General features: G+C 65.3%; 71 protein-coding genes, 2 tRNA genes and 1 rRNA gene (1 of these 74 only partly in view). 36 read left to right on the top strand and 38 right to left on the bottom strand.

The window, feature by feature from the left end; all coding sequences use genetic code 11:
- Positions 1-64 (bottom strand): 16S ribosomal RNA (locus AC07S4_RS23345); the annotation flags it as partial.
- 258 nt (positions 65-322) lie between these two features.
- Positions 323-1,099, bottom strand: a complete 777-nt coding sequence (locus tag AC07S4_RS23340) for an enoyl-CoA hydratase (RefSeq protein WP_494988895.1) — start codon at positions 1,097-1,099, stop codon at positions 323-325.
- Between the two features lie 76 nt (positions 1,100-1,175).
- On the opposite strand from AC07S4_RS23340, the gene AC07S4_RS23335 reads away from it, so the two are divergent.
- Positions 1,176-2,465: an MFS transporter gene (locus tag AC07S4_RS23335; protein ID WP_494988894.1), complete on the top strand. Its 1,290-nt coding sequence runs from the start codon at positions 1,176-1,178 to the stop codon at positions 2,463-2,465.
- On the opposite strand, the gene AC07S4_RS23330 is transcribed toward AC07S4_RS23335, so the two are convergent.
- Positions 2,456-5,182 carry a DUF4214 domain-containing protein gene (locus AC07S4_RS23330; protein WP_494988893.1) on the bottom strand — a complete coding sequence of 909 codons (2,727 nt, stop codon included), beginning with the start codon at positions 5,180-5,182 and terminating at the stop codon, positions 2,456-2,458. The genes AC07S4_RS23335 and AC07S4_RS23330 overlap by 10 nt on opposite strands.
- Before the next feature lie 158 nt (positions 5,183-5,340).
- Here AC07S4_RS23330 and AC07S4_RS23325 point away from each other — a divergent pair, with 158 nt between their 5' ends.
- Positions 5,341-5,784, top strand: coding sequence for a universal stress protein (locus tag AC07S4_RS23325; RefSeq protein ID WP_494988892.1), 444 nt, complete (start codon positions 5,341-5,343; stop codon positions 5,782-5,784).
- 28 nt (positions 5,785-5,812) lie between these two features.
- Here AC07S4_RS23325 and mltA read toward each other — a convergent pair whose 3' ends face one another.
- Both mltA and apaG read right to left on the bottom strand, forming a co-directional pair.
- The gene (mltA, locus tag AC07S4_RS23320; protein ID WP_494988891.1) at positions 5,813-7,099 is read right to left on the bottom strand and encodes a murein transglycosylase A; all 1,287 of its coding nucleotides are present in this window, start codon (positions 7,097-7,099) and stop codon (positions 5,813-5,815) included.
- 162 nt (positions 7,100-7,261) lie between these two features.
- Positions 7,262-7,636 carry a Co2+/Mg2+ efflux facilitator ApaG/CorD gene (gene apaG / locus AC07S4_RS23315; RefSeq protein ID WP_161074115.1) on the bottom strand — a complete coding sequence of 125 codons (375 nt, stop codon included), beginning with the start codon at positions 7,634-7,636 and terminating at the stop codon, positions 7,262-7,264.
- A gap of 140 nt (positions 7,637-7,776) precedes the next feature.
- On the opposite strand from apaG, the gene rpe reads away from it, so the two are divergent.
- The 8 genes from rpe (at position 7,777) to AC07S4_RS23275 (ending at position 14,565) form a co-directional block, all read left to right on the top strand.
- A complete protein-coding gene (gene rpe / locus AC07S4_RS23310; protein ID WP_056403590.1) occupies positions 7,777-8,442 on the top strand; it encodes a ribulose-phosphate 3-epimerase in 666 nt (221 codons plus the stop codon).
- A complete protein-coding gene (locus tag AC07S4_RS23305; protein WP_494988890.1) occupies positions 8,442-9,152 on the top strand; it encodes a phosphoglycolate phosphatase in 711 nt (236 codons plus the stop codon). The genes rpe and AC07S4_RS23305 overlap by 1 nt, the downstream gene beginning before the upstream one ends.
- A 201-nt stretch (positions 9,153-9,353) precedes the next feature.
- Positions 9,354-10,850, top strand: a complete 1,497-nt coding sequence (gene trpE, locus AC07S4_RS23300; protein WP_494988889.1) for an anthranilate synthase component I — start codon at positions 9,354-9,356, stop codon at positions 10,848-10,850.
- A gap of 1 nt (position 10,851) precedes the next feature.
- Positions 10,852-11,415, top strand: coding sequence for an anthranilate synthase component II (locus AC07S4_RS23295; RefSeq protein ID WP_494988888.1), 564 nt, complete (start codon positions 10,852-10,854; stop codon positions 11,413-11,415).
- A gap of 71 nt (positions 11,416-11,486) precedes the next feature.
- Entirely contained in the window at positions 11,487-12,545 is a 1,059-nt protein-coding gene (gene trpD, locus AC07S4_RS23290) for an anthranilate phosphoribosyltransferase (protein ID WP_494988887.1), read from the top strand.
- 10 nt (positions 12,546-12,555) lie between these two features.
- The gene (locus tag AC07S4_RS23285) at positions 12,556-13,209 is read left to right on the top strand and encodes a LysE family translocator (protein WP_494988886.1); all 654 of its coding nucleotides are present in this window, start codon (positions 12,556-12,558) and stop codon (positions 13,207-13,209) included.
- Positions 13,210-13,219: 10 nt separating this feature from the next.
- The gene (trpC, locus tag AC07S4_RS23280) at positions 13,220-14,020 is read left to right on the top strand and encodes an indole-3-glycerol phosphate synthase TrpC (RefSeq protein ID WP_494988885.1); all 801 of its coding nucleotides are present in this window, start codon (positions 13,220-13,222) and stop codon (positions 14,018-14,020) included.
- Between the two features lie 20 nt (positions 14,021-14,040).
- Complete coding sequence (locus AC07S4_RS23275; RefSeq protein WP_494988884.1) at positions 14,041-14,565, top strand: hypothetical protein; 525 nt, start codon at positions 14,041-14,043, stop codon at positions 14,563-14,565.
- Between the two features lie 7 nt (positions 14,566-14,572).
- On the opposite strand, the gene AC07S4_RS23270 is transcribed toward AC07S4_RS23275, so the two are convergent.
- The 9 genes from AC07S4_RS23270 to dkgB are packed head-to-tail and all read right to left on the bottom strand — an operon-like array spanning position 14,573 to position 24,745.
- The gene (locus tag AC07S4_RS23270) at positions 14,573-15,760 is read right to left on the bottom strand and encodes a GGDEF domain-containing protein (RefSeq protein ID WP_494988883.1); all 1,188 of its coding nucleotides are present in this window, start codon (positions 15,758-15,760) and stop codon (positions 14,573-14,575) included.
- Positions 15,760-17,589: a M61 family metallopeptidase gene (locus AC07S4_RS23265; protein WP_494988882.1), complete on the bottom strand. Its 1,830-nt coding sequence runs from the start codon at positions 17,587-17,589 to the stop codon at positions 15,760-15,762. Before AC07S4_RS23265 ends, AC07S4_RS23270 begins: the two co-directional genes overlap by 1 nt.
- Positions 17,586-18,182, bottom strand: coding sequence for a nucleotidyltransferase family protein (locus tag AC07S4_RS23260; protein ID WP_494988881.1), 597 nt, complete (start codon positions 18,180-18,182; stop codon positions 17,586-17,588). Before AC07S4_RS23260 ends, AC07S4_RS23265 begins: the two co-directional genes overlap by 4 nt.
- 25 nt (positions 18,183-18,207) lie before the next feature.
- The gene (locus tag AC07S4_RS23255) at positions 18,208-20,472 is read right to left on the bottom strand and encodes a xanthine dehydrogenase family protein molybdopterin-binding subunit (RefSeq protein ID WP_494988880.1); all 2,265 of its coding nucleotides are present in this window, start codon (positions 20,470-20,472) and stop codon (positions 18,208-18,210) included.
- Positions 20,473-20,482: 10 nt separating this feature from the next.
- Complete coding sequence (locus AC07S4_RS23250) at positions 20,483-20,941, bottom strand: (2Fe-2S)-binding protein (RefSeq protein WP_161074127.1); 459 nt, start codon at positions 20,939-20,941, stop codon at positions 20,483-20,485.
- A 10-nt stretch (positions 20,942-20,951) separates the two neighbouring features.
- Positions 20,952-21,677, bottom strand: a complete 726-nt coding sequence (locus tag AC07S4_RS23245; protein WP_161074128.1) for a DsbC family protein — start codon at positions 21,675-21,677, stop codon at positions 20,952-20,954.
- 31 nt (positions 21,678-21,708) lie between these two features.
- Positions 21,709-22,935: an FAD-dependent monooxygenase gene (locus AC07S4_RS23240; RefSeq protein ID WP_494988879.1), complete on the bottom strand. Its 1,227-nt coding sequence runs from the start codon at positions 22,933-22,935 to the stop codon at positions 21,709-21,711.
- Between the two features lie 44 nt (positions 22,936-22,979).
- Positions 22,980-23,930 (bottom strand): TIGR03571 family LLM class oxidoreductase, encoded by a 951-nt coding sequence (locus tag AC07S4_RS23235; protein ID WP_494988878.1) that lies wholly within the window; start codon positions 23,928-23,930, stop codon positions 22,980-22,982.
- Positions 23,931-23,932: 2 nt separating this feature from the next.
- Positions 23,933-24,745 (bottom strand): 2,5-didehydrogluconate reductase DkgB, encoded by an 813-nt coding sequence (gene dkgB, locus AC07S4_RS23230; RefSeq protein ID WP_494988877.1) that lies wholly within the window; start codon positions 24,743-24,745, stop codon positions 23,933-23,935.
- Positions 24,746-24,907: 162 nt separating this feature from the next.
- Here dkgB and AC07S4_RS23225 point away from each other — a divergent pair.
- Both AC07S4_RS23225 and AC07S4_RS23220 read left to right on the top strand, forming a co-directional pair.
- Positions 24,908-24,983: transfer RNA gene (locus tag AC07S4_RS23225), tRNA-Phe, on the top strand.
- Between the two features lie 378 nt (positions 24,984-25,361).
- Complete coding sequence (locus AC07S4_RS23220) at positions 25,362-26,105, top strand: hypothetical protein (protein ID WP_494988876.1); 744 nt, start codon at positions 25,362-25,364, stop codon at positions 26,103-26,105.
- Positions 26,106-26,367: 262 nt separating this feature from the next.
- On the opposite strand, the gene AC07S4_RS23215 is transcribed toward AC07S4_RS23220, so the two are convergent.
- Both AC07S4_RS23215 and AC07S4_RS23210 read right to left on the bottom strand, forming a co-directional pair.
- On the bottom strand, positions 26,368-26,763 hold the full coding sequence (locus AC07S4_RS23215) for a type II toxin-antitoxin system VapC family toxin (protein ID WP_494988875.1): 396 nt from the start codon (positions 26,761-26,763) through the stop codon (positions 26,368-26,370).
- On the bottom strand, positions 26,760-27,011 hold the full coding sequence (locus AC07S4_RS23210; protein WP_494988874.1) for an AbrB/MazE/SpoVT family DNA-binding domain-containing protein: 252 nt from the start codon (positions 27,009-27,011) through the stop codon (positions 26,760-26,762). Before AC07S4_RS23210 ends, AC07S4_RS23215 begins: the two co-directional genes overlap by 4 nt.
- 143 nt (positions 27,012-27,154) lie before the next feature.
- Here AC07S4_RS23210 and AC07S4_RS23205 point away from each other — a divergent pair, with 143 nt between their 5' ends.
- Complete coding sequence (locus AC07S4_RS23205; RefSeq protein ID WP_494988873.1) at positions 27,155-27,625, top strand: MarR family winged helix-turn-helix transcriptional regulator; 471 nt, start codon at positions 27,155-27,157, stop codon at positions 27,623-27,625.
- Positions 27,626-27,658: 33 nt separating this feature from the next.
- A complete protein-coding gene (locus tag AC07S4_RS23200; protein ID WP_494988872.1) occupies positions 27,659-28,054 on the top strand; it encodes a DUF1398 domain-containing protein in 396 nt (131 codons plus the stop codon).
- A gap of 59 nt (positions 28,055-28,113) precedes the next feature.
- Here the strand turns inward: AC07S4_RS23200 and AC07S4_RS23195 are convergent, their stop codons facing one another.
- Positions 28,114-28,761, bottom strand: a complete 648-nt coding sequence (locus AC07S4_RS23195; RefSeq protein ID WP_494988871.1) for a PEP-CTERM sorting domain-containing protein — start codon at positions 28,759-28,761, stop codon at positions 28,114-28,116.
- Between the two features lie 190 nt (positions 28,762-28,951).
- Positions 28,952-29,953: an MYG1 family protein gene (locus tag AC07S4_RS23190; RefSeq protein WP_494988870.1), complete on the bottom strand. Its 1,002-nt coding sequence runs from the start codon at positions 29,951-29,953 to the stop codon at positions 28,952-28,954.
- 116 nt (positions 29,954-30,069) lie between these two features.
- Here AC07S4_RS23190 and AC07S4_RS23185 point away from each other — a divergent pair.
- Positions 30,070-30,145: transfer RNA gene (locus AC07S4_RS23185), tRNA-Phe, on the top strand.
- A gap of 102 nt (positions 30,146-30,247) precedes the next feature.
- Here AC07S4_RS23185 and AC07S4_RS23180 read toward each other — a convergent pair.
- Positions 30,248-30,958: a glutathione S-transferase family protein gene (locus AC07S4_RS23180; protein WP_494988869.1), complete on the bottom strand. Its 711-nt coding sequence runs from the start codon at positions 30,956-30,958 to the stop codon at positions 30,248-30,250.
- A 163-nt stretch (positions 30,959-31,121) separates the two neighbouring features.
- Here AC07S4_RS23180 and AC07S4_RS23175 point away from each other — a divergent pair, with 163 nt between their 5' ends.
- The 6 genes from AC07S4_RS23175 (at position 31,122) to AC07S4_RS23150 (ending at position 37,340) form a co-directional block, all read left to right on the top strand.
- A complete protein-coding gene (locus tag AC07S4_RS23175; RefSeq protein WP_494988868.1) occupies positions 31,122-32,045 on the top strand; it encodes a LysR family transcriptional regulator in 924 nt (307 codons plus the stop codon).
- A gap of 120 nt (positions 32,046-32,165) precedes the next feature.
- Positions 32,166-32,420 (top strand): FitA-like ribbon-helix-helix domain-containing protein, encoded by a 255-nt coding sequence (locus AC07S4_RS23170; RefSeq protein WP_494988867.1) that lies wholly within the window; start codon positions 32,166-32,168, stop codon positions 32,418-32,420.
- The gene (locus tag AC07S4_RS23165) at positions 32,417-32,830 is read left to right on the top strand and encodes a type II toxin-antitoxin system VapC family toxin (RefSeq protein WP_494988866.1); all 414 of its coding nucleotides are present in this window, start codon (positions 32,417-32,419) and stop codon (positions 32,828-32,830) included. Before AC07S4_RS23170 ends, AC07S4_RS23165 begins: the two co-directional genes overlap by 4 nt.
- 102 nt (positions 32,831-32,932) lie before the next feature.
- Positions 32,933-35,875, top strand: coding sequence for a sensor histidine kinase (locus AC07S4_RS23160; RefSeq protein WP_494988865.1), 2,943 nt, complete (start codon positions 32,933-32,935; stop codon positions 35,873-35,875).
- A gap of 139 nt (positions 35,876-36,014) precedes the next feature.
- Positions 36,015-36,848, top strand: a complete 834-nt coding sequence (locus AC07S4_RS23155) for a type 1 glutamine amidotransferase domain-containing protein (RefSeq protein ID WP_494988864.1) — start codon at positions 36,015-36,017, stop codon at positions 36,846-36,848.
- Positions 36,849-36,998: 150 nt separating this feature from the next.
- A complete protein-coding gene (locus tag AC07S4_RS23150) occupies positions 36,999-37,340 on the top strand; it encodes a DUF1840 domain-containing protein (protein ID WP_494988863.1) in 342 nt (113 codons plus the stop codon).
- Here the strand turns inward: AC07S4_RS23150 and AC07S4_RS23145 are convergent.
- The gene (locus AC07S4_RS23145; protein ID WP_494988862.1) at positions 37,324-38,787 is read right to left on the bottom strand and encodes a serine hydrolase; all 1,464 of its coding nucleotides are present in this window, start codon (positions 38,785-38,787) and stop codon (positions 37,324-37,326) included. The two genes, AC07S4_RS23150 and AC07S4_RS23145, sit on opposite strands and share 17 nt — an antisense overlap.
- A 193-nt stretch (positions 38,788-38,980) precedes the next feature.
- Between AC07S4_RS23145 and AC07S4_RS23140 the strand changes: the two genes are divergently transcribed.
- On the top strand, positions 38,981-40,837 hold the full coding sequence (locus tag AC07S4_RS23140) for a PAS domain-containing hybrid sensor histidine kinase/response regulator (RefSeq protein WP_494988861.1): 1,857 nt from the start codon (positions 38,981-38,983) through the stop codon (positions 40,835-40,837).
- Here AC07S4_RS23140 and AC07S4_RS23135 read toward each other — a convergent pair.
- On the bottom strand, positions 40,820-41,743 hold the full coding sequence (locus tag AC07S4_RS23135; RefSeq protein ID WP_494988860.1) for an AraC family transcriptional regulator: 924 nt from the start codon (positions 41,741-41,743) through the stop codon (positions 40,820-40,822). The two genes, AC07S4_RS23140 and AC07S4_RS23135, sit on opposite strands and share 18 nt — an antisense overlap.
- A gap of 111 nt (positions 41,744-41,854) precedes the next feature.
- On the opposite strand from AC07S4_RS23135, the gene AC07S4_RS23130 reads away from it, so the two are divergent.
- Positions 41,855-42,832, top strand: coding sequence for a quinone oxidoreductase family protein (locus AC07S4_RS23130; protein WP_494988859.1), 978 nt, complete (start codon positions 41,855-41,857; stop codon positions 42,830-42,832).
- Here the strand turns inward: AC07S4_RS23130 and AC07S4_RS23125 are convergent.
- Both AC07S4_RS23125 and AC07S4_RS23120 read right to left on the bottom strand, forming a co-directional pair.
- Complete coding sequence (locus AC07S4_RS23125; RefSeq protein WP_494988858.1) at positions 42,829-43,344, bottom strand: YgjV family protein; 516 nt, start codon at positions 43,342-43,344, stop codon at positions 42,829-42,831. The genes AC07S4_RS23130 and AC07S4_RS23125 overlap by 4 nt on opposite strands.
- Positions 43,341-45,155 carry a DUF885 domain-containing protein gene (locus AC07S4_RS23120; RefSeq protein ID WP_494988857.1) on the bottom strand — a complete coding sequence of 605 codons (1,815 nt, stop codon included), beginning with the start codon at positions 45,153-45,155 and terminating at the stop codon, positions 43,341-43,343. The genes AC07S4_RS23125 and AC07S4_RS23120 overlap by 4 nt, the downstream gene beginning before the upstream one ends.
- Before the next feature lie 109 nt (positions 45,156-45,264).
- Here AC07S4_RS23120 and AC07S4_RS23115 point away from each other — a divergent pair, with 109 nt between their 5' ends.
- Positions 45,265-47,064 carry a tetratricopeptide repeat protein gene (locus AC07S4_RS23115; RefSeq protein WP_494988856.1) on the top strand — a complete coding sequence of 600 codons (1,800 nt, stop codon included), beginning with the start codon at positions 45,265-45,267 and terminating at the stop codon, positions 47,062-47,064.
- Between the two features lie 75 nt (positions 47,065-47,139).
- Here AC07S4_RS23115 and AC07S4_RS23110 read toward each other — a convergent pair whose 3' ends face one another.
- Positions 47,140-48,600 carry an SEL1-like repeat protein gene (locus AC07S4_RS23110; protein ID WP_494988855.1) on the bottom strand — a complete coding sequence of 487 codons (1,461 nt, stop codon included), beginning with the start codon at positions 48,598-48,600 and terminating at the stop codon, positions 47,140-47,142.
- 130 nt (positions 48,601-48,730) lie between these two features.
- On the opposite strand from AC07S4_RS23110, the gene AC07S4_RS23105 reads away from it, so the two are divergent.
- The 6 genes from AC07S4_RS23105 (at position 48,731) to AC07S4_RS23080 (ending at position 57,040) form a co-directional block, all read left to right on the top strand.
- Positions 48,731-50,092: a sensor domain-containing protein gene (locus AC07S4_RS23105; protein WP_494988854.1), complete on the top strand. Its 1,362-nt coding sequence runs from the start codon at positions 48,731-48,733 to the stop codon at positions 50,090-50,092.
- A 77-nt stretch (positions 50,093-50,169) separates the two neighbouring features.
- A complete protein-coding gene (locus tag AC07S4_RS23100) occupies positions 50,170-51,774 on the top strand; it encodes a glycoside hydrolase family 43 protein (RefSeq protein WP_494988853.1) in 1,605 nt (534 codons plus the stop codon).
- A 12-nt stretch (positions 51,775-51,786) separates the two neighbouring features.
- Positions 51,787-53,631 (top strand): glycoside hydrolase family 28 protein, encoded by a 1,845-nt coding sequence (locus AC07S4_RS23095; RefSeq protein ID WP_494988852.1) that lies wholly within the window; start codon positions 51,787-51,789, stop codon positions 53,629-53,631.
- A 127-nt stretch (positions 53,632-53,758) separates the two neighbouring features.
- Positions 53,759-55,396: a M28 family metallopeptidase gene (locus AC07S4_RS23090; RefSeq protein WP_494988851.1), complete on the top strand. Its 1,638-nt coding sequence runs from the start codon at positions 53,759-53,761 to the stop codon at positions 55,394-55,396.
- 265 nt (positions 55,397-55,661) lie between these two features.
- Positions 55,662-56,240, top strand: a complete 579-nt coding sequence (locus AC07S4_RS23085) for a TetR/AcrR family transcriptional regulator (protein ID WP_494988850.1) — start codon at positions 55,662-55,664, stop codon at positions 56,238-56,240.
- 86 nt (positions 56,241-56,326) lie between these two features.
- The gene (locus AC07S4_RS23080) at positions 56,327-57,040 is read left to right on the top strand and encodes an SDR family oxidoreductase (RefSeq protein WP_494988849.1); all 714 of its coding nucleotides are present in this window, start codon (positions 56,327-56,329) and stop codon (positions 57,038-57,040) included.
- Positions 57,041-57,078: 38 nt separating this feature from the next.
- Here AC07S4_RS23080 and AC07S4_RS23075 read toward each other — a convergent pair whose 3' ends face one another.
- From AC07S4_RS23075 to AC07S4_RS23045, 7 genes are all read right to left on the bottom strand, one after another.
- Positions 57,079-57,564 carry an SRPBCC family protein gene (locus AC07S4_RS23075; protein WP_494988848.1) on the bottom strand — a complete coding sequence of 162 codons (486 nt, stop codon included), beginning with the start codon at positions 57,562-57,564 and terminating at the stop codon, positions 57,079-57,081.
- Positions 57,561-57,893, bottom strand: a complete 333-nt coding sequence (locus AC07S4_RS23070; RefSeq protein ID WP_494988847.1) for an ArsR/SmtB family transcription factor — start codon at positions 57,891-57,893, stop codon at positions 57,561-57,563. The genes AC07S4_RS23075 and AC07S4_RS23070 overlap by 4 nt, the downstream gene beginning before the upstream one ends.
- 135 nt (positions 57,894-58,028) lie before the next feature.
- Entirely contained in the window at positions 58,029-60,548 is a 2,520-nt protein-coding gene (locus AC07S4_RS23065) for a TonB-dependent receptor plug domain-containing protein (RefSeq protein ID WP_494988846.1), read from the bottom strand.
- A 298-nt stretch (positions 60,549-60,846) separates the two neighbouring features.
- The gene (locus AC07S4_RS23060; protein ID WP_494988845.1) at positions 60,847-61,077 is read right to left on the bottom strand and encodes a hypothetical protein; all 231 of its coding nucleotides are present in this window, start codon (positions 61,075-61,077) and stop codon (positions 60,847-60,849) included.
- Position 61,078: 1 nt separating this feature from the next.
- Complete coding sequence (locus AC07S4_RS23055) at positions 61,079-62,710, bottom strand: M28 family peptidase (protein ID WP_494988844.1); 1,632 nt, start codon at positions 62,708-62,710, stop codon at positions 61,079-61,081.
- Between the two features lie 25 nt (positions 62,711-62,735).
- Positions 62,736-63,437 carry a glutathione S-transferase N-terminal domain-containing protein gene (locus tag AC07S4_RS23050; RefSeq protein WP_494988843.1) on the bottom strand — a complete coding sequence of 234 codons (702 nt, stop codon included), beginning with the start codon at positions 63,435-63,437 and terminating at the stop codon, positions 62,736-62,738.
- Between the two features lie 88 nt (positions 63,438-63,525).
- Positions 63,526-65,169: an isovaleryl-CoA dehydrogenase gene (locus tag AC07S4_RS23045; protein ID WP_494988842.1), complete on the bottom strand. Its 1,644-nt coding sequence runs from the start codon at positions 65,167-65,169 to the stop codon at positions 63,526-63,528.
- A 156-nt stretch (positions 65,170-65,325) separates the two neighbouring features.
- On the opposite strand from AC07S4_RS23045, the gene AC07S4_RS23040 reads away from it, so the two are divergent.
- From AC07S4_RS23040 to AC07S4_RS23030, 3 genes are all read left to right on the top strand, one after another.
- On the top strand, positions 65,326-67,158 hold the full coding sequence (locus AC07S4_RS23040; RefSeq protein ID WP_494988841.1) for a hypothetical protein: 1,833 nt from the start codon (positions 65,326-65,328) through the stop codon (positions 67,156-67,158).
- 85 nt (positions 67,159-67,243) lie between these two features.
- Entirely contained in the window at positions 67,244-67,942 is a 699-nt protein-coding gene (locus AC07S4_RS23035) for a DUF4197 domain-containing protein (RefSeq protein WP_494988840.1), read from the top strand.
- 124 nt (positions 67,943-68,066) lie between these two features.
- Positions 68,067-68,714 (top strand): PEP-CTERM sorting domain-containing protein, encoded by a 648-nt coding sequence (locus tag AC07S4_RS23030; RefSeq protein WP_494988839.1) that lies wholly within the window; start codon positions 68,067-68,069, stop codon positions 68,712-68,714.
- Here the strand turns inward: AC07S4_RS23030 and AC07S4_RS23025 are convergent.
- The gene (locus tag AC07S4_RS23025; RefSeq protein ID WP_494988838.1) at positions 68,711-69,622 is read right to left on the bottom strand and encodes a LysR family transcriptional regulator; all 912 of its coding nucleotides are present in this window, start codon (positions 69,620-69,622) and stop codon (positions 68,711-68,713) included. The genes AC07S4_RS23030 and AC07S4_RS23025 overlap by 4 nt on opposite strands.
- 111 nt (positions 69,623-69,733) lie before the next feature.
- On the opposite strand from AC07S4_RS23025, the gene AC07S4_RS23020 reads away from it, so the two are divergent.
- Positions 69,734-70,522 carry an SDR family NAD(P)-dependent oxidoreductase gene (locus tag AC07S4_RS23020; protein WP_494988837.1) on the top strand — a complete coding sequence of 263 codons (789 nt, stop codon included), beginning with the start codon at positions 69,734-69,736 and terminating at the stop codon, positions 70,520-70,522.
- A 16-nt stretch (positions 70,523-70,538) separates the two neighbouring features.
- Here AC07S4_RS23020 and AC07S4_RS23015 read toward each other — a convergent pair whose 3' ends face one another.
- Entirely contained in the window at positions 70,539-72,113 is a 1,575-nt protein-coding gene (locus tag AC07S4_RS23015; protein ID WP_494988836.1) for a sensor histidine kinase, read from the bottom strand.
- A gap of 142 nt (positions 72,114-72,255) precedes the next feature.
- Here AC07S4_RS23015 and AC07S4_RS23010 point away from each other — a divergent pair, with 142 nt between their 5' ends.
- The gene (locus AC07S4_RS23010; protein ID WP_494988835.1) at positions 72,256-72,888 is read left to right on the top strand and encodes a GIN domain-containing protein; all 633 of its coding nucleotides are present in this window, start codon (positions 72,256-72,258) and stop codon (positions 72,886-72,888) included.
- Here the strand turns inward: AC07S4_RS23010 and AC07S4_RS23005 are convergent, their stop codons facing one another.
- From AC07S4_RS23005 to AC07S4_RS22995, 3 genes are all read right to left on the bottom strand, one after another.
- The gene (locus AC07S4_RS23005; protein WP_494988834.1) at positions 72,889-74,169 is read right to left on the bottom strand and encodes a hypothetical protein; all 1,281 of its coding nucleotides are present in this window, start codon (positions 74,167-74,169) and stop codon (positions 72,889-72,891) included.
- Between the two features lie 10 nt (positions 74,170-74,179).
- Complete coding sequence (locus AC07S4_RS23000) at positions 74,180-75,076, bottom strand: CsgG/HfaB family protein (protein ID WP_494988833.1); 897 nt, start codon at positions 75,074-75,076, stop codon at positions 74,180-74,182.
- Positions 75,077-75,222: 146 nt separating this feature from the next.
- Positions 75,223-76,665 carry a cytochrome P450 gene (locus AC07S4_RS22995; protein WP_494988832.1) on the bottom strand — a complete coding sequence of 481 codons (1,443 nt, stop codon included), beginning with the start codon at positions 76,663-76,665 and terminating at the stop codon, positions 75,223-75,225.
- Positions 76,666-76,768: 103 nt separating this feature from the next.
- Here AC07S4_RS22995 and AC07S4_RS22990 point away from each other — a divergent pair, with 103 nt between their 5' ends.
- Positions 76,769-77,812: a hypothetical protein gene (locus AC07S4_RS22990; RefSeq protein WP_494988831.1), complete on the top strand. Its 1,044-nt coding sequence runs from the start codon at positions 76,769-76,771 to the stop codon at positions 77,810-77,812.
- A 53-nt stretch (positions 77,813-77,865) separates the two neighbouring features.
- Here AC07S4_RS22990 and AC07S4_RS22985 read toward each other — a convergent pair whose 3' ends face one another.
- Positions 77,866-79,269, bottom strand: a complete 1,404-nt coding sequence (locus AC07S4_RS22985; RefSeq protein WP_494988830.1) for a sulfatase family protein — start codon at positions 79,267-79,269, stop codon at positions 77,866-77,868.
- Between the two features lie 13 nt (positions 79,270-79,282).
- A protein-coding gene (locus AC07S4_RS22980) for a TonB-dependent receptor (RefSeq protein ID WP_494988829.1) crosses the window boundary here: on the bottom strand, positions 79,283-81,093 show its 3' portion. 553 nt of this gene lie beyond the right edge of the window; the window shows 1,811 of its 2,364 coding nt (coding positions 554-2,364); the start codon falls outside the window, past its right edge — the gene reads right to left on this strand; the stop codon is at positions 79,283-79,285.

Genomic DNA, 81,093 nt, shown 5'->3' with positions numbered 1-81,093 from the left:
CGACTTGCATGTGTAAAGCATGCCGCCAGCGTTCAATCTGAGCCAGGATCAAACTCTTCAGTTCAATCTCTGTTTAAAGTCATTGCTGACTTGGTCGCTCTTCAAAATACTGACGATTCCTCTTTCGAGGTCACGTTTATTTCTTTTGTTGAGCGTTTAATAATTTGAGCTAAGAAGCTTGCACTTCCGGCATCATCATCAAACGCCCACACTTATCGACTGTTAATTTTTAAAGAGGTCTGCGTTTCTTGCCGAAGCGTTGTGTTCAGCAGCAGAGAGACGAGATTATGGGGCTTGGTCCAAAACTCGTCAACACCTAAATTCAGAGTCCGTCGAAATTCGGCGCCCGCTTTTCCAGGAAGGCGTGCATGCCTTCGCGCTGGGCAGGGGTGCCGAAGGCAGCCTGGAACAGGCGGCGCTCGTAGTTCACGCCTTCGGTCAGCGTGGTTTCAAAGGCGCGGTTGACGGCGTCCTTGATCTGCATGGCGACCGACGTGGACATGGAGGCGATGGACGTGGCGGCCGCCAGCGTTTCTTCGATCAGCTTATCGGCCGGGACCACGCGCGACACCAGGCCGATGCGTTCGGCTTCGGCCGCATCTATCATGCGCGCGGTCAGCAGCAGATCCATGGCCTTGGCTTTGCCGATGGCGCGCGGCAGGCGCTGCGTGCCGCCCGCGCCCGGCGTGACGCCGACCTTGATTTCAGGCTGGCCGAACTTGGCGCTGTCGGCCGCAATCAGGAAATCGCACATCATGGCCAGCTCGCAGCCGCCGCCCAGGGCGAAGCCGGCCACCGCGCCGATCACCGGCTTGCGCACCTTCAGGATGTGCTCCCAGTTGCGGGTGATGTAGTTGTCGCGGTAGGTGTCCTGGTAGGTGTAGTCGGCCATGGCGGCGATGTCGGCGCCGGCGGCAAACGCTTTTTCACTGCCGGTCAGCACGATGCAGCCGATGTCCGGGTCGGCGTCGAAGATGCGGAAAGCATCGCCCAGCTCGTTCATCATGCGGTCGTTCAGCGCATTCAGCGCTTTCGGACGGTTCAGGCGGATCAAGGCAACCTTGCCGTGCGTTTCCACAATCAGGTCTTCATATTGCATCGCGGTCTCCTATATACAAAGGGGGTATCGGGCGATTGTAGCGGTTCTTATAGCAGCGCTGGTATTATTTGCAGCGATGCCATTCCTACCTTTCGCCCTGCGCCGCTATCTCGGCGACAAACTGGCCAGCGATCCCCTGCTGCGCAATCCGGACTTCCGCCGTTACTGGCTCAGCAGCGTGCTGAACAGCTTCGGCGCCCAGATCAGCGCGCTGGCCGTCCCGCTGTGCTCCGCCCTGCTGCTGCACGCCACGCCCGGCCAGATGGGCATCATCGCCGCCTGCCAGGCGCTGCCCTACGCGCTGTTCGCGCTGCCCGCAGGCGTGTGGCTGGACCGGCGCCGCAAGCTGCCCATCCTGCTGGTGAGCCGCTTGCTGCAGGGCGCGCTGCTGGCCAGCATACCGCTGGGATGGTGGCTGGGCATGCTATCCATGCACTGGCTGTACGCGGTGACCTTCCTGTTCGCCACCTGCGGCGTGCTCAGCGGCGCGGCCGAGCAGATTTTCCTCAACCTGCTGGTGGGCCGCCAGCAGCTGATCGAGGCGCAATCAAAGTTCGCCACCACCGACTCCATCTCGCGCCTGGTCGCGCCCGGCCTGGCCGGACTGCTGGTGCAATGGCTGACCGCGCCGTTCGCCATCCTGTTCGACGCCGCCAGCTTTTTCATTTCAGCGTGGAATTTGCGCAAGACGCAGCTGGCCGAACCGGCGCCCGTGCCCTCGGACAAGCATCCGCTGCGCGACATCGCCTCCGGCTTCGCCTTTATCTGGCACGAACCGCTGCTGCGCACGCTGGCCTGGGGCGCGGCGCTATGGCACTTCTTCCTGTTCGGCTACAGCGCCCTGCTGATCCTGCTTGCCACGCGCGAACTGGGCATGACGGCGGGCATGCTGGGCGCGGCGCAGATGCTGGGCGGCCTGGGCGTATTCCTGAGCGCAGTGCTGGTCAAGCGGCTGAACCGCCGCTACGGGGCGGGCAAAACCTTCCTGGTGGGCACTTGCGGCACGGTGGCCGGCTTCGCGCTGATGCCCGCGATACCGGCCTCGTTGTTCGGCAACCCGGTCTACAGCGCGGCCGCCTTCGGCCTGGTGGTGTTCATGTATGACTGCGCGGTGATGCTGTTCTTCATTCCCTTCATGGCCCTGCGCATGAAGGCCACGCCGGACGCCTACACCGGCCGCGTGATTTCCACCATGCGCTTCCTGACCGGCGTGACCGGTCCGGTGGGCGCGCTGGCGGCCGGCTACCTGGGCGACCATTACGGCATCCGCACCGGCATGGCCTGCGTGGCCGCCGGCGGGATAGTGCTGGCAGCGGCGCTGGTGATGTCCCGTCCGCTGCGCAGCGTGGCGCCGGATCAGCCGTAAGGCGTGTACTCGAAGCCGTTGCCGATCACCTTGATGATTTCGGCAACGTATTCGCTGCTCTCGCTGAAGCCCGCCAGCAGATCGGCGCGCGTTGCGCCGTTGTTCAGCGCATAGTTCCAGCTCTTGATGCCGTCCGCATCGCCCGCGCGGTGCAGCACGTTGCGGTACAGATTGTCGATGAAGGCTTCGTTGCTGCTGTTGGCGCCGTACAGGTTCTGGAACTCCGGGCTGGACAGGAAGGCGTCCGCCACCGCCTTCAGGCCCATGCCCTGGTCCATTTGCGACATCCAGTAGCCCAGGCCGCCCTTGTCCGGCGTGCGGTTGAACGCCGCCTGGTACAGGCGGTAGGTCTGGCCGCCGTTGCCGTCCACGTCCAGCGCCAGGCTCTTGTCGGAGAACTGCAGGCGCTCCACGCCGGTCAGCGAGTCTCCCGTGCCGAGGCTGCCGGCGTTGCGGAACAGCACCTTGGTTTCGGTGGCGCCGCGGGTAACGGTGTAGTTCGCATAGCTGTTGCCGTACACTACAACGTCAACGCCGTCGCCGCCGGACAGGCGAATATTGGTGCCAATACCGGACAGCACGTCGTTGCCGCTGCCGCCCTGGGCCACCGTATCGAGCGTGGTGAAGCTGTAGACGCGGTCTGCGAGGAATTTGTTGCCGGCGTAATCCATCAGCGAACCCGCCTGCAGCTCCAGCGTGTATTTGGTGCCCGGCTGCAGATTGGCGCTCGGGTCGATGGTGACCACCTTGCCGGTGATTTGCATCCGGCTGCTCGACGAGCTGTAGTTTTCCACCACATTGCCCTGGGCGTCGATCAGGCGGATGAGGCTGTCGCCAGTGCGGATCAGGTCGTCGAAGGTGAGCGTGATATTGCCGGTCAGGCTGGCGCCCTTGCTGCCGTTGCCCGGCGCAAAGGACAGCACGGTCGGCATCGCCGTATCGCCACTCAGGTTGTAGCTGCTGATGGTGTAGCTGCCGCTCGGCGCGGAGCCATAATAAGGACTGGCGCCCAGCGTCAGGTAATAGTCGCCGGTCACTTCCGCAGCGAAGCTGTAGCCCTTGCCGCTCAGGCCGGACAACGTGGTCAGGTAAGAGGAATAGCCGGACGATGACACCATGGACATGACCACATCGCTGCCGGACACGTCCAGCGTCCCGGCGCCGGAGGCCTTGCCCTCCAGCACAAAAGCGTACTTGGTGCCTGCCACCAGCTTGACCTTGATCCAGTCGCTGTCGCCTGCGAAGTTCAGCGCGCCGGCCAGTTTTCCGCCGGTAGCCAGCAGGCCCGTGGTGGCGCTGCTGGCGGCGAAATCGTCGCCGGACGGTGCATTGACCTGCAGCGTGTAGCCGGAGGTGCCGCTGCTGTAGTTATTCGCCACCGTGAGATAGTAGTCGCCCGTGTAATTGGCGGTGTAGACGCGGTAGTCCGTGACGCCGGTCTTGGCGTAGCTGACCAAGCCGCTGCTTGACCCGTTGGCATCCGCGCCGCTCATATACAGGCTGGGGCTGCCCACCGGGTTCTGCCCCTTCAGCTCGAAGGTATAGGTGGTGCCGGCCTTGACGGCGAACTTGAACACGTCCTTGTCGGAAGCCAGTTCCAGGCTGCCGGTGAGAGTGCTGCCCAAGCTCAGCGGCGCGGCGCTGGCTTTGTCGCTGCCATAGTCGTCGCGGGTGCCGATCACGGCGCTGGCCACGTAATTGCCCAGATAGTAATTGGTGGAGTCGCCCACTTCGAAATAATAGGTGCCGGTCTTGCTGGGCACGAATTGCAGCACGGCCTGCGAGTTGGAACCCGTTTGCGACGCCATGACCTGGCTGCTGCTGTCGTACAGCTTGAGCTGGGTGTAGCTGGAGCTGTAGGCGCCGCTGGCGCCAGGCTTGGCGGTGAACCAGTAGGTGGTGTTGGCGTTGAGCGAGACCGCATACCAGTCCCTGTCGCCGGCGGCGTCTATCTTGCCCGGAGTGGAGCCGCCAATGGCCAGCCGGCCCGCGCCGGCCACGTTGGCGGCATAGTCGTCCGGCCCGGCCGCCATCAGCACGGTGTAGTCGGCTGCGGCGCCGGTGCTGGTGCTGTTGCCGCTCAGCGTCAGGTAATAGTTGCCGCTCGCAGCGGCTACAAAGGAATAGCCGTCCACGGAGGAACTGGTGGCGACGTATTGCCCGTTGGCGTCGGTCAGGGAAACACTCACACCATTGCCGTTGGTCATGGCAGGCTTGATGTTGTAGATGGTGCCGGCCGTCAGCGCAACCTTGTAGACGTCGAGGTCGGACGGGCCTTCAAAGGCGCCGCTGGTACTGATGCCCAGCGTCAGGGACGAAGCGGTCGCCGTCGTGTCTCCCACGGCGTCGGCCGCGCCGGCAGTGGCGCTGACGGTGTAGGCGGTGGCCAGGCTGCCGAAATTGTTTGTGGCGCTGAAGTAATAGTCGCCGGCCAGGCCGGACTTGAACACGGTGGACAGTTCGGTCCCGTAGGCGTTCGTCGCCGATGGGGGAACATAAGCGCCCTGCGCTTGCGACAGGCCCAGCGCGTAGTCGTAGTAGGAATAGCCGGTCAGCGTCGGCAGCGTCAGCTTGAAGGTGTAATAGGTGTTGGCGGCCAGGCTGATGCGGAACCAGTCGCTGTCGCCGCGCTGCTCGAACACGCCGCTAGCCTGGCTGCCCGGGGTCAGGACGCCTGAGGTATTTTTGTCGGATGTGTAGTCGTCGTTAATGGCCATGGGGAGCTTTGCAGTTGAATTGGCGCAGATTGTATCGGCTTTGCTATATGGCAAATATCACACATTGTCACGAGGAAACTAATAGCGACTGGCGTGCGCCGGACACAGGCCCTTCCCGCCTACACTGGGTCATTGCCGTCCAGGCTCAGGAGACTGCCATGTTTAATCACATCTTATTTCCCACCGACGGTTCCGCCCTGTCCGTGCAGGCCACGGCGCGGGTGCTGGAGCTGGCCCGCGTGCACGGCGGGCGCGTCACCGCCATCAGCGTGATGCAACCCTTTCCTTTTATGACGATGAGCGGCGACAGCGGCGTGGTGGTGCCGGACGCGGAGGTGTTCGAGGGCCAGATTGCGCGCGCCGCGCAGGATGCCGTGAACAAGGTGGTAGCGGCGGCCGGCGCGGCCGGCGTGCCCTGCGAGGGCGTCGTGGCGAACTCGCCCAGCCCTTACCAGGAGATTGTTGCGGCGGCGGGAAAGCTGGGCTGCGACGCGATTGTGATGGCGTCGCACGGCAGGACGGGCTTGAACAAGCTGTTCCTCGGCAGCGAGACGCAGAAGGTGCTGGCGCATACGGAACTGCCGGTGCTGGTGCTGCGCTAGCGGCTCGGCGGGTTACGGCGCGGGGCGCCTAAGCCGTCCTACGGACTACCGGTGCTGCGCGGGCGGCCGGCGGCACTTGCTTGGGCATCAGCACCCAGACGCTGCCGCGCTGCTTCATGCGGCCGGCGTTTTCGGCCGCTTCGGTGCCGAAGCCGAAGAAGTAGTCGACCCGGATCGCACCGCGGATGGCGCCGCCCGTGTCTTGCGCCATGACCAGGCGCTGCAGCGGAATGTCGCTGTTGGCCTGGGTGGTGGACAGGAATACCGGCGCGCCCAGCGGCAGCTGCGCGGCGTCGATGGCCACCGAACGCTGCGGCGTCAGCGGCACGCCCAGCGCCCCTTTCGGTCCCACTTTCGGGTCCGGCAGCTTTTCTTCCTTGAAGAAGACGTAGGACGGATTGGCGTTGAACAGCTCGGACTGGCGCGTGGGATGGCCGGCGATCCAGGCCTTGATGCCCTGCGCCGAGGCCTGGTCCAGCGTCAGCTCGCCCTTGTCCACCAGGTAGCGGCCGATGGACTTGTAGGGATAGCCGTTCTGGTCGGCATAGGCCACGCGCACGGTTTCCTGGGTGTCCGTCAGCTGCACGCGGCCCGAGCCCTGCACTTGCAGGAAGAAGGCCTCCACCGAATCGTCCACCCACAGCAGCTCCTTGCCGGTGAAACTGGCGCGCTCGATGTCGGCGCGGGTGGAGTACGGCACCACCTTCTTGCCCTGCAGGCGGCCACGCAAACGCATGCCTTTCAGCTCGGGATAGACCCCGGCCAGCTCCACGGTGAGCAAATCGTCCGGCACTTTATATAGCGGCGTCTGGTAAGGGCCGCCCTTTTTGCGCGCGCCGCGCAGCAGCGGCTCGTAATAGCCGGTGACCAGGCCGGTGTCCGCCCCGTCCGGCGCGATCACCTGCTGCGGCTCGAAGAAACTCTCGAAGAACAGGCGGATGCCCTTTTCGTCATTGCCGTTGACCTGGCGCGCCACGCCGCACGGCTCCTTCCACTCGGCGCGCTTGCCCAGCACCGAGCAGGACGACATGAAAGCCGGCCAGGCCGCGCGCAGGTCGTCCCGCTCCCAGCCCGGCAGCGCCGCGAAACTGGACGGCACGAAGCGGACGGCGGCGGGCGGCGCCGGGGTCTGCGCCTGCGGCGCTGCCGGCGCTGCCGGCGTGGCGGGCGTGGAGGGCTGGGCCGGCGCCTGCGGCGGCTCGGCCGGCCGTGGCAGAGGCTGCTGCGGCGCGGACGGCATCGGCGAAGTACAGGCGGAAAGCGCCAGCGCCACAGCGCTGATGGAAAGGATTAAACTACTGCGTGCAAATAACATGGGGGACTGGATATGTGGGTGTTGATGTTGGAAGCGTTTGTGGCGCTGTTTCTGCTGGTGTTCATCGTCTGGTGGACGCTGCCGGCCCAAAGAAAGCCGCCCGCCAAGCCGCTGCCCGGTCCCGACGCAGGCGGCAAGGAAGACAAGCAGCCCTAGCCCGGCCTAGTGCAGCGTGCGCGGCAGCGACAGCACGAACTCCGGGATCTTGGCTTCGAACTGGTGGCCGTCCTCTGCCACGCAGAAGTACTCGCCCACCATGGAGCCTTGCGGCGTAGCCAGCGCGGTGCCGCTGGTGTATTCGAACTGTTCGCCCGGCTGCAGCAGCGGCTGGTGGCCGACCACGCCCAGGCCGCGCACTTCTTCCGTGTGGTTGTTGGCGTCGGTGATGATCCAATGGCGCGAGATCAGCTGCGCGGCCACCGTTCCCGTGTTCTTGATCGTGATCGAGTAGGTGAACACGAAATTGGTGCGTTCGGGATCGGACTGTTCGGGCAGATACTGGGTTCTGACCGAGACAGTGAATTCATAAGAGGCCATCTGCAATCCTTAATAATTCGTCAGTAAATCTTCGTGCAAGCGTAACGAATTGTTATCGTCTGTCTGACATTGCACCGCAAATCCGGCGCGGGCGCAAGGGTCAGCGTAAAATAGCGCATCTTTTTATCGCAGGCCCATCCATGACTACCTTCCGTATTGCCCCGTCCATCCTGTCCGCCGACTTCGCCCGCCTGGGCGAGGAAGTGCGCAACGTCGTCAGCGCCGGCGCCGACATCATCCACTTCGACGTGATGGACAACCACTACGTGCCCAACCTGACCATCGGCCCGCTGGTGTGCCAGGCCATCCGTCCGCACGTGGACGTGCCGATCGACGTGCACCTGATGGTCAAGCCGGTGGACCGCATCATCCCCGACTTCGCCAAGGCCGGCGCCAACATCATCACCTTCCATCCGGAAGCGTCGGACCACATCGACCGCTCGCTGCAGCTGATCCGCGACCACGGCTGCAAGGCCGGCCTGGTGTTCAACCCGGCCACGCCGCTGAGCTACCTGGAGCACGTGATGGACAAGATCGACATGATCCTCATCATGTCGGTCAACCCCGGCTTCGGCGGCCAGTCCTTCATCCCGCAGGCCCTGAAGAAGATTGCCGAAGCGCGCCGCATGATAGACGAGTCCGGCCGCGACATCCTGCTGGAAGTGGACGGCGGCATCAAGATCGACAATATCGCAGCCGCCGCCAAGGCCGGCGCGGACACCTTTGTCGCCGGTTCGGCCATCTTCGGCCAGCCGGACTACAAAGCCGTGATCGACGCCATGCGCGCCCAGCTGGCGGGCGTGTAATGACGACGGCGGCCCCTGCCCCACTGCGCGGCGTGCGGGCCGCCATCATCGACCTGGACGGCACCATGCTGCACACGATGCCGGACTTCCATGTGGCGATCAACCGCATGCTGGGCGGCGCCGGGCTGGACTCGCTGCCGGTCGAGCAAATCGAACTGATGGTCGGCAAAGGTTCCGAGCACCTGATCCGTTCAGTGCTGGGGGTGTATTTCGACGCCGCGCAAACCGAGCAGCGCTTCCCCGCCGCGATGGACGCCTACCAGCGCCACTACCTCGACATCAACGGCGACCACAGCACGCCCTACCCGGACGTGGCCGCCGGCCTGGAAGCGCTCAAGGCCCTGGGCCTGCGCCTGGCCTGCGTGACCAACAAGCCGATCGCCTTCGCCCAGCCGCTGCTGGAGCAAAAAGGCCTGGCCGGCTATTTCGAGGTGGTCTACGGCGGCGATTCGCTGGCGCAGAAAAAACCCCATCCGCTGCCGCTGCTGCAGGTCTGCCGCGATTTCGCGCTGGACCCGGCCCAGGTGGTGGCCATAGGCGATTCCTCGAACGACGCGCAAGCCGCGCGGGCGGCTGGCTGCCCGGTGCTGACGGTGCCATACGGCTACAATCACGGCGAGTCTATACACGACACAGATTCCGATGGTATAGTTGACACGCTGCTACACGCGGCCGACTTGATACGCTTGCACAACCAGATAGCAAACTGATCCTAAACACAGCATGTTTCTCAACAAAAGACACAATGTCACGCACCAGGGCTCGATTGAGGCCTGGCTATGGCGACGCTGGCAATCCTGGGCTAACTAACCCCCGCTGATTGCTGTCGTCCGCATTTTCGTGCGCCGACAGGTTTTTTGAACTACTCCCGCCCGAACTCCACCTATTGCTTTGGGCGGCATGGAGAGAACATGACCGAACTCGAATTCAAATCGCTGGCCACGCAAGGCTACAACCGTATTCCCCTGATCGCGGAAGCCTTCGCCGATCTCGAAACCCCGCTCACGCTCTACCTGAAACTGGCCCAGACCCAGAACCACGGCAAGAACACCTTCCTGCTCGAATCGGTGGTGGGCGGCGAGCGCTTCGGACGCTATTCCTTCATCGGCCTGCCCGCGACCACGCTGCTGCGCACGCACGGCACGCTGACCGAGATCGTCAGGAACGGCACGGTGATCGAGACCCACGAGGGCAATCCGCTCGACTTCATCGAACAGTTCCAGTCGCGCTTCAAGGTGGCCCTGCGCCCCGGCATGCCGCGCTTCTGCGGCGGCCTGGCCGGCTACTTCGGCTACGACACCGTGCGCCATATCGAGAAGAAGCTGGCCGGCGGCGCGCCGAAGGACGACCTGAACCTGCCGGACATCCAGCTGATGGTGACCGAAGAGCTGGCCGTGATCGACAACATCTCCGGCAAGCTGTACCTGATCGTGTACGCCGACACCAGCCAGCCGGAAGCCTATTCCAAAGCGCGCCAGCGCCTGAAAGACCTGCGCGGCCTGCTGCGCCGGGGCGTGGACGCGCCGGTGACGTCCGCCTCGGTGCGCACCGAAACCATCCGCGACTTCAACAAGGAAGACTACCTGAAGGCGGTGGCCAAGGCCCACGAATACGTGATGGCGGGCGACCTGATGCAGGTGCAGATCGGCCAGCGCCTGCGCAAGCCCTACGTGGATTCGCCGCTGACCCTGTACCGCGCGCTGCGTTCGCTGAACCCGTCGCCGTATATGTACTTCTACAATTTCGGCGACATGCAGATCGTCGGCGCTTCGCCCGAGATCCTGGTGCGCAACGAGACGGCGGCCGACGGCCAGAAGAAAGTCACGCTGCGCCCCATCGCCGGCACCCGCCCGCGCGGCGGCACGCCGGAGCGCGACGCCGAACTGGCGGCCGAACTGCTGGCCGACCCGAAAGAGATCGCCGAGCACGTGATGCTGATCGACCTGGCGCGCAATGACCTGGGCCGCATCTCCGACATCGGCACCGTCAAGGTCACCGACCGCATGGTGATCGAGAAGTACTCGCATGTGCAGCACATCGTCTCCAACGTGGAGGGCACACTGAAGGACGGCATGTCCAACCTGGACGTGCTGCGCGCCACCTTCCCGGCCGGCACCCTGACCGGCGCGCCGAAAGTGCGCGCCATGGAAGTGATCGACGAACTGGAAATTTCCAAGCGCGGCATCTACGGCGGCGCCTGCGGCTACCTGTCCTTCGGCGGCGAAATGGACGTGGCGATCGCCATCCGCACCGGCGTGATCAAGGACGGCATGCTGTATGTGCAGGCCGCGGCCGGCATCGTGGCCGACTCGATACCGGAAATGGAATGGCAGGAAACTGAAAACAAGGCGCGCGCCGTACTGCGCGCCGCCGAACAAGTGCAAGATGGCCTGGATGGGGAGTTCTGAGATGCTGCTGATGATCGACAATTACGACTCCTTTACCTACAACATCGTGCAGTACTTCGGCGAGCTGGGCGAGGACGTGCGCACTTTCCGCAACGATGAAATCACCATCGCCGAGATCGAGGCGATGAATCCGGACCGCATCTGCATTTCGCCCGGCCCGAAAGCGCCGGCGCAGGCCGGCATTTCGGTCGAGGTGCTCAAGCACTTCGCCGGCAAAAAACCTATTCTGGGCGTCTGCCTTGGCCACCAGGCCATAGGCGAGGCCTTCGGCGGCAAGGTGATCCGCGCCAAGCAGGTCATGCATGGCAAAACTTCCGCAATCGCGCATACCGGCGTGGGCGTGTTCAAAGACCTGCCCAGTCCTTTCACCGTGATCCGCTACCACTCGCTGGCGATCGAACGCGCCTCGCTGCCTTCCTGCCTGGAAGTGACGGCGTGGACCGACGACGGCGAGATCATGGGCGTGCGCCACAAGGAGTACGACATCGAGGGCGTGCAGTTCCACCCCGAGTCCATCCTGTCGGAACACGGCCACGCGCTGCTGAAGAACTTCCTGGAACGCTGATTTCCGGCGGCGCCAGCGCGCCCACGCCCAAAATCCGTCCCGAGCTCAATACGAACCGAATAGGAATTGCCATGCCTACGCCTAAGAACACGCACCAGATCACCCATCAAGAAGCGCTGCTGCGCTGCATCGAGCACCGCGAGATCTTCCACGACGAAATGCTGCACCTGTTCCGCCAGATCATGTCCGGCGAAATGTCGCCCGTCATGGTCGCGGCCCTGACCATGGGCCTGCGCGTGAAGAAAGAAACCATAGGCGAAATCGCCGCCGCCGCGCAGGTGATGCGCGAGTTCTCCACCAAAGTGCCGATGGCCGACACCACCAATCTGCTCGACATCGTCGGCACCGGCGGCGACGGCGCGCACACCTTCAACATCTCCTCCACCGCCATGTTCGTGGCCGCCGCCGCCGGCGCGCGCGTGGCCAAGCACGGCGGCCGCAGCGTGTCGTCCTCGTCCGGCTCGGCCGACGTGATCGAATCGCTGGGCGCCAATATCAACCTGAAGCCGGAGCAGATTGCCCAGTCCATCGCGCAGACCGGCATCGGCTTCATGTTCGCGCCCAACCACCACGCCGCCATGAAGCACGTGGCGCCGGTGCGGCGCGAGCTGGGCGTGCGCTCCATCTTCAACATCCTGGGACCGCTGACCAATCCGGCCGGCGCGCCGAATATCCTGATGGGCGTGTTCCACCAGGATCTGGTGGGCATCCAGGTGCGCGTGCTGCAGCGCCTGGGCGCGCAGCATGCGGTGGTGGTGTACGGCAAAGACAATATGGACGAAGTGTCGCTGGGCGCGGCCACCATGGTGGGCGAGCTGGTGAACGGTGAAATCCGCGAATATGAAATCCACCCGGAAGATTTCGGCATGCAGATGATCGCCAGCCGCAACCTGAAGGTGGCCGACGCGACCGAATCGAAAGCCAAGATGCTGGAAGCGCTGCGCGGCGAGCCGGGACCGGCCTACGACATCGTGGCGCTGAACGCGGGCACGGCGCTTTACGCGGCCGGCGTGGCCTCCTCCATCGAGGACGGCCTGGCCAAGGCGCGCGCGGCCATCACCTCCGGCGCGGCGCTGGCCAAGGTGGAGCAGTTCATCTCGGTGACGCAACAGCTCGGCGCCGCCAACTAAGGAGAGTGGCATGTTCGGCATCCATGACCTGACCCTGTTCATCATCTCCGGCCTGCTGCTCAACATCATGCCGGGGCCGGATTCGCTGCTCATCATGGCGCGCAGCGCCACCCAGGGCTGGCGCGCCGGATGCGCGGCCGCGCTGGGCATAGGCGCCGGCACCATGGTGCATGTGACGGCGGCCGCCGTCGGCCTGTCGGCACTGCTGTCCACCTCCGCCATGGCGTTCAGCGTGGTGAAATGGGTGGGCGCCGCTTACATCGTGTACGTCGGCATCGGCATGCTGCGCGCCAAGCTCAAGTCCGGCGACGGCGAGCGGCCGGAAGCGCCGGCGGCCGCCGCGCCGCCCGCCGCCTCCTACCGCAAGATCTTCGCGCAGGGTTTCCTGACCAATGTGCTGAACCCGAAAGTGGCGCTGTTCTTCCTGGCCTTTGTGCCGCAATTCATCTTGGCCGACTCGTCCAACAAGGCGCTGGCCTTCCTGATCCTGGGCTGCATCTTCAACTTCAACGGCATGTTGTGGTGTAACGGGCTGGCAGTGTTCACCGCCTTCGCCAGCGCACGCCTGAAAGTCAAACCGCTGGTGGCGCTGTGGCTGAACCGCATTACGGGCGGCCTGTTCCTGGCACTCGGTGCGCGCCTGGCGCTGTCCGAACAACACTGAAAGCACGACCATGTCCGACATCCTGAACAAAATCCTGGCCACCAAGGCCGACGAAGTGGCAGCTGCCAAAAAGCACCGCAGCCTGGCAAGCGTGCGCGCCGAAGCGGAAGGCGACGCCGAACTGCGCGCCGGCCTGCGCGGCTTCGAGGCCAGCCTGCGCAAGCAGATCGCCGGCGGCAACGCGGCCGTGATCGCGGAAGTGAAGAAAGCGTCGCCGTCGAAAGGCGTGCTGCGCGCCGACTTCGACCCGGCCGCCATTGCGCAAAGCTATGCATCGCACGGCGCGGCCTGCCTGTCGGTGCTGACCGATGTGCACTACTTCCAGGGCGCCGACGCCTACCTGAAACAGGCGCGCGCGGCCTGCGCCATCCCGGTGCTGCGCAAGGACTTCATGGTCGACATGTACCAGATCTACGAAGCGCGCACGCTGGGCGCCGACTGCATCCTGCTGATCGTCTCCGCGCTGGACCACGGCCTGATGGCGGAAATGGAAGCCTGCGCGCACGGCCTGGGCATGGACGTGCTGATCGAGTCGCACGACGGCGACGAACTGGGCGCCGCGCTGAAGCTGAAAAGCAATCTGATCGGCATCAACAACCGCAATCTGCGCACCTTCGAAACCTCGCTGGACACCACGCTGAACCTGCTGGACCGCATTCCTGCCGAGCGCCTGGTTATCACCGAATCTGGCATTCTGAACGGAGACGACGTGCGCCGTATGCGCGACGCGAACGTCCACAGTTTCCTGGTGGGCGAAGCCTTCATGCGCGCACCGGACCCCGGCGCGGAACTGCGCCGCCTGTTCAGCTAAACCGGCCACGGAGGCCCGCCATGGGCAAACAGCAGCACACCGCCATGCAGCGCCTCGCGGCCGTGCTGCTGGCTCCCGTGTTTGCCGCCATGCTGGCCTCCTGCGGCAAAGAGCCGCCGCGGCGCGACGCGCAGTCCAGGCCGCCCGAGATTCCACGCACGCCGCTGCCCAGCGAACAAGTACCGGTGCCTCCGCTGCCGCTGGCCATGCACAGCGTGGACGACTACAAACGCGCATTGGCCGCGAAAATCCTGGCGGCCACGCCGGATGGGGCCTTCAGCGGCGCGCTGCCGCCGCTGCTCACGTCCATCGTGGTGGTGGAAGCCAGGATCGGGCGCGACGGCGATATCGTGAACCTGCGCGTGGCGCGCTCGCGCGACCAGAAGGCCAGCAACCTGGCGCTGGCCGCCATGCGCGCCGCCGCGCCCTTCCCCAAGCCGGGCAAGCTGATGGCGGCGCATCACAAGACGTTTGATATTTCGGAGACGTTTTTGTTCAACAAGGAGTACCGGTTCCAGATCCGGACCCTGGCGCCGGTGCAGTGATGGCGGGTTACGGCGCCGCCGCCAGCTCCACCCTGTCCCGGCCGTTTTCCTTGGCGCGGTACAGCGCCGCATCGGTGCGGTCCAGCAGGCCGTCCAGCGTTTCCTCGCGCGAGATATGCGTGCCTATGCCTATGCTGACCGTGCACGGCGGCAGCTGGTCGTCCCACCCCGTGCGGAGCGCCTCGCGGATACGCTCAGCCACCATCATCGCGCGAGGCACTTCCGCGTCCGGCAGCAGCACCACGAACTCCTCGCCGCCAAAGCGCGCCACGTAGTCGCTCTCGCGCAGCGCCTGGCTGATGATGTTCGCAATCTGCACCAGCACCCGGTCGCCCACCACGTGGCCGTAGCGGTCGTTGATGGCCTTGAAGTGGTCCAGGTCTATGCTCATCAGCGACAGCGGCCGGCCGTCGCGCCCGAGCTGCACGCGCTGCTTGTTATAGAAGATGTCGAAACCGCGCCGGTTCAGCACCCCGGTCAGCGGGTCGTGCGTGGAGCGCTCCTCCAGGATGCCCTGCAGGCGCCGCATGGCCATCATCAGGAAGGCGACCGCCAGCATCAGCGTCATGAAACTGGCCAGCGCCATGAACACATTGACCAGCGCGCCGTTGACCAGCACGTCCTCGCTCACCGCATCCACCGTCAGCGCGGTGAACATGCGCGCCAGCACGGTCAGCGCCTGCACCGTCACCAGCACGGCAAAGAAACAGTAGGAAAAATGGCGCACACCCTCGCGCCACGCCAGCCAGCTCTGGACGGCGTAAAAAATAAAAGCCGCCAGCGAAAACGCGGCAATGCGCGCGCCCAGGTGCGGCTGCACCAGCAGCCACCAGCCGGTCAGCAGCATGCCCACCAGCCAGATGCCGTGGAACAGGCCCCAGCTGGGCCGCCGCCCAAAGAACTCCTGCGTGCCCAGCATAGACAGGCCCACGCCCCAGAACAGGAAGGCGTTGGCGGCCAGCAGCGCCGCCTTGCCCGGCCAGATGCCCGGCAGCTGGCCGCTCAGCCCAAACGACACGCCGCCGGCGACCACGCACAGCAATCCCAGCGACCAGCGGTTCAAGCCGCGCACTTCTCCCCGGAAGCTGCGGTGCAGCGAATACATGACCATGCTCATGCCGCCGCTCATGGCGACCGACATCAGCAACAGGGTCCGCAGATCCAGCTGGAGCAGCAGCCCAGGCCCGGGCGTCATCAGCGGCTCGCGCTCGGCCGCGGCAGCACGGCGGCCTTCTTGCCGGCCTGCTTGCCGGCTTCTTCCAGCGCCAGCGTCACGTTGGGCACGCGGTCGCCCTGCAGCCGGACGCGGAAGCTGCGCAGCTCGTCGCGGCGGAAGGCGTGCACTTCCACGGTGTCGCCCACCGCGTAGCGCGACAGCAGCGCGTCCAGATTGCCCGGGACCACGCGCAAGCCGTCGACCGCCACCATCAGGTCGCCCGCCGACAGGCCCGCCGCGTGCGCCGCGCCGCCTTCGTGGACGGCGGAGAGCTTGGCGTCCGCGCCGTCGCGGCCCAGGTTGGCGTCCAGGCTGGGCTTGGCCGGCTTGCGCTCGTCGCTGTACTTCACGCCGAACGGCGCCAGTATTTTCGCCAGCGGCAGGTCTTCCGTGCCGCGCACGTATTTGTCGAAGAAGGATTTCAGCCTGGCGCCCGCCACCTCGTCGCACAGCGCCTCCACTTCGGCCGGGCTCACGCCGCGTCCCGCGCCCTTGTAGAAATCGCGGCCGTAGCGCTGCCACAGCGCCTGCATCACGTCGTCCAGCGACTTCTTGCCGCCGGTCTTGCTGCGGATGGCCAGGTCCAGCGCCATGCACACCAGCGAACCCTTGGTGTAGTAGCTGACGATGGCGTTGGCCGCGTTTTCGTCCTGGCGGTAGTATTTGCCCCAGGCGTCGAAGCTGGAGTCGGCCACACTCTGCTTCAGGCGGCCCGCGCCGCGCAGCACGCCGCCCACGGTTTTAGCCAGCAGCTTGTAGTAGGCCGGCTCGCCGATAATGCCGGCGCGTACCAGCATCAGGTCGTCGTAGTAGCTGGTGCCGCCTTCGAACAGCCAAAGCAGCGGCGTGTAGTTTTCCGTGTTCAGGTCATACGGCGCAAAAGCGGACGGCTTGATGCGCTTGACGTTCCAGGTGTGGAAGTACTCGTGGCTGCACAGGCCGAGGAATTTCAGATAGCCCTCGCTGATGTCCGCGCCCTTCGGCGTGGCGGCGGTGGGCAGGTCGGCGCGGGCGCAGATCAGCGCGGTGGAGGCGCGGTGCTCCAGGCCGCCGTAGCCGTCGCCCACCGCCATCGTCATGAAGACGTAGCGGTCCATGGGCGCGCGCCTGGTTTTCGGCTCGAAGAAGGCGATTTGCGTTTCGCAGATGGCTTTCAGGTCGGCACACAGGCGCGCCATGTCCAGATTGGGCACGCGGCCGGTAATGACCACGTCGTGCGGCACGCCGTGCGCCTTGAAGGTGGCCAGCGCGAAGTCGCCCAGCTCCACCGGATGGTCGATCAGCTCATCATAATTGGCGGCGGCGTAGGTGCCGAAGCCGTAGCGCTTGGCCTTCAGCTCAGGCAGCGAGGTGGCCACGCGCCAGGATTCGGCGGCCGGGTCGGCCGGGCGCTGGATGTCGACCACGTGCTGCGCGTCCTCCTGGCCCGCCACGCGCAGGAATACGCTGGTGCCGTTGAAGAAGGCGTGGCTCTGGTCCATATGGGCGGCGCGCACCGACAGGTCCCATGCGTAGACTTCGTAGACCACCGTGAGCGGGCCCGCCACCGGCGCGGCCAGCCAGCTGTGCTTGTCCACCTTGGCCAGCTTGACGTCTGCGCCATCGGACTCGGCGCGTATGCGCACGATGTTGCGCGAGAATTCGCGGATCATATAGCTGCCGGGGATCCAGGCCGGCAGCGCCAGCAGCTGGCCTTCGGGCGCCGGCTGGTCCACGGTCAGCGTCACTTCAAACATGTGGGCGGCCAGGTCTTTGCCGACGATGGCGTAGCTGACGCCTGGTTTCTTCGATGTGTTGTTCTTCTTCATACTTTATCCTTGGGATGCAGGTCGGCAGGCGTGTCGACGTCCTGCAGAATGCCGCTGTCGTCCACTTCCAGCTCCGTCACCGGAGCATGCTTCAAAATGCCGCGCGCGCCCTGGTCGCCCTCCAGCGCCAGCAGCTGCGGCAGGTAGTCGCGGCTGAACCCGACCGGGTTGCCGCGCCGGCCCCGGTACATGGGCGCGGCAATGCCTGCGCCCCGTTCCAGTGCGGTTTTCAGTGATTGTATTGTAGATGGCTGCACATGGGGCATATCCCCGAGGGCAATGATAAAACCCTGTGCGTCCTTGCCGGCATAGCTCAGCGCATGCGCCAGCGAAGCGGCCATGCCGGTATCGGCTTGTGGACAGATAGTGACCTCGCAGCCCAGCGCCAGCAGTTGCGCCGACAAGGCCTCGGCGTCCGCGCCCGGCCGCAGCACAGCCACTACACGCGGCAGCACCGCCAGCATATGGCGTGCGCTGGCCGCAACGACCGAGGCCTGCTGGCCCGGCGGGCATTGCAGCAGCTTGTTGCGCTGGCCGGAAGGGTCGAAACGGGTCCCCCTTCCGGCCGCCAGCAGGATGCCGGTAATGCTCACGCTGCGCGGCGCGGCGCCAGCCAGCTCAGGCCTTGGCCGTCTTGGCCAGGTCGAACGGCAGCTTGCGCAGACGCTTGCCGGTGAGCTTGAAGATGGCGTTGGCGTAGGCCGGCGCCAGCGGCGGGAAACCTGGCTCGCCCATGCCGGTCGGCGGCTCCGTCGATGGAACGATATGCACGTCCACCAGCGGCATGTCCGGCATGCGCGCGACCACGTAGTCGCCGAAGTTCTGCTGCTCCACCACGCCGTCCTTGAGCGTAATGGCGGCGCCCGGCAGGGTGGTGCCGACCGCCATCAGCACCGCGCCTTGCACCTGCGCCTCGATGGTCATGGGATTGACGGCCGTGTTGCAGTGCACGCCGGCGGTGACCGTGTGCAGATGCGGCACGCCGCCCTTCACCGACGCCGTCACCACGTAGGCGACCACGGTGCCGAACGACTCGTGCACCGCCACACCCCAGGCCTGGCCCTTGGGCAGCGCCTTCTTGCCGTAGCCGGACTTGGCCACCGCCAGGTCCAGCGCGGCGTGATGGCGCGCGTGCTTGGCGTCGATCACCTGCTTGCGGTAGGCCACCGGGTCCATTTTCGCGGCGTGCGCGGCTTCGTCGATCAGCGTTTCCATCACGAAGGCGGTGTGGGTCGAGCCCACCGAACGCCACCACAGCACCGGCACGTTGGCCTTGGCGTTGTGCACGGACAGGTTCATCGGCAGGTCATACGGCTCGCCCATGCCTTCGATCATGGTGGCGTCCACGCCGTCCTTCACCATCATCGGCTCGAACGGCGAACCGGTGATGATGGACTGGCCCACGATGCTGTGGTTCCAGGCCAGCAGCTTGCCCTTGGCGTCGAAGCCCAGCTCTGCGCGGTGCACATGCGACGGACGGTAGTAGCCGCCGCGGATGTCGTCCTCGCGGCTCCAGATGATTTTCAAGGGACCGGACTTGCCGGCCGCCTTGTAGGCCAGCGCCACATTGGCAGCTTCCACCAGGTAGTCCGACGTTGGCACCGCGCGGCGGCCGAAACCGCCGCCGGCCATCATGGTGTGCAGCTTGACCTGCTCAGGCTTCAGGCCCGCCGTGCGGGCAATGGCCATCTGGTCCAGGGTCTGGAATTGCGAACCGGCCCAGACTTCGCAGCCGTCCGCCTTCAGGTCGATCACGCAGTTCAGCGGCTCCATGGGCGCATGCGCCAGGTAAGGGAACTCGTAGACGGCGGTGATCTTCTTGGCGGCCTTGGCCAGCGGGGCCATGTCCGCCTTCTTCACCGGCAGGCCGGGCTTCTGCGCCAGCGCCTTGAACTCGGCCATCTGTTTCGCGGTGCTGACTTTTTCAACCGCGCTGGTATCCCATTCCAGCACCAGCGCCTCGCGGCCCTGCTTGGCCGGCCAGTAGCCGGTGGCGATCACGGCCACGCCGCGTCCGCCACGGTCGGTTGCCACTTCCAGCACGTCGATCACGCCGGGGATGGCCTTGGCTTTGCTGGCGTCCAGCTTGGCCACCTTGGCGCCGAACACCGGCGGGCGGGCCACCACGGCAACCTTGGTGCCTTCAGGCTTGAAGTCCATGCCGAACTGCTGCTTGCCGGTGGATTTGGCTTGCGCGTCCAGGCGCTTCACCGGCTGGCCGATGATGACGAAGTCTTTCGGGTCCTTCAGCTTGACGGTGGCGGGCATGGGCTGCTTCATGGCCGCGTCGGCGAAGGCGCCGTACTTGGCCTGCTGGCCATTGGGGCCGATCAGCATGCCTTTCGCCGTGCGCACCTGGTCCGGGCTCACCTTCCACTCGGCCGCCGCAGCGGCCACCAGCATGGCGCGCGCCTTGGCGCCGATTTCGCGGTACTGAGTGAAGGAGTGGGCGATGGTGCCGGAGCCGCCGGTCATCTGAATGCCGAACGCCGGGTCCTTGTACTGTTCGCCCGCGTCGGCCAGTTCGCCGCGCATCTGCGTCCAGTCCACGTCCAGCTCCTCGGCGATCAGCATGGGCAGCGACGTCTGCACGCCCTGGCCGAACTCCAGGCGGTTCACCTGCACCGTGACGGTGTTGTCCGGCGCAATGCGCAGGAAGGCGTTCGGCTCATACACCTTGGCCGGCGCCGCCGCTTCCGCCGCGCGCGCCATCTTGTTGCCGCCGCTGACGAAGAAGCCCAGCACCAGGCCGCTGCCCGCCACTGCGCTTGCCTTCATGAAGGAGCGGCGCGATACGCCGCCCTGGCCGCCGGCTGCCGGGCCGGCCACCGCCGCGCCCACGTCACCCAATGCGGTACCTTGATTCAACCATTCTTTGCGCATGGTGTTCTCCTCAGGCGATGGTTTTAGCTGCGTCTTTGATGGCGGCGCGAATGCGCTGATAGGTGCCGCAGCGGCAGATGTTGCCCGCCATGGCGCTATCAATGTCCGCATCGCTCGGCGCCTTGTTGGTGCGCAGCAGCGCCGTGGCGCTCATCACCTGGCCGCTTTGACAGTAGCCGCATTGCGGCACGTCGTGCTTGACCCATGCGTCCTGCACCGCCTTGCCGACCTTGTCGCCCTCCATCGCCTCGATGGTGGTGATCTTCTGCCCGGCCACCGCCGAAATCGGCGTGATGCAGGCGCGGGTCGGATTGCCGTCGATATGGATGGTGCAGGCGCCGCACAGCGCCATGCCGCAGCCGAATTTGGTGCCGGTCATATTCAGGTTGTCGCGCAGGGCCCACAGCACCGGGGTGGAGGGATCCGCATCGACCTGCACGTCCTTGCCATTCACATTCAATGTAATCATCTGCGGCTCCTTACTGTTTAATAGAGGACAACTTGGATTCCAGGGTCTTGATGTCGATGGCGCCCGGTACGCGGCTGCCGTCGGCAAAGAAGATGTTGGGGGTGCCGTTGATGCGCAGCTTCTGGCCCAGCGCCAGCACCTGCTCGTTCGGCGTAGTGCAGCCGGCCGGCGCGGCCGGCGCGGCCTTGCCGGAAACCATCCAGTCGTCCCAGGCCTTGTTGCGGTCGGCCGAGCACCAGATGTTCTTGGACTTGACGAAGGAATCCTCCGCCAGGATGTTGTACATGAAGGTGTAGATGGTGACGTTGTCCACGTCCTTCAGCGCCTGCTGGCGGAAGCGCTTGCAGTAGCCGCAGTTCGGGTCTTCAAACACGGCCATCACGCGCTTGCCGTTGCCCTTCACGGTTTTCAGCGCCATTTCCAGCGGCAGGTCGGAGAACTTGATCTTGTTGATGTCGTCGATGCGGGCCTGGGTCAGGTCCTCGGAGGTCTTCAGGTTGAAGACGTGGCCAACGATCAGATAGCTGCCGGTTTTGTCGGTGTAGCGGATTTCATCGCCGATGCGCACTTCGTACAGGCCTGCATACGGCGTCTCTTTGACGGAATCCACTTTGACGTTGGCGCCGAGGCGCGGCTCGATGGCTTTCTTGATGGTCGCTTCGGTGGAAGTCTCTGCGCCGACACAGGACGCCATCATGGCGGATGCGAACAATACTGCGGTCTTGCTGAATTTCATAGGGGCTCCGGAAGGTACTGCAACTACTCAATCACTGCTTGCCAAGCGCATGGGAAATCAGCCGGCGCTTCAAGCCCGGCAATTTGTCCAGCAAGTTTAATCCCAAATTGCGCACAACGCGCAAAGGCTCCAGATCGGCGCCGAACAAACGGTCCAGGCCATCGGTGGCCAGCTGCATCAGCATCACCTCCTCCTTGCGTGCGCGGGCATAGCGCGCCAGCACGCGCTCGTCGCCCATGCCGCGCTGCGGCTCGCGCGCATTCACCGCGCGCACCAGCTGCTCCACGTCCGCAAAGCCCAGGTTCATGCCGTGGCCGGCCAGCGGATGTACCACGTGCGCCGCGTCGCCCACCAGCGCCACGCGCTGCGCCACCATGGCGTGCGGGCGCATCAGCCGCAGCGGGAAGCCGCGCACCACTTCCGGCTGCACCGGGGTGAGCTTGCCCAGCTTCTCCTGCGCGTACACCGCTAGCCGGTCCGCCAACTGCTGCGCCGACTCCTCGCGCAGGCGGTCGGCCAGCGCCTCCGGCGCGGACCACACCAGCGACACCAGATTGCCCGGCAGCGGCAGCAGCGCCACGATACCGTCCGCGCCGGTGAACCACTGCTGCGCCGCGCCGTGGTGCGGCCGCTCGCAATGGAAGTTGGCCACGATGGCGCGCTGGCCGTAAGAACGGTAATCCATGCCGATGTCGCACTGGCCGCGCACCCAGGACTCGGCGCCGTCCGCGCCCACCACCAGCTCGGCACGGATGGCCGAGCCGTCCTCCAGCCGCACGCTGATGTCGTCCTCGCCGCGCAGCAGGCCGATGGCCCGGCCGTTGACGGTGGTGACGTTGCTGGCGAAGCGCAGCGCCGCGTCCAGCGCCTGGTTCAGGTTGCGGTCCTCGACGATCCAGGCCAGCGTGCCGGTGTGGGCGCCGTAGGAGTCGAACGCCAGGCCGCCGGGCTGGCCGCCGTCGCCGTTGACCAGCATGGCGTCCACCGGCGCTACGCGGTCCGCGTCCAGCGCGCCCCATACCTTCAGCGACGACAGCAGATTGTTCGCGGTATGGTTCAGCGCATAAACGCGCACGTCCCAGCTGGCCTGCACGACCGGCTGGGACGGGGATGGGGACAATGGAGGGCAAAGCAAGGTGACGCTCTGCCCGGCCTGGGCGAATCCGAGCGCCGCCGTCTTGGCGATGGCGCCGTTGCCAACGATGCAAATATCGCTTTCAACAACGCGCTGCAAGGAGGGGGAAGTTGGGCTATTCATCCGGCCATTATAGCGGCGGCGGCCTTCGCGCGGGCGCCGCCGCCCTACGCCGCCAGCGGCTGGGCGGGGCCGTGGAAGCGCGGCAGCACAAACTCGGCGATTTCCTGCATCGCCTCGGCCACGGGACGCTGGTTCTGGCGCAAATGCAGGCCGATATGCTGCACCCCGGCCGCCTGCAGCGCCTCCAGTTCCAGTAGCAGCCCCTTGCGGCCCACGCGGCCGCCGAAGCGGTGGTAGCGCATCGGCGCGTCCGGGTCCTCCGCCAGGTCCAGGTGGAAGAAGCTGATGTAAGGCTTGTCCGGCCCCGCCACCGCGCGCCAGGCTGCGGCGCGGCGCTGGTGGTCGTGCGGCATGCCGGGGTAAGCCAGGCAGCCGTCCATGTGCGCGCCCACCCACTCCGGCGTCTGCTGCGCCAGCCCGGCCACCAGCAGCGGCAGCTGCGCCTGCGCGGGACGCGGCAGCAGCGCCACGCCGGGCGGCAGCGCCGCAGCGCCCCAGTCGCGCACCATCGCCACCTGCTCGCGGAAGGCCGCGCCGCGCGTATCGAAATCGCGGCCGAAGACCGGATACTCCACCGGCCGGTCGCCGCTGGCCACGCCCAGCAGCAAACGTCCGCCGCTCAGCTGGTCCACGCTGGCGGCAGACTTCAGCGTCAGCACCGGCTCGCGCAGCGGCAGCACCACGGCCGCCGTGCCCAGCAGAATATGCTGCGTCACGCCGGCCAGGTAGCCGAGGTAGCTAAACGCCTCGAACACCTGCGCCGCGTCGCCAAACGACGGATCGTACAGCGGCACGTCGCGCACCCACAGGGCGCGGTAGCCCAGGCGGTCGGCCAGCCTGGCCAGTTCCGCGTGGCGCCGCATGTCCGGCTCGCCCGGCACGCGGGACGAAGCGCGGTTCGCCGCCTGCCCGGCCATGGTCCAGTCGTTATCCAGCGGCAGCTCCAGGCCCACGCTGAAACCGCCCTGCTTCAGCTTATCCAGTGCGGAGTCCATGATCAGTCCCACTGCGGCGCAATGCCGTCCGGGTTGGCGATGCGCTCGTTGCGGTCCAGCGAGGCGATGGCCGCCATATCCTCGGCGCTCAGCACCAGTCCGCGCGCGGCCAGGTTGCTCTTCAAGTTGGCGGGGCTGGTGGACGACGGGATCACCGCAAAGCCCTGCTGCAGCGACCAGGCCAGCGCCACCTGCGCCGGCGTGGCGTTGTGGCGGCGCGCAATGTCCGCGATGACCGGCTCCTGCATCACTTTGCCGTAGGCCAGCGGCATGTAGGCGGTCAGGTGGATGCCCTGGCTGCGCGCGTACTCCACCACCTTGCGGTTCTGCAGGAAGGGATGGATTTCAATCTGCTGCGTGGCGATCTGCGCCGCGCCGACCGCATCCACAGCCTGGCGCAAATGCGCGACGGTAAAGTTGGACACGCCAATCTGCCGGGCCAGGCCCTGCTCCTTGGCTTCGGCCAGCGCCGCCATGTATTCCGCCACAGGTACAGCACCGCCCGGGGACGGCCAGTGGATCAGCGCCAGGTCCAGCTGCTGCAGGCGCAGCTTGCGCAGGCTTTCCTTCAGGCTAGGGATGAGCTTGCCAGCCTCCAGGCTGTCGATCCAGACCTTGGTGGTGACGAAAATCTCGCCGCGCGGCACGCCGCTCTCGGCCATGGCCTGGCCCACTTCCGCCTCGTTGCCGTAGATTTGCGCCGTGTCGATATGGCGGTAGCCCGCCGCCAGGCCGTTGCGCACCGAGTCGATAACGATCTGGCCTTGCAGGCGGAAGGTGCCGAGGCCGATGGCGGGGATGGTGGTGTGAGACATGAGGGGTTTTCCTTTCAGGTTGATGGCTCACACTATGCCCTCGTCCTTTGTTGAGAAAAACCCCGCAAACCTCAAAAAATATTTGCCCTGGAGTCAAAGAACGCCATGCCGCTCAAAAAGCCTCTTGCATGTGGAAAATGATCTGCTATAGTTCTGCACCTTGGCCTGGTAGCTCAGTTGGTAGAGCAGAGGATTGAAAATCCTTGTGTCGGTGGTTCGATTCCGCCCCGGGCCACCAAGAACATCTTCACGCAGCGCCCACTCATCGAAGTGGGCGTTGTCGTTTCTGAGACCCACAGTCCTCGTGTCCGGCCCATTTCCGGTTCATAAACGGAGGAAGACCTGGTAACGAAGTGTCGTCCGAATCGTCCATGCTCAACTGGTCTTCAGCTATGTAGGGCGCTGGGTCAAAAAGTCTAACTAATGAATAAAGACGCCTCCGTCTCATATTCGCTATGGCTGTTGTGAGTCTAGAAGCGGTGCGCATACGTCATAAACGAGCTCGTGGCATTTTGTGAGCCCACTTAGCTTTCTTCTGGACATTGCGCGGATCGCTACGTACACTGGCAAAGTAACTTTTTAACAATGGACCAAGATGTCCTAGCGGAAGCGCCAGATGGAAATTCAAGTCGCGACAATTATTGGCGGAACCGAGACGCCTGCTGGTGACGGAGTGACTGGGGCATTGCGCTGTGTGATTACACTACCCGATGGCACCAAGCGCTCGGCAATTGTTAAGAGAGGTCCCCCGGGTCAAATTATGGCCGAGGCGTTCTCAGCAGTCTTGTTGAGCAAATGGGGACTTCCAGTCCCTTTGCCATTTCTAATCGATGAAGGAGCAACGCCTGCTTTCGCCAGCGCAGACGTCGGGTATCCCAATCTTAAACAGTCGCTCGCCCTAGATAGCCTTCCTGCTGGCGCTGCACGCGAAGCCGCCGTGCGGATCGCGGCGGCGCTCGCATGTGCGCTTCCATCCACGCCCCTCGCCGCCGCATGTGATGAAGCAATCGATAACCGGGATAGGAATTTAGGAAACATCCTCTGGGATGGAAGCGACGAGGCTTGGATAGATCACGCACTGGCGCTTGGACAAGGGCTGCACATGCAAGACGCAAATAAACTCTGCGATATGGCAGTCCTTATCGGAGACGAGGACCGAGTGCAACGCGGCGCAATAGCGCAAGGACTTCTCCTCGACAGGACCGCACCCAGTTCGACAGAAATTGTGCTCGCCTCGACCACGATATCTGCGACTAATATTGCCGCGACAATAAGTGCAAGACTCAATTCGCTCGGGAACCGTTTGGTTGCCCGATTCCCCCGCCCTGTCGATCTTTTAACCGGCCATGACTCAGCATAGCTCCCCGTCCGCTACTCAGATACAAATCTGGCCATGGCGCGCGCTTTATTGGGAGCCGGTCGCCGGTACAGGCGAAGGAATAACCTTACAAGACGCCAACCTTTCCGGGTTGGCGTTTTTGTTTGTCCAACAAAAAGTCATTTTGGCTGGTTCATTTCCGGTGTCTATCTAAACCGCCACAATCATTGTAGACACGCCAGAGCTATAATTTAGGAAGTTCAATTCCATCCCGGGCCTCACGCAATCCGGCTCTGCTGCACGATTACAACAGGCGTGCCGCTTGGCCTTGCGCCGCCAGAAGGGCGACCGCCTTTTTGTCGAAAGAAACAAAAGTCTCCCCACCCAACCAGTTTCCCTCATACGCGATCACGCCGTCAGCGAAATCACCGCCGGCTTCCAGCACCTTCAGCCCAGCCGCCACTGCGGGCCGATTCACTTCCACATTTGCAGTGGCAACCAGTGCTTGAATCGCCTGCGCTACATCCACAATCGGGAAGCCATAGACCTTCCGCAATACCCAAACCAACTCGCACAACGTGGGCAGCGTCACTGCAATCAACGCCGCATCCAGCAACACCGTGGCCGCCTGCTGCGCCTGCACCGGGTCGTCCTGGACTACGGCGCGAACCAGTACGTTCGTATCGACCGTTACCTTCATGTACCACCCGACCAGCCCTGTGCTGATGCCTCGTTCATTTCCTCCAAGGTCGCCACTTTCTTTGTCCGCCCAGCGAGCAAACCGACAAAGCCACCTATACTTGCTGCGGGCTGGGCAGCTCTCACCAGACCTTGGGCATTCGGCAACAAGTCGAATTCGATCTTGTCGCCAGGCTTGATGCCCAAATGCTTGAGCACCTCTTTCCTCAAGGTGACTTGCCCCCGTGCGGTTACTGTCAATATCGCCATGGTGTTCTCCTCGTGGTCTTGCACGGCAAATTGTAATGTAGTTCCACCTTACACCCGAACGCGCCGCCTTGAGGATAACCCACCTACGCATTGACAATGGTTTCCACGGAAACTAAACTACCGTTAGTTTCCGGAGAAACCTAATGAGCAAGCCTGAAAAACAAACCACGCCGTCGCCGCTTGAAGCCCACCTGGGCTTCTGGCTGCGCTTTGTCTCCAACCACGTGTCCAGCCGCTTCCAGCAGCTTCTGGAAGCGGAAGGCGTCACCGTCACAGAATGGGTGGCCCTGCGCACACTGTGGTCGCAAGAGGAAACCACTCACGCCGAGCTGATCGAGGCCTTGGGCATGACCAAGGGAGCTGCGTCCAAGGTCGTATCGCGGCTGGAAGAAAAAGGGCTGGCCGGACGGCAGTTGGCCGATGGCCGAGCCCGCGAGCAAACCCTTGGCCTCACGAACAGAGGCAAGGCCCTGGTGCCGCAACTGGCCGCGCTGGCCGATGCCAACGATGCCCACTTCTTTGGCCACCTGCCGCCAGCCGCACGCCTGGAGATGATGCAGGCCATGCAGGCCCTCGTGCAACATCACCAGCTCAAAGACATCCCCACTGCCTGATCCAGCATCCATCGCCCAAGCAGAAAGCAAACCATGAACCAAATCACCCGCGCCACCATCGAGTCCACCTTTGCAGCGTCCAACCTGGGCAGTATCCACTTTGGCCAAGTGATTGGCCAACTGGCGGGCGTCGGGGTAGAGTCCTACCACGTGGACTATCGTACCGGCCGCACCACCTATTACCTGCCCGACGGCAGCACTGCGGACTTCAGTTTCGAGCGTCCACAACAAGGTATTGCCGATGCCTTTGACGGCGACGCCGTGCGCGCCGCCATCTTGGATGCGCAGCAGGGCCGCGTGATGTACCCAGAGTTCAAGAAGCTATCTCAACGCGCAGGCTGCGTGGCCTACACAGTCTGGATTGCCGGCCGCCATGTGACTTACCTAGGCCGCCGGGGTGAATCCCTCGTCGAGCGATTTCCCGACTGAACATTGCCATTCCATGGCAAGCCAAAACGGGAACCCGCCATGAATGCCATGAGTCGGTTTCAGCCGCCGCTTTTGCTGCGCTTGCGGCGGACGGCGGCGAGTGCCGTCAGGGCGATGCCGAACAGTGCAATCGAACCCGGTTCAGGGACTGCTGCGCTGCGGACCAGGAAACTTCCCACACTAGTGCTAGCGGAACTCGTGGAATAGATGCCGCGGCTGAAATCATGCCCCATGTCGTTGGCGGAGCCATTGCAATTGCCATCGCTGCAAACGCCACCGACCACCATGACTTCGGCATTCAGAATTAAGCCATCGGTATAGGGGTTGCTAGTGCCATTGGTGCTTGGACGGGTATTGCCGAGCATATTGATAAAGTTATAGGCTGGGATGCCATTTCCGACGACTGCAGTGCTGCTGTTAAGCAGGGTAAAACCAAAATCGGTCTCGAGCTTGTTCAACTCGGCCAGGCTGGCATACCGGAAGCCCTCATACGCGCCGCCTGCTCCAAACTGGGACGATACATAGGCATAGGACTTGTTGGTGGTAATAGTCAGGTCCAGCCACTGAAGCTTGGTGGCGCTGTCATAGGTCAGGGCGCCCGCCCCGAACTTGGCATCTGCCTGCGATACGATGGTGGCGCCGGCTTCGGTAACGCAGCATGCCAACGCAATTGCAGGTACCAGTTTCAAGATTTTCAGGAGATGCATGTTTTCAGTTTTCGTTGTAATTAATCGGAGCAATAGTGCAACTAGATTAAAAAAAAGCAATTATCATGCCATTGGGAAATTTCACTTTCTTTTCAGCATCTTACAAGTTCTCGAGGCCCGCTGAACTTCACAACTGTAAATATTTCCGACAGTTAAAAAATAAGCCGCACCAGTCTTAGGCCCTGCTTGGCTAAGCATCGCAACCCGCGCCTCCGGCATCGACGCCCCGCTTAACGGGACGCGAGCTCCCATCCTCCACCGCCTTTAGCGCCAGCAAGGCCATGGCGCGCGCGCCCTCGTAGGACTTGACCGCAGCAATGAATCTGCCGTTGTGGCAGAACGTCGCGTCCGGCACGCCCGTCACCGCCGCCAGGTCCGCGCCGCGCAGGCCCGCCCAGGACTCCGGCAAGTCGGCCCGCGCGTCGAAACTGCCGGCGCTGACCGGGACGGTGTGCAGCACATGGCGCTGCTCGGCAATGCTGTGGCTGATGACGAACAGCACCTTGGGCATTTCCTTGCGCACCACCTGGCTCCACGGCAGCGCGCTGTTTTTCAGGAACAGCACTTTGCCGTCCTCCAGCACTTCTGCATCCCGCACCTGTTCCAGCGCGAGCAAGGCCGCAACCCGGTATTTCACCGCATTGATCATCACGTCGGTCAGCAGCGCCATCGCGCACTTGAACTGGCTGAGCCGGTACACGTCCGCCTCGCCGCCGTAGCCCAGCCGCTGCTCGTCGAGCCAGTTGGGATTGAAGCCCGAGATCACCGCCGACAGGCCGTAGCTTCCCGGCGCGCTTTTCGCGGCGCCCACGTCCGACAGATCCAGGTACTGCACGATATCTGCGTCGATGGCATAGGCGATTTCGCGCGCCTTGTCCTCCGGCAGCGCGTGCCCGGCATGTTCGGCGGCCAGCGCCATGACGCAGCGCGCGCCGTACTCGCGCCAGACCAGGCCGGCGCTGGCGTAAGGCACGCCGCTCTGCCTGGCCGCGCTAAAACCTTTCTGGTGGTGGTCGAAGCGGCCGGAGGCCGGGTCCCAGACGTCGCCGACGTCAATCGCGAAGTCAGCCGTGCTGATGATGGCCGGATCGCGCGTGCGGATAATTTCACTGTTCGGGAACAAAACATTCAGGACGGCGACCGCCCAGGCGTCGTCCGCGTGGAACTTGCCGCTGTGTGTGACTATGACCATGGGAATTCCAATCCAAGAATATCAACGACGAATCTTACCCCCTGGCGGCCATTTCGCCGCCCGCCACAATCTTGCCTTGGCAAACCCGGATTGCGCTGCTATAATTGCGCGCTCTTGGCCTGGTAGCTCAGTTGGTAGAGCAGAGGATTGAAAATCCTTGTGTCGGTGGTTCGATTCCGCCCCGGGCCACCAAGAATTTCCCAAGCAAAACGCCGATCCATGCAGATCGGCGTTTTTGTTTCCGGCACGAGAAGTCCTCGTGCCCAGCTATTCCCTACCCAACGCTCTCCCCAGTCAGGCCTTCGTCTTGGCCAAAGCATCCAGTTCCGGTATGCCGCTGTTTCCGTCAGCGTAGGCGGCCTGGAAGCTCGGACGCAGCTGCCAGCGGCGCCAGAACGCATCCAAATGCTCGAAACGTTCGTCCAGCGGCGTGGCATTGATCGGGAATTTGGAGAAAGCGATCGCGGTTGCCAGTGTGATGTCCGAGAAGGTCGGCTCGTCCCCGCCGAGGAGCCAGTCGCGGCCATCCGACAGGTGCTGGTTGACCAGTGCCGCATGTGCCAGTGCCTCCTTGCGGCTATGCTCTCCCCAGGCGGGATTGCTCGTCAGCTCCAGTTTCGGTCCCAGCCCCTGGTGCAGGACGTGGAACGCAGTGACGATGCGATAGAGAATATGCACCCAGACGCGGTTATCCCACATATTGTCCAGCCCCTGCTGCAACGGGTCCTCGCCCATGATGCGCCGACCCGGATAAGCCTGGTCGAGATAGCGGACGATGGCGGCGGTTTCAGAGATAAAACTTCCATCGGCCAGCTGCAGAGTAGGCGTTTCACCCCACGGATTCATTTTCAAATGCGGCCATTGGCGCTGTTCGCCGCCCGGGCTCATGTCGTAGATTTGCTCCTCGAACTGATCGGCAATGCCTTTCTCGTGCATGAACAGGCGCAGGCGCTGCGGGTTGGGGAAAGCTGAAGGCGAGGTAAAGAGGCGGAGTTTGGTGTTCATGGTCATTTCCTTTTAGTAAGAGCGGACGATGTGGCGAGCCTTGTGTACTCGCCGGCTTACTTGCAACTAGTCGCTACGCAAGCAATGACTGAAGTGTATTGATTTGTTCACTGCGGATAAATGGGGCTAGAATCACTTCATTTATTACATTTTGGAATAAACCATGGCCAGCGTGGATACCATGCAGCTCGGCAGCATCGAGCAATTTTGCAAAGCGGCGGAGTTGGGCAGTTTCACTGCGACGGCGGAGTTCTTCGGCCTTACCCCTGCTGCCGTCAGCAGATCGATCAGCAGGCTGGAGCGGCGTCTGGGTGTACGGCTGTTTGCCCGCACAACGCGAAGTATCAAGGTCACCAACGAAGGCCAGCTCTTTTGGAAGGAATGCCAGGTGGCGCTGGAGCAGATCGCTGAAGCTGAGCGTGCTATTACCGGCGCACAAACTGTGCCGAGCGGGCTGCTGCGCATCAGCGTCAGTGCTGCTTATGGGACGCATCGCTTGCTGCCTCTGATGCCACAATTTACTGAAGCTTTCCCTCAAATCGAGATTGAGCTCAGTATCTCGGACAAGATCATCGATTTTGTGGAAGAGGGCTTCGATGTGGCGATACGGCTCGGCATCCAGCGCGATTCACGGTTGGTGGCATACAAACTGGAAGACGCGTCTTTAGGTGTCTTCGCGACGCCGGAATATTTGAAGAAAAAGGGGACGCCTCATGCTATTGCCGATCTGGAGTCGCACGATTGTATTCAATACGTGTCCCCCAATACAGGCCGGCCGCTGATTTGGCTGTTCAAGGGTGCGAATGGGGAAGAAATAGACTATCCGGTACGGAGCCGCATGCGCATACTCAATGATGCACTTGGCTGTGTTGCGTGGGTTAATGCAGGCGGTGGTCTGTACCAGACCTACCGTTTCGCAGCCGCAGGCGCCGTGAAGCGCGGAGACCTTGTGGAAGTGCTTCAAGAACATGGCGGCCGTTCGCGGCCATTTTCCATTCTGTATCCTCAGAACCGCCATCTATCGGCCAAGGTACGCGCATTTGTAGATTTTTTGCGCTCAACCCTCGATTCAACGCCGGTTCAATAACGGTATTCCGCCGTAGCTCAATTTGCCTGGCGATCTTCGCTTCTCGAGACGACAGCTCCTTGCGGTCCCGCATGCAATTTCCTACCATGAATGCATTGAAGGCAGTTCAAAGGAAATGCTATGGCTATGCTTACAATACGCAACCTGCCAGATGATGTGCACCGGGCATTGCGGGTGAGGGCCGCACTGCACGGGCGCAGCACCGAAGCGGAGGTTCGTGACATATTGGCCAGCGCGGTTAAGCCCGAAGCCCGCGTCCGAATGGGAGACGCACTTGCCACGCTGGGACGGGAGATAGGCCTCACGGATGACGACCTTGAGACCATGATCCAAACCAGGAACAAAACACCGGCCGAGCCGCCGAGGTTTGAATGATCGTTCTCGACACGAACGTCATTTCGGAGGCGATGAAGGCAGCGCCCCACCCTGCGGTCCAGACCTGGCTGAACAATCAGGCCGCCGAGACGCTGTATCTGTCCAGCGTTACCCTTGCCGAGCTACTGTTCGGCATCCACTCACTGCCAGCCGGAAAGCGCCGTGCCTTGCTGACGCGAGCGCTTGACGCTCTTCTGGAACTATTCAAGGGCCGCATACTTCCTTTTGATACTGACGCGGCCCGGCATTACGCCGAACTGGCCGTTGCAGCCAAAACCGCAGGACACGGGTTTCCCGTGCCAGACAGCTACATCGCCGCCATTGCAGACTCTCGGAAATTCATCGTTGCATCGTGCGACACGGCTCCCTATGCGGCGGCGGGACTGACTGTTATTAATCCTTGGGCCTAGCTGCAGGCGGCGATCGTCAAAGCGGTAACGCACGCGCCTGCCCCCGACGCCCTATCCTGCTTCCGGGTAATATTGATGCTTTGCAGCATGCAAGGCAATCACATGTTTAACCATCGCTGGGCGGCGCTCATGCTTTACTGGCTGCTCGCGCTGGCCGCCCACGCTGCCGACCTGCAGCCGGATGGGCAGTCTTACCAGCGGCGCCGCTGGACCCAGGCGGACGGCGCCCCCCAGCAGGCCCTGACCGCAACCCAGACCGACGACGGCATGCTGTGGTTCGCGTCCGCAGTGGGACTCTACAACTTTGATGGCATGCGCTTCCGCAAAGTGAGCAAGGTGTACGGCCACGACCTGCGGTCGACCAACGTCATGGCCGCGCACAAGGTGGCGGGCGCATTGGCCGTCGGCTACTACTTCGGCGGCCTGAGCCTGTTCACGCCGGAGCGCGCCACGCACTACGCCGCCGGCCAGGGCTTTCCGCGCGGCTCGGTGATGGACATCACCACCGACAAGAACCATGTCATGTACGTCGCCACCAGCAGCGGCGTGGTCACGCTGCGGGACGGAAAATGGCTGCCGGTGGGACAGGACTCCCTGCCCAAAGGCTCGGTGCGCTGGGTCAAGCACGATCAGGCCGGGCGGCTTTGGGTGAATGTCGCATCCGAACATTTTGTGCGTCCACTTGGCAGCGAGCGCTTTGTCCATGCGCAGGTTCCGCCGAAGTCCCGGGTCACCTGGCGCACGGATGGCATGTACTTCAAGCCGCCCGGCCAGCAGTACCAGGTGCTGGACATACAAGCCGCGCCGCGCCCTGCCCCGCTTGATCAGCCTGCGCTGTACCAAAGCTCGCCGATACCCGGGCCGCACGGCACGCTGTGGGCCACGCGCGAGGACGGGCTGGTGCGGCTGGCGCCCGGCGCCGACGGCGTGCTGCGCGCGGCTGAACTATTCCCCACCGGTACGGAGCGCGATACCATCACCAACCGCACCCTGATAGACCGCGAAAACAACCTGTGGCTACTGACCCCGGGCGGGGTGGAGCGCTTCCGCCGCCATCGCTTCCACCGCATGCCGGCGCCGGCCGACGCCTTTTTCTGGCTGGCGCAGCGCGGCTTTGGCGACGAGCTCTGGCTGGGCGCCGCCAAGGCGCCGCTGGTACGCTTGAAGAGCGACGGCAGCAGGCAAGAGACCACGCTGGATGTCCCTCACACTTTGCTGCGCCTGGCGTCTGACCATGTCTGGGTTGGCACTGCGGATGCGCTGTGGGAATTCCATGGCGGCACGCAGCAGCGCTGGGGTTTGCCGGAAGGCATGGACCGCAGCAAGGAAATCCAGGCACTGGCGGCGGAACCAGGGGGACGCCTGCTGGTGTCCATTACCCGCAGCGGCCTGTGGACCTTCGAGCAAGGCCAGTGGCGCCAAGACCAGCGCCTGCGCGGGCAGGAGGATGCGACGCCGATCAGCATGCTCACCGGCGCCAACGGCAGGACCTGGCTGGGCCTGACCAACAACCGCCTGGCCGAACTCAGCGCAACCGACGCCAGGCTGCTGCCCGCCAGTGCCGGCCTGCAGATCGGCAATGTGCTCAGCCTGCTCGACGTGGACGGCAAACTGCTGGCGGGGGGCGAGCAGGGTGTGGCCTGGATCGACGGCGGCCGGGCGCACGCCATGCAACTGCAGCAGCCGGACCGCCTGCAGCGCGTCACCGGCATGGTGCTGGACCGTCAAGGCAGCCTCTGGCTGCACAGCAATGACGGGCTGCACCGCATCCCTGCGCAGGACCTGGCGCGCTACTGGCATGCGCCGGAGACGGTCTTGCAGGCCGAACTGTTCAACTTTGAGGACGGCGTCACCGGCATGGCGGCGCCGGCGCGGCCGCAGCCCTCGCTGGCACTGGCGCACGACGGCCGCCTGTACTACGCCACGATTACGGATGTGGGCTGGATCGACCCGGCAACCATCCCGCGCAATCCCCGCGCGCCCGCCGTGCTGCTGCAATCGCTGCGCACAGCCGAGCGGGAATATCTGCCGGCCGACAAGCTGGTGCTGCCTCAGCAGACCAGCGCGATCGAACTGGGCTTCACCGCCGCCGCCTTGTCGATACCGGAGCGGGTGCGCCTGAAGTTCCGCCTCGATGGCATCGACAATGACTGGCGCGAAGCCGGGCCGGAGCGCCGCGCGCAATACACCAACCTGCCGCCCGGCCCCTACCGCTTCCGCGTCATCGCCGCCAACGAGGACGGCGTGTGGAACCAGCAAGGCGCCCAGTTCAGCTTCCGGATCGAGCCCGCGTTCTGGCAGACCGCCTGGTTCCGCTGGGCTTGTGCGCTGGTCCTGCTGGCGGCGGCGGTGCTGCTGTACCGCTGGCGGGTAGCGGTGATACGGCGCCGGGCGGAACAATATATCGCGCTGCGGATGGATGCGACGCTGCAAGAGCGCGGCCGGATTGCGCGCTCGCTGCACGACAATCTGCTGCAGGCGGTGCAAGCACTGCTGCTGCGCTTCCACGTGGTCGAGCAAAAGCTGGCGCAGCAGCCGGAATTGCAGCGCCTGGCAGGCCAGGCGCTCGACTTCGCCGAATCGCTGGTGGCCAGCACCCGCGACGAAGTCATGGAGCTGCGCCGCGCGCCGGGCGTGGACGAACTGTTCGCCGCGCTGCGCGACGCGGCCGCCCAAGCGTCGCCCGGCGCGGAACAGCGCCTGAGCTTTACGGTGACCGGACAGCCGCGCCAGCTGCGCGCCGAGGCGGGGCCGGAATTGGCCTGCGTGCTGCGCGAGGCGGTGCTGAACAGCGTGCTGCACGCCCAGGCCCGGCATATCGACGTGCGCCTGGCCTTCCTCGACACCGCCTTGCAGGCCGAAGTCTGCGACGACGGCATAGGCTTCGATCCGGCCGTCGCGCGGCACGGCAAGCGCGGCCACTGGGGCATAACCGGCATGCGCGAGCGCATCGGGCGCCTGGGCGGCGAGGTCGAAATCGGCACGGGCCCGGCGGGCGGCACGGCGGTCCGCCTAGCCCTGCCCATGCTGCAAGCCTACGCCTGATCCGGGCTCTGGCGCCGCGTCGATTATTACGCCATGTAACAAGTGAAGTAAATCCCAGGACATTTACGGTCTGTGATGTTTGCAATACGCTGTGTACATCGGAGGGCAAGCCGCCCTCCTCCACACTCAGGAGTTGCAAATGAAAAAAACCATCATCGCCGGCCTGCTGGCCGCCGCCGCCAATTTCGCCACCGCCGGTACCGTACTGGTCGTGGTATCCGACCAGGACAAGCTCAACCTCCAGGACGGCAAGGTCATGCAGACCGGTTTCTTCCTCAACGAGCTGATGGAGCCGGTACAGACCTTCATCGCCGCCGGCCACACGGTGGTGTTCGCCACGCCGAGCGGCAAAGCGCCGTCGGCCGACCAGAAGTCGGACGATGTGAGCTTCTTCGGCGGCAATGAAAAGGCGCGCCAGGAAAGCAAGGCGCTGCTGGCCACGCTCAAATTGACGGCCAAGACCGGCTCGCCGGCCATCAGCCTGGCGCAAGTGAAAAAAATCGGCTACGACAAGTTCGACGCGGTGTTTGTGCCGGGCGGCCATATCCCGATGCAGGACCTGCTGAAGAACAAGGACCTGGGCGAGCTGCTGACCAACTTCCACAGCAATAGCAAAATCACCGGCCTGACCTGCCACGGCACCATCGCCCTGCTGTCCACCGTTCCGGATGCGCACGGCTACGTGGCCAAACTGGAAGCGGGCCAGCGTCCGCAGCCGTCGCAATGGATTTACAAGGACTACAAGATGACGGCCTTCACCAATGAAGAGGAAGAACAGGCCAAGGGCTTCCTGAACGGCGGCCATATGAAGCTGTTCCCGCAGGATGGCCTGGTTGCCGCCGGCGCCAACTTCGTCGAGGCCAAGGCGTGGAGCGAGAACGTGGTGGAGGACCGCGAACTGATCTCGGGCCAGAACCCGCAATCGGCCAAGGCGGTCGCGCTGGCCATGGTGAAAAAGCTGGCGCGCCCTTAAAAGCCGCTTAAGCGGGCCGAATTCATTTGGGAATTCGGCCAAACGGGGCTAATGTCACCTCAGCAGGCAGCGTACATTGAACCGGCTGCCTGGCTGAACGCAGTGCATTTGCAACGTCATCGTGTATGACCTGACCAGGAAATAGTGCGTATGTTAATTTCATTCAAATCCAAGTCCTCCCCCGAAGTGTTGATGTATCAGGAACATGCCGAGCGCATCCTGCGGCTGCTGCACAAGAGCCCCCAGCGCGGCGTGATCACGGCTGCGGAAGCCACACAGGCGCTGTCGCTGCTGGAGCAGGAAGTAGCGTTCACCAAGGAACACCCGAAGCAGGACGTGGAGCACGACATCCATACGCCCGAACAGGAAGAAGGCGAAAGCACGGAACACGCGGCCTTGCAGCGGGTAAGCTTTTCGGCGCGCGCCTTCCCGCTGCTGGAGATGCTGCGTTCGGCCAGCCAGCAGAACGAATACATCATGTGGGGCGTCTGAGCGCCCGCAGCCGCTCGCTTGCATGGGTGTTGCCGGGATTGAGCGCCAGCGAGCGGGTGTAGTTCTGCACGGCCAAGTCGAGCTCGCCGGCCGCCTCATAGGCCTCGGCCAGGCTGTCGTAGGCATTGAAACTGTCCGGATACAGCCGCGCCGCCAGGCCCAGTACCGCAATCGCTTGCGTTTTCAATCCATTGCCGAGCAAGTGATAGCCCCAAACATTTAAATCGTCTTCCGATGGCTGTGCGATGCCGGACTGCTTCTTGAGCTGGGCCAGTTTTTCGTCCAGCTTCTCGAAGCCGCTGGCCTGCGCTTGTTCGCGCAAACGATAGGCCGCATAGCCGCCGCTGACGCTCCTCAAGCCCGGCAGGAAATACCCCGCCACCACGTCTATCATCTGCTCTGGCGCAGCGCCGGCCAGATTGGTCAGTATCACGATCCCCAGGTCATGCTCCGGATAGATGTAGAACGCGGAGCGCATGCCGCCGATGCCGGCCACCGCGCGGTATTCCTCGTCGCGGACGGCCGGCCAGCCCATGGCCCATGGCGCGGCTTTGCCGTCGTTGAACTGGCCGCGCCGCCACATCTGCGCCACGCCGGCGGGCGAGACCAGGGCGCCTTTCTGCAGCGCGATAATCCACCGCGCCAGATTCTCCGCCGTGGTATTAATCCCCGCGCCGGTTCTCAGGAAGGGCGGAAAATCGTCCAGCACCGGTTTCAGCGTCTTGCCATCCGCGCCGAACCTGTAGGAAGGAGCCTTGTCGGCGATGATGTCATGCACGTCGCCGTATCCGGTTTGCCGCATGCCAACCGCGTCGAATTGCCTGTGCTGTATGAACTGCGTAAAAGGCTGGCCGCTCAGGCTGTCGATGATCTTGCCCAGCAGCAGATAATTGGTCTGGTTGTAGCTGAACCGTTCTCCCGGCGCGAACTGCATCGCCATGGTCTGCACCTGGCGCCATGCCGCGTCCGGGCCGCCGGCCGCCACCAGCCCCGAGGTGCGCTGGTCGACGATGTCGGGTATGCCCGACGTATGGTTCAGCAGCTGGGCAATCGTCACCCCTTGCCACGGCGCCGGCAAGTCGCCGAGGTAGCGCGACACCGGCGCGGCCAGGTCCACCTTCCCCTCCTCCACCAGCTGCATGATGGCCACGCCGGTAAAGGATTTGGTGGCGGAATTAATCGAGAAAACGCTGCGGTTGGTGACTGGCAAGGAATGCGGCAGCTCGGCCAGGCCGAAAGACTTGAGCATGATGATCTTCCCGCCTTTAACCACGGCAAGCTGCAAGCCGGGTATGCGCTGCTCGCGCATCTGGCCTTGCAGGTAGTTGCCGATCTGCGCCTCAATGCCGGGCGCCGCCGCAGCTCGCACCTTGCCGGCGCTGGCGGCGCCGAGCGGTGCGATGCAAAAGGCCAGGACTGCGAGGATGGCTTGTATCGTTCTTTTCATGGGGACCGGACTTTCGCGCAAGGGGTTTTTTGAAGAAGCCGGGGCGAGTGTAGATCAAGTAGAACAAAATATCTACTTAATTTCCCGGCTTGCCTGCGGGGCGAGCGAATAAAGTCGATATCAAAAAGTAAATCCGGCAGTGCGTCCGTATTTGATACACTAAGCTCCGCAAAGCGGCTGAGCGGGGGAGCAGATGGACAAGAACAAGCTGGACGACCACGCCACCGACCTCCGCAAGAGCGAGGAGAGCTTCCGCACGCTGGCCAACAATATCTCGCAGCTGGCCTGGATGGCAGACGCCCAGGGCACCATTTTCTGGTACAACCAGCGCTGGTACGACTACACCGGCACCTCGCTCGACGAAATGTATGGCTGGGGCTGGCAAAAAGTCCATCATCCGGACCACGTGCAGCGCGTGGTGGACAAGATCCGGCTCAGCTTCGACGCGGGCGTTATCTGGGAAGACACTTTTCCGCTGCGGGCCAGGGATGGCACCTACCGCTGGTTCCTCTCGCGTGCGGTGCCGGTGCGCGACGAGCACGGCCAGGTGTTCCGCTGGTGCGGCACCAACACCGACATCACCGAGCGGCTGGACGACCAGGCGCGCATCGAGGCGCTCAACGCCAGCCTGCAGGCGCAGGCAATCAAGCTGGAAGCGGCCAACCAGGCCAAGAGCGCGTTTCTGGCCAATATGAGCCATGAACTGCGCACGCCCCTGAACGCCATCCTGGGTTTTTCCGATCTGCTCAAGCGCGACGCCCACACCTCCCCGGCGCAGAGGGAAACGCTGGGCATCATCAGCAAGAGCGGCGACCATTTGCTCAGCCTGATCAACGACGTGCTCGACATTGCCAAGATCGAAGCGGGCCACCTTACCGTCCACAACGCGCCCTTCGACCTGGGCGCGATGATACTGGACGCCACCGGCATGATGCGGGTGCGCGCCGCCGGCAAGGGCTTGCAGCTTGCGCTGAGCCAGGCCTCCAGCTTCCCGCGCTACATCATGGGCGACGAGGCCAGGCTGCGCCAGGTGCTGATCAACCTGATTGCCAACGCCATCAACGCCACCGAGGAAGGCGGCGTCACGCTGCGCCTGGGCTTGCAGCACAAGGAGACGCAGCACCTGGTGCTGGAAGTGGAGGACACCGGCTGCGGCATTTCAACGGAAGACCAGGCCAAACTCATGCAGCCCTTTGTCCAGGTGGGATCGAGCGACAGGCAGCAGGGCACAGGTCTGGGCCTGACGATCAGCCGGCAACTGGTGGAACTGATGGGAGGCCAACTGACGCACGCCAGCGAGCTTGGCAAAGGCAGCGTGTTCCGGGTGGATTTACCGGTGCAGCTGGTGCAGGCGCAGGATATCAGCGAGGCCGCGCCCAGCCTGGGCGACGTGCTGGCCCTGGCGCCGGGGCAGCCGTCCCGGCGCATCCTGGTGGTGGAGGACCAGCTGGACAACCAGATCCTTCTTACGCGGCTGCTGCAAGGCGTCGGCTTCGATGTCCGGCTGGCGGAAAACGGCGTGCAAGGGGTGGCGGCGTTCCAGGACTGGCAGCCGGATTTCATCTGGATGGACCGCCACATGCCGGTGATGGACGGCGTGCAGGCCACGCAAAAAATCCGAGCGCTGGAAGGCGGCGGCGCGGTGAAAATCGCCGCTGTCACGGCCTCCACTTTCCGCGAGGAGGACGCCGAACTGGCGGCCGCCGGCTTCGACGGCATCGTGCACAAGCCCTACCGCGCCGAGCAGATCTTCAGCTGCATGGAGCGCCTGCTGGGCGTGCAGTTTATCCGGGCTGCGGAGCACGCGGAGCACGCGGGGCACGCGGGGCCGGCGGCCGCCCCGGCGAATGCCGGCCCCCCCAGCCTGTCCGCGCTGCCCGAGGCCTTGCGCGCCAAACTGAAAGAAGCCTTGATCATGATGGAGCCGCAAAGCATCCAGGCCGGCATAGACGCCATCGGCAAGGATTTCCCCGACATTGCGGCAGCCTTACGCGAACAAGCGCAGCGCCACGCCTATATCGCCCTGGTCGCATCACTGGACGGCTTGTAGCCCTGCCTTGCGGAACGCGCCCGGCGTCATGTCGGTTTCGCGGCGGAACACGCGGTTGAAAGCCGCCACCGATTCATAGCCGACCTGGCGCGCCACCTCGGACAGCGCGACATTCCCCTGCTGCAGCAAGCGCGTTGCGCAGTGCATGCGCCATTGCGTCAGATAGTCGAGCGGCGGCTGGCCGACCACCGTTTTGAAGCGGGCCGCAAAGCCGGAGCGCGACATGCCGGCCGTGCGCGCCAGCGATTCCACGGTCCAGTCCTGCGCCGGCGCGCCGTGCATGGCCTCCAGCGCCAGCGCCAGGTGGCGGTCGGCAATGGCGCCCAGCCAGCCGCGCGTGGGGCCGCCCGGCTGCATGGAAAACGCGCGGATCGCATGCACAAACAGCAGCTCGAACAGGCGGCTGACCACCGCTTCCGCCCCCATGCCGGGCGATTCCGTCTCCAGCGCCAGCATCTCCAGCACCGACTGGAAAGCCAGGCTGCGGTGCTGGTCCAGCTTCAGGCACAGCAGCGGCGGCAGCACCCGCATCAACGGCCCCGCCTCCAGCGCATCGAGCGCAAACCAGCCGCTAATGAAGGTGGTCACCGCGCCGCCGCCGCCCACCTGGATGTGGTTGCCCACCCTCAGCTTCTCCACCTCCACGCAGTCGATCAGGGCCGAGTCCTCGCGGTCGTACAGGCGGTAGGGGCTGTCGTCCAGCTTGATGAACACGTCGCCGCTGCGCAGCGCGATCGGCTGCGGGCTGCCGGGCGTGGACAGGATCGCCGAGCCGCGCACCAGCAGCACAAAGTTCACGCCGCCCTCGCCCGGTGAGTTCACGCCCCAGGGCGCGCTGGCGTCCATGCGGGTGAAATTGGCGTGACGGATGCGCAGGCCGGAGAGGATGTCGGTCAATGGGTCCATTTTCTTCACTTTTGGACGAGTGGGCAATAAGGATGGACTTCTGGCGATTGTTCGTCCTGAAATCCGTTCCTATTATAGACACTACTATCAATCTGTGAAAAAGGACGCGAAATGAAGGCAGTGGTGATGAACGAAATCGGCGGCATCGATGCGATGGCGCACGTGGAGCGGCCGGAGCCCGTGGCAGGCGCGGGGGAAGTGCTGGTGCAAGTGGCCGTGGCGGGCGTGAACTTCATGGATATCGGCGTGCGCCAGGGCATGGCCTGGAACGAGATGCCGAATCCGAAAATCCTCGGCGTGGAAGGCGCGGGCCGCGTGCTTGCGCTGGGCGACGGCGTGCAAGGCTTCACCGTGGGCCAGCGCGTGGCCTGGGTCTACGCGCCCGGCAGCTACGCGGAAAAGATTGCGATCCCCGCAGCGTCGCTGGTGCCCATTCCGGACGGCATAAGCGACCAGACCGCTGCGGCGCTGATGATGCAGGGCCTGACCGCCAGCCATTTCGCCACCGACTTCTATCCCGTGCAGCCGGGCGACATCGCTTTCGTGCACGCGGCGGCCGGGGGACTGGGGCTGCTGCTGACGCAGATCATCAAGCTGCGCGGGGGGCGCGTAATCGGTCGCGTGTCGTCGCAGGCCAAGGTGGCGGCGGCCAAGGCGGCCGGTGCGGACCACGTGATCGTCGATACCGAGGGCAATTTCGCCGCGGAGGCGCGCAGGCTGTCCGGGGGCGAAGGCGTGCATGTGGTGTTCGACGGCTCCGGCCCGTCCACCTTCCAGGGCTCGCTGGACGTGCTGCGCCGCTCGGGCACGTTCTGCTGGTATGGCCCGGTGCTGGGCGGCCCCGGCCCGCTCAACATCATGAGCCTGCCCAAGAGCATCAAGCTGGGCTACGCGGTGTACCGGGACCACATCCATACGCCGGAGCTGCTGCGCGCGCGCACGGCGCAGCTGTTCGGCTGGGCCGCCGAGGGCAAGCTGGCCGTCCATATCGGCGGCGTGTATCCGCTGGCCGACGCGGCCCGGGCCCATGCGGACATGGCGAGCCGCGCCACCACCGGCAAGCTGCTGCTCCTGCCTGGCGCTGCCTAGGCGGCCTGCGCCGCCCTCTCCCGGCGCGCCATGCGCCAGATGGTGCCCAGGTTGACGGCGGCCACCACCACTTCCAGCGCGGTGCCGCCTATCGATCCGGCGATCACATTGTTGGCGATCCACAGGCAGGTCCCGCACAGCATCACCAGCCGCATGGGGATGCCCTGCAGCTGGAACAGCGCATACGTTCCCAGGCAGGACGCAGCCAGCGGCAGCCAGTCGCTGGGCTGCTTGGCGAGCGCCAGGCCCAGGGCCAGGTTGGCGGCGATCACCGCCGCCATCACCCACATGGAGCGCGTGCGCAGCGCCAGCAGGGAGCGCAGCATGGACATGGTGGAGCTGGCCACCGCCGTCGGATTGCCTAGCAGCGCAAAGTGCACCACGTAGGCCAGGCACTCGCCGGCCATGAACAGCTTGAAGCGGCGGTCGCTGGTTTGCAGGAAGGAGCCGACGCCGAGCACAAACGCCGCGTAGCCGACGCACTGCGCCGGCGAGAACCAGTCCGCCATCATCGCGCCGCAGCCTTGGTGTCCGCAATCCACTGGTCCACGATCTTGGCCAGCACGTCCATCGGCACCGAGCCGGCACGCAGCACCACGTCGTGGAAGGCGGGCAGCGTGAAGCGTTCGCCGAGCGCGCTGCGGGCCTGCTCGCGCAGTTCCAGTATGCGCAGCATGCCGAGCAGGTAGGCGCAGGCCTGGCCGGGGTTGGCCACGTAGCGGTCCACTTCGGAGGCGGGCATGCCGTAGTCTATGGCTTGCTGGCGCGTCCAGCCCTTGGTGTGCAGGCCGGTGTCCACCACCAGGCGGCGCGCGCGGAACAGCTGCTCGGCCAGGCCGCCCAGCATGCCCACCGTGTCGCCTTCATACCAGCCCTGCTCCATCGCCAGCTGCTCCACGTACAAGGCCCAGCCTTCGCTGTTGGCGCTGCCGCCGCTGAAGATGCGGCGCGCGCGGTACTTGGGCAGGTCCGCCATTTCCTGCTGCAGCGCGATCTGGAAATGGTGGCCCGGCACGCCTTCGTGGTAGGCCAGCGTGCGCATGACCACCATCTCATATTCCGGGCCGGGCAGCGGCATCCAGAACACGCCCGGACGGCTGCCATCCGGCGCCGGCGGGGTGTAATGCGCGGAGCTGGTGGTTTCGGTCAGCGCCGGTTCGCGCCGCACTTCGATGGGCGCGCGCGGCTTCAGGTTGAACAGGGCTGCGCTGCGCTGTTCTGCATCGCGCAGCAGCTCGGCGTAGCGCGCCAGCATGGCCGGGCGCGGGTCGGGCGTGGCGGCAGGCTGCAGCGATTTGTCCAGCTTCACCATGCGCTGCTGGATGCTGCCTTCGGCGTAGCCAAGCTGGCGCAGGTATTTGTCCATCTCCCCTTCGATGCGGGCCACTTCGCGCAGGCCTATGCTGTGCACCTGCTCCGCGTTCAGGCTGGTGCCCGCGTTGCGCGCCAGCAGGTAGTCGTATGCGGCGGCGCCATTCGGCAGGCGCGAGATGCCGGCCTCATTGCCGGTGCGCGGATGCAGCTCCGCCAGCATGGCCTGCACGCGGGCGTAGGCCGGGCGTATGCCTTTGTCCACGAGGCGGGTGGCGCGCGCAATGGCGGCGCTGCGGGCTTGCGGCGTGAGGTCCGCAATTTTCGCGCTGCGTTCGGCCAGCGAGGACACCAGCACATTGTCCCCGGCTGCGGGCTTGAGGAAGGCCGCCACCTGCTGCTGCGCCTTTTCCAGGATGAAGCGCGGCGGCAGCAGCGAGCGCGCGGCGGCGGAGCGCGCCATGGCGATGGCTTCGTCCAGCCGCGCCGGGGCCAGCTCCAGGCGCGCCAGGTAGCTGTCCACGTCGGCCGCGCGGCGCATGGGGTGCAGCTGCGTCATCAGGCGCGGCAGCGCAACTTGCGGACCGCCCAGCTGGGAGAAGATGAACAGGTGGTCCTGGAATGGGCGGCCGGCCAGTTCGTTGGACAGCGTCCAGCGCATGGTCTCCGCCGAGGCGCGCTGGGTGGCGCTGAGCGGGCCGGCCAGGAACACGTCCAGCCTGGCCAGGCCTTCGCGCGCCAGCGCGGCCTGGCGGTCGCGGGCGGCCTGGGTGACCGGCGCAAGGAGCCGGTCCAGCTGGTCTTGTTCGGCGCCGGAGAAATACTGGCTGGCCGTCGTGTACTCGGGGTTCAGGCGCATGTAGTCGTCGGCAAAGCCCTCGGACCATTTGTCGAATGCGGCCACGGGAGCGGTGGCTGGAACAGTGGCGGGGGCCGCTACGGCGGCCTGCGCCGGCGCGCCGGCCGTCATGATAGCAAGAGGGAGCAGTACAGTACCGAAGCGTAGGGACATGGTGGCCTTTCTATGGAGTGCGCCATTATATTCCGCCTGGCCGCGCTTGCCTTTCGATGCTGGTCTCCTAAACTCCAGGAGTTCAAAACAAAAACAGAAGGAGAGCGCCATGCCTTGCCCACGCATTTACGCCGCCGCCGCCATGCTGTCGCTCTGTCCGGTGACGCTGACGCAGGCGGAAAGCTCCGCCTCCGGTTTTGACGCCGGCTTTGATCCGCTATTCAGCACGCAAGCCATGTGCACGGCGGCCCAGGCCGGACGCCCGCCCATGCTGCTGGCCATGCTGGCCGCGCAGACCGAAACCGCGCCCTTCCGCCCGGCGCAGCAGGAGCGCAAGCCCGCCGCCGCAAGCGATCCGCCCTTGTACAGCAATCTGGGCAGCCTGCATCTGCCCGTGAGCACCGCCAACACCCGGGCCCAGGCCTATTTCGACCAGGGCCTGCGCCTGCTGTTCGGCTTCAACCACGCGGAGGCGGCGCGCGCCTTCCGCGCCGCCCAGCGCCACGATCCCGGCTGCGCCATGTGCTACTGGGGCGAGGCCCTGGTGCTCGGCCCCAACATCAACGCGCCCATGTTCCCGGAAGCGGTGCAGCCCGCCGCTGCGGCGGCGGCCAAGGCCGCCAGCCTGGCCGGACGCGCCACGCCGGCCGAGCAGGCGCTGATACGCGCCGTGGCGCAGCGCTACCAGTCCCCTGCACCGGACAGCCGCGCGCCGCTGGACGCGGCCTACGCCAACGCCATGGCCGAGGCGGCGCGCGCCTTCCCCAACCACGACACCATCCAGGTGCTGTTCGCCGAATCCTTGATGGACTTGTCGCCGTGGGACTACTGGGAAGCGGCCGGCACGCGCGGCAAGGGCCGCACGCCGGAGATGGTGGACGCGCTCGAGCGCGTGCTGGAGCGCAGCCCCACCCATCCCGGCGCGGTGCACTACTACATCCACGCCATGGAAGCGTCCAGCCATCCGGACAAGGCGCTGCCCTATGCGCGCAGCCTGGCGCGGCAGATTCCGGGCGCCGGCCACCTGGTCCACATGCCCTCGCATATCTACTACCGCGTGGGCCTGTACCGCGAGGCGCTGCAGTCCAACCTGGATGCGATGGCCATCGACGAGCAGTACTTCGGCAAGGCCGAGAGCGACGCCGTCTACAAGGGCGCCTACTATCCGCACAATATCCATTTCGCCATGGTGTCCGCGCTGATGGGCGGCGACGGCCCGACCGCGCTGGCCTCCGCCGCCAAGCTGGACAAGTCGGTCCCGGTGGAAGCGCTGCCCAGCTTCGCGGGCATGCAGGCGGTGAAGGCCGCGCCCTACTTCTCGCATGTGCAGTTCAGCAGCCCCGAGCAGCTGATCGCCCTGCCCGCGCCCGACCCGCAGTTTGTGCTGGTGCGCGCCATGTGGCATTACGCGCGCGCGGTGGGCTATGCGCGCAAGGGCATGCAGCCCAACAGCCAGGCCGAGATCGATGCGCTGGCGGCCATAGAGCGCGGCGGCGACTTCAAGCCGCTCGCCGACTGGGGCGTGCCGGGGCAGGAGATTGTGCGCACCGCGCGTGCAGTGGCTACCGGCCGCCTGGCCGAAGCGCGCGGCGACCTGCCCGCCGCCATCAAGGCCTACGAGGAAGGGGTGGCCTTGCAGGATGCGCTGCCCTACACCGAGCCGCCCTACTGGTACTACCCGGTGCGCCAGTCGCTGGGCGCGGCCCTGCTGCGGGCCGGCCGGCTGGATGATGCGGAGGCGGCGTTCCGCGCCTCGTTCGCGCGCACGCCGAGCAACGGCTGGGCGCTGCGCGGCCTGGTGGAGGTGTACCGCCTGCGCGGCGACAAGCCCGCGCTGGCGGCCGCGCAAAAACGCTTCGACGCCACCTGGCTGGGGCGGCGCGGCGGGCCGGAGCTGTCGCGCCTGTAGCGGCTCTGCGGCTATGGCGGGTTACGCTGCGCTCGGCGCGCCCCGCTAACCCGCCCTACGGGAGGCGTAGCACGCTCAGCGTTTTACCGTCGGCTTGAGCACCGCGTCGGCACGCAGCTTTTCCTGCGCGGTCAGGCGCGGTCCCACCGACGCCAGCGCCGCGTCGGCGTCGGCGTAGCCGGCCGCCTTGGCGAGGCTGAACCACACATAGGCCACCGCCATGTCCTTGCTGCCGCCCTGGCCTTCCATCGTCATCACGGCCAGGTTGAACATGGCGTCCGCCTGCCCCTGCTTGGCCGCTTCATTGAACAGCTTGCGCGCGGTCGAATAGTCCTGCGGCACCAGCTTGCCTTCGTAGAAGTAGGTCGCAAGCGCGCCTTCCGCCGCCGGGTGGCCTTTGACGGCGGCCTGCTTGTACAGCGCTATGGCGCGCTGCTGGTCCGGCGCCACGCCATAGCCCAGGTCATACATGCGGGCGGCGGCGTAGATCGATTCCACGTGGCCGGCCTTGGCGGCGGCACTGAAATACGCGCCCGCCATCTTGTAGTCCTTGGGCAGGCCTTCGTCGCCGTTGTAATACAGGCGGCCCAGCTCATACAGCGCCGGCAAATAGCCTTCCTCGCCCGCCTGCTGCAGGCTGGCGCGCGCCTTGGCCACGTCCCGGCCGCCGCCGTAGCCGGTCAGGAAGGCCATGCCCAGCAGGTTCGCGGCGGGCGTGAAGCCCACGTCGGCCGCCTTGGCGTACCAGCGGCGCACCTCGGCGCCATTTTTCGGCACGCCTATGCCCAGCAGGTTGATCTTCGCCAGCAGCATGATGGCTTCCACCCGTTCGTTGATCTGCTCCGGCTGGGCGGGATCGAATTTCATACGGTCAAACACCGGGTGGTAGGGCTTGTCCACCACCTGCTCCAGCCAGTAGATCGCCAGCTTGGTGTCGCGCGGCGTGCCCATGCCGTACAGGTGCATTTTGCCCAGCATCAGCGCGGCTTCACCGTAGCCTATCTTGTCCCAGGCCAGCTTGAACTGCTGCTGCGCGGTGGCGTAGTCCTGCTGGTCGATCGCAACAAAGGCGTTGGCCAGCGATTTGTCCTTACGCATGATGCGGTTGCGGGCCACGGCAATCCGCGAATCCGAGGGGCCGCATTGCGAGGCATCGGTGGACGCGGGCATCGCGAAATCGGACGACTCCGCACGCCGGTCGTTTATGGTGGACACGTCGCCGTCCGGGCTGTTTTCGCTCAGCCGCTGTGCGCCGTCCGCCTGGCCTCCGTGGTTGAAGTCGCTCATATAGCGCAGCATGGCCTCGTCGTCGCCGGCGCTGTAGCCGCTCATGAAGGCGCAGGATGACGCATGGTTGGGCGACAGGGTTTTGCTCCTCGCGGCAATAATCTCGCGCGGGTCACTCGTTGCGCTGCGCTTGCCCGACACCGTGACCGATGAGGAAGACGCGGCAGCGTCCTGCTGCGCATGCGCCGTGACGGCGGGCAGCGCCAGCAGCAGCGCCAGGGTGAGGGTCGGTGTGCGGAAAGGCATCATAAGGGGCTTTCTCGGGGTTTTAGATTGGAATAACGGCCTACGATGCTAGCGCGTTATGCTAGCCTTGAGTAATCAATCCAATGAGCAATACATTGCGCAATCTATAACAAATGAGACTAGAATAGTGACTATGAATCCGCTAGTCAGTGCCCCGGTTGCCAGCTTCACCGATCTCCTGCTTGACGCCGTCTGCATGGTGGACGTCAACGGGCGTTTTGTGTTCGTGAGCGCGGCTTGCGAACGCATTTTCGGCTACCGCCAGGACGAGATGGTGGGCATGGCCATGATAGACCTGGTGGCCCCGGCCGACCGCGAGCGCACGCTGGCGGCGGCGCGCAGCATCATGGACGGCCAGCCCAACAGCCGCTTCGAAAACCGCTATGTGCGCAAGGACGGCGCCATCGTCCACATCATGTGGTCGGCGCGCTGGTCCGAAGCCGACCAGCTGCGCATCGCGGTGGCGCGCGACATCACCGCCAGCAAGCGCGCCGAGGCCATGCAGGCCGCGCTGTACGCCATCTCCGAAGCGGCGCACGCCACCGAAGACCTGCCGGCGCTGTACCAGCGCATGCATCAAATCGTCGGCGGCCTGCTGCCGGTGCAGTCCTTCGCCGTGGTCCTGCGCGACGCGCCGGACGACACGCTGTATTTCGCCTACCACGCCAATGCCAGCGGTCCCGAGTCGGACGCGCGGCTGGCCGTGCTGCTGTGCGAGGAAGCGCTGCGGCGCAATATGCCGCTGCGCGTGGCGCCGGACACCATGGCCACGCTGCCGCCTGCGCTGCTGGTGGCCGCGGCCCCGGAACAGGCTTGCTGGATGAGCGTGCCGCTGTGCACCCCGCAAGCCACCATAGGCGCCCTGGTGCTGCGCGACGGCGCCGTGGCCGGGGGCGGCCCTGCCTGCCAGGGCTATACGGACCAGGACCAGGAACTGCTGCTGTTCGTGTCCACCCAGATCGCCACCGCCATCCAGCGCAAGCAGCTCGAATCGCGCCTGCACTTCATGGCCCAGCACGACGATCTGACGCGCCTGCCGAACCGCAGCCTGTTCCATGACCGGCTGGCCACCGCCATCGCGCGCGCCCAGCGCCAGCAAGGCCGCGTGGCGCTGCTGTTCATCGACCTGAACAAATTCAAGCTGGTCAACGACCAGTACGGCCACTCCGCCGGCGACAGGCTGCTGCAGGCGGTGGCGCGCAGCATCAGCGCCTGCGTGCGCGAGGCCGACACTGTGGCGCGCATCGGCGGCGACGAATTCGTGGTGGTGCTGGAGCAAGTGGCGCGGCCCGAGTTCGCCGCGCTGGTCAAGGAGAAGATCCACCTGGCGCTGGCCGCCCCGGTGGACGTGGGCGACGGCCGCACGCTGCACACCTCGGCCAGCATAGGCATCGCCCATTATCCCGACCACGGCTTCGACATGGCGCAGCTGCTGCGCTATGCCGACCAGGCCATGTACGCCACCAAGCACCAGGCGCCCGACGCGGCGGCGTAGTCAACGTTACAAAAAAGTGTTTGCTTTTAATTGGTCAGGCCAATAAATTATCGGCCAGACCAGTTAAAAGCCTCACCATGAAACCACTCCCGACTTGCACACTACTCTGCGCGCTGCTCGCCGCGCTGAACCTGGCGCACGCCGCCGAACCCTGGGTTGCCGATCTGGGCAACGGCAACTACCGGAATCCGGTGCTCCATGCCGACTACTCGGACCCGGACGCGGTGCGCGTCGGCGACACCTACTACATGACCTCGTCCAGCTTCAACAGCGCGCCCGGCCTGCCGCTGCTGCAATCGAAAGACCTGGTGAACTGGGAACTGGTGGGACACGCACTGCCCAAACAAGTACCCGCCGCGCATTTCGCCGTGCCGCGCCACGGCGCCGGCGTATGGGCGCCCTGCCTGCGCTACTACGACGGCAAATTCTGGATTTTCTACCCGGACCCGGACTTCGGCATCTACGTCATCACCGCCACCAGCTTCAGCGGCCCGTGGAGCGAGCCCCACCTGCTGATGCCCGGACGCGGCCTGATCGACCCCACGCCGCTGTGGGACGAGGACGGCAAGGCCTGGCTGCTGCACGGCTGGGCCAAGAGCCGCGCCGGCTTCAACAACGTGCTCACGCTGCATCCCATGTCGCCGGACGGCAGGCGCGTGCTGGACCCGCAGGGCAAGGTCGTCATCGACGGCAACAAGCTGCCCGGCTACCGCACGCTGGAAGGCCCCAAGTTCTACAAGCAGGACGGCTGGTACTACGTGTTCGCGCCGGCCGGCGGCGTGGAGGAAGGCTGGCAGGCGGTGTTCCGTTCGCGCAGCGTAGAAGGGCCGTATGAGGACCGCGTGGTGATGGACCAGGGCAGCTCCGCCGTCAACGGCCCGCACCAGGGCGCGTGGGTGCGCGCGCAGGACGGCAAGGACTGGTTCCTGCACTTCCAGGACCGCAAAGCCTACGGCCGCGTGGTGCATCTGCAGCCCATGGCGTGGAGCGATGGCTGGCCGCTGATAGGCCAGCCCGGCGCCAAGCCCGGCGTGGGCAATCCGGTGGCCAGCTACCGCAAGCCGGTGGCGGGACATCCCGTCAAGGTACCCGCCACCAGCGATGAATTCAGCGGCACGGCGCTCGGCTTGCAGTGGCAATGGAACGCCAATCCGCAGGAGGGCTGGTACTCGCTGGCCGCGCGCCCCGGCTATCTGCGCCTGCCGGTGCTGGCCGCGCCGCAGGCGGACGGCTATGTGCGCGCCGCGCCCAACATCCTGGCGCAAAAGCTGCCCGCTGCGGCCTTCACCGTGGACACCCGCGTGGAGCTGAACGGCGCAGCCGAGGGCGGCCAGGCCGGCCTTATCCTGAACGGCATGAGCTATGCGTGGCTGGGCCTGCGCAAGCTGGGCGCGGACACGCAGCTGGTCTACACCACCTGCACGCCGTTCGCGCCGCGCTGCAAGGAACAGAGCACGGTGCTGCTGGCGCAGGCGCCGTCCGCGCTGTCGCTGCGCATGGTGATGGCGGAAGGCGCGCAGGCGCAATTCCTCTACAGCGTGGACGGCAAGGACTACCTCGCGGCCGGCGCGCCGTTCGCCGCCACCAAGGGCCATTGGGTGGGCGCGCAAGTGGGCCTGTTCAGCGCGGGCCCCGCTAGCGCAGGCTATCTCGACGTCGACTATTTCCGCCTCACCCGCTAAGGATCAAGCAATATGAAACAAGCAGAACACCACGCCATCGACCAGCGCCGCCGCGCTTTGCTGAAGGGCGCATCGGCCGCCGCGCTGGCCGCCGGCGCGCCAGCCATGGCGGCGCCCGCAAGCGCGGAAAAAACAGCCGCAGCCGATCCCTGGGCGCGCGCCGAGCGCATCGCCGCCAAATTCGCCAAGCCGCTGTCCTTCCCGGCGCGCGACTTCGTCATCACCGCGCACGGCGCACGGCCTTGCGCGATGGCCGAGGCAACGCCGCTGGCGGGCGCGCACGGCACGCCTGCCGCCACCCAGCTGGTGCCCGCGCCCGGCGCGCCGGACAGCCATCCCGCCATCCGCGCGGCGATCGCCGCCGCCAGCCAGGCCGGCGGCGGCCGCGTGCTGATCCCCGCCGGCGACTGGTACTGCAAAGGCCCCATCGTGCTGCGCTCCAACGTCAACGTGCACCTGGCGGCGGGCGCGCGCGTGCACTTCAGCGCCAACCCGGCCGACTACGCGCGCCACGGCGAATTCGACTGCGGCCCGAACGGCAAGCTGGTGCTGTCGCGCTGGCAGGGCAACGACTGCCTGAACTACTCGCCCATGGTGTACGCACGCAACCAGAACAATATCGCCATCACCGGCGAGGACTGGACCAGCATCCTGAACGGCCAGGGCAACGTGCCCTTCGAGGACGGCAGCGGCGGCGCGGACGGCTGGTGGAGCTGGGCCTGGCGCAACCGTCCGGCGGGCGCCACGGCGCGCCAGGGCGTGGTCAACGAAGCCAATCCGGCCTCGCTGTCCGCGCTCGCGCCGCAGCTCTCGCCGGCGGAACTCACGCTCATCAAAGGCAGTCACACCGACTGGCGCAGCGACGAGAAATACCTGCCCGCGCTGTCCGAGGCGCGCGTGCCCGCCGAGCAGCGCGTATTCGGCGTGGGCCACTACCTGCGGCCCTGCATGATCGAATTCGTCGGCTGCACGGACGTGCTGATGCAGGGCTACCAGGTGGTGAACACGCCGTTCTGGCAGCACCACCCGGTGAACTGCCGCAATGTGCACATCAAGAAGGTGCGCATGGAAAGCATGGGGCCGAACTCGGACGGCTTCGACCCTGAATCCTGCGACACGATACTGGTGGACGGCTGCCTGTTCAACACCGGCGACGACTGCATCGCCATCAAGGCGGGCAAGAACACCGACGTGCAGTACGGCCCCACGCGCGACATGGTGATCCAGAACAGCATCATGAACACCGGCCACGGCGCCATCACGCTGGGCAGCGAAATGGCGGCCGGCATTGAGCACGTGTACGCGCAGAACCTGGACGTGCGCAATATGCACTGGGCCACCGATCCGCTCGGCACCGCCATCCGCATGAAGACGAATATGAACCGGGGCGGCTTCCTGCGCCACTTCTACGTGCGCCAGGTGACGCTGGCCAACGGCGTGCGCACCAAGCCGGGCTTCTACACGCCGATACCGGGCGGCGTGATCGCGCCCAAGACGGTGGCCACCAGCGGCGGCGCCATCATCACCATAGACTGCGACTACACGCCCGCCTTCGACAGCGTGCGCACGCGGCCGCCGGAGGTGTCGGACGTCCATATTTCGGACGTGCGGGTGGCGAATGTGCAGACCGGGGACGGTTCGTATTCCTGCTACCAGGCCTTCGTGCTGCTTGGCCCCGTGGCGCACAGCTACAACGGCCCGGCGGGCGTGCCGCTGCTGCCGCTGTCGAATGTGACCATCAGCCGCTGCGACTTCGGCACGCCGCGCGCGGCCGAGCCCTGGTTCGTGCACAACGCGCGCAATGTCACGCTCAGCGAAGTGACCATTGCGGGCAAGCGCTACGATACGCGGCTGTGAGGCGTTGGCGGGTTAGCGCGTAGCGCGTAACCCGCCGGCTCCGCCGTTGACCTGCTCCATGTTTAGGCCGATACTTGCAGCGTTTTTGCCTATCCATTACCCAAGGAGGTTCACAGTGAAACACGCCATGCTAGCCACCCTGCTGCTATCCGCAGCTGCGGCGCAGGCCACCGATACGCCCAAGTTCGATCCACAGCACCTGTCGCAGGACGTTAAAGTATTGTCGTCCGACGAATTCGAAGGCCGTGGCCCGAATACCGCAGGCGAAGTCAAAACCGTGGACTACCTGATCGAGCAGTTCAAGGCCGCCGGCATGAAACCGGGCGGCGACCTCATCAAAGGCCAGCGCAGCTGGACCCAGGAAGTACCGCTGGGCCGCTTTGAAATCCAGGGCCCGGTGACGCTGTCGCTGAACGACGCCAAGGGCAGCCAGCCCTTCCTGCAAGGCGAGCAGATGGCCGTGCGCGCCGCCATGAACGGCGCCAAGCGCGTGGACTTCGACAAGGCGCCGCTGGTCTTCGTCGGCTACGGCGTCACCGCGCCGGAACGCAAATGGGACGACTTCAAGGGCCTGGACCTGAAGGGCAAGCTGGCGGTGGTGCTGATCAACGACCCGGACTTCGAAACCGGCGAAGGCGATTTCGGCGGCAAGGCCATGACCTACTACGGCCGCTGGACCTACAAGTTCGAGGAAATGGCGCGCCGCGGCGCGCTCGGCACCATCATCGTGCACGAAACCGCGCCGGCCTCCTACGGCTGGGCGACGGTGAAGAACTCCAACACCAACACCATGTACGACATCGTGCGCAAGCAGCCGGCCAAGGCGCACGCGCCGATGGAAGCCTGGATACAGCGCGACGTCATCGTGGACCTGTTCAAGCGCGCCGGCCTGGATTTCGAGGCGGCCAAGAAGCAGGCGCAAACGCGCGCCTTCAAACCGCTGCCGCTGGCCGGCCTGAGCCTGTCCGCGCACTACGCGGTGGACACCCAGGTGATCAAGTCGAAAAACGTGGCGGCCCTGCTGCCGGGCAGCGAGCGCCCGCAGCAGACCGTGATCTACAGCGGCCACTGGGACCACCTGGGCGTGGGCCTGCCGGACGCGAAGGGCGACAAGATCTACAACGGCGCGGTGGACAACGCCACCGGCATCGCCGCCCTGCTGGAACTGGCGCGCGTGTACGGCAAGCTGCCAGCGCCCAAGCGCAGCGTGGTGTTCCTGGCCGTGACGGCCGAGGAAAAAGGCCTGCTGGGTTCGGAATACTACGGCGCCTACCCGCTGTACCCGCTGGAGCTGACCGCAGGCGTGATCAATATGGACGCCCTGAGCCCGCAAGGCCCGGCGCGCAACTTCACCATCTCCGGCAGCGCCAAGCTGGAACTGATCGACCAGACCATCGAAAAAGCCAAGCGCTGGAACATGGCGTACACGCCCGATCCCAAGCCTGAAGCGGGCCACTTCTTCCGCTCCGACCACTTCTCCATGGCCAAGCGCGGCGTGCCGGCGTTCTCCATCGGCTCCGGCCAGGACTGGGTAGACGGCGGCCTGGCGGCAGGCAAGGCGGCAGAGGAAGCGTACAACACCAACAACTACCACCAGCCTTCGGACGAGTGGAGCGCGCAGTGGCCATTCACCGGCATGGCGCGCGACCTGGAACTGCTGTACACCGTGGGCCGCGACCTGGCGGACTCCAAGGACTGGCCGAACTGGGGCGCGGACTCCGAGTTCCGCCCTATCCGCGACCGCAGCGCAAGCAAGCGCAAATAAGCGCAAGCGCGATGGCAAAAGCCCGCGAGCGCATTGCACTCGCGGGCTTTTTTTCGGTTTGTTGGTGCCGGTATATTTCCCGACCGCCGGCGCCGGTAGTAGCGTCTCTGTGTACGCTATGCCTGATCGTCTCCTCCAAACTCCAATCAGAAGTTCAGTCTAGCAATTCCGGCCCACGCGGCTTTGATATGCGTCAAACAGGCCACCTTCCCCTGTTTCAAAAATAATGCTTGATTTTTTTAAGCCGACCGGTCATATTATAGCCATGCCCAAGCCCAACGTTAAAGAGCAAATCGTCGCCACCAGCCTGAACCTGCTGCACAGCAAGGGGTTCAACGCGACCAGCGTCCAGGATATTACGGACGCGGCCGGTGTACCGAAAGGCTCGTTCTACAACCACTTCACCAGCAAGGATGCGCTGGGAATGGAAGTGCTGCGCCGTTATTCGGAGCAGGCGGCCGAGCTGGGCGACGTGCTGCACAACACCGCCCTGCCACCGCTGGCAAGGCTGCAACAGTATTTCGAGGCCTTGATCGCATCCAACGCCAAGCATGAGTTCAACTGCGGCTGCCTGCTGGGCAATTTCAGCACCGAACTGTCGAACCAGATCCCGGCGGCGCGGCATGCCCTGCACAAGGAATTTGCGGACTGGACCGGCATGATGGCCAGCGTGATCGCCGAAGGCCAGCGCGCAGGCAACATCAGCACCGGACAGCCGGCGCTGGAAATGGCCAATTTTATTGTGGACGCCTGGCAAGGAGCAGTGCTGCGCTCCAAGGCGGAACAAAGCCAGGCCCCGCTGGACAGGTTTTTGCACACCGTACTGACCCGTATTTTGCGTTGACGGCGTACTCCCAACCGGGGCGCCGTTTTTTTTGAATCACTTTTAAGACGACCGGTCATATTGACCACTAAACCAAGGAAATCATCATGAACTTCAAAGACTCCGTAGTACTCGTGACCGGCGCCAACCGCGGCCTCGGCCTGGCCCTGGCCAAAGCGGCGCTGGCCGCCGGCGCGCGCAAAGTGTATGCCGCCGCCCGCAACCCCGCCTCCGTCACCCTGCCGGGCGTGACGCCGATCAAACTGGACGTGACCAGCGCGGCCGATATCGCAGCGGCGGTGCAGGCGATTCCCGACCTGACCATTCTCATCAACAACGCCGGCATCTTCACCGGCGCGGACATCACCACGCCTGGCGCGGCCGACGCGGTGCGCAAGGAACTGGAAACCAATTTCTTCGGCCCCATGGCGCTAAGCGTGGCCTTTGCGCCCGCGCTGAAAGCCAACGGCGGCGGCGCCATCGTCAATGTGCTGTCGGCGCTGAGCTGGCTCAGCTTCGCCAGCTCGGGCACCTACAGCGTGTCCAAGTCCGCCGCCTGGGCGCTGACCAACGGCCTGCGCGGCGAACTGCGCGAGCAGAACACCCAGGTGCTGGCGGCCCACATGGGCTATATGGACACCGACATGACGCATGGCCTGGACGCGCCCAAATCGGCCCCGGCGGACATTGCCCACGCCATCGTCACCGCGCTGGAAGCGGGCGAGGACGAGGTGCTGACCGACGACATTTCCAAGCAGGTCAAGCAGGGCCTGGGCGCGCCGCGCGGCGCCTACCTGGGCGAGCCGCGCGCGGCTGCCTGAGCGGGCTGCGCCGCCTGAGCTGCCTGAGCCAGCTGCGCTCAGGCGCGCAGGTAGGCTTCCAGCTGGTCCAGCGTGCCGCCGTAGCCCTGCTGCATCGAAGGGCGCAGTTCGTCGAAGAACTGGTATTCGGCGGCCGTTTCGCCGAAGGGGATGGCGCTCAGCGACACCGTGGTGACGCCGTCCCGCTCGCTGAACGTCACGGTGTTTTCAATCTCCAGCGGGCACGCTTCGCTGAACGGTGCGCGCGCGATGCCGCAGTGCTCGTTGGCGAAGGAGTTCAGCCACACGATGCGTTCCTGCGGCGCGATCTCGCGGTAGTTGAAGCGGCCCCACATGGCGGGCATGCCGTCGAACAGCATGGCGTAGTGGAAGAAGCCGCCCGGCCGGAATTCCAGCCGCTTCACTTCCAGCTTGCAGCCCTGCGGCCCCCACCACTGCTGCAGGCGCTCGGCCTCGGTCCACGCCTGCCATACCTTGGCCAGCGGCTGCGGATACTGGCGTGTGATGGTGAATGCTTGCGTCATTTTTTATTCCCTTCCGTTGAGTTGAGGTAATCGCCAAGCCGGTCCAGGCGGTCTTCCCACATGCCCCGGTAAGTGTCCAGCCAGTCCGACACGTCTTTCAGCCGCGCCGCTTCCAGCTTGCAGGGCCGCGTCTGCGCCAGGCGGCTGCGCGACACCAGGCCGGCCTGTTCGAGTACTTTGATGTGCTTGGAAATGGCCGGCTGCGTCAGCGCGAACGGCTCGGCCAGCTCGTTGACGGTGGCCTCGCCCGACGCCAGCCGGGCCAGGATGGCGCGCCGCGTGGGATCGGCCAGGGCGGCGAAGGCGCGGTTGAGTGTGTCGGTGTGCATGGGGCGCTTTCTTATATAACCTTATTGGAATATAAGCCGTGGACAGCGCCGTGTCAAATGCAAAAGGCGAAAAAAGGGCGGGTTAGCGGCGCATGCCGCATAACCCGCCCCAAGCCACCCTAAGCTGCTGAAGGCTTAGAAGCGGTAGTTCAGCGAAGCCGCGAAGCTGCGGCCGAGCTGGCTGAACTGCGAACCGTCGTAGGTCACCATGGAATAGCGGCCGTTGAAGGTGATCAGATTGCTCTGCACTTCAGCCGGCGTCATGCCGTAGGCGTCGCGCGCGGTGCTGTCCAGGATTTTCTGGCCGGCGGCGTTCATGGCGCGGATGCGCCATTTCGGCGTCACGTTGAACATATTGTTCACGTTGAACGACAAGGTGGTGGACTTGTTCAGGTTGTAGTTCAGCGCGAAGTCGGTCACGGTCTTGGTCTTGAAGGCCGTTTCCAGGTTGGCGTCCAGGCCGGCCTGGTGGAAGTAGGTCGGGCCGAATACCGTGTTGTTCAGCGACAGGTTCACGTCCTTGTAGTCCCAGTCAGCACCGATGATGGTCTTGAACTTCGGACGCGAGGTGAACATCAGCGCTTCCTGCGTGGCGTCCAGCACCGACTGACCGGCGGAGGCGACAGGCGCAGGATTGTTGACCGCGCCGTCACGCTCGTTTTTCAGCGAGTAGTTGCCCGACAGGTTGAGGGTCAGCTTGCCGTCCGCGAACGGGATGTTTTTGCGCGACAGCACATAGTCGATGCCCGAGGTGACGCTGTCGATCGCGTTGACGAAGAAGCTGACCGAGACGATGCCGTTGGCCGTCAGCACCTGGTCCAGCTTCTTGGTCGGGTCGCCGGTCGGCACGATTTCCTTGCCCAGCACGATGCGGTCCTTGACGCGGATATGGTAGAAGTCGACCGTCATGCTGGTGTCGTTGTCGGGCTTGAGGCCCAGGCCCACCGTGATGTTGTTCGATTTCTCGGCCTTCAGCTTGGCCACGCCCAGGTCCGCCGCTTCCTTGGACACGTTGTTGACCAGGCCGGACACCTGGATGCCCTTGCCCGCCACGAAGGAGTACTGCTTCTTCTGGGTGAAGGTCTGCGCCAGCGACGGCGCGCGGAAGCCGGTCGAGGCCGAGCCGCGCAGCGTGATCTGTTCGTTCAGCTTGACGCGCGTGGAGCCCTTCCAGACGAAGGCGCTGCCGAAGTCGGTGTATTTCTCGAAGCGGCCGGTGCCGTCCACCAGCCAGGCGTCGCTGATGTCCCAGGTGGCGCCGCCGTACACGCCGTAGTTCGAACGCGACGACGGGAAGGAGTTGCGCGGGTCGTTGCCGGCGTAGGAGTCGGCGCCGCCGTTGATATAGGACGCCTCCTCGCCTGCCAGCACCTGGTATTTCTCATGGCGCAGCTCGGTACCGGCGTAGGCGCTGACGGTCGGCGCGATCTGCTTGGAGATGTCGCCGTTGAACACATAGTGCTCGAACTTCACGCCGCCCGCCGCGAAGCTGGTGGGCGACTGCACCTTGCTGGCGCCGGAGGCGAAGTCCGCCGCCATGCCGCGGTTGATCGAATTGCTGACGCCGTATTCCTGCTCGTTGCCGCCGTAGGTCAGGCTCACGTCGGCGTTCCAGCCGCCGAGCGGGAACTTCACGCCGCCGGTGGCGTTGTAGTCGTCCAGCTTGCCGATAAAGCTCGGCACATAGCCCAGGTAAGGCGTGCCGGAGGCGTGCAGCAGGCCGTAGTCGGTCGGACGCCAGTACGGCGTGCGGTAGTTGGCGAAGCTGTCGATTTTCTTGTGCACGTAGGCGGCGTTGCCGTACACCGACACGCCGTCGGCCAGGTCGTAGCGGCTGTTGACCAGAGCCTTGGCGGCCTCGGTGGCGGGCGCGCCGTTGATGTTGCCGGCGTCCGGCTTGATGGCCAGGAAGGCCTGCACATCCTTGATGGTGGCGCCGAAGTCGCTCGCGTCGCCGCGCGCATCGACCATGCCGGGACGGTTGGACAGCTTGGTCTTGGAAACGTCCAGCGTGAAGTTGACGAAGCCCTGGTCGCCCAGCGCGATGCCCTTGTTCAGGCTCACGCCGCCCATTTCGCCGTCGCTCTCGTGGGTGATGCCGCCGCGCGCGGTGATGGAGCCGCCCTCGGACGCGTCTTTCAGGATGATGTTGACCACGCCGGCGATGGCGTCCGAGCCGTACTGGGCGGACGCGCCGTCGCGCAGCACTTCGATGCGCTTGATGGCGTCGGTCGGAATGGCGGAAATGTCGGCGCCGCTTTCGCCGCGGCCGGGCGAGGTCTGGGTGTAGATCAGGGAACTGGAATTCTTGCGCTTGCCGTTGATCAGGATCAGCACGCGGCTGGGGCCCATATTGCGGATCTCATACGGATCGAGCAGCGAGGTGGCGTCGTTGACCGGGGTCTGCACGGTGTTGAACGACGGCACGCGGAACTGCAGCGATTTGTCCAGCGTGGACTGGCCGGTCTTGGTCAGCTCGCGGGCGCTCAGGATGTCGATCGGCACCGGGGTGTCGACCAGGGTGCGCTGTGCGCCCCGGCTGCCGGTCGATACGATGACCACTTTCTGAATATCGTCCGCCGTCTGCTCCGCAGCGACGGGCGCGGCGGCTGGCTGGACTTCTTCCGCCAAAATATACGGGCTGGCGGACAACATCAACACTGCAAATGGGAAACTTTTCTTCATGGATCTTCTCTCTTGTAACGGTGTTTTTTTGAGTACATCGTCGCTTGTGGCGGGCTTACCAAGATTGAATGTATATGTAACATTTCTACGCGTCCACGCTTTCCATTCGTGTGAACTGGAATACAACATTCCATGAAACACTTGTGATACTTGGTTGAAATTGTGTGTAACATGGGACATGGCCCGTCCGCGCGGCGGACGATACCACTTTATTTTTTTCGCTTGACGGCGAGAGGGAGTTGGGCCGCCGGACGGCGGCCCGGAAGGATCAGCGGCGCGGCTTGCGGGCCGGCGCCGGGGCTGCGGAAGCCGATGTGTACAGGGTTTTTGCGTCTTTATGCGCCTGGTCCAGATTGCGCAGGGCCTTGTCATCGTCATGCTTGACGAAGAACTCGGCGTCCTGGGCGGCTACTACCAATTTAATGGCGGCAGCGTCCGAAAGGTTATATTTCTCGACGATCAAGGTGGTCACTTCGTCGAGGTACTCTTCGTATGTCATATCATTTCCTAAATGTGTCGCCGAAGAAGTCACCCTTGTTCCAGGTGGGCTTTTCGGCCGCGTTGGCGATCTCCAGCGCGATGTTGTAATTGAGCTGCGCAAAGCGCGCAGCGGCGTCGAAATTGAAGGGCAGGTTCAGGTCGTCCGAGGGCTGGTGGTAGTTAGTGCTGAGGAAGTGCTCCCACTGCTTGGCGCCGTCCTCGCCCTTCTGGAACGAAGCCATGCCGGTGGCCAGGAAGATGGACGGAATGCCCTGGCGCACGAACATATAGTGGTCGGAACGGGTGAACAGGCCCTGCTCCGGCCACGGGTCCGGTATCAGCTCCAGGTTCATCGGCTTCAGCGCGCGCTGCAGGTTGCCCTTCAGGCTGGAATGCTCGGCGCCGAAAGCCATCACATTCTTGAAGTCGAAGGTCAGCAGCGGCATGTCGAGGTTGACGTTGGCCACGATGGCGCGGGCCGGCACCGTGGGGTTGCTGGCGAAATAGTCCGCGCCCAGCAGGCCCTTCTCCTCGCCGGTGACGGCCACGAACAGGATGGAGCGTTTCGGCTTGACCTGGCCCTGGCTGAACAGGCGCGCCGTTTCGATCAGCGTGGCCACGCCGGAGGCGTTGTCCATGGCGCCGTTGAAGATATTGTCGCCGCTCTTTTCCTTCACCTGGCCCAGGTGGTCCAGGTGGGCGCTGAACACCACGTATTCATGCTTCAGCTTGGGGTCGCTGCCCTCTATCATGCCTACCACATTGCTGCTGGCCAGGTCGCTGCGCGTGCTTTGCGACGCCATGCGCGCCGACAGGTCCAGTTCGCCGCGCGGCAGCGGCTTCTCTGCCGCCACCAGCTCATAGATACTGTCCAGCTTCATCCTGGACTGCGCAAACAGCTTGTGCGCGGCCTGCATGCTCAGCGTGTAGCGGTTTTGCAGCGTGGGCTGCTGGTGCGCCGCCACGCCTTTGCCGTCCACCCAGGCCATGGTGGGAATGTAGCGGTATTCCTTGGCCCGCGCGAAGGGGAAGGCCTTTTCCGAGGCCGGCGTGGGGATGGTGATCATGCCCACGGCGCCGTGGCGCGCGGCCAGTTCGCGCTTCTGCTCGCTGCTGCTGAAGTGCGCGCCCTCTTCGGTAGGGAAGCTGCGCGGCTTGCCGGCCAGGACCACGACGATCTTGCCCTTCACGTCCAGGCCCGCGTAGTCATGGTGCTGGAGGCGGTCCGCCTCGATGCCGTAGCCGGCAAACACCAGCGGCGCGGCGGCGGCCGACTGGTCCTCCAGCAGGCTGCCGCCGGTCATGTAGTCGTCCAGGTAGGCCAGCTTTTCCGTGCCGCCCTTGCCGCTCAGCTCCAGCAGCGGCGACTCCTGCACCAGGCGCGTGGCGCGCAGCGGCACCCGCTGCAGGAAGCCGCCCTTGTCGCCCTTGGGCGCCAGGCCGTATTGCAGGAACTGCGTGGTGACATAGTGGGCCGCGATGTCGTAGCCCCGGCTGCCCGTTTCGCGGCCTTCCAGCAGGTCGTCGGCCAGGAAACTGAGGTGGGCCTTGATCATGTTTTTGTCGGCGCGCACGCTGTTCGCGTCCTGCGCGTGCGCGGCCGCCGCCAGGGCCAGCAGGCCGGCCGCCAGTATCGAGCTAGGTTTCTGCACTATGTCGTCCTTGTAGTTGTGGTGATCAGTTCTGCGGGCGCTTCGGAATGTCCAGGCCGCGCTGCACTGCGGGCCGCGCCAGGCAGCGTTCCAGCCAGGCCGGCACGCGCGACAGGCTGGCATAGTCCACCAGCTCGCCCGCGCCGTAGAAGCCGACCAGGTTGCGCACCCAGCCTAACATGGCGATGTCGGCAATGGTATAGCTGTCGCCCATGATCCAGTCGCGCCCTTCCAGCCGCGTTTCCAGCACCGCCAGCAGGCGCTTGGATTCGTTCACGTAGCGCTGCAGCGGGCGCTTGTCCTCGTACTCGCGGCCGGCGAATTTGTGGAAGAAGCCCACCTGGCCGAACATCGGGCCGATGGCCGCCATCTGGAAAAACACCCACTGGATGGTTTCGTAGCGCGCGGCCGGATCGGCCGGCAGGAACTGGCCGGTTTTCTCGGCCAGGTAGAGCAGGATGGCGCCCGATTCGAACAGCGCCAGCGGCTTGCCGCCCGGGCCGTCGGGATCGACGATGGCGGGGATTTTGCCGTTGGGATTGAGCGACTTGAACTCGGGCGTGTTGCTCTCGTCCTTGCTGATGTCGACCAGGTGCGGCTCGTAGGCCAGGCCGGTCTCTTCCAGCATGATGGATACTTTCACGCCGTTGGGCGTGGGCAGCGAATACAGCTGGATGCGTTCGGGATGCTGGGCAGGCCAGCGTTGGGCGATGCTAAGGTCGGACATGGGGGATCTCCATCTTCAGTGAGAGACCGGAGTGTAGCGCGATGCCACCGGTTTTGCTGGCGGCGCCTCGGACAGGGAACGAAAGCGCCTACCCTTGCCAGGCCTGCGCCAGCACGGCGCCGCAGTCGGCGCGGCCGTCCAGGGCGCCGAACACGCGGCCCCATTCGCTGTCGTAGCGGCTGGCCAGGAAGGCGTCCGCGCAGGCGGATGCGGCCTGCCCGCGCATCAGCACCGCCTGCGCGGCCAGCATCAGCTTCTGCGTGTAGCGGCGGGCGCCGGCTTCCAGCTGCTCCGGCGGCTGGCGCAGCGCGTCGCGCAGGGCCGCGATCTCGCTGCGCAGGCGCACGTCGTCCCCGGCCCGGCGCTGCAGGTCGTCCAGCAGCAGCTGCATGCTGTCCGGATGGCGCGCAATGGCGCGCAGCACGTCCAGGCACATCACATTGCCGGAACCTTCCCAGATCGAATTGACGGGCGCCTCGCGGAACAGGCGCGCCATGGGGCCGTCCTCCACATAGCCGTTGCCGCCAAAGACTTCCATCGCCTCGCCCGCCAGTTCCACCGCGCGCTTGCAGATCCAGAACTTGGCGGCGGGCGTGACGATGCGTCTCCACGCCTGCGCGGTCTCGCCCGCCTCGCCGAAAGCCTGCGCCAGCTGCATGGACACGCGCAGCGCCGCCTCGCTTTCCAGCGCCATGTCCGCCAGCACGGCGCGCATCAGCGGCTGCTCGATCAGGCTGCGGCCGAAGGCCTTGCGCTGGCGCGCGTGGTTCAGCGCCTGCACCAGTCCCTGGCGCATGAAGGCGGCGCTGGAGATGCTGTTGTGCAGCCGCGTGTTGGTGGCCATCTCGATAATGGTGGGGATGCCGCGCCCCTCCTCGCCCACCATCAAGCCCCAGGCACCGTGGAATTCCACTTCGCTGCTGGAGTTGGAGCGGTTGCCCAGCTTGTCCTTCAGGCGCTGGATGTGGATGGGATTCTTGCCGCCGTCCGGCCGCCAGCGCGGCACATAGAAGCAGGACAGGCCGGCGTCGGTGCGGGCCAGCACCAGGTGCGCGTCGCACATGGGCGCCGAGAAGAACCACTTGTGGCCGACGATGCTGTACTCGCCGCCGCGTCCCTGCGCGCCGCCGGTGTGGGTGGCGCGCGTGGTGTTGCTGCGCACGTCGGTGCCGCCCTGCTTTTCCGTCATCCCCATGCCGACCATGATGGACTTCTTGGCGGCGGCCGGCAGGTCGCGCGCATCGTGCTCGTTCGAGAACAGCAGCGGCTGCAGTTGCGCGTACAGCGCCGGCTCCTGCTGCAGCACCGGAATGCAGGCGAAAGTCATGCTGGCCGGGCAGAAGGAGCCGGCCTCGATCTGGTTGTGCAGGTACTGGCTGGCGGCGTAGGCGCTCCAGGCGCCGGCGCGCTGCTCGGTGTAGGGCAGCGACACCAGGCCGTGGCGGCGCGTGATGGCCAGGAACTCGTGCCAGCTGGGATGAAACTCCACCACGTCGATGCGCTCGCCGCTGCGGCTGTGGGTATGCAGCTCGGGCGGGTGGCGGTTGGCCAGCTCGCCCATGCGTATCACCGCCTCGCTGCCCAGCAGCGCGCCCTGCCCGGCCAGCGCCTGCGCATGCCAGCCGGCGCCGCCGCGCCGCACCGCGTCCTGCAGCAGCAGGTCGCTCAGGTAGAGGTTGTAGTCCTTCAGTTCGGCGGACTGGTTGCTGATCTCGTGGGTTTCCCATTGCATGGCGGCCTCCGTTAGCTTGTTCAAGGCAGTATAGTTTCATCCGCCCGTTGCCGGAACGCGACTGTGGTGGCTTGCAACCAAAAATCGCTTTGCCCTTGCAACTTGTCAATTTATAATCGAAAGCTTGTCCACGCTGTGATCGCGCAGGAGCATGCTATGGCTGCTTTTCGATTGTCCACCGCAAGCTGGAAATGGCTGATCTGCACCCTGAGCGCCGTCGCCGCGCTGCTGCTGGTGATGGACGCCAGCTGCGCCTTCCGCGCCCTGGCGCTCGCACAGGAACAAGGCACGCTGGGCGCCAGCCTGAACGACCACATCGGCCTGCACCCGGAAAGCCAGGGCTCGCACCGCCTGCAGATCCTCCAGCTCGATCCCGGTTCGCCGCTGCTGGCCTTCGGCGCCAAAGCGGGCGACAGCGTGCAGTTCGACCGCGTGCAAAACCGCTGGCGCCGTTTCACCGTCGGCGAGCCCGTTGGCCTGACCTTGTACCAGCCTGGACAGATTCGGCACCTGACGGTGGCGGCGGTGGCCAGCCCGGTGCCCTTTGCCGAAGCGTTCGACTACGCCGCGCGCCTGGCGCTGGCCGTGCCCGCCCTGCTGTTCACTGTGCTGATCGGCATCAAGCAGGGCGAAAACCGCTCGCAGCGCGCGCTGGCCATGGCCTTCTGCGTGCAGAACTTCACGCTGTACATGACCATCAACTATCTGCCGGCCGGGGCCGCCCTGGGCCTGGCCAAGCTGGTCCAGCTCACCTCGTTTCCCATGCTGTGGTACTGCGGCGTGCTGTTCGCCCTGCACTACCAGCAATATCCGGACACGCCGCTGCGGCGCTGGCTGTGGCGGCTGCTGCCGCTGCAACGCGCGCTGTGCCTGGCCACTGCCGCCTATGCGCTGTGGTTCGGCCTGGGCAACGAGGCGCCGCTGCTGCTGCCTTTCACCGGCATCGTGATGGCGCTCGGCGTGTCGCTCTGGATGGTGAGCATGGTGGACGGCTGGCGCCAGTCGCGCGGCGAAATGCGCCAGCGCCACTACTGGCTGCTGCTGTCCTTCCTGCTGGGGACCATCCCGCCCATCCTGGTGTGGGTGCCGGCGCTGGACGGCGGCTACCAGGGCATGCGCTGGACCGTGATGGCCATGTTCGCCGGCCAGCTGCTGATGTATATCGGCCTGGCTTATTCGGTGCTCAAGCACCGCGTGTTCCACTTTGAATTCGCCATCAGCCGCATGCTGATCTTCAGCGTGGTCAGCGTGCTGCTGCTGTGCGTGTTCGGCGTGGTGGAGCGGCTCTCGTCGTCGCTGCTGCACGGCGGCGGCCATGCGGACGCGCCCGCCATCACGCTGGTGCTGGACGGCCTGATCGCGCTGGCCGTCTACCTGGCCTTCCACCATATGCACGGCCGGGTGGAGCGCTGGGTCGAGCGCGTCTTCTTCCACCAGTGGCACGAGAATGAACACAGGCTGCAGCACTATGTGAAACAGGCGGCCCATATCACCACCGTGGAGGCCCTGCTCGACTCCTGCCGCCAGGCCATGGACCGCTTCACCAGCCAGGCCGGCTGCGCCATCTATCTGCGCCAGGCGGACGGCCGCTATGAACCGGCCACCGCCGGCACCCTGGCCGGCGCGCCGGACAGCATGAACGCCGACGATCCGCTGGCCGTGGCGCTGCGCGCCGAAATGGCGCCGCAGCCGGGCAGCGGCGGCCAGCTGGCGCTGCCCATGAGCCATCGCGGCACGCTGTACGGCTTTGCGCTGCTGGGCCCCAAGCCCAACGGCGAGAGCTACCGTCCGGACGAGTGCGCCGCCCTGGACTTCGCGGTGCGCCAAATCGGCCTGGACCTGCACGCTCTGCGGGTGGAGCTGCTCGAGCGCGAAGTGCAGAAGCTCACCGAGCATACCGAGCAGCAGGGCAAGGAACTGCGCCTGATGGCCGGCCGCCGCCAGGCGCCGCGCCACCTGAGCAGCGTGCAGGGCGGCGCGCAGGCCTGATGGAGGACGGCGCGCGGGGTGCATGCTGGCACGCGCGGCGCGCATGGCGTACCATGCGGTACTGCCTTTACCTTGCGAGTCCGCCATGTTGCCATCCTTCCGCATGCCATCCCGTTTGGCTTCCCGCGTGCTGCCGCTGCTGCTGGCCGCCTCCAGCGCCTGGGCCGTTACCCTGGCCGACCTGTCCAGCACGGACGTCAACGGCGCCCTGAAGGCGGCGCTGGAACGCGGCTCGAACGCGGCGGTGAGCAAGCTGGGCACGGAGAACGGCTTCCTCAACAACGAGAAGGTGAAGATCCCGCTGCCCAAGGTGCTGGAGCAGGCGCGGCCCATCCTGAAAATGACGGGCCACGCGCAGCAGCTCGACGACCTGGTGGTGTCCATGAACCATGCCGCCGAGGCCGCCGTGCCGCTGGCCAAGCCGCTGCTGGTGGACGCGGTGAAGAACATGACGCTGACCGACGCGAAAAACATCCTGAGCGGCGGCGACACCTCGGTCACCCAGTTCTTCCGCGAAAAGACCTCGGCCCAGCTGGGTGTGAAGTTCCTGCCCATCGTGAAGAAGGTGACGGACAAGTCCAATCTCTCGGCCAAGTACAACGGCGCCATGGCCAAGGTGTCGAAAATGGGCTTGGCGCAGGCCGGCACGGTGGAGGACTACGTGACCGAACGCGCGCTGGACGGCCTGTTCACCATGATAGGCGAGGAAGAAAAAGCCATCCGCAACGACCCCATCGGCACCGGCAGCAAGCTGATCGGCAAAGTATTCGGTGCGCTGAAGTAGTGTCGGAAAACTTTACAGTACGGGCCGCGCGGCGCGGCGGCTCACTGGATTTGCCTGCGGTTAACAAAACAGGCATGAAACCTGCTTAACATTTATTAACTACAAATGTTTCCCGGGATCCAGCATGAAACGCCTGTTCCTCGCGGCGCTGCTCGCCGCCTGCTCCGCCCTGTCGCACGCCGACGTCATCTTCGACAACGGCCTGGGCGCGGACGACGCCCGCAGCGGCTACTTCTCCACCGCGCTGCAGCAGAGCCGCGTACTGGACGATTTCAGCCTGGCCGGCACACGCACCATCACCAGCGTGTTCTTCCAGATGGGATTGACGGAAGACCCCTTCGCGGGCGCGTTCACCTTCACCATCTACCAGGACCCGGGCAACAGCGGCATAGGCGCCGCCATCTACGAGCTCACGCTCAACCCCGGCGACTACACGGCGGTGCCGAACGCCATCATCAGCTATCCCTACACCACCTTCTACGACGTGAACTTCAATGTCGGCGCGCTGACTCTGGACGCAGGAAGCTACCTGCTGAGCTTCTACGGCCTGGATCTCGAATTCCGCACCGCCAACACCGGCGACCCGGCCGGCAGTTTCCTGCAGCTCGATGAAAGCAGCGGCGACCTGTTCCTGCGCGAAGGCGGCACGCCCTTCCGTCTCGACGGCAGCACGCCGGCGGCCGGCGTCCCCGAGCCGTCCAGCCTGCTGCTCTCGGGCATCGCGCTGGCGGCGCTGGCCTTCCACCGCCGGCGCCACCGGCCCCGGCCTTAAACCACCGTCCGGGCCAGCACCGGGCTGACGCGCTCAAGCAAAAAGTCGATGAACACGCGCACGCGCGCCGGCATGTAGCGCTGGTGGTGGAAGATGGCCGTGATGTCCTCCGTGTCGCCCGGGTTGTAGCCGGCCAGCAGTTCCACCAGCCGGCCCGCCCGCAGGTCGGCGGCCACATGGAACATGGCCAGGCGGCTCACGCCCAGGCCGTCCAGCGTGAGCTGGCGCATGGTTTCGCCGTTGTTGGTGAGGATGCCGCCCTGCACCGGCATATGCACCGTCTGCCCGCCGATGCGGAACGGCCATTCGTCCAACGAGCGGCGGAAATTGAAATTGAAGCAGCGGTGCTGCGCCAGCGCGGCCGGCTCCTGCGGCACGCCCCATTGTTCCAGGTAGCGCGGCGCGGCCACCACCGCGCGCCGGCTGCGGCCCAGCGCGCGGGCGCGGAAGCTGGCGTCGGACAAGGGCCCCATGCGGATGGCCACGTCCACCGCTTCGCGCTGCAGATCCGCCAGCGCATCGCTCAGCGACAGGTCCAGCGTAATGCCGGGGTAGCGCTGCGTGAATTCCGGCAGCAGCGGCAGGATCAGATGCGTGCCGAACGGCAGCGACACATTGACCCGCAGCACGCCGCCAGGCGCCACCGCGTCGCCGGCCAGGCCCTGCTCGGCTTCGTCGATATCGGCCAGGATGCGCGCGCAGCTGTCGTAATAGCGGCGCCCTTCCGGCGTGACCGCCAGATGCCGCGTGGAGCGCTGGAACAGCAGCACGCCGAGCCGCTCCTCCAGCCGCGTGACGAGCTTGCTCACGGCCGACGCGCTCAGCTGCAGCAACTTGCCCGCCGCCGAGAAGCTGCCGGTTTCCACCACCTTGCAAAAGACCAGCATTTCGCCGCTGCGGCTGTCCATGCCTGCACCTCATCTGTGAATTTTATTCCAAAATCATATTCCATTACGTTGGATTATCAAAGCAATCGCCAGCGGCCATACTGCCTCCATCAACCCAAACGAGGAGTAGTCATGGATTTGAATTTGCAAGGTAAAACCGCGCTGGTCAGCGCATCGACCGCCGGCATCGGCTACGCCATCGCCAGCCAGTTGCTGGAGGACGGCGCCACCGTCATCGTCAACGGCCGCAGCGCGGCGACAGTCGACAGTGCAGTAGCTGCGCTGAACGCGCGCTTCGGCGCCGGCCGCGCGCTGCCGCTGGTGGCGGACATGAGCGTGGCCGGCAGCGAACAGGCCGCCGCCAGCGCCTACCCGCAGGTGGATATACTGGTCAACAATATGGGCAGCTACGCGCTGAGCGATTTCTTCAGCACCAGCGATGAAGCATGGCAGGCCATGTTCCAGACCAATGTGTGGAGCGGCGTGCGCCTGGCGCGCACCTATCTGAAGAGGATGCTGGAGCGCGGCCACGGGCGCGTGATTTTCATCTCCAGCGAAGTGGCGCTCACGCCCATGGCCGCCATGGCGCACTACAGCGCCAGCAAGGCCACCCAGCTGTCGATCTCGCGCAGCCTGGCCGAGCTGACCAAGGGCAGCGCCGTCACCGTCAACGCGGTGCTGCCGGGGCCGACCGAAACCGAGAGCCTGAAGGGCTTTATCGAATCGGTCAATCCCGGGCTGGCGTATGCGGACGCGGAACGCAAGTTCATCCAGGAGAACCGCCCCTCGTCGCTGATACAGCGCCTGGCCAAGCCGGCCGAGGTCGCGAACGTGGTGGCCTTCCTGGCCAGCGGCCGGGCCGCCGCCATCAACGGCGCCGCCATCCGCGCCGAAGGCGGCACGGTGCAGACCATCGCCTGACGGCGCGCGCTGCGCTCTATTTCGCCGGCGCGTTCGCGCTGCGGGCCTGCTGCAGCGCCTCCCACAGCTCGCGGTATTCCAGCCGTTCGGCCATTGCTTCTATGCCGCGCGCCAGCGCCGGATGCGGCGGCGCCACGCGCAGCAGCAGCTCGTTGAGTCCCTTGCGGTCCAGGTGCTGCACCGCGTTGCACAGCGCCTCGTAGGTGGCGTCGTCCAGCGCCTGCACGTCGGCCTGCGGCACGGCGGCCAAACCGGCGGCCATATCAGCAGCCACGCCGGCGGCCGGCGGGAACGGCGCCGCCGGCTGCGCGCCCAGCTGCTCCACATCGCTCAGGCCGCCCGCCGGGCGCGCCGGGTCGGCGTCCGTGCGCGACAGCGCCAGCACCTGGTCGATCAGCGTCAGCAGATGCTGGCCGGAGTGGTGGATGAAGCGCAGGTTTTCGCGTTCGTCCTCGCTGAGCGACTGCGAGCGCCCCATCAGCTCGGAAAAGCCGATCACCGCGTTCAGCGGCGTGCGCAATTCGTGGCTCATATTGGACAGGAACACACTCTTGGCGCGGCTGGCCGCCTCGGCCCGGTCCAGCGCGGCCGCCAGCGCCTGCGTGCGCTCCTCCACCAGCTGTTCCAGCCCGCTGCGGTACCGCGCCAGCTCGGCTTCGGCCTGCTTGCGCTCGGCGTCCGCCTGCGCCAGGCGCTGCTGCGTCTCGCCCACCCAGCCCAGCACGCTGTCGCGCGGCGCGGCCGGCGGCGGGGCGGAAAAATCGCCGCTGCCCAGGCGCGAAATATGGCGGTACAGCTGCGGCACCGTGCCGCCCAGCACCGCCAGCACCTCGCCGCGCGCCATCCACACCATCACCAGCAGCATGGCCACCAGGCACAGGAACACCACGCGCAGCTGGAAGGCGCGCTGCTCGCAGAGCTGCACCACGGTCAGCGTGCGCTGGTCGGCCAGCTGCGAGAACTGGCGGATGGGCGCGAGGATGCCGTCCTTGGCGCGGTGGTAGTCCTCGCCGTGCAGCATGGCGCTGGCTTGCGCGCGCGCCGCCGCCGGCGATGGCTTGCCGGCGTCCACCAGGCGCATGGCGGCCAATTCGGTGACGGTCAGCGCGTCCGAGCGCGCCTTGGCCTGCTCCAGCAGCGCGATTTCCTGCTGCGTGAAACCGGCGCGCCGTATCAGCGCCATCAGGGGCAAGGCGCCCGCCGCCGCGCCGCCGTGGAGGGCGTCGGCCGGCAGCACTTCCCAGTAGTTGTTCGGATGTTCGGCCGAGCGCGGCAGGCGTCCGTCGCGCACGGCGACGATCTGCTCGAACTGGGTCCGGTATTGCGCCTCGCCGGTGGCGACGTAGGTGCGCGCCATGCGCGTCAGTTCGTCCGATGACTGGCGCAGCTGGTTGGCCAGGAAGGCCGCCTGCTGCCGCAATTCATTGGCCACGTCGATCTTTTTCTCCGCCCGCACATAGAACGCGAAGCTGACCGCCAGCAGCAGCGACACCCCCAGCGTCAGCCATAGGTGCACGGTCAGGCGGGACAGGCGTCGGTTCGGAGCGGCCGTGCTGCGCATAGTCGTAGGGGTCGGTGGGGGCGCGCCCATGGTATGCCTATCCCCCCGCAGCGGCAAGCAATGTTGCAATTGGCGACGCCGATTTTGCAGTTCGTCGCAAAATCCACCACAGCGGCGCGGCCCTCACTACAATGGCGTTACCAATTACTCAACACAAAAACAGGGGAAAACCATGCACCGTTTTTTGATCCAGACCGCCATTGCAACGCTCGCCGCCGCCTCCTTCGCCGCCCATGCCGATGAGCAGGTGCGCACCGTGCAGCCGTTCACCGCCATCGACAGCAAGGGCGCTTACAGCATAGTTGTGGAGGCGGGCAAAACGCAGTCGCTGAAGGTGTCCGGCACGCCGAAGTTCCTCAGCGGCCTGGTGACGGAAGTGGTGAACGGCGAGCTGAAGATCTACCACCGCGAACGCAACAACAGCAGCAGCACCGGCGATCCGCGCGTGGTGATCACGGTGCCGGCGCTGGCCAAGTTCATCGGCGAAGGCGCGGGTGAAACGGTGCTGAAGAATATGGCGGGCGAACGCCTGGACGTGAGCTACCAGGGCGCGGGCCGCTTCGAGGCGCAAGGCAAGGTCAAGCTGCTGCGCCTGAAGGCGCAGGGCGTGGGCGAAGTCGATACCAAGGCGCTCGACGCCGAGCGCGCCGACGTCAATTTCAACGGCATCGGCAGCGTGAAGGTCACCGCGCACGATACGCTGAACGCGGTGGTCAACGGCATGGGCAGCCTGACGTATTACGGCAAGCCGCGCCATATGAACAAGACCGTCAACGGCATCGGCAACGTCAACGCCGGCGATTGATCAGCGCAGACTGTCGGCCAGGCGCGGCGACGACAGCAGTTGGCGGAACGCCGTCCAGCGCTGCGCACGCGCCGTTTCCGGGTCGGCCGAGGTGGCGTGGCGCTTGACGTACTCGCCCACCAGATCCGCTCCCACCGTGTAGTTGATCACATAGCCCCGGTTGGCGTCGTAGAACCGGATGCGCTGCTCGGCCTTCTCCGGCGGATACAGCAGCACATTGACCAGCCACTCCACCGTCTGCGCGCGCGTGGCCTTGCCGTCCAGGTAGGCGCGCGCGGCGTCGTTGTCGGCGTAGGCCAGCTTGCCGAACAGCTGCGTCAGCGCGGCATAGGTTTCAGCCAGCGCCGGGTCCAGCCCGGCCAGCGGATACAGCACGCCGCGCTCGAAGTCCAGCCGCTCCTGCGGCGTGAACGCCATCAGGATGCCGTAGTTGGCGCTGCCCTCGGCCACCAGCGACATCGGCGAATACAGCGGATACACGCTGAACTCCTGCCAGTTCTTGCCCTTGACCAGGGTCTGCTCCAGCAGCGCGTTGTAGACGTGATGGCCGGGATAGCCTTCATGGCAGCCCAGGTCCACCGCGCGGTCGATATAAATCGGGAATTCGGTATTGATCTGGATCAGGCTGTGCGCGCCGCCCTTGTACCAGTTGTAGCCGGACCAGGGCTGGTTCTGCACGAACTCCAGCACGAAACTCTCACCGGCCGGCATGGCGATGTATTTGGCGGTGCGCTCGCGGCAGGCGCGAATGGCCGCCTCCATCACGGGGCGCAGCTTGTCCTTGGGGATTTCCACCCTGGCGCGGAAGGCCTGCACGCGCGCGGCCAGCGGCCCTTCGCCGCCCAGCAGTTTGCCGATGCGGTCCTGCAGCTCCAGGTAGTAGGCGCGGTCGTGCTGCGGCGCCACCGCGTTGTACATGGTGGCGGTTTCCTCGTCGAAGCTGAACTTCTTCCCGCCCAGCATATCGACGCGCATCAGCATGGACTGCAGTTGCTTGTCGAGGAAGGCGATGCGCAGCGCCTCGTCGGCATCGGCGCCCGGCGCCGGCAGCGCCTTGCGCGCCGCCGCCGCCTCGCTGCGGATGGCGGCCAGGCTCAGTTTCTCCTTGGCCGCCTGCTCCTGCAGCTGCGCCGGTCCATAGTAAGCGTCCACATAGGAAGCGTCGTGCTGGCCCACGGCCAGCACCAGCTTCATATAGCGTTCCCCCACCTCCTGAACCGGAGCCGCCCAGGCACTGCCTGCGATCAGCATGGCCACTCCTCCCGCAAGCAATTTACGCATGCACTATCCTTTATTTTTTCTTGGTATCCTTCTTGGCAGGAGTCTTGGACGCCGGCGCCGCCGCCGGCTGCGAGGCCGGAGTGCTGCCGCCCTGCACGCCCAGCGCGCCGCCGGTGCCCAGGCCGCCCGCTACTTCCTGCGCCTTGTAATTGCGCACCGCTTTCACCAGCTGGTTGTACGAATCCATGAAGGCGGCGATCAGGATTTTACCCTCAGGCGTATTGGAATAGCCACCGGCTCCTGCAAAGCCGCCCGCGAACACGCCGCCGAAGACGTTGAAGTCGAAGTTCTTGGCGCTGCCCTCGGCCGCCGCCAGCTGCACGCCGGAGCGGTTGTCTATCATCAGCAGGGTGGTCGAGGCCTCGTTGGCCTTGATGCCGCCCGCCACCATGCCCGCCACGCTGCCGATCAGGCCAAAGCCGCCCAGCGCGCCGCCCATGCCGGAGGTGCCTTTCTGGCTGAAGTTGATGGTGGGGCTCATGGTGTAGTCGGCCGCCACCATCTGGCCCTTGCCGAAGTTGCTGCCGGCGCGCATTTCGCCGCTCTGCTGGATGTCGCGCTCCATATTCATGTTCTTCAGGGCCGCGCCGCGCTCCACCACCACGAAGCAGTTGGACTGCTGGATCATCATGCGCAGCACCGGCACGGTGGAGCCCAGCTTGTATTGCGACAGCGCGTGGTACCACGGCGCGGACTGGTCTTCAACCACGCCCAGCGTGCCCAGCGTCTTGTCGCACTTCTCCAGCTGCGAACTGGCGTTGGCGGCGTTGGCGCCGCCCGCCGCGCCGGTGGCGACCGTGCCGCCGCCGCCCAGCTTGGCCTCGGTGCCGGCGCAGCCGGCCAGCGTCAGCGCGGCGATTGCTGCTGCGAAATATTTCCCTTGAGTTTGGATGGTTTTGCTTTTCATGATAGGACTCCCCTGGTCGTTTGCGTGGGCAAAGATGCGCTTCATTTTAGTCGTCAGGGAGTATATTTCAAACAACAAGTTAGATTCTATGCAATTGTCACAGTCGTAATTTAATTTAACAATTGAATGGATGAGTTTAATAGTTATCAGCTGCGGGATTTCAGGCGCAGCGTCAGGCTTTCGGGCGACATGACGAAGCCCATCACCTCCCCGGCCTCCTGGCCGCTGGCCGTGTCAACCGCCAGCACCTCATAGCGCGCCAGCACCATCGCCATCGCGATCTTGATTTCCAGCAGGGCCAGGTAGCGCCCCGGGCAGGTGCGCGGCCCGGAGCCGAAGGGCGTGCCCACCTTCTTGTCGGCGGCGATGGCGCCGGCCGCGTCCGGCAGCCAGCGCTGCGGGTCGAATTCGGCGGCGCGCGGGAAATGGCTGTCCTCCAGCGTGTGGTGGCGCAGCACGCACCACACCAGCGCGCCCGCTTTCAATTCGATGCCCGCCACCGCCGTGTCGCGCAGCGCTTCCACCGGCAGGAAGGGCGCCACCGGCTTGAGGCGCATGGCTTCCTGGATGCAGGCGTCCAGGTAGTCCAGCGCGTCCATCTGGCCGATGCTGAACTCGGCCGCGTCCGGCGCGTGCAGCAGCACTTCGGCGCGCGCCTTCTCCATCGCCTGCGGGTGGCGCCGCAGCAGGTAGAGCAGCCAGGCGATGGTGTTGGCCGTGGTGTCCTCGCCGGCCAGCAGCATGGTCGACACATTGCCGGCCACCGCGCGGTCGTCCACGCCGCTGCCCGGCTGGTCGGCGGCGGCGATCATGGCTTCCAGCAGATTGGCCGGACGCGCCACGCGCGCCTGATCGGCGGCCAGGCGGGCGCGGGCCTGGGCCACCAGCTCGTCCACGGCGCTGGCCAGCGCGGCCACCGAACGGTCCAGGCGGCGGTCCTGCGGCAGCTTGAAGTAGCGCCAGTAGGGCCACAGCGCAATGCTGCGGCGCGCGATGGCGGGCAGGATGTCGTCCAGGTGGCGCTGTATGGTGTCCTCGCCGCCGTCTATGGTGTTGACGTCGGTGCCGAAGGCCAGGCCGGCGATGATGTCCACCGTGTAGCGCTTCAGGTCCGCCGCCAGGTCGATATCGCGCCCGGCCTGCGCCGCGCCGTCCCAGCGCTTGCGCAGGCGCAGCGCCACCTTGGCCAGCGAGGGGAAATAGGCTTTGATGGCGTGCGGCGCAAAGCCCTGCATCACCATGCGGCGCTGGTTGCGCCACTCGCTGCCCTCGGCCATGAACAGACCGGGCAGGCCGCCCATCTCCTCGGACACTTTGGCCGTCACGGCGGGCCGGCGGAAGCCGTCCGGACGCTCGCGCAGGATGGCGGCCACGGCCTCGTGGTCGGCCACCACCAGCACCTCGGTGCGGCCGAAATACAGCGGGAAAAATGTGCCGTAGCGCTGGCACAAGCGCTCGATGTCGCGGTGCACGGTCTGCGCCCTCACTTGCAGCAGATTGCCCACCAGCGGCCAGGGATGCGGACCGTGCAGGGACGCAACGCTGCGCAGCGGCTGGCCTTCATGGGACAGGGTGACGATAGTGGACATGCAAGCTTCCTTTGCTGATGACTTTGCCAAGACAACAACATCATAGCGGATAGTGCACCGCTGCGGTGCGTTGCCCTGCCGCGCAGCGGCGTACCATGAGGCGATGGACACGCAACGCATCCGCAAGCCGCTGGCAGGCGCCCTCTCCCTGGCGCTGGCGCTGACCCTGGCGCCCGCGCCAGGGCAGGCGCTGGCGCAGGACGCCCCCATGCCCACGGTAAGCGTCTCGGGCACGCGCGAGCCGGTCGACAAATCCTACCGCAAGATGTTGCGCGGCATGGACCGCTACGAACAGGCGCGCACGCTGGCGCCGCAGTCCTCGCTGCGCTTCCAGCTGCTGCCGCGCCTGCCCGGTGTCAAGCTCGATGGCGTCGCCCTGAAAGTGGTCGGCGACAGCATCGCGCTGCCGGTACCCCTGGCGCCGGACCACAGCTTCACGCTGGAACGCAACGCGCAAGCCTGGCGCGAGGACGCCGCGCTACTGGCCAACCGCAGGACCAGCAGCATGACCTGGCGCGCCCTGGTGCGCAGCGCCGGCGTGCCCGAAGGCATGCGGCGGCTGGGCGACCTGAGGCTGGAGTGCCTGGTGGGGATCGAGGCGGGGTTGGTGTCGAACAACTCGGCCATGTTCGCCTGGCTGGCCGATATGCTGGCGGACGCGGACAAGGTATGCGCGGCGCCGGACGGCAACTACCTGCAGTTTGCCGCCCGGCCGCTGTTCGGCGTCACGCTGCATGCGGGCGAACGCACGATGGCGCTGCCCTTCCGCGCCCTGTATGCGGGCGGCACGCAAACCGAGGCCACCCTGCCCTATTGCGACTGCCAGGTGCTGCTGGACCGCAGCTACTACGCGCCGATATGGGACCGCAGCTGGCCGGACGGCACGCTGCTCAGTTTCGATTACATGGACGGGGAGCCGGATGCGGCGATACCGCCCGGCGTGGCCAGCAAAGAAGCGGCGCGCGCGGCGCTGGGGGAGCCAGCGGCCGCGCTGCGCTTCAACAGCGGCTACGAAGTGTGGCAGTACCAGTATCCGCCCGCCGCGAACCTGCCGAAGGGGGAGGACGGCAGGCCGCAAATGGCGGAACTGGTGCTGCTGTTCGACAGCGCCGGCGCGACGCTCAAATACCGCCGCCGCGAACCGTAGCCGCTGTGGTGCGGCGGGTTACGCACTGCGTGCTAACCCGCCGGGGGGCCGCCTCAGTCGTTGACTTGGGGCGAATACTTGTCCGCCTGCGCTTTCGCGCCCACGCCGTGGGTGCGCACGTCGGCGGCAATCGGCAGCATGTCCTTGTCCCAGCCTTCCCACTGCTGTTTCAAGGCCGCCAGCTTGTCCGGATGCTTGCGCGCCAGGTTGGCCCGCTCGCGCTGGTCCTGCTCCACATTGAACAGATACTCATTGCCGTTGATCTTCAAATACTTCCAGTCGCCCGCCCGCACCGCGCGCTGCGCATTGGCCTTGTAGCGCCAGAACAGCGTGCGCTCCACCGGCGCCTGCTCGCCCAGCAGCACCGGCAGCAGGTTCTGGCCATCCGTCGGATAGGCCGCATCCGGCTGCGTGCCCGCCGCCGCCAGCAAGGTGGGGAGCCAATCCATACTGATCGCCACCTGCTTGCTGACCTGGCCCGCCTTCACGCGCGCCGGCCAGCGCACAATGCCGGGAACGCGGATGCCCCCTTCCAGCAGCTCGGTCTTCTGCCCGCTGAACGGCCAGGTCTTCGAAAAGCGCTCGCCGCCGTTATCGCTGGTGAAGACCACGATGGTGTTCTCGGCCAGGCCCTGCTTCTCCAGCGCCTGCAGCACGCGGCCGATGGAAGCGTCCAGCGCCACCACCATCTTCGCGTAGGTGGCCAGGTTGCCGCCGTCGTAGTGGAAGATATTGTCGATCTGCCTGGACACTTCCTCGTCCTTCGGCCCTTCCCATGGCCAGTGCGGCGCGGTGTAGTGCAGCGACAGGAAGAAGGGCTTGGACTTGTCCTGCTTCTTCACGTAGGCCGCCGCGCGGTCGCCCAGCAGATCGGTGTAGTAGCCCACTTCATGCACCGCCACTTCGCCCTCGTACAGGTCCTCCTTCACGTCCGGCCCCACGCCCGGCTTGTGGGTGAAGTAGTCGATGGCGCCGCCGTAGTTGCCGTAGAAGGAATCGTAGCCGCTTTTCAGCGGGCCGAAATTCGGCAGCGAACCCAGATGCCACTTGCCGATCAGCGCCGTGTTGTAGCCCGCCTTCTTCAGCAGCGACGGCAAAGTGGGATGCTCGGGCGGCAGGCCTATGGTGTCGGACGCGCCGGCGATCGGCTCCTCCAGGCCGCCGCGCAGGCGGTACTGGTAGCGGCCAGTGATCAGGCCGAAACGCGTGGCCGAGCACACCGCCGAATTCGAATAGGCCTGGGTCAGCCGCAGCCCTTGCGCGGCCAGCTTGTCCAGGTTGGGGGTGCGGAAGTCGGTCTGGCCGTACACGCTCAGGTCACCCCAGCCCAGGTCGTCGGCCAGGATGAAGATGACGTTGGGCTGCGCTGCCCTGCCGGCGGCCAGCGCCAGCCCGGGTGCAAGGGCCAGGGTGGACAGGCCGCCGATCACGGCGCGGCGTTTATTGTTGATGCTCATGTGTTCTCCTCGTTCAGAATTCGTGGCGGGCGGTAATGCCCACGGTGCGCGGGGTGGCGATGACGGCGTTATAGGAGCCGAAGCCGCTGTTCCACAAGCTGGTGTAGTAGTGCTTGTCGAAGGCGTTCTTCGCCCACAGCGATACATCCCATGCGGCGCCGCGCGTGGTGCGCAGGCCTATCGCGAAATTGCTGACGCTGTAGCCCGGGATCTTCGCGTACTCGGACGCGTCCAGCGTGCCATAGGTGGCGGCGCGGTAGGCGTAGTTGGCGTTGTAATAGGCCTGCAAGCCTTCGCCCGCCGGGTGTGCGTACTGCACGCCCACGTTGCCGGTCCAGCGCGGTGCATTCACCAGCGCGTTGCGGCCGGACAGGTCGCAGAAGGTCGCGCTGCGCTCCGGCGGGCACGGCGCGTTGCGGTAGTCCAGATAGCTGGCGTCGTTGAAGGAGGCGTTGGCGCGCAGCGTCAGTCCCCGAAGCGGCGTGGCGACGGCTTCCAGCTCCACGCCGCGCGTGCGCACGTCGCCCGCGTTGGTCAGGTAGGAACTGCGGCTGACCGGATCGTAGGCATTGCTCTGGTAGCCGTGCACCACGGTGGCGAACAGGTTGCCGTTCAGTTGCAGGCGGTTGTTCAGCAGCGTGCTTTTCACGCCCAGCTCCAGCGCGTTGGCGCGCTCGGTCCCCACCAGCATGGACGCAGCGCCGCCCGCGCCCGGCACCGACAGATTGATGCCGCCGGACTTCTCGCCGTGCGACAGGCTGGAATACAGCAGCACGTCCGGCGTGGCCTTGTAGCCCACGCTGAACAGCGCGGTCGGGCTGAACTGGGTCAGCCCCAGGCTGCCGGAATCGTAGGCGCCGTAGCGGGCGTTGCGCGCGGCCAGGGCCGCGCCGGTGACGGCGGCGCCGCCGGTGGGGGCGTCGCGGATCACGCGCGCGGACTTGTCTTCATAGCTGGCGCGCACGCCGGCGGTGACATCGAGCTTGTCGCTCGCGTGCCAGGTGGACTGGGCGAACAGCGCGTAGCTGTTGACGCGCAGCTGGCCCGGCGCCGTGCTGCTGACGTTGGACCAGGCGCCGGCGGGATTGCCATTGTAGATATCGGCCAGCGGACCGTTCACGGTAAAGGAGTTGTTGCCCAGCTCCTGGTAGTAGTAATAGGCGCCGAACACCGATTCCAGCGGCTGGCCGGACGGCGTGGCCCAGCGCAGCTCCTGCGTGAACTGCTTGTGGCGCGCGGAGGCGCCCACGTTCAGCGTGACCGGCACGCTCAGGCCGTCCTCGTTTTGCGGCGTGAAGTTCCAGTAGCGGTAAGCCGAGATCGAAGTGAGCTTGCTGTCGCCCGCCAGCGTCCAGTTGGCCTCGGCCGACACGCCGCCCTGGTGCACGGTCACATGCGAACCGGTGTCCAGGTTGACCGCGCGCTGGGTGGGGTCCAACACCGGCGTGGCGCCAACCAGCTTGGCTTGCGCAATGGCCCGGCCGCTGGGACCGGCATTGAAGAAGATCAGCGTGCCGTTGTTGGAGTCTTCCTCGTTGTAGTCCGCGATCACGCGCAGGCTGAAGTCGCGGTTCGGTTCATACAAGGCCTGCGCGCGGAAGCCCTGCCTGTCGCCGCCCTGTACCTTGTTGCCGTTGTACAGATTGGTGATGTAGCCGTCGTCGTGCGTCTTGTAAGCGGTCAGGCGGCCGGCGAGCGTATCCGTCAGGCCGCCCGACAGCACCAGCTTGCCCTGGCCGTAGCCGAACTGGCCGGCAGAGAGTTCCACGCTGCGCTCGGGGTTGAAGGCAGGCTTTTTGGTGGAGATATTCAGCACCCCGGCGG

Source organism: Pseudoduganella sp. GW821-FHT05F09, from assembly GCF_059419605.1.
Note: the sequence above shows the minus strand (reverse complement) of the source record. Positions and strands in the feature narration are given on the sequence as shown.

What these genes read in the sequence shown, in the direction of transcription:
- AC07S4_RS23340 (WP_494988895.1), bottom strand. Translation starts at nt 1,099, where the DNA reads ATGCAATATGAAGACCTGATTGTGGAAACGCACGGCAAGGTTGCCTTG.
- AC07S4_RS23335 (WP_494988894.1), top strand. Translation starts at nt 1,176, where the DNA reads ATGCCATTCCTACCTTTCGCCCTGCGCCGCTATCTCGGCGACAAACTG.
- AC07S4_RS23330 (WP_494988893.1), bottom strand. Translation starts at nt 5,182, where the DNA reads ATGGCCATTAACGACGACTACACATCCGACAAAAATACCTCAGGCGTC.
- AC07S4_RS23325 (WP_494988892.1), top strand. Translation starts at nt 5,341, where the DNA reads ATGTTTAATCACATCTTATTTCCCACCGACGGTTCCGCCCTGTCCGTG.
- mltA (WP_494988891.1), bottom strand. Translation starts at nt 7,099, where the DNA reads ATGTTATTTGCACGCAGTAGTTTAATCCTTTCCATCAGCGCTGTGGCG.
- apaG (WP_161074115.1), bottom strand. Translation starts at nt 7,636, where the DNA reads ATGGCCTCTTATGAATTCACTGTCTCGGTCAGAACCCAGTATCTGCCC.
- rpe (WP_056403590.1), top strand. Translation starts at nt 7,777, where the DNA reads ATGACTACCTTCCGTATTGCCCCGTCCATCCTGTCCGCCGACTTCGCC.
- AC07S4_RS23305 (WP_494988890.1), top strand. Translation starts at nt 8,442, where the DNA reads ATGACGACGGCGGCCCCTGCCCCACTGCGCGGCGTGCGGGCCGCCATC.
- trpE (WP_494988889.1), top strand. Translation starts at nt 9,354, where the DNA reads ATGACCGAACTCGAATTCAAATCGCTGGCCACGCAAGGCTACAACCGT.
- AC07S4_RS23295 (WP_494988888.1), top strand. Translation starts at nt 10,852, where the DNA reads ATGCTGCTGATGATCGACAATTACGACTCCTTTACCTACAACATCGTG.
- trpD (WP_494988887.1), top strand. Translation starts at nt 11,487, where the DNA reads ATGCCTACGCCTAAGAACACGCACCAGATCACCCATCAAGAAGCGCTG.
- AC07S4_RS23285 (WP_494988886.1), top strand. Translation starts at nt 12,556, where the DNA reads ATGTTCGGCATCCATGACCTGACCCTGTTCATCATCTCCGGCCTGCTG.
- trpC (WP_494988885.1), top strand. Translation starts at nt 13,220, where the DNA reads ATGTCCGACATCCTGAACAAAATCCTGGCCACCAAGGCCGACGAAGTG.
- AC07S4_RS23275 (WP_494988884.1), top strand. Translation starts at nt 14,041, where the DNA reads ATGGGCAAACAGCAGCACACCGCCATGCAGCGCCTCGCGGCCGTGCTG.
- AC07S4_RS23270 (WP_494988883.1), bottom strand. Translation starts at nt 15,760, where the DNA reads ATGACGCCCGGGCCTGGGCTGCTGCTCCAGCTGGATCTGCGGACCCTG.
- AC07S4_RS23265 (WP_494988882.1), bottom strand. Translation starts at nt 17,589, where the DNA reads ATGAAGAAGAACAACACATCGAAGAAACCAGGCGTCAGCTACGCCATC.
- AC07S4_RS23255 (WP_494988880.1), bottom strand. Translation starts at nt 20,472, where the DNA reads ATGCGCAAAGAATGGTTGAATCAAGGTACCGCATTGGGTGACGTGGGC.
- AC07S4_RS23250 (WP_161074127.1), bottom strand. Translation starts at nt 20,941, where the DNA reads ATGATTACATTGAATGTGAATGGCAAGGACGTGCAGGTCGATGCGGAT.
- AC07S4_RS23245 (WP_161074128.1), bottom strand. Translation starts at nt 21,677, where the DNA reads ATGAAATTCAGCAAGACCGCAGTATTGTTCGCATCCGCCATGATGGCG.
- AC07S4_RS23240 (WP_494988879.1), bottom strand. Translation starts at nt 22,935, where the DNA reads ATGAATAGCCCAACTTCCCCCTCCTTGCAGCGCGTTGTTGAAAGCGAT.
- AC07S4_RS23235 (WP_494988878.1), bottom strand. Translation starts at nt 23,930, where the DNA reads ATGGACTCCGCACTGGATAAGCTGAAGCAGGGCGGTTTCAGCGTGGGC.
- dkgB (WP_494988877.1), bottom strand. Translation starts at nt 24,745, where the DNA reads ATGTCTCACACCACCATCCCCGCCATCGGCCTCGGCACCTTCCGCCTG.
- AC07S4_RS23220 (WP_494988876.1), top strand. Translation starts at nt 25,362, where the DNA reads ATGGAAATTCAAGTCGCGACAATTATTGGCGGAACCGAGACGCCTGCT.
- AC07S4_RS23215 (WP_494988875.1), bottom strand. Translation starts at nt 26,763, where the DNA reads ATGAAGGTAACGGTCGATACGAACGTACTGGTTCGCGCCGTAGTCCAG.
- AC07S4_RS23210 (WP_494988874.1), bottom strand. Translation starts at nt 27,011, where the DNA reads ATGGCGATATTGACAGTAACCGCACGGGGGCAAGTCACCTTGAGGAAA.
- AC07S4_RS23205 (WP_494988873.1), top strand. Translation starts at nt 27,155, where the DNA reads ATGAGCAAGCCTGAAAAACAAACCACGCCGTCGCCGCTTGAAGCCCAC.
- AC07S4_RS23200 (WP_494988872.1), top strand. Translation starts at nt 27,659, where the DNA reads ATGAACCAAATCACCCGCGCCACCATCGAGTCCACCTTTGCAGCGTCC.
- AC07S4_RS23195 (WP_494988871.1), bottom strand. Translation starts at nt 28,761, where the DNA reads ATGCATCTCCTGAAAATCTTGAAACTGGTACCTGCAATTGCGTTGGCA.
- AC07S4_RS23190 (WP_494988870.1), bottom strand. Translation starts at nt 29,953, where the DNA reads ATGGTCATAGTCACACACAGCGGCAAGTTCCACGCGGACGACGCCTGG.
- AC07S4_RS23180 (WP_494988869.1), bottom strand. Translation starts at nt 30,958, where the DNA reads ATGAACACCAAACTCCGCCTCTTTACCTCGCCTTCAGCTTTCCCCAAC.
- AC07S4_RS23175 (WP_494988868.1), top strand. Translation starts at nt 31,122, where the DNA reads ATGGCCAGCGTGGATACCATGCAGCTCGGCAGCATCGAGCAATTTTGC.
- AC07S4_RS23170 (WP_494988867.1), top strand. Translation starts at nt 32,166, where the DNA reads ATGGCTATGCTTACAATACGCAACCTGCCAGATGATGTGCACCGGGCA.
- AC07S4_RS23165 (WP_494988866.1), top strand. Translation starts at nt 32,417, where the DNA reads ATGATCGTTCTCGACACGAACGTCATTTCGGAGGCGATGAAGGCAGCG.
- AC07S4_RS23160 (WP_494988865.1), top strand. Translation starts at nt 32,933, where the DNA reads ATGTTTAACCATCGCTGGGCGGCGCTCATGCTTTACTGGCTGCTCGCG.
- AC07S4_RS23155 (WP_494988864.1), top strand. Translation starts at nt 36,015, where the DNA reads ATGAAAAAAACCATCATCGCCGGCCTGCTGGCCGCCGCCGCCAATTTC.
- AC07S4_RS23150 (WP_494988863.1), top strand. Translation starts at nt 36,999, where the DNA reads ATGTTAATTTCATTCAAATCCAAGTCCTCCCCCGAAGTGTTGATGTAT.
- AC07S4_RS23145 (WP_494988862.1), bottom strand. Translation starts at nt 38,787, where the DNA reads ATGAAAAGAACGATACAAGCCATCCTCGCAGTCCTGGCCTTTTGCATC.
- AC07S4_RS23140 (WP_494988861.1), top strand. Translation starts at nt 38,981, where the DNA reads ATGGACAAGAACAAGCTGGACGACCACGCCACCGACCTCCGCAAGAGC.
- AC07S4_RS23135 (WP_494988860.1), bottom strand. Translation starts at nt 41,743, where the DNA reads ATGGACCCATTGACCGACATCCTCTCCGGCCTGCGCATCCGTCACGCC.
- AC07S4_RS23130 (WP_494988859.1), top strand. Translation starts at nt 41,855, where the DNA reads ATGAAGGCAGTGGTGATGAACGAAATCGGCGGCATCGATGCGATGGCG.
- AC07S4_RS23125 (WP_494988858.1), bottom strand. Translation starts at nt 43,344, where the DNA reads ATGATGGCGGACTGGTTCTCGCCGGCGCAGTGCGTCGGCTACGCGGCG.
- AC07S4_RS23120 (WP_494988857.1), bottom strand. Translation starts at nt 45,155, where the DNA reads ATGTCCCTACGCTTCGGTACTGTACTGCTCCCTCTTGCTATCATGACG.
- AC07S4_RS23115 (WP_494988856.1), top strand. Translation starts at nt 45,265, where the DNA reads ATGCCTTGCCCACGCATTTACGCCGCCGCCGCCATGCTGTCGCTCTGT.
- AC07S4_RS23110 (WP_494988855.1), bottom strand. Translation starts at nt 48,600, where the DNA reads ATGATGCCTTTCCGCACACCGACCCTCACCCTGGCGCTGCTGCTGGCG.
- AC07S4_RS23105 (WP_494988854.1), top strand. Translation starts at nt 48,731, where the DNA reads ATGAATCCGCTAGTCAGTGCCCCGGTTGCCAGCTTCACCGATCTCCTG.
- AC07S4_RS23100 (WP_494988853.1), top strand. Translation starts at nt 50,170, where the DNA reads ATGAAACCACTCCCGACTTGCACACTACTCTGCGCGCTGCTCGCCGCG.
- AC07S4_RS23095 (WP_494988852.1), top strand. Translation starts at nt 51,787, where the DNA reads ATGAAACAAGCAGAACACCACGCCATCGACCAGCGCCGCCGCGCTTTG.
- AC07S4_RS23090 (WP_494988851.1), top strand. Translation starts at nt 53,759, where the DNA reads ATGCTAGCCACCCTGCTGCTATCCGCAGCTGCGGCGCAGGCCACCGAT.
- AC07S4_RS23085 (WP_494988850.1), top strand. Translation starts at nt 55,662, where the DNA reads ATGCCCAAGCCCAACGTTAAAGAGCAAATCGTCGCCACCAGCCTGAAC.
- AC07S4_RS23080 (WP_494988849.1), top strand. Translation starts at nt 56,327, where the DNA reads ATGAACTTCAAAGACTCCGTAGTACTCGTGACCGGCGCCAACCGCGGC.
- AC07S4_RS23075 (WP_494988848.1), bottom strand. Translation starts at nt 57,564, where the DNA reads ATGACGCAAGCATTCACCATCACACGCCAGTATCCGCAGCCGCTGGCC.
- AC07S4_RS23070 (WP_494988847.1), bottom strand. Translation starts at nt 57,893, where the DNA reads ATGCACACCGACACACTCAACCGCGCCTTCGCCGCCCTGGCCGATCCC.
- AC07S4_RS23065 (WP_494988846.1), bottom strand. Translation starts at nt 60,548, where the DNA reads ATGTTGTCCGCCAGCCCGTATATTTTGGCGGAAGAAGTCCAGCCAGCC.
- AC07S4_RS23060 (WP_494988845.1), bottom strand. Translation starts at nt 61,077, where the DNA reads ATGACATACGAAGAGTACCTCGACGAAGTGACCACCTTGATCGTCGAG.
- AC07S4_RS23050 (WP_494988843.1), bottom strand. Translation starts at nt 63,437, where the DNA reads ATGTCCGACCTTAGCATCGCCCAACGCTGGCCTGCCCAGCATCCCGAA.
- AC07S4_RS23045 (WP_494988842.1), bottom strand. Translation starts at nt 65,169, where the DNA reads ATGCAATGGGAAACCCACGAGATCAGCAACCAGTCCGCCGAACTGAAG.
- AC07S4_RS23040 (WP_494988841.1), top strand. Translation starts at nt 65,326, where the DNA reads ATGGCTGCTTTTCGATTGTCCACCGCAAGCTGGAAATGGCTGATCTGC.
- AC07S4_RS23035 (WP_494988840.1), top strand. Translation starts at nt 67,244, where the DNA reads ATGTTGCCATCCTTCCGCATGCCATCCCGTTTGGCTTCCCGCGTGCTG.
- AC07S4_RS23030 (WP_494988839.1), top strand. Translation starts at nt 68,067, where the DNA reads ATGAAACGCCTGTTCCTCGCGGCGCTGCTCGCCGCCTGCTCCGCCCTG.
- AC07S4_RS23025 (WP_494988838.1), bottom strand. Translation starts at nt 69,622, where the DNA reads ATGGACAGCCGCAGCGGCGAAATGCTGGTCTTTTGCAAGGTGGTGGAA.
- AC07S4_RS23020 (WP_494988837.1), top strand. Translation starts at nt 69,734, where the DNA reads ATGGATTTGAATTTGCAAGGTAAAACCGCGCTGGTCAGCGCATCGACC.
- AC07S4_RS23015 (WP_494988836.1), bottom strand. Translation starts at nt 72,113, where the DNA reads ATGGGCGCGCCCCCACCGACCCCTACGACTATGCGCAGCACGGCCGCT.
- AC07S4_RS23010 (WP_494988835.1), top strand. Translation starts at nt 72,256, where the DNA reads ATGCACCGTTTTTTGATCCAGACCGCCATTGCAACGCTCGCCGCCGCC.
- AC07S4_RS23005 (WP_494988834.1), bottom strand. Translation starts at nt 74,169, where the DNA reads ATGCGTAAATTGCTTGCGGGAGGAGTGGCCATGCTGATCGCAGGCAGT.
- AC07S4_RS23000 (WP_494988833.1), bottom strand. Translation starts at nt 75,076, where the DNA reads ATGAAAAGCAAAACCATCCAAACTCAAGGGAAATATTTCGCAGCAGCA.
- AC07S4_RS22995 (WP_494988832.1), bottom strand. Translation starts at nt 76,665, where the DNA reads ATGTCCACTATCGTCACCCTGTCCCATGAAGGCCAGCCGCTGCGCAGC.
- AC07S4_RS22990 (WP_494988831.1), top strand. Translation starts at nt 76,769, where the DNA reads ATGGACACGCAACGCATCCGCAAGCCGCTGGCAGGCGCCCTCTCCCTG.
- AC07S4_RS22985 (WP_494988830.1), bottom strand. Translation starts at nt 79,269, where the DNA reads ATGAGCATCAACAATAAACGCCGCGCCGTGATCGGCGGCCTGTCCACC.